Genomic DNA, 111,282 nt, shown 5'->3' on the forward strand with positions numbered 1-111,282 from the left:
AGTGCGCGCATCGCGCGCGAGGCCGCGCTGCTGCGCGCCTTCGAGGCCAGCGGACAAGACCTGGCCGCCTTCGCCAGCGGCTACGGCCTGGCCGAAGACGAGGCCCGCCGCATGCTGGAGCGCGCGCGGCAACGGCGATGAGCCGCTGATCCGCCCCGGCCTCAGGCCGGCCGCGTGAACACCGTGAGCACGCCGGTGTAGCCGTAGAGCCGGTGGTGGGCGATCTCGCCGCCGGCAAAAAAGCCCACCAGCGGCACGTCGCCCAGCGCGTGGCGCACCACCTGGAGCTCGGCGCTCGGCCCGCCGAAATGCGGACCGCCGCGGCCCGCGCAGCTCACGTACACCGCGCCCGCGATGCTGCGCGCCGGCCGCGGCGACAGCTCGAGCTCGGCCTCGCCGCTGCCGATCAGCACCTCTTCGGGTTCGAGCTCCTCGCGCAGTTCGGCGCACACGCGCACCAGGTCGGCACGGGCCGCCCGCACGTGGCGCTCGCAGAACGCCAGCCGCGTCCCCACGGGCGCGAGATCGGCCACCGCCACGCCGCGGCGCGCCGGATCGAGGCCGATCAGGTGCCGCACCAGCACCTCCTGCCCGAAGGCGCCGCGCAGGCGCGCGGCTTCGCTGTCGCCCACTTCCACGCCATCGGGTTCGGAGCGCGTGAGCCCCACCAGCGTGTTGCGCAGGCGCGGCATGGCGTGCTCGGGGTGGTCAAGCGAGATGCGCAGCTCGCGCAGCAGCACGTCGAGCGCGGGCTCGCCGTCCAGCCGCAGCACCAGGTTGCCTTCGGCCTCGGTGACCCGGTGCTCGGGCGCGACGGGCTGCGCCCCTTGGGTCACACGCGACACGATGTCCACGCCGCGCGCGAAGGCCACGCCGCTCAGGCCACCGTGGAACACGCCGCTGGCCGCGCCCTGGCCGCTGAGATTGCCGGTGCTGCCGAGTGCGAACTGCACCGTGGCGCTGCGGCTGCCGGCCAGGCCGCCGAACAGGTAGCCGCTGCCGGTGCGCTCGGCCATCTCGTGGATCAGCTCGGCCAGCTCGGGCGTGCCGCCGTCGGCGTGCACCAGCGCCGTGTGGGCCGAAAAGCCGTCGCCCGCGTCGGCGCGGCCGCTCACCGAGAGCGGCGCGACACCGCTGAACACGCGGTACTGGTCGGGGCTCAGGTCGCACAGCATCAGCGCCATCGCGGGCTCGTCGAAGTACTCGACGTTGTTGGCCGACACCCCCACGCCCACGGTGCCGGCCCAGTCGGTCACCTCGGGCAGTTCGGCGCTCAGGCATTCGAGGATGGCCTGGGCCTCGGTGGCGTAGTGGTCGGTGATGTAGAGCAGGCCCAGCGAGGGCTGGCTCGCGTGATCGGGCAGGGCCATCTGGGCGCGCAACTGCGCCACCACCATGGCCGCGGCCATGCGCCACTGCGGGTGCGTGGCGTGCGCGTGGGGAAATCGTTTCATCGGTTCAGCGGGAGGCGCGGGCCTTGCGGGCCGGCGGGGCTTTCTTCGCGGGCGTGGGTGAGAGCGCACGCGCGGCCTTGCGCGCGGCCTGGCCGGCCAGGCCGGTGGCGGTCTTCACCGCGGCACCGCCGAGGCCGCTGGCAACCTGGCGCGTGGTGTCGAGCGCGGTCTGCTTGGCCACGTCCTTCAGGGCGTTGCTGGCGATCTGCTGGAATTGTTGCGACAGCGCGCCCCACCACTGCACCGGGTCGACCACGCCGGCCGGCTGGGCCGGTGCGGCCGCCGCCGTGGCCTTCCTGGCCGCGGGCTTGCGGGTCTTGCGCGCGGGCTTCGCGGGGGCGTCGGCCGCGCTGTTGTGGCGCGGCGCCACCTCGAGGCCGGCGAACTTGCTGGCCGGCGCGGGCGCTGCGGTGAAGCCGGCCACGGTGTCGGCGGCCTTGAGCTTGAGCGCATTGGCCACGTCGCCCATGCTGAAGTTCATCGACTTCAGGGTGGACAGCGTCATCTTCTGCACCTCGAGCGCCTGGATGGTCGCGCCCAGGGCCTTGGCGTTCTGGTCGAGCCAGAAGTGCACGGCCTTGAGCTCTTCGATGCGCTTCTCGAGCTCTTCGACGTTGAAGGTGGGCGCGACCCAGTGGCTCAGGTTGGGCATCTGGGGCAGGTTCTGCCCGATGCCCTGTGCCAGCCCGCCGGCGGCCTGCGTGGCCAGGTTCTGCAGGAAATCGAAACCCGGCACGAACTTGCCGAAGCCAGGGGCCGACGCATCGCTCATCGGAGTCTCCTCGAGGTGTTCCGGGGATCAGCCGTCGACGCCGTAGCGCGGCGCGCGGCGCTCGCGCAAGGATGCCACACCTTCACGCACGTCGGGCCCGGCAAAACCCATGAATTCCAGCGCGAGCGAGGTGTCGAAGCTCGGGCCCGCCTGGCGCAGCCAGTTGTTGAGCGAGTACTTGGTCCAGCGGATCGCGCTCGCGCTGCCGCCGGCCAGGCGGTCGGCCACCTCGTAGGCCTTGTCCAGCAGCTGGTCGTCGTCGACCACCAGCGACACCAGGCCGATGCGCTCGGCCTCTTCGCCGCTCACCGCGTCGCACAGCATCAGGTAGTACTTGGCCTTGGCCATGCCGCACAGCAGCGGCCACACGATGGCCGCGTGGTCGCCCGCGGCCACGCCCAGGCGCGTGTGGCCGTCGACGATCTTCGCGCTGCGCGCGGCAATCGAAATGTCGGCCAGCAGACCGGCCACCAGGCCCGCGCCCACGGCCGGGCCGTGCATGGCGCTCACGATGGGCTTGTCGCAGTTGATGACGTTGTAGACCAGGTCGCGTGCTTCCTTCCACACGCGCGAGCGCACCTCGAAGTCGGTCGCCATGTCCTGCACCAGGGCCAGGTCGCCGCCGCCCGAGAAGCCCATGCCGCTGCCGCGCAGCACGGCCGCGCGCACCGTGTCGTCGCGCCCCACGTCGCGCCAGATCTCGCTGAGCTCCCAGTGGCCCTCGTGGCCGGCCGTGGGCAGCTTGCCGTTGCCGCCGGGGCCATCGGCGCGCATGCGGATGTCGAGCACGCTGGGCGTGCCGTTGACCAGCGGTCCGCGGCGGGTGATCTCAAGCGTCTGGTAACGGCCGTAGTCCACGGTCTGGCTCATGCGGGGTCTCCTCGGGTGTTGATTCGGAACGCGGGCCATTGTGCTTGACCTGCGTCAAGCCGCGCCGCGCGCCGCGGCCTCACCATGCGGGCTCAGGAGGCCTCCATGAGCAAACCCGTTTCCGACACCTTCCGCCTGCAGCTGGTCACGCGCCGCGACGAGTTGCTCGCGCGCCTGCAAGGCCAGCGCGGCGGCGCGCGCAGCCGGGCCGAAGCGGCCTCGGACAAGCGCGAACGCGCCGACGATCGCGGCCTGGTGCGCGACGACGCCTTCGACCTCGGCGCCGAGCTCGGCGAACGTGAGACGGCCGAGCTGCAGGCCATCGAACGCGCACTGGAGCGCGTGCACGACGGCAGCTACGGCCTGTGCCTGCAATGCGGCGCGCCCATCCCGGCGGCCCGGCTGCACGCCCAGCCCACGGCCGAGCGCTGCGTGGCCTGCCAGGCGCAGGCCGAGTGAAGCGCCCGGGGCCTCAGGCCTTGGCGAGCGGGGCGATCTTCTGGTCGATCGCGCCGAACACGCTCTGGCCGTCCTTGCCCTTCATCTCGATGCGGATGGTGTCGCCGAACTTCATGAAGGCGGTCGAGGGCTTGCCGTCGAGGATGGTCTCGATCGCGCGCTTCTCGGCGATGCAGCTGTAGCCCTTGGGCCATTCCTGGCGGCCGTCGACCGTGACCGCCTTGTTGCTCACCGTGCCGCTGCCCACGATGGAGCCGGCGCGCACGTTGCGCGTCTTGCAGATGTGGGCGATGAGCTGGCCGAAGTGGAAGGTCATCTCCGGGCCGGCTTCGCACATGCCCACCTTGCGGCCGTTCCAGGTGCTCTGCAGCGTGAGGTGCACGCGACCGCCCTGCCAGGCATCGCCGAGCTCGTCGGGCGTGACCGCCACCGGACTGAAGGCCGTGGCCGGCTTGCTCTGGAAGAAGCCGAAGCCCTTGGCGAGTTCGGCCGGGATCAGGTTGCGCAGCGACACGTCGTTGGCCAGCATGATCAGGCGCACGCCTTCCAGGGCCTGCTCGGGCGTGGCGGTCATGGGCACGTCGCCCGTGATCACCGCGATCTCGGCCTCGAAGTCGATGCCGTAGTCCTCGCTCGGGCACACCACGTCGTCCTGCGGGCCGATGAAGTCGTCGCTGCCGCCCTGGTACATCAGCGGGTCTTCGTAGAAGCTGTGCGGCACCTCGGAGTTGCGCGCGGCACGCACCAGTTCCACGTGGTTGATGTAGGCCGAACCGTCGGCCCACTGGTAGGCGCGCGGCAGCGGCGCCATGCACATGGCCGGATCGAACGGGAAGGCATGGCGCGCCTTGCCCTGGTTCAGCGTGACGTACAGGTCCTGCAGCTGCGGGGCGATGAAGTTCCAGTCGTCGAGCGCGCGCTGCAGGGTGTTCGCGATGCCGGTCGCATAATGGGCCGTGCTCAGGTCGCGCGAGACCACCACCAGTTGTCCGTCGCGCGAGCCGTCCTTGTAGGTGGCGAGTTTCATGCCGTTCTCCTGCTGCCGTTGGGGGTGAAGTGTGCTGGGTGAAGCGCCGCCCCACCGAACCGGGGCTTCGTCACATAATTACGAATAGTGAAATTCGTTCACCTATGCGTAAGCGCGAGATTCTAGACCAAACCCCTGCCGACGACACCGACACTCCCGACGACACGGAGCCGCAGCGCGCGGGCATCCAGTCGGTCGAAGTGGGATTCGAGCTGCTCGAGGCCATGTCGCAGGCCCATGGTCCGCTGATGCTGCGCGACCTCGCGGCCGCCGCGAACATGAGCGCGGCCAAGGCCCACCGCTACCTCGTGAGCTTCCAGCGCCTCGGCCTGGTGGTGCAGGACCCGGTGAGCAACCGCTACGACCTGGGCCCGGCCGCGCTGCGCCTGGGCCTGGCCAGCCTGGCGCGCCTGGACGCCGTGAAGCTCGCGCGCGAACGCATCGACGGCCTGCTGCAGGACGTGGGCCACACGGTGGCGATCGCGGTCTGGGGCAACCAGGGCCCGACCATGGTGCACTGGGCCGAGGCCCCGCAGGTGATGCCGGTGACGCTGCGCCTGGGCGACGTGATGCCGCTGCTGAGTTCGGCCACGGGCCGCTGCTTCGCGGCCTTCATGGGCCGCGAAGGCCGCGACGCCAAGCGCCTGGCCGCCATGACCCGCGACGAACTCGCGCGGCTGAAAAAGCTGCCGCGCGGCGACGGCCTCACGGCCGAAGACCTGCCGCAGTCGCCCGCCGAGGTGCAAGCCCTGCTCGACGAGGTGCGCCGCCGCGGCGTGGCGCGCGTGGTGCACAGCCTGCTGCCCGGGGTGGGCGGCTTCTGCGCGCCGGTGTTCGACGCCCAGGGCCGGCTCGCGCTGGGCATGGTGGTGCTGGGCTGGGTGGCCACGCTCGACACCGCCTGGGACGGCGCGCCCGCGACCGCCCTGCTCAGAACCACCCGTCGGCTCAGCGCCGATCTCGGGCACCCGGGCAGCGGCCCGCGGTCCCACGCCACATGAGCCCCATGCGATCCGCCCGCCTGTTCCTCGCCGGCCTGGCCAGCGCGCTGCTGGCCAGCGCCGTGCTCGCCGCCCCCCCACAAGCGCCGCGCAGCAACCCGCCGCCCAGCACCCAGTTGCAGTACGACGTGCTCGGCCGCGCCAGCGGCTTCGACTACAGCGCCAAGGGCGTGCTCGACTGGCGCCTGAGCCCCCAGGGCTACGAAGCGCGCATGGAAATCAGCATGCCCCTGCTGGGCAGCCGCGTGCAGACCAGCAAGGGCAGCACCGGCCCCGAAGGCCTGCGGCCCGAACGCTTCGCCGACCAGCGCAAGAACAAGGAAAAGGCCGCGCAGTTCGAGCGCGAGGCGCAGCGCATCCGCTTCAGCAACAACGCGCCCGAGGCCGAGCTCATGCCTGGCGCCCAGGACCGCCTGAGCCTGTTCATGCAGCTTGCGGGCCTTATGCGCGCGCAGCCGCGCCAGGAAGGCGAGGTCATCGGCTTCCAGGTCGCCGGCACGGGCGACGCCGAGCCCTGGCGCTTCGAGGTCGGCCCGCTCGAAACCCTGGCGCTGCCGGCCGGCAACATCGAGGCCCGGCGCCTGCTGCGCGCGCCGCGCAAAGACCGGGACACCAAGGTCGAGGTCTGGCTCGCGCCGTCCCTGGGCCACCTGCCCGTGCGCTTGCGCGTCACCCAGCCCGATGGCGACATGGCCGACCAGAGGCTGGCGCGGCGGCCCTGAAGGCGAGGCCCTTGAAATAAGTCCCCATGGGGACCACATGCATCACGAAGCGGCTGCAACAACGGCTCCATTTGCCGATATAACGGCACACAGCGGCTTCTCGTGAAAGGAACAACACCCCATGAACATGCTCTACGACTCGGATGCTTTTGCGGTGGTCCACATCCAGGCCGACGCGCCCGCCAAGGGCGAGGTGGCCGTGGCCGACGGCCCGCAGATCCCGCGCCACGGTTTCGAGATCGTGGACAAGCGCTCGGGCAAGGAGGTCTACCTCGACGGGTCGTGGGCCGAACTGTTCCAGCAGCAGATCACCGAATGGCAGCGCAACAGCCCCTCGCAGGAAGAGGTGGAAACCACGCTCGAAGGCTACGCCTCCCTCGCGCAGAACCCTGTGGTCATGCACTGACCACCCCCTGCATCCCGCCCCAAAGCCCGGCCCGCGCCGGGCTTTTGCGTTTCAGGCCCGCGCGAAGCGCCAGCGGTACACCGGCTCGGCGAGCACCAGCACGGCCACCAGCCGGCACACCTGGAAGGCCGTGACCACCGGCACCCCGAGCTGCAGCACCTTGGCCGTGATGGCCATTTCGGCGATGCCCCCGGGCGCGGTGCCCAGCAGCATGGTCACCGGGTGCAGGCCGGTGAGCTGCGCCATGAGCCAGCCGAAGCCCGCGCACAGGCCCATCATCACGCAGGTGGCCAGCGCCACCGAGCCCAGCCAGCGCGGCGCCGTGTGCGCAAAAGCGGGCGTGAAGCGCACCCCCAGGCTCACGCCGATGAACAGCTGCGACAGCTCGGTGAGCGTGGCCGGCAGCGCCGACAGCTGCACGCCCGACAAGGTGATTGCCATGGTCGCCACGAGCGCGCCCATGAACCAGGGGTTGGCGCGGCCCAGGCGCTGCATCAGCAGCGCCCCCGCCAGCGTCAACAGGCCCAGCAGCGCCAGCCCGCCCGGCTGCACCACGCGGATCGCGGGCGGCAACGCATCGAGCCCGCGCACGCCCGCGGCCTGCAGGGCGAAAGGGATGGTCACGGTGACCAGCAGCACGCGCAGCGAATGGGCCGCGGCCACGAGGTCGGTGCGCGCGCCCTGGCGCTCGGCCAGCAGGGTCATCTCCGACGCGCCGCCGATCGCGCCCGCGAAATAGGTGGTGCTGAGCAACTGCTGCGGCGGCAGCCGCAACCGCGCCGCGTGCACCCGGCGCAGCCAGGCCGCCAGGCCCAGCCCCAGCATCAGGGCCCAGGCCACGCCCAGCACGATGGCCCACCACAGGCTGGCCACGAGCGCGCCCACCTCGGGCGTGAAGTACAGGCCCAGCGCCGCGCCGATCACCCACTGGCCGAGATTGCGCAAGGGCGCCCAGCTCTCGGTGCGGGCGCCGAACACCGACACCAGCCCCGTGCACAGCAGGGGGCCGATCATCCAGGGGATGGGGGTGCCGAGCCAGACGCACAGGCGGGCGGCGGCATAGGCGAGCAACAGGGTGAGGGCCGTGCGCGTCCAGGACGCCGGCCCGCGCAACATGAACAGGGAAGGCACGCGGGGGATATCTCGGGGCGGCGCCGACGGCCGCGGAACAGGGCCGTAGTATCGGCGCATGCCCATCCTCTCACCGCGACTGAGCTTGATCGCGGCGCTGGCCCTGCTCGCGGCCTGCGCGCACCGGCCACCGGCCGCGCCCTCGCTGGACGCGCTGCTCGCGCGCACGCAGCCCACGCCGCTGCTGCTGGTGGGCGAACAGCACGACGCGCCCGAGCACCAGGCGCTGCAGCGCGATCTGGTGCAGGCCCTGGCCGCGCGCAACCAGCTCGCGGCCGTGGTGATGGAAATGGCCGAGGCCGGCCGCGACACGCGCGGCCTGGCACGTGATGCCAGCGAGGCCGCGGTGCGCACCGCCCTGGGCTGGGACGAACAGCAGGGCTGGCCCTGGCCCACCTACGGACCGGTGGTGATGGCCGCGGTGCGCGCGGGCGTGCCGGTGGTGGGCGGCAACCTCCCGCGAAGCGACATGCGCGCGGCCATGGGCGATGCCGCGCTAGACCGCAGCGTGAGCGCCGCGGTGCTCGAACGCCAGCGCGAGGCCATCCGCAGCGGCCACTGCGACCTGCTGCCCGCGAGCCAGCTCGGGCCGATGGCGCGCATCCAGCTCGCACGCGACCGCTCGATGGCACAGGCGGCCACGGCGCGGCTGGAGCCGGGCCGCACGGTGCTGCTGATCGCGGGCAACGGCCACGTGCGCAGCGACCTGGGCGTGCCGCTGCACCTGCCGCCGGGGCAGGCGCACCGCGTGGTGGTGGCGCGTGCCGGCGGCGCCAGCGGCGCCGAGCCGGGGGCCACGGCCGACGCCTACTGGGACACGCCCGCGCTGCCCGAGCGCGACCACTGCGCCGAGCTGCGCGAGCGCTTCAAGCGCTGATCAGGCGGGCAGGCGCTTGATCGCGTCGGCCAGCACCGAGACCATGGTCTCGATGTGCTCGCGCTCGACGATGTAGGGCGGCGCGAACACCAGGTTGTCGCCCGCGTTGCGCACCAGCACCCCGCGGTGGAAGCAGTCGAGGAAGACGTCGAAGGCGCGCTTGCCCGGCAGGCCGGCCTGCGGCGCCAACTCGACCGCGCAGGCCAGGCCCAGGCTGCGGATGCCGACCACGTGCGGCAGGCCCTTGATGGCGCTGAACATGGCATCGCTGAGCACCTGGCCCATCTCGCCGGCGCGCGCGAACAGGTTCTCCTGCTGGAACAGCTCCAGCGTGGCGATGGCCGCCGCGCAGGCCACGGGGTGGCCCGAGTAGGTGTAGCCGTGGAAGAACTCGATCGCGTGGTCGGGCGCGCTGCCGTGCGCGCCCATCATAGCGTCGTAGATGCGCTGGCTGCAGACCACGCCGCCCAGGGGAATCACGCCGTTGGTGACGCACTTGGCGAAGTTGAGCATGTCGGGCTGCACGCCGTACCAGTCGGCGCCGAAGGCCGTGCCCAGGCGGCCGAAGCCGGTGATGACCTCGTCGAAGATCAGCAGGATGCCGTGCTTGTCGCAGATTTCGCGCAGGCGCTTGAGGTAGCCCTTGGGCGGCACGTACCAGCCCGCGCTGCCCGCCACCGGCTCGACGATGACCGCCGCCACGTTGCTCGGGTCGTGCAGCGGCAGGATGCGGTTCTCCAACTCGAGCAGGATGTCATCTTCCCACACCGGCTCCTGGTGCTGCACGAAGGCGTGCTTGACCGGGTCGTGGATGAAGCGCAGGTGGTCCACGCGCGGCAGCAGGCTGGTGCCGTAGACCTTGCGGTTGGCCGGAATGCCGCCCACCGACATGCCGCCGAAGCCCACGCCGTGGTAGCCGCGCTCGCGGCCGATGAACAGGTTGCGCTGGGCCTCGCCGCGCGCGCGGTGGTAGGCCAGGGCCACCTTCATCGAGGTGTCGGCCGCTTCCGAGCCCGAGTTGCAGAACAGCACCTTGTTGAGGTCGCCCGGGGCCATGGCCGCGATCATTTCGGCGGCGCGGAAGGCCTTGTCGTTGCTCACGCTGAACGCGGTGGCGTAGTCCAGGGTGTCGAGCTGGCGCTTGATCGCGTCGTTGATCGGCTTGCGGTTGTGGCCCGCGCCCACGCACCAGAGGCTGGAGATGCCGTCGATCACCTGGCGGCCATCGTGCGTGGTGAAGTGCATGCCGTCGGCCGCCACGAAGATGCGCGGGTCCTTGGCAAAGCTGCGGTTGGGCGTGAAGGGCAACCACTGGTTGTCCATCTTGAAGTCGTTGTAGGCCATGGCGGCACCTCCTCGGCAAGGTCAGCAAAACGGCCATTCTGGCACCGGCGCCGCGCGCACGAAGGCACCACTGCGGCCGCCGGCGTGAGGCCCACCACGGACGCCGCCCGAACAAGGCTGCGACAATCGCGCCGCCATGGAAAACACCTACGTCCTCACCCTCTCCTGTCCCGACCGCCCCGGCATCGTGCACGCCGTCTCCGGCTTCCTGTTCGAGCGCGGCGGCAACATCGAGGAAGCGGCCCAGTACAACGACCATGCCACCGGCCTGTTCTTCATGCGCGTGCAATTTGCTTGCACGCAACTGAGCCAGGCCGAGCTGCTGGAGCAGCTCACCGCCTTCGCCGCCCCTTTTCAAATGCAGATGGGCCTGCACCCGCTGGCCCAGCCCATGCGCACGGTGATCTTCGTGAGCAAGGAAGGCCACTGCCTCAACGACCTGCTGTTCCGCTGGAAGAGCGGCCTGCTGCCGCTGGACATCCGGGCCATCGTGAGCAACCACCGCGACTTCTACCAGCTAGCGGCCAGCTACAACGTGCCCTTCCACCACATCCCGGTCACGGCCGCCACCAAGCCCCAGGCCGAGGCGAAACAGCTCGAGATCATCCGCGGCGAAGGCGCCGAGCTGGTGGTGCTGGCGCGCTACATGCAGGTGCTGTCCAACGACCTGTGCCGCGAGCTCGCAGGCCGCGCGATCAACATCCACCACAGCTTCCTGCCCAGCTTCAAGGGCGCCAAGCCCTATTACCAGGCGCACGACCGCGGCGTGAAGCTGATCGGCGCCACCGCGCACTACGTGACGGCCGACCTCGACGAGGGCCCGATCATCGAGCAGGACGTGGCGCGCGTGGACCACACCGACACCGTGGAAGACCTCACCGCCCTGGGCCGCGACACCGAAAGCCAGGTGCTGGCGCGCGCCGTGAAGTGGCACGGCGAGCACCGCGTGCTGCTCAACGGCCACAAGACCGTGGTCTTCAAGTGACGCCGGGGCAGGCCGCATGATCCGCATCCCGCCGATCCAGTGCCTGCTCACCTTCGAGGCGCTGGCGCGGCTGCGCAGCGTCACGCAGACCGCCGACGAGCTCAACGTCACGCCCAGCGCGGTGAGCCACCGCATCCGCCAGCTCGAAGAGGTGCTGGGCACCAAGCTGTTCGGCCGCGCCGACTTCTCGCTCACCACCGAAGGCAGCGAGTACCTCGCGCACGTGCGCGAGGGCCTGAGCTCGCTGCAGCAGTTCCCGAGCCAGAAGGCCGCGCCCGGGCGGCGCAAGCTGCGCCTGGCCATCACGCCCACCTTCGCGCGCTCGGTGGTGCTGCCGCGGCTCAAGCAGTTCAGCGACACCTACCCCGAGATCGACCTCACGCTGCAGGTGAGCATCCCGCTGCTCGACGTGGTGGCCGAAGACGCCGACCTGATGGTGCGCTTCGGCACCGGCCGCTACGCCGATGTGGAACACCTGCTGCTGGCCAAGGACGAGGTCTCGCCCATGGCCTCGCCGGCTTTCGTGCGCGAGCACGGCCCCTTCGACACCCCGCAGGACCTTGAAGGCCTGCCCTTGCTGCGCAGTCCGCTGGAGCCCTGGCGCACCTGGTTCGCCGCCCACGACCTCGACTGGCCCGAGCCCGCCGAGGGCTCGCAGTTCAACGACATCGGCCTGATGTGCGACGCCGCCGCCGCCGGCATGGGCGTGGGCCTGCTGCGCTACAAACTCGCCGCGCCCTGGATCGACAGCGGCGCCCTGGTGCCGCTCTACCCACGCCGAGTGCCCAGCCCGCATGCCCACTACCTTTGCTGGCGCAGCGGCACCATGGAGCGCTGGGAATGCGCGGCCTTTGCGCGCTGGTTGCAACAGGCCATGGGGTAACACCCAGCCGCGCGACCCCCGCTTGCCACTACCATCCGCGGTAACAAAAGGTAGGAGGTGGGGGTATGCGTGAGGTGTTGGCGCGCTGCTGGCGCGCGGCCGCCTGGGGTGTGGCGGCCTTGGTGCTGACCGGATGCGCGGCCACGGGTCCCCGCTTCAGCGAAGTGCAGGGAAACTTTCCCTCCATCAAGCCCGGCCATGGCCGCGTGATGGTGTACCGCACGGGCGGCCTGGGGCCGGCGATCCAGCCCGACGTGCGCCTGGGCGGCGAGGTCGTGGGCCAGATGGTGCCCGAGGGCTTCTTCTTCGTCGACCGCCCCGCGGGGCGCCACACCGTGTCGGCACGCACCGAGGTGGAGAGCAGCGTGGACGTGGAGCTGGTCGACGGCGGCACGGTCTACGTCGAGGCCCTGATCACCCTGGGCCTGTTCGTGGGCCAGCCGCGCCTGAGCCTGCAAGGCGAAACCGTCGCCCGCGCCAAGCTCGCGGGCCTGGCCTACACCGGCGCCATTCCGCTGGTCGCGGGGCGGCCCGGCGGCACCGGCCAGGCGCCGCCCGCGGGCATCCCCAGCGGTCCGGGCGCCGCGCCCCGCACCGGCGGGCCCGTGACCCTGGACGATCTCAACGGCCTGCTGCCGCCCTCACGCTGAACGACATGCCCAAAGTGCTCACGACACGGATCCCTTGGCTGGTGCCGGCCCTGGCCGGCGCGCTGCTGGCGCCGGCCAGGGCCCAGCCCGTTCTCACGCCCGAAACCCTGTTCGAGCAGGTCTCGCCCAGCGTCTGGGTGGTGCGCACGCAGGACAGCGCGGGCAAGCCGCTGGCGCTGGGCAGCGCGGTCGTCATCGGCCCGGGCCGCCTCATCACCAACTGCCACGTGCTCGCGCGCGCCAAGACCGTCAGCGTCGCGCGTGAGAACGTGAGCTACGGCGCCACGCTCGAATTCCCCGACGCCGAGCGCGACCTGTGCCAGCTCAAGGTCGCCAACTTCAGCGCCCCGCCGGTGACCATCGCCCCGCCGGACAGCTGGCGCGTGGGCGCGCGGGTGTATGCCATCGGCAACCCGCGCGGGCTGGAGACCACCATCAGCGACGGCCTGCTTTCGGGCATCCGCCGCAGCGAACAGAACAGCTTCGAGGCGCTGCAGATCACCGTGCCCATTTCTTCGGGATCGAGCGGCGGCGGCCTGTTCGATGCGCGCGGCCGCCTCATCGGCATCACCACCTTCATGCTGCGCGACGCGCAGAACCTGAACTTCGCGCTGCCCGCGAACTGGATCGCCGAGGTGCCCGAGCGCGCCCAGGCCGCGCTGGCCAAGCGCCAGGCCCAGGCCAGCACGGCCGCGGCCCCGGGCGCAGCGGCCGCGGCCGCGCCCACGGGCGACCGCGTGTTCGAGTACCGGCTGCGCGACCGCCGCACCGGCGTGGCGCAGGCCATCGTGTACCGCCTGGACCGCGTGGACGGCGACCGCCTGGTCTTCAACCAGGGCAACCGCGTGGAGCGCACCGGGGGTGCGGTGCTCGAGAACAAGCAGCCCAGCGCCGGCGATTTCGATGCCGCCATGCCGCCGGGAGGCTGGGTGTCCGCGCCGCCCGAACCCGGGGCACGCTGGTCGCTGCGCTACACCAACCGGCAGCTCGATCGCACGCTGCAGCTCGAACTCACGGCCCGCACGGGCGAAACCTCGAGTTTCCAGGTGGCCGGGCGCGAACTGCAGATCGTGCGCGTGGGCTTCGACGGTTACGTGCAACGCAGCGCGACCTCGATGCCCACCTCAGGCACCTTCAAGGCCAACGCCTGGTACGCCCCCGAGATCGGCCGCGTGGTGCGCTTCGACGTGCGCAGCCGCGGCGGCAACGGCCTGGCGCAATTCGACATCGACGAGGTCGTCGAGCTGGTCGACATCCGCAGCGAATAAGCCCAGACCCCCATGTCCAGAACCTTCGCCACACCCCTGCTGCTGACCCTGGCCCTGCCCGCCCTGGCCCAGCCCGTTCTCACCCCCGAGACCTTGTTCGAGCAGGTCTCGCCCAGCGTCTGGGTCGTGCGCACGCAGGACAGCGCGGGCAAGCCGCTGGCGCTGGGCAGCGCGGTCGTCATCGGCCCGGGCCGGCTCATCACCAACTGCCACGTGCTCGTGCGTGCCAAGACCATCAGCGTCGCGCGCGAGAACGTGAGCTACGGCGCCACGCTCGAATTCCCCGACGCCGAGCGCGACCTGTGCCAGCTCAAGGTCGCCAACTTCAACGCGCCACCGGTGACCATCGCCCCGCCCGACAGCTGGCGCGTGGGCGCGCGGGTCTATGCCATCGGCAACCCGCGCGGTCTGGAGACCACCATCAGCGACGGCCTGCTCTCGGGCATCCGCCGCAGCCAGCAGAACAGCTTCGAGGCGCTGCAGATCACGGTGCCGATCTCGCCCGGCTCCAGCGGCGGCGGCCTGTTCGACGCCCAGGGCCGGCTCATCGGCATCACCACCTTCGTGCTGCGCGACGCGCAGAACCTGAACTTCGCACTGCCCGCGAACTGGATTGCCGAGGTGCCCGAGCGCGCCCAGGCCGCGCTGGCCAAGCGCCAGACGGCGGCCAGCACCGCTGCCGCACCGGCCGCAGCGCCCGTGGGCGACCGCGTGTTCGAGTACCGGCTGCGCGACCGCATGACCGGCAACGCCCAGAGCGTCGTGTACCGGCTCGAGCGCACCGAGGGCGACCAGCGCATCTTCAACCAGGGCGCGCGCGTGGAGCGCGAAGGCGGCGGCGTGGTGAGCAACCGGCTGGCCATCGGCGGCGAGTTCGACGCCGTGATGCCCCCGGGCGGCTGGGTCTCGGCCCGCCCCGAACCCGGCGCGGGCTGGGACGCTCGCTACGAGGTGCGGCGCAACGACCTCGTGGTGCGCATGGAGCTGCGCGCGCAGGTGGCCGACAGCAGCACGCTGCGCGTGGGCGCGCGCGACCTCGAGGTGGTGCGGGTGAACTTCAGCGGCTTCACGCACCGCATCACCGGGGGCCACATGGTCAACAGCTCGCCCTACGAGGCCTCGGTCTGGTACGCGCCCGCCATCGGCCGCGTGGTGCGCTTCGAGGCCCTGGCGCGTGGGCGCGCCGTGCAGGTCAACGAATCGCTCGAACTGGTCGACATCCGCAGCGACTGAGCGCGCGCGGCCAGGCCGCCGCGCCCGCCGCAGTTCACTCGATCGTCAGGCGCTGGCCCACCGCCGGGGCCTTCTTGGGCAGCGTCAGGTGCAGCACGCCGTTGTCGTACCGGGCGCGCGACGCGCTTTCGTCGATCTCTTCGGGCAACTGGAAGCTGCGCGCCACCGCGCCGTAGTAGCGCTCGCTGCGCAGCACGCGCTCGCCTTCGCGCTGGGCGTCCTGCTGCTTCACCTCGGCGCGCAGGGTGATCACGTTGCCTTCGATGGTCACGTGGATGTCTTCCTTGGACACGCCCGGCACCTCGGCATCGACGGTGTAGGCGTTGGCGGCCTCGCGCACATCAACCTTCATGCGTGCCGGCAGCGCGTCGCCGTGCAGCGGCTTGACGTAGAAGCCCGGCGCCACGTCCTTGAAGAAGTCGTCGAACAGGCTGCCGCGGGAGATGAGAGCGTTCATGGCTGGGTCCTCCAGATTCGGTTGCACAACAAGAGGGGCCGCGACCACCGCAGCACCCGGTGAGCGTCAACTGGCGTTGCCCCCGGGGCTTTTCAAGACCCCGGGCGGCCCCCGGCGACGGCCGCGGCTCACGGTTCGATGCAGGTTTTTTCAATGACCGTTCGGCGGCCGCGGCCTACACTGGCCGGCACGGAAGCCGCTCCATGAACGCCCCCACCCTGCCCCCGCACACCCACCACCTGCAACGCGCCGAACGCCAGGCCGACGTGGTGCGCGCGCTGCAGCCGCTGCTGCCGGCGCACGCCCTGCTCTGGCACGACGAGGACACCGTTCCCTACGAATGCGACGGCCTCACCGCCTACCGCGAACGCCCGCTGGTGGTGGCCCTGCCGGAGACCGAGACCCAGGTGGCCGCGGTGCTCAAGGCCTGCCACGCGCTGGACGTGCCCGTGGTGGCGCGCGGCGCTGGCACCGGCCTGTCGGGCGGCGCCATGCCGCACGCGCAGGGCGTGGTGCTGTCACTGGCCAAGTTCAACCGCATCGTGGCCATCGACGCCCGGGCGCGCACCGCCACCGTGCAGGCCGGCGTGCGCAACCTGGCCATCAGCGAGGCAGCCGCTCCTTTCGGCCTGTACTACGCGCCCGACCCGAGCAGCCAGATCGCCTGCACCATCGGCGGCAACGTGGCCGAGAACTCGGGCGGCGTGCACTGCCTGAAGTACGGACTCACCATCCACAACGTGCTGCAGGTGCGCGGCTACAGCATCGAGGGCGAGCCGCTGGTGTTCGGCGGTGAGGCGCTCGACGCGCCCGGGCTCGACCTGCTGCCGCTGGTGGTGGGCAGCGAGGGCATGCTGGCCGTGACCACCGAGGTGGTGGTGCGCCTGGTGCCCAAGCCCCAGCTCGCGCGCTGCATCATGGCCAGCTTCGACGACGTGCGCAAAGCCGGCGACGCCGTGGCCGCGGTGATCGCGGCCGGCATCATCCCGGCCGGCCTGGAGATGATGGACAAGCCCATGACGGCCGCGGTCGAGGACTTCGTGCACGCGGGCTACGACCTCGATGCCGAGGCCATCCTGTTGTGCGAGAGCGACGGCACACCCGAAGAGGTGGCCGAGGAGATCGGCCGCATGAGCGCGGTGCTGCGCGACCACGGCGCCACCGCGATCGCGGTCAGCCGCGACGAGGCCGAGCGGCTGCGCTTCTGGAGCGGCCGCAAGAACGCATTTCCGGCCAGCGGCCGCATCAGCCCCGACTACATGTGCATGGACTCGACCATCCCGCGCAAGCGGCTGGCCGACATCCTGCTCGCCATCCAGGGCATGGAGAAAACCTACGGCCTGCGCTGCGCCAACGTGTTCCATGCCGGCGACGGCAATCTGCACCCGCTGATCCTGTTCGACGCCAACGACCCCGACCAGCTGCAGCGCTGCGAGCGCTTCGGCGCCGACATCCTCGAAACCAGCGTGGCCATGGGCGGCACCGTCACCGGCGAACACGGCGTGGGCGTGGAAAAGCTCAACAGCATGTGCGTGCAGTTCAGCGCCGAGGAGAACGCGCAGATGTTTGCGGTGAAAGCGGCGTTTGACACCAAAGGCTTACTCAACCCCGGCAAGGTGATTCCCACCCTGCAGCGCTGCGCCGAGTACGGCCGCATGCTGGTGCGCGGCGGGCGGCTCGCACACCCCGAACTGCCCCGTTTCTGATCGGCATTTCGCTCGCCGGGGGGCACGGCACCTCGGGTACATTGCGGCAATGAGCGCCTCGCTGCCGCCTGGTCTGGAGCAGTTGGCCCGCCGCGAGGGCGAGGCCGGCGCGACCGAGCGCGAACGTGCGCTGATGCTCGAACTGCGCACCCTGCGCGCCGAGAACGCCTACCTCCGCCAGCGCTACGCGCGGCAACTGGGCGGCGAACCGCCGGCCAACGGCAGCGGCCCCGGCGCACCGCCCGGGGATCTGCCCCTGCCGCTCGAGCCCACGGGCGCGGGTGCGCCCGTGGCGCCCTTCGAGTACGAGGCCTTGTTCAACGCGCTCGGCAGCGTCTTTCCCATCGGCATCTTCCGCACCGACGAGGCCGGCCTGCTCACCCACGTGGACGCTCAGCTGCTGCAGATCTGCGGCATGCAGCGCGACGAGCTGCCCAACTTCGGCTGGCTCAAGAACGTGCACCCCGACGACGCCGAGCGCGTGCAGGCCCACTGGGTGCGCGTGATCTCGCGCGGCGAAGCGCTGAGCATCGAATTCCGCCTTCTGCGCGCGGGCGAGGTCCGCCACCTGATCGCGCGCAACGCGCCGCTGCGCGACGCGCAGGGCGCGCTCACCGGCCAGCTCGGCTTCGTGCAGGACATCACCACGCTGCGTGTGCTCGAAGCCGAGTCGCGCATCAAGGAAGAGCTCAACCGCCAGATCATCGCCAGCAGCCCCGACTGCACCAAGGTGCTCGATCTCGCGGGCCGCCTGGTGCAGATCACCGAACAGGGCCGCCGCCTGGTCGAGGTCGACGACTTCGAGCAGATCCGCCTGAGCGACTGGACCAGCTGGTGGCCCGAGGAAGGCGCCACGCTCGCGCGTGAGGCCGTGGCCGCGGCCGGCCGCGGCGAGAGCTCGCGCTTCGTGGCCTACGGCACCACCTTCAAGGGCACGCCCAAGTGGTGGGACACGGCCGTCACCCCGATCTCCGACAACCTCGGCGAGCCCGTGATGCTGCTCGTGATCTCGCGCGACATCACCGAGCAGCACCGCCAGCAGGAGGAGATCCGCCGCTTCAACGCCGAACTCGAAAAGCGCGTGCGCGAGCGCACCGACGAACTCGCCGACGCCAAGGAGCGCGTGAGCATGGCGCTCACCGAGGCGCAGTCGCTCTACAACGGCGCGCCCTGCGGCTACCACTCGCTCGACGCCAGCGGCACCTTCGTGCTCATGAACCGCACCGAGCTCGAATGGCTGGGCTACGAGCGGCACGAGGTGGTCGGCCAACTGCACCTGCGCGACGTGGTGCTGCCCGAGCAGCTCGATTTCGCGCTCGGCCGGCTGCGCGATCTGGTCATGGGCGGGAAGATCGAGCCCGCCGAGATGACCATGCGCCGCCGCGACGGCAGCAGCTTCGTGGCCCTGGTCAGCAGCACCGCGGTGCGCGACCAGAAGGGGCGCTTCGTGCGCACCAACAACACGCTGATCGACATCACGGCGCGCAAGCAGGCCGAAGAGGCGCTGGCCGTGCAGACCCGCTTCCTGCAGGCGGTGACCGACACCGTGCCGGTGCAGCTCGCCTACTTCGACCGCGATCTGGTGTGCCGGCTGGCCAACAAGAGCTACGCGCGCTGGCGCAGCGGCACGCCCGGCGAGGTCGTGGGGCTGCACCTGCGCGACATCGCGCAACCGCAGGATTACCAGGCGGCGCTCGAGCGGCTGCAGGCCGCGTTGCAGGGCGTGCCCCAGCGCTTCGAGGGTGAGCGCTCGTTCCCCGACGGCCACCGCTTCTACGCGAGCATCGAGTACACCCCTTTCGTGGTGAACGGCGAGGTACAGGGCATCATCATCCAGATGCTCGACATCACCGAGCGCAAGACCGCCGAAGACACCCAGCGCGAGCAACAGCGCTTCCTCGAACGCATCACCGACCAGGTGCCCGGGCTGATCGCCTACCTCGACGCCGGCCTGCACTTCCGCTTCGCCAACGCCGAGCACCAGCGCCTCTATGGCATGGACCCGCAGCAGATCCTGGGCCGGCACATCCGCGACTGCGTGCCACCCGGCGAATGGGCCGACATCGCACCGCACATGGTGCGCGCGCTGGCCGGATCGCCGCAGCACTTCGAGACCTGGCGCCAGACCGTCGACGGCCAGCCGATCTTCATCAGCGCCAACTACCTGCCCGACATGGACGCCGACGGCCGGGCGCGCGGGCTGTTCGTGCAGATCATCGACATCACCGAGCGCAAGCGCATCGAGGAGCGGGTGAGCCACCTCAACGAGGAGCTCGAGCTGCGCATCCAGGAGCGCTCGGCCGAGCTGCTCGAAAGCGAGCAGCGTTTCCGGCTCATGGTGGACAACCTGCGCGACTACTGCATCTTCTTCATGGATGCGAACGGTTTCATCACCGACTGGACCGACAGCGCACAGCGCATGGACGGTTATTCGCCCGTGCAGATGCTGGGCCGTCACTACGGCGTGCTGTTCGACCCGGGCGACCCCGAGGCCGGCAAGGTCGACGCCGAGCGCATGCTGCGTCTGGCGGCCTCGCGCGGCCAGCACGACGTGCAGGGTTGGCTCACCCGCAAGGACGGCTCGCGTTACTGGTCGCATTCGGTGCTGATCGCGCTGCGCGACCAGAAGGGCGACCTCAAGGGTTTCGCGAAGATCAACCGCGACATGACCGACGCCAAGCAGCTCGACGACCTGATGCACAACATCAACGACGAGCTCGAAAAGCGCGTGGTCGAGCGCACCGAGCAGCTGCTGGCGGCCAACCGCGACCTCGAATCCTTCTCGTACTCGGTGTCGCACGACCTGCGCTCACCGCTGCGCCACATCTCCAGCTTCGTGAGCCTGCTCGAAGAACACCTGGGCACCGAGCGCGACGAGACCACCACCCGCTACCTCGCCACCATCGGCAACTCGGCCCGCCACATGAGCCAGCTCATCGACGGGCTGCTGGCGTTCTCGCGCCTGGGCCGGGCGGCGGTCAACATCGCGCCGGTCGATTTCAACCACCTCGTGAGCGCCGTGGTGTCGCAGATCGCCCACGACACCGACGGGCGGGTGGTCGACTGGCACATCGCCCCCGACCTGCCCCTGGTGCACGGCGACGCGCTGCTGCTGCGCGAAGTCTGGGCCAACTTGCTGGGCAACGCCTTCAAGTACACGCGCCCGCGCGAGCGCGCCGTGATCGACGTGAGCTGGAACCTCGAACCGGTGCGCGGCTACGTGTTCTCGGTCCGTGACAACGGCGTGGGTTTCGATACAAAATATTCCCAGAAGCTTTTTGGCGTCTTTCAACGCCTGCACCGCGCTTCGGAATTCGAAGGAACAGGGATCGGACTCGCGCTCACACGGCGCATCATCGAGCGACACGGCGGCAGCGTGTGGGCGGAAAGCCGCCTGGGCGAAGGCAGCGTGTTCCACTTCTCGCTCCCGATAGATGGCCCTCGTTTGCCGGACACGACCGACTCCATGCCGGCCCCGCTCGAACCATGAACAAGAACGCCGATGCCATCCTCCTGGTCGAGGACAACCCCGACGACGCCGAGCTCACCAAGCTCGCGCTCTCCCGCCATGGCCTCGAGGGACGTGTCACCCACGTCTCCGACGGCATGCAGGCGCTCGACTACCTGTTCCGCCGCAACCAGTTCGCCAACCGCCCGGGCAGCCACCCGGTGCTGGTGTTGCTCGACCTGAAGATGCCCCTGCTCGACGGCATCGGCGTGCTCAAGGAAATCAAGAGCTCCGACCAACTGCACAACATCCCGGTGGTGGTGCTCACCTCGTCCACCGAACCGAGCGACCTGCTGCGCGCCTACGACGCCGGCACCAACGCCTACATCGCCAAACCCACCGAGTTCTCGCAGTTCCTGAGCGCCATGAAGCACGTCTGCGAGTTCTGGGTGAACATCAACCAGACCGCGCCGCCCATGGCCACGGCCGGCGTGCGCAACACCGGCTTCGGCGAGCTGCTCTGAGCCCTCACCAGGGGTCGACGTAACGCGCCGGCCCCGGGCGCAGCCGGGCACCGGCCAGGCCGCGCAGCAGCCAGTCGCGCGTGTCGGCGGGGTCGATCACGGCGTCGATCTCGAGTGTGGTGGCCATGGGAATCGCCGCGCCCTGTGCCACCTGGCGCGCCAGCAGTTCATCGAACAGCGCCTGCCGCTGCGGGCCCTCGGGCAGGGCCTCGAGCTCCTTGCGAAACCCCAGGCGCACCGCACCCTCCAGGCCCATGGCGCCGCATTCGGCGCTGGGCCAGGCCACGGTGAAACCCGGCGCGTGGAAACCGCCCCCGGTGAGCCCTATGGCCCCGAGACCGAAGGCCTTGCGCAGCAGCACGCTAAAAAACGGCACGCGCAGCGAAGCCGCGATCACGAACAGGCGGCTCACGTGGCGCACCTGTGCGCGCGATTCAGCCTCGGGCCCGACCATGAAGCCCGGCGTGTCGACCAGGCTCACGATCGGCAGGCCCCAGGCATCGCAGAGCTGCATGAAGCGCGCGAGCTTGTCGGCCGCGTCGGCGTCGACCGCGCCGCCCAGGTGCTGCGGGTTGCTGGCCACGAAACCCACGGCGCGCCCGCCCAGCCGCCCCAGGCCGGTGTGCACCGCCTGGCCGAAGCCCTCGCGCAGCCAGACCACGCTGCCCGCGTCGGCCAGGCCCAGCACCACCGGGCGGCTGTCGTAGCTGCGCACGCGGCTCTCGGGCAGGGCCTGGCGCAGGGCCAGCGGGTCGGGCGCCGGGTCGGCGGACGTGCTGCCCTGGAACAGCGCCAGACAGTGCTTCGCCCGCGCCACGGCCTCGGCCTCGTCGTCCACCAGGATGTCGATCACGCCGCTGGCCTGCTGCACCGCGGCCGGGCCGATGTCTTCGGGCCGGTGGCGGCCCAGGCCCGCGCCCTCGACCATGGCTGGTCCGCCCATGCCGATGTTGCTGCCGCGCGTGGCGATGATCAGGTCGCAGCAACCCAGCAGCGCCGCATTGCCCGCGAAGCAGCGCCCGGCCGCGATGCCCAGGGTGGGCACGCGGCCCGACAGGCGCGCCATGGCCGCGAAGGTGCCCACGTGCAGGCCGGCCACGATGGCCATGTCGGTGTCGCCCGGGCGCCCGCCGCCGCCTTCGGCGAACAGCACCACGGGCAGTTGCTGGTCGAGCGCGATGCCCAGCAGCCGGTCGGTCTTCTGGTGGTTGCGCATGCCCTGGGTGCCCGCCAGCACCGTGGCGTCGTAGGCCAGCACCGCGGTGCGCGCGCGCTGGTCGCCGAACAGCCCGCCGTTGACCGAGCCGATGCCCGCCACCAGGCCGTCGGCCGGCGTCTGGGCGATCAGCTCCGCCTCGCTGCGGCGCGCGGTCTGCGCCGCGATGGCGAGCGCGCCGTATTCGATGAAGCTGCCCGGGTCGCAGAGGTCCGCGACGTTCTCGCGCGCCGTGCGCAGGCCCTGGGCGTGGCGGCGCGCCACCGCCTCGGGCCGCGCCGCATCGGCCACGAAGGCCATGCGCTCGCGAAAGCGGCGCAGATCCTCGCGCTCGCCGGTCGGGGCAGCGGCCAGGGTGGGTGTGTCGGGTGGGGTCGGGCTGGGGGCCGGGGCGGCCGCGTCGAGCCGCCAGAGCGGGTCGCCGGTCTGCACCGTGTCACCGGGCTGCACCAGGCATTCGGCGAGCCGGCCGTCGCCCTCGGCGCGCAGCTCGTGCTCCATCTTCATCGCCTCGACCACCAGCAGCGGCTGGCCCTGGCGCACCGCCTCACCCGGCCGTGCGAGCCATTCGACGACCTGGGCCTGCAGGGGGGAGCGCAAGCGCGGCGCTCAGTAGATGTCGGAGTCGGCCCACTGCGACGAGGGGCCGAATTCGGGCTGCTTGGCCGGCATGTTGAGGTTGAGCACGAACACCACCTCGCCGCCGAAGCGGCCCACGCCCAGGCTCTTCATGAGCTGCTGCTCCTGCTCCGGGCGTTCCATGCGCAGGAAGCAGATGGCCTGCTTGGTGCCTTCGTGCATGGCGGTGAGGATGTCCAGACGCGTGATGCGGCCGAATTCGCTGCACAGCTGGTGCAAGGCGGATTTCAGGCTCGACACATCGCTGTGCTGCCTGAGTTCTGCGAGTGCGCTCACCTTGTCAACTCCGGTCGGGTCTGGATGGGTCGTTTGCATGCGGTTTCGCGAGTGTCGGGGGCCTGTGCGAAACCACGATGACGTTGCCTGGGCATCGTAGACGAGTCGCTACAGGAAGTCACAAGTATGTTACAAAAATCCGCCACACCCGGGCTCGGCGTGCCGCAGTTCACGCCCGGCACCCCACCTTGTGTCTCCTGAACCGCGTCCGGCGGCCGGCGCGCTCGCTATCCTAGCCCTGCCATGCGCCGCTCCCCCACCCTGCCCACCCCGATCCCTCCCCACAACGTCGACGCCCGCGAGGCCTTCGACCGCGTTTCGCACCACCTGGTGCGCGAAGCCGACGTGTCGGCGGCCGCGTGTCTGGAGCGCCAGGGCGCGCAGTGGGCGCTGCTGGGCAGCGCCGGCCTCGACGAGGGCCAGGCCGAGGTGGTGGTGCAGCTCTGCGCCGACCTCGGGGCTGGCGAGGAATGGATCGGCGATGCCGGGCGCGAGGCGCGCTGGTCGGCGCTGGACCTGGGCCGTGGGCGGCGCGGCCTGCGCCACCTGCACTGGCTGCCCATGAGCCGCGCGCCGGGCGCGGCCATCCTGCTGATCGACGCCCAGCCGCGCGAGGAACGGCGCGAGCTGCCGGCGCTGGCCCTGATCGCCGAGCAGGCCTGCGACCTGCTGCTGGCGCTGCGCGAGGCGCGCGCGCTGCGGGCCCAGCAGCAGGTGCAGCAACGCAACCACCAGAGCCAGATCGCGCTGATCGAGCGCACCGCCTCGCTGGGCAGCTGGTCGATCGAAACCGAAGGCCAGCACCTCGAATGCTCGCCGGGCCTGCTCGCGCTCTTCGACCTTCCGCCCGATGCGCACCCGCGCACGCTCGAAGAAATGCTCGAACGCCACGCGCCCGAGTGGCGCAACGGGCTCAAGCAGCGCATCGAGCGCTGCGCGCTGCGCGGCGAACCCTTCGACGAAGAGGTGCAGATCCTGCTCGAGGGCGTGGGCCCGAAATGGGTGCGCACCGTGGGCGACGCAGTGGAGGACCTGCACGGCAACGTGGTGCGCGTGCAGATCGCGGTGCACGACATCTCGGCCACCAAGCAGGCGCAGCAGGAGACCCTGCGCCTGGCGATGCGCCTGACCACCACGCTGGCTTCGATCACAGAGGCCTTCGTCACGCTGGACCGCCAGTGCTGCTTCACCTACCTCAACCAGGAAAGCGAGCGGCTGCTGCAGAAGACCACGGCCGACCTGCTGGGCCTGGAGCTCTGGCACGACTTCGCCCCCGCCGTGGCGCAGCGCCTGAAGGAGCAGCTCTACCGCTCGCTGCAGACCAACCGGCGCGTCGAGATCGAAGACTGGTTTCCCTCGCTGGGCAAGTGGCTCGAGGTGCGCGCCTACCCCTTCGCCGAAGGCCTGGCCGTGTACTTCCGCGACGTCACCGAGCGCCGCCGCTCGCAGGAGCAGCTCATGCTGCTCGAGACCAGCGTGGCGCGGCTCAACGACATCGTGCTGATCGCCGAGACCGCCAGCGGCAGCGACGAGCCGCGCATCGTGTTCGTCAACGACGCCTTCGAGCTGCACACGGGCTACGCGCGCGCCGACGTGCTCGAACAATCGCCGCGCATGCTGTTCGACCTCGAGGCCGTGGGCGCGCGGCTGCACGAGCTCGCGCGCGGCCTGCGCGACACGCGCAAGGCCCGCACCGAGCTGCTGGTGCGGCGCAAGAGCGGCACGCAGTTCTGGGTCGAGCTCGAGGTGGTGTCCGTGCAGGCGGCGGCCGACGAGGTCTCGCACTGGGTGGCCGTGGGCCGCGACATCACGCAGCGCAAGACCGCCGAGGACATGATCCGGCACCTGGCCTTCTACGACCCGCTGACCGACCTGCCCAACCGCCAGTTGCTGCTCGACCGGCTGCAGAAGGCCACGGCCAGCAGCGCGCGCAGCGGCCAGCACGGCGCGCTGCTGTTCATCGACCTGGACAACTTCAAGATCCTCAACGACACGCTGGGCCACCACATGGGCGACCAGCTGCTCAAGAAGGTGGCGCAGCGCCTGAGCGCGAGCGTGCGCAAGACCGACCTGGTGGCGCGCCTGGGCGGCGACGAGTTCGTGGTGATGGCCGACGACCTCAGCAACGACCCGGCCGCGGCCGCGCACAAGGCGCGCGTGCTCGGCGAGAAGGTGCTCAACACGCTGCGCGAGCCTTTCGGCCTCAACGGCCACCAGCATTTCGCCACGCCCAGCATCGGCGTGGCCATCTTCAGCGGCGCGCAGGCCGACGTGGGCGAGCTGCTCAAGCAGGCCGACCTCGCCATGTACCAGGCCAAGTCGATGGGCCGCAACACGCTGTGTTTCTTCGACCCGGCGATGCAATCGGCCATGACGGCCAACGCCCGCACCGGCTCCGACCTGCGCAGCGGCCTGCGCCGCGGCGAATTCCTGCTGTACTACCAGCCGCAGGTGGACCGCGCGGGTGTGATCACCGGCGTGGAGGCGCTGTTGCGCTGGAACCACCCCGAGCGCGGCCTGATCCCGCCCTCGGAATTCATTCCGGTGGCCGAAGACACCGGCCTGATCCTGCCGCTGGGGCAGTGGGCGCTGGAGACCGCGTGCGCGCAGCTCGCCGCCTGGGCGCGCCGCCCCGAGACCGCGAACCTGAGCATCGCGGTGAACGTGAGCGTGCGCCAGTTCCGCCACCCCGATTTCGTCGACCTCGTGATGGCCTGCATCCGCAACAGCGGCATCCGGCCGCAGCGGCTCAAGCTCGAACTCACCGAAAGCCTGCTGGCCGACCGCATGGAGATCACCATCCAGAAGATGGGCATGCTCAAGGCCCTGGGCGTGACGCTCTCGCTCGACGACTTCGGTGTCGGGTACTCGTCGCTGTCGGTGCTCAAGCGGCTGCCGCTGGACCAGCTCAAGATCGACAAGGCCTTCGTGGCCGACGTGCTGACCGACCCCAACGACGCGGCGATCTCGCGCGCCATCATCGCGCTCGCGCAGTCGCTGAGCCTGCAGGTGGTGGCCGAGGGCGTGGAAACCGTGGAGCAGCGCGACTTCCTCACCTACCAGGGCTGCGACCAGTTCCAGGGCTACCTGTTCTCCAAACCGCTGCCCATCGAACAGCTCGACGCCCTGCTCGCCAACCCCATGGCGGGCATGGTCGTGATGTGAACGCTCAGACGTTGAGCAGCAGGAAGCGCCGCTCCCAGGGGCTCACCACGTCGAAGTACTCGCGGTACTCGGTGTCCTTGATGGCGCCGTAGGCCTGGATGAAGTGCTCGCCGAACAGCTCCACGAGCGGCGCGCACTGCATGAGCTTTTCCACCGCGTCGTCGAGGTGGCGCGGCAGCTGGTGCGGCTGCTCGTAGGCGCTGCCGGTGAGCGGCTCGCTGGGCTTGAGGCCCTGCTTCATGCCCAGGTAGCCGCAGGCCAGGCTGGCGGCCAGCGCCAGGTACGGGTTCACATCGACCCCCGCGAGCCGGTTCTCCACGCGGCGCGCCTGCGGCCCCGAGTGCGGCACGCGCAGGCCGCAGGTGCGGTTGTCGTAGCCCCAGCTCAGGTTGATGGGTGCCGAGGTGTAGCGCGACAGGCGCCGGTACGAATTGACGTAGGGCGCGAAAAAGGCCGTGGCCGCGGGCAGGTAGGTCTGCAGGCCGCCGATGAAATGGAAGAAGCGGTCGGAGGCCTCGCCGTCGGGCCGGCTGAAGATGTTCTGGCCGTCGTGAAGGCCCACCACGCTCTGGTGGATGTGCATGGCGCTGCCGGGCTGGCCCTGCATGGGCTTGGCCATGAAGGTCGCGTACATCTGGTGGCGGATCGCCACCTCGCGGATGGTGCGCTTGAACAGGAAGACCTGGTCGGCCAGCGGCAGCGGGTCGCCGTGGTCGAGGTTGATCTCCATCTGCGCCGTGCCCATCTCGTGGATCAGTGTGTCGAGCTGGATGCCTTCTGCCTCGCACCAGTCGTACATGACGTCGAAGATGTCGTCGTACTCGTTGATGGCGTCCATCGAGAAGCTCTGCATGCCCGCCTCGCTGCGGCGCGTGCGGCCCACGGGCGCCTTGAGCGGGATGTCCTCGTCGGGCTCGACCTGCACCAGGTAGAACTCCATCTCGGGCGCCACGATGGGCTTCCAGCCCTCGTCTTCGTAGAGCTTGAGCACGCGGCGCAGCACGTTGCGCGGCGACAGGTCCACCGCCTGGCCGTCGAAGGCGAAGCAGTCGTGGATGATCTGCGCGGTGGGCTCCTTGGCCCAGGGCACGGGGCGCAGCGTGGCCGGGTCGGGGCGCAGCTGCATGTCGGGGTCGGCCACCGAGGTGTAGTCCTTCTCGGGGTAGTCGCCGGTCACGGTCATGGTGAGCACGGCCTCGGGCAGGCGCAGGCCCACGGCGGGGTCGTACTTGTGGCGCGGCACGATCTTGCCGCGCGCCTGGCCCGCCATGTCGGGAATCAGGCACTCGATTTCGGTGATGCGGTTGTCGTCCAGCCACTGCTGGATGCGCAAGGCGTCGGTCATGGTGTCGCGCAGGGCCGCCACGGGCCCTTTACCAGTTGGTGATGCGGGGGTTGTCGAACCGGTACTCGTTGGGCACGGCCAGGTTCGAATACGAGAAGGACAGGCTGACGTCGAGCGAGCTGACCTGGTGCCACCAGCCCAGCGGCAGGAACACGGTTTCGCCGGGTTCCACCACCACGTCGAGCACCGTGGCCTGCGCGAACAGCGGGTAGCGCGCGAGGTCGGGGCGGTCGATGTCGACCGGACTGTACACCTCGAAGTGGTTGTAGAGCAGCGGCGTCTGCAGCGGCGAGATGAAGCGCCAGCGCTTGCGGCCCACGACCTGCGTGTGGCAGAGCATGAGCGTGTCGTGGTGCAGCGGCGTGACCGTGCCCGCGGGCCCGAACCAGAACGAGGCGCGCCGCGCGAGCTGCGAGCGGTCGCAGAACGCGGGCAGCGTGCCGATGTCGTCGAGCAGCGGCGCGAAGCCCGGGCGGCCCAGCATCTCGTTGTTGGCCGTCAGGTAGTAGTCGTTGGTGGCGCCACCGGCCAGCACGCGGTCGACGAAATCGGCCAGGCGCGTCTTGCGCTGGTGCTCGAGCTTGTTCACCTCGTAGAGCGGGTCGGCGCTGCGCTCGGCCTGCACCTCGACCTCGAGGTGGCCGAAGCGCTCGCGCAGGTCCTGCGGCGACCAGCGCCGCATCGCAGGCCAGTCGCGGGCCACGTCGGTCAGCACCACGGGCCGGCTGCCGATCACATACTTGTCCATGAACTCGGCCGGCGACACGCGGCTGCGCTTTTCGACGTGGCCATACAAAGGGTCGAGCTCGCGCAGGCGCTGCTGGTTGGCCATGACCGAGGCCAGCTTGGCATTGAGCTGCTGGAACTTGCGCGCCGCGAGGAAGGCCGGGTCTTCTTCCATCGCGCGGATGGCGCGCTCGCACTCGGCCGGGTCGAGCCCGGCCTGTGCCATGGTGGCCAGCATGGATTCGGCCGTGCAATGCCGCAGCCGGTTCTCGGCGATCCACTGCCGCCAGCCGGCGTCGAGCGCGCGAAACCCCTCGCCGCCCGGTCGGGGCGCTGGCGGGATGGCGGGGTCGTGGCTCATGCGGGCGCAGTATCGCACCGCCATCGTCCGCGCCAGGGCCGCTTGGGCGCGGCCGCGCAGCACCACACGCCAGGCTCAGGCCGCCGCCGGGTCCTTGAGCGGCCGGTGCCCGAAGACCGCGCGCCCCACGCGCACCAGGGTGGCGCCGGCGGCCACGGCCGCCTCGAGGTCGTCGCTCATGCCCATGGACAGGGTGTCGAGCGCGTGACCCCGGGCCCGCAGGTCCTCGTAGGCCTCGCGCACGCGCAGGAACACGGCGCGCTGGGCGTCGAAGCCGGCCACGGGCTCGGGAATGCTCATGAGGCCGCGCAGCCGCAAGCCGGGCAAGGCGGCCACCGCGTCGGCCAGCGCCGGCAGCTCGGCCAGCGTCACGCCCGACTTGTTGGCGCCGCCATCCACGTTGAGCTGCAGGCACACGTTGAGCGGCGCCAGGCCGGCCGGGCGCTGCTCGCTCAGGCGCTGCGCGATCTTGAGCCGGTCAACCGATTGCACCCAATCGAATTGCGCAGCAACCACCCGCGTCTTGTTGCTTTGCAGCGGGCCGATGCAGTGCCATTCGAGCGCGGCACGCGGCACGCTTTCGGCCACCAGCGCGATCTTCTCGATGCCTTCCTGCACATAGTTTTCGCCGAAAGCCGTCTGGCCGGCGGCATGGGCCTGACGGACGGCATCGGCTCCGAAGGTCTTTGAAACCGCGAGCAAAGTAACCTCTGAACTCCGCCGCGAAGCCGCTTCGCAGGCCGCTCGCAGCCGCTCCCGCACCTGCTGGAGATTGGCAGCGATGCTCGTCATAATCGTTTGCACATTCCTACTCGAACACGGAAAACCCGGGATGGACATCACCCAATTGCTGGCGTTCAGCGTCAAGAACAAGGCCTCCGACCTGCACCTGTCCGCCGGGCTGCCGCCCATGATACGGGTGCATGGCGACGTGCGGCGCATCAACGTGGAGCCGCTGGACCACAAGGCCGTTCATGCCATGGTCTACGACATCATGAACGACAGCCAGCGCAAGCAGTACGAGGAGTTCATGGAATGCGACTTCTCGTTCGAGATCGAAGGCCTGGCGCGTTTCCGCGTCAACGCGTTCAACCAGAACCGCGGCGCGGGCGCCGTGTTCCGGACCATTCCGAGCAAGATCCTCACGCTCGAACAGCTCAACGCCCCCAAGATCTTCGCCGACCTGGCGCTGCGCCCGCGCGGCCTGGTGCTGGTCACCGGCCCCACGGGTTCGGGCAAGTCGACCACGTTGGCCGGCATGATCAACCACCTCAATGAAACCGAGTACGGCCACATCCTCACGGTCGAAGACCCGGTGGAATTCGTGCACGACTCCAAGAAGTGCCTGGTGAACCAGCGCGAGGTGGGTCCGCACACGCTGAGCTTCTCGAACGCGCTGCGCTCGGCGCTGCGCGAAGACCCCGACGCCATCCTGGTGGGCGAGATGCGCGACCTCGAAACCATCCGCCTGGCCATGACGGCCGCCGAAACCGGCCACCTGGTGTTCGGCACGCTGCACACCTCGAGCGCGGCCAAGACCATCGACCGCATCATCGACGTCTTCCCCGCCGAAGAAAAAGACATGGTGCGCGCGATGCTGTCGGAATCGCTGGTGGCCGTGATCTCGCAGACGCTGTGCAAGCTCAAGGACGGCAGCGGCCGCGTGGCCGCGCACGAAATCATGCTGGGCACCAGCGCCATCCGCAACCTGATCCGCGAGGCCAAGGTGGCGCAGATGTACTCGGCCATCCAGACCGGCAACAGCGTGGGCATGCAGACGCTCGACCAGAACCTGGCCGACCTCGTGCGGCGCAACGTGATCAGCGCGGCCGAGGCGCGCAGCAAGGCCAAGATCCCCGAGAACTTCCCCGGCTGACACCCGACGCGACCGAGGCAGCACCACCATGGAACGCGACCAGGCATCCAAGTTCATCAACGACCTGCTCAAGCTGATGCTGAGCCGGGGCGGCAGCGACCTGTTCATCACGGCCGACTTCCCGCCCGCCATCAAGGTCGACGGAGCGATCACCAAGGTCTCGCCGCAGCCGCTCACCGCGGGCCACACGCTCGCGCTGGCGCGTTCGATCATGAACGACAAGCAGGCCGCCGAATTCGAGCGCACCAAGGAGTGCAACTTCGCGATCTCGCCGCCCGCCATCGGCCGCTTCCGCTGCAACGCCTTCATCCAGCAGGGCAAGGTGGGCCTGGTGCTGCGCACGATTCCCGCCACGCTGCCCACCATCGACAAGCTCGGCCTGCCGCAGGTGCTCAAGGACGTGGTGATGTCCAAGCGCGGCCTGTGCATCCTGGTGGGCGCCACGGGCTCGGGCAAGTCCACCTCGCTCGCGGCCATGGTCGACTGGCGCAACGAGAAATCGCACGGCCACATCGTCACGGTCGAAGACCCGATCGAGTTCGTGCACCCGCACAAGAATTGCGTGGTCACGCAGCGCGAGGTGGGCCTGGACACCGACAGCTGGGAGGCCGCGCTCAAGAACACGTTGCGCCAGGCGCCCGACGTGATCCTGATGGGCGAGATCCGCGACCGCGAAACCATGGAGCACGCGATCCAGTTCGCCGAAACCGGCCACCTGTGCCTGGCCACGCTGCACGCCAACAGCGCCAACCAGGCGCTCGACCGCATCATCAACTTCTTCCCCGAAGAGCGCCGGCCCCAGCTGCTCATGGACCTCTCGCTCAACCTGCGCGCGCTCATCTCGCAGCGCCTGGTGCCGCGGCAGGACAACAAGGGCCGCTACGCCGCGGTCGAGATCCTGCTGAACTCGCCGCTCATCTCCGACCTGATCTTCAAGGGCGAGGTCGCCGAGATCAAGGAGGTGATGAAGAAGAGCACCAACATCGGCATGCAGACCTTCGACCAGTCGCTGTTCGACGCCTTCGAAGCCAACCTCATCACCTACGAAGACGCACTGCGCAACGCCGACTCGCTCAACGATCTGCGGCTGCACATCAAGCTGCACAGCCAGCGCGCGAAGACCCTCGATCTCGCTGCCGGCACGGAGCACCTGACGATCGTCTGAGCCAGGCTGGGTACCATCTCCGGGTTGCCAACAACACAACCCAGGAGATGACACCTTGAACGCCAAGACCTACGAACCCACGCCTGCCCGCCGCGTTGCCTTCCTGGGGCTGGGCGTCATGGGCGGGCCGATGGCCGCCCACCTCGCCAAGGCCGGCCACCAGGTCACGGTCTACAACCGCACCGCTGCCAAGGCCGAGGCCTGGGCCAAGCAGCACGGCGGCGCCTTCAAGGCCACGCCGCGCGAGGCCGCCGCGGGCGCCGAGATCGTGTTCGCCTGCGTGGGCAACGACGACGACCTGCGCTCGATCACGCTCGGCGCCGACGGCGCCTTCGCGGGCATGCAGCCCGGCGCCATCTTCGTCGACCACACCACCGCCTCGGCCGACGTCGCGCGCGAGCTCTACGCCGCGGCCAAGGCCCTGGGCATCGCCTTCGTCGACGCGCCCGTCTCGGGCGGCCAGGCGGGCGCCGAGAACGGCCTGCTCACCGTCATGTGCGGCGGCGACGCACCCGCGTTCGACACCGTCAAGCCCGTGGCCATGGCCTTCTCGCGCGCGTTCACGCTCATGGGGGCGAGCGGCGCCGGCCAACTCACCAAGATGGTCAACCAGATTTGCATCGCGGGCCTGGTGCAGGGCCTGTCCGAGGCCATCGCCTTCGGTCAGAAGGCGGGGCTCGACATGAACCTCGTGCTCGACGTGATCGGCAAGGGCGCGGCCCAGAGCTGGCAGATGGACAACCGCGGCAAGACCATGGTGGCCGACCAGTTCAACTTCGGCTTCGCGGTCGACTGGATGCGCAAGGACCTGGGCCTGGTGCTCGACGAGGCCAAGCGCAACGGCGCCCGCCTGCCTGTGACGGCGCTGGTGGACCAGTTCTACGCCGACGTGCAGGCCATGGGCGGCGCGCGCTACGACACCTCGAGCCTGATCAAGCGGCTGCGCTGAGCCGCGGCGCGCTCACTGGCGCGGCGCTTCGGTGCCGCTGCCAGTGCCGCCGCCCGTGCCGCTGGTGCCGGGCTGCGCGGCCGGTGCGGGCGCCAGGCGCTGCAGCTCTTCTTCGCTGAGCACCTCGAAGATGCGCACCACGCGCTGCACGCCGTCGGTGTTGCGCGCCACCTCGGTCGCGCGGTCGGCCTCTTTCTGCGTCACGCGGCCCATGAGGTAGACCACGCCGTTGGCCGTGGTGACCTTGATGTTGGTCACGGGCAGGTCGCGCGCGTCCACAAAGCCCGCCTTCACGCGGCCGGTGATGAGCGAGTCGCTGGTGCGCTGCGACAGGCCGGGCGAGTTCATCACCTTGAGCTCGTTGACGATGCTGCGCACGTTGTCCACGCCGGCCACGATCTTCTCGGCCTCGGCGCGCGTGGCCTCGCTGTTGACCTCGCCGGTGAGCAGCACCTGGCGGTTGTAGCTGTTCACGGACACGTTGGCGCGGCCGCCCAGGGTGTCGCGCAGGCGGTTGGCCGCGCGCAATTCGATCGCCTGGTCGTCGACCTGCGCGCCCGAGCTGCGCCGGTCCACGGCCATGAGCGTGCCCACGGCGGCGCCGCCGATCACCAGCGGTGCGCAGGCGGACATCAGGGTGGACAGCGCCACCGTGGCGAGCAGGGTGGTGCCGATGCGGGGCAGGCGTTTCAGGTTCATGCGGGGTTCTCCGTGTCGGTCGAAAGGGCGTCGGGCAGGCCGAGCAACTGGGCGTCGAGCCCGTCGGCCAGGCAATGCAGCACCAGCAGCTGCAGTTCGAGCACGCGCGCTGCCTGCTCGTGCGGCACGCACAGGTGCACGTCGGTGTCGCGCATCAGCGGCGCGATGCGACCGCCGCGCGCGCCGGTGACGGCGATGACGGTCATCTCGCGCTCGTGTGCGGCCTCAACGGCGGCCACCAGGTTGCCGGCCTGGCCGTCGGGGCTGATCACCAGCAGCACGTCGCCGGCCTGGCCGAGCGCGTGCACCTGGCGCGCGAACACCTGGCGGCCATCGAAATCGGCCGCAATGCCGGTGATCACGGGGGCGTTGGACGCGAGCGCGAAGGCCGCCAGACCGGGCCGGTCGCGCTCGTGGCGGCCGACGATCTGGGCCGCGAACAGCTGCGCGAGCGCCGCGCCCGCGCCGTTGCCGCAACTGAGCAGCCGGCCGCCCCCCGTGAGGCCCGCGAGCAGGGCGGCCACGGCCGCCTCGATCAGGGGCGCGAGCGTGGGCGCGCTCTGGTACTTCAGGTCGGCGCTGTCGATGAACTGCTGCTGGATGCGCTGCAAGAGCATGGGGCGATGATAGCGGCGGGGTTCGTATCAAAAAGCGTCACCAGCATCGAAAGCGGCGCGCAACCATTGCGGCGCTTCATCGCCTTCGAACAGCACGGCGTCGAAGCGGCACCTGGGCGTGGACCGCATGCGCGCCAGAAAGTGCCGCGCCGCGAACACGATGCGCCGCCGCTTCACCGAACCGATGCTCGCGGCCGCGCCGCCGTGGTCGCCCGCGCGGCGCTGGCGCACCTCCACGAAGACCAGCGTGCCATCGGGCTCCCGCATAATCAGGTCGACCTCGCCGCCCCCGCGCCCGGGGGTGCGGAAGTTGCGCATCACCAACTGCAGGCCGGCCCGGCTCAGCAGCGCCAGCGCCAGGTCTTCGGCCTGCCGCCCCAGGGCGGTCGGCGACGCCGGCGACGGCTTTTCATTGCCCCTCACGTGTCACTCCCTTCGATCGATCTGCTCACCGCCGCGCGCCTGGCCGCGGGAGCCCAGCATTTTCCGAACGGGACGCTGTACCTGCTGGCCACCCCGATCGGAAATCGCGCAGACATCACATTTCGCGCGCTGCACCTGCTCGACCTGGCCGACGCCGTGGCCTGCGAGGACACGCGCCACACCGCCGCGCTGTTGCAGGCCTACGGCCTGCACAAGCCCCTGATCGCGGCGCACGAGCACAACGAGCGCGAGGCCGCGCAGGCCGTGATCGAGCGTTTGCGCCAGGGCCAGCGCGTGGCCTACGTGAGCGACGCCGGCACGCCCGGCCTGAGCGACCCGGGTGCGCGCCTGGTGGCCGAAGCCCGCGCCGCGGGCTTTCGCTGCGTGCCGCTGCCGGGCGCGAGCGCGCTGACCGCACTGCTCAGCGTGGCGGGCGAGGTGGCGGGCGAGGGCCGCTTTCGCTTCGCGGGCTTTCTGCCGCCCAAGGGTGCGGAGCGCGAGCGCGCGCTGCAGGCCATCGCGGCCAGCCCCGAGGCCTGCGCCCTGCTAGAGGCGCCGCACCGCATCGAGGCGCTCGCGGTCTCATTGGCCGCGCACCTGGGCCCGCGCGCGGTGACCGTCGGGCGCGAGCTCACCAAGCAGTTCGAAGAGGTGGACACCGTGGCCGCGGCCGCGCTGCCCGGCTGGCTCGCTGCCCACCCGCAGCGCACGCGCGGTGAATTCGCGCTGCTGGTGCACGCGCTCGCGCCCGGGCCCGCGTCCGAAGGCGAGGTGGATGCCGAGGCCCTGCGCGTGCTCGACACGCTGCTCGAGGAGTTGCCGCTGAAGTCGGCGGTGAAACTGGCCGCCCGCCTCACGGGCCGGCCGCGCAACGCGCTCTACGAGGCCGCGCTGGCGCGCAAACCCCAGGCCTGAGTCAGGGCTGGCGCGAGGGCCCGCGCGCGTCGGGAATCTCGCGCGCTTCCACGTCGACGACCTCGCCACGCGGCGCTGCGGCCGGCTGGCCCCAGCCGCCCTGGGCGAAGCGCTGCGAACGCTCGCGCATGCGCGCGAACAGCACCACGGGCGCCGGCTTGCGGCCCGTGAGCAGCGAAAACAGCGAGAGCCCGAGCACCGCCAGCAGCGAGGCGAGCAACAGGCTCAGCAGGAAGACCGCGGCGGCCAGGCCCAGCGCCAGGCGCAGCACGGTGCGGCCCAGGCGGCCCAGCAGATCGGCAACAGCGTTCATGGGTGACAGAGCGGTGTCAGGCACAGGAGTTCCGGCGATGAAAAACACAGCACCCAGCTGCGGCCGGGCACTCGGCTTGCAAGCGCCGCCCGTCGGCGCCGCCGCGGCGCCATCGCCGGCTGCTATTCTCCCCCGCGTCCCGACCCCACACCATGAAGTCCCGACTGACCCAAATCTTCCTGCGCGGCCTGCTGGCCTTCCTGCCAGTGGCGCTCACGCTCTATGTGCTCTACCTGTTCGTGGCCTGGACCGAGCGGCTCGCCATGGGCCTGATCCGGCCCTTCATCGGCGACTTCTACCTGCCCGGCCTGGGCATCGTGATCGCGGGCTCGCTGATCTTCGGTCTGGGCATGCTGGTGTCGCACCCGGGCTTTTCGCGCGTGCTGGCCTGGGCCGAGCTGCCCTTCACCAACCTGCCGGTGGTCAAGAGCATCTACTCGTCGCTCAAGAACTTCGCCGAGTACTTCGCGCCCCACGGCAAAGACCAGCCGCAGCAGCAGGTGGTGCTGCTGCGCGCACCCGGCCAGGACATGTCCATCGTGGGCCTGGTGACGCGGCAGAACTTCAGCGGCCTGCCGGGCGCGCTCGGCGCGCTCGACCAGGTCGCCGTGTACCTGCCCATGGGCTACATGATCGGCGGCTACACCGTGTTCGTGCCGCGCGACTGGATCACGCCCATCGACATGTCGGTCGAGGAGGCGATGCGCTCCTCGCTGATCGCCTGGATGTCATCCAACCGGGACCCGGGCTGACGCCGCCATGGACTCGCTGACGCAGGTGGCACTGGGCGCGGCGGTGACGGTGGCCGTCATGGGACGGCGCACGGCCGTGTGGAAATCGGCGCTCTGGGGCGCCGTGGCCGGCACCCTGCCCGACCTCGACGCCCTCATCGACCACGGCGATGCCGTGCTCAACATGGTGCTGCACCGGGGCGAATCGCACGCGCTGTTCTACCTGACGCTGTTCGCGCCCCTGATGGCCTGGCTCGTGGCGCGCCTGCACGGCGAGGGCGCGCTGTGGCGGCGCTGGTGGCTGGCCCTGTGGCTCGCGCTGGTCACGCACCCGCTGCTCGACACCATGACGGTGTACGGCACGCAGCTGCTGCTGCCCTTCACCAACCACCCCTACGGCGTGGGCAGCGTGTTCATCATCGACCCGCTCTACACCGTGCCGCTGCTGATTGGCCTGGTGCTGGCGCTGCGCACGCCCCTGGCCGTGGGCCTGAAGGCCAACGCCGCGGGGCTGCTGCTGAGCAGCGCCTACCTGGTGTGGAGCGTGCTCGTGCAGCAGCACGTGGAGCTGGTGGCGCGCGACTCGCTGCAACGCCAGGGCATCGCCGCCGACGCGGTGCTGGTCACGCCCGCGCCGTTCAACACCGTGCTCTGGCGCGTGGTGGCCATGACCGACACCGAGTACGTCGAGGGCTACCACTCGCTGCTCGACAACCCGCCGGTGATCGAATGGCACCGCTTCGACCGCGGCGCCGAACTCGCGGCCGCGCACGGCGACGTGGAGGGCCTGCGCCGCCTGGCCGCGTTCACCCATGGCTTCTACAGCGTGCACGAACACGACGGCCGCCTCTTCGTGACCGACCTGCGCATGGGCCAGGAGCCGAGCTACATCTTCCGCTTCGACCTCGGCACCATGACCGAGCGCGCGCACGGCCCGGTGGCCGCGCAACTCAGCGGCGAGCGCATGGACATGCGCGCCGGCCTGCAGTGGCTGTGGCCGCGCCTGCTGGGCCAGCCGCTGCCGCCGCCGGGCCTGAACCTGCCCTGAGCGGGCTCAGCCGAGCAGCAGCGTCACCACCACGATCGCCAGGCCGATCAGCAGGTTCACGAACACCCAGGTGCGGACCTTGGCCTGCGCCGCGGCGCCTGCGGCCCAGTCACCGGCCGCCACGGCGCGCGACAGACGCTTGTACAGCGCAAAACGGATGTGGCCGAAGATGGCCATCATCACCAGGCCCAGCGTGGCCATGACGGTCCAGTGCAGCGGCATGTGAAAGGGCACGCCGGCCTGCACCGAGGCCTTGGCCACGCGGCCGATCATCCACAGCCCCGTGACCAGCACCAGCGGCGCGGCCACCAGCACCGCCTGGAAGAAGCGGCCCAGCACGGCGTGCACGAGGCGCAGCCGCTGCTCGGGGCCGGGCAGCACACCCAGCGAGGGGCGCAGGCAGAAGTGGGCGAAGAGCATGCCGCCGACCCAAAGCACCACCGCGAGCACGTGAACGAGTTTGAGGAGTGAATCGATCATGGGGCGGATCTTCACACATCCGCCGTCACGCCCGCCTGCCGTTTCTGCAGGCGGTACGGCGGCAGGCCTTTGAGCATGCGCCGGCCGTACGACTGGCGCAGCAGCCGCGCGTCGTAGCAGACCACGGTGGCTTCGTCGGTCTCGGTGCGCAGCGCGCGGCCGGTCCATTGCAGCAGCCGCGCACCGGTGGCGGGCACCACGAGCTCGCTGAACGGGTCGCGGCCCTGGGCCTTGAGCCAATCGGCGCGCGCCTGGCCCACCGGGTCGCTCGGTGAGGCGAAGGGCAGCTTGGTGATGAACACCCACTCGCAGAGCTCGCCCGGCAGGTCCAGGCCTTCGCCGAACGATTGCAGGCCGAACAGGATCGAGGGCTCGCCGTCGGCCACGCGCTGCGCGTGGCGCTTGAGCAGCGCGGTGCGCGAGGCCTCGCCCTGCACCAGCACGCGCGCGCGCAGGTCGGCGTTCGCGCCGCGTTCGAGCAGGCCGGTGGCGCTGCGCATCTGCGCGCGCGAGGTGAACAGCACCAGCGCACCGCGACGCACCTCGCGCAGATCGGCCATGAGCAGCTCGAGCATCTCGCGCGTGTAGCCGTCCACGTCCTTGGGGTCGGCCTCGGTGTGCACCACCACGAGCCGGCCCTGCCTGGCGTGGTCGAAGGGGCTTTGCACCATGCGCGTGACCGTGGCCGCGTCCCAGGCCAGGCCGGCCTCGTGCAGGAAGTGCTCGAAGCCGCCGCAGGTGACCAGCGAGGCCGAGGTGACCACCGCGCCGCGCACGTGCTTCCACAAGTGGTGGTGCAGCAGGCTGCCCGGCTGCAGCGGGCAGGCGTGCGCGCTGAGCGTGACCATGCCGTGCTGCACGCCGGCCTGCAGCCACTTGGCCAGCGGCGGCCCGCCGGCCTCGCCGCCCTGCAGCCACAGGCCTGCGGTCTCGTGCAGGCTTTGCAGGCGCGGCGCGAAGCGGCCGATGCGCGCGTAGTGCTCGGCGCTGCGCGTGGCCTCGCCGGGGTTCTCGCGCGCGTTGGCGCGCAGTTGCACCGCGAGCGCCTCGGCGAGCTTGAGCAGCACGCCCGCGTGGGCCTGCAGCGTGGCCAGCGGTTCGGTCCATTCGCCGGGCAGCAGGCCGTTGTCGAAGCGGTGCGCCAGCGGCGGCGCCTCGGACGCGAGATCGCGCACCGCGGGGCCCACGGCCGCCATGCCCAGTCGCGCGAGCTCGGCCAGCGCGGCCTTGGCGCCGCGCGCGTGCTCGTTCAGGTCCACGCCGTGCGGGTGCGCAATGGCCTTGGCCACCTCGTCGAAGGCCTTGGGCAGGCGGTCGAGCCAGGTGCCGTGCATCAGGTCCATGTGCGCGGTGAACTGGCCCTGGGCCACGTCGGGCAGGTGGTGCGCCTCGTCGAGCACCAGGTAGCAGTCCTGCGGCTTGGGCAGGGCGTGAAGGCCCAGCGTGGACAGCAGCAGGTCGTGGTTGACCACGATCACCTGCGCGTGCGCGAGCCGGTTGCGCGCCTGGTAGTAGCTGCAGCCGTTGTAGGCCGGGCAGTGGCGCGCGGTGCAGGTGTGGCGCTCGGCCGCCACCGGCGCCCAGAGCGCGCCCTCGGGCGGCTCGGCGAGGCGGTCGCGGTCGCCGTCCCAGTCGCCCTGGTCGAGCGCGATGGCCCAGCGGGCGTAGGTCTGGGTGCGTTCGGCCAGGTCGCCCGCGGGCCGGGTGCCGGGCTCGCCCTCGAAGAGGTCGGCGCTGCCGTCGTCGCCCGCGGCCAGGGTGTCGAGCTTGAGCCGGCACACGTAGCGCCCGCGCCCCTTGGCGAGTGCATAGGCAAAGGGCTGCGGCATGAGCGCTGCGAGCGCGGGCAGGTCCTTGGCGATCAGCTGTTCCTGCAGCGCCACCGTGGCGGTGCTGATGATCACGCGGCGCTCCTGCGCGAGCGCGAGCGGGATCACCGTGGCCGCGTAGGCCGCCGACTTGCCCACGCCGGTGCCCGCCTGCACCACCGCGATGCCGCGCTCGGGCCGGCCCGCCTCGCCCGACACGCTGTCGTCGCCGAGCTTCACGCCCGCGAGCGTCTCGGCAATGAAGGCGGCCATTTCGCGCTGGCCTGCGCGGGCGCGAAAGCCCGGGGCGCGCGCCACCACGTGGTCGAAGGCGGCCAGCGCGAGGGCTTCGCGCGCCAGGTCGCCCTGCGGCGCGGCGGATGGGGGGGAGGCGGGGGACGGATCGCTCATGCAGCCCGGCATTGTCGCCGTTGGCCCGCCTTTCCCCCTGGTCATGTTGCGGAGCAACAATGCGCGCATGGCCATCCGCAAGACCCCCCCTCCCTCCATCCAGAAGATCGACCTGGCGCTGCAGGGCGGCGGCTCGCACGGCGCCTTCACCTGGGGCGTGCTCGACCGCCTGCTCGACGACGACACGCTGGAGATCGCCGCCATCAGCGGCACCAGCGCAGGCGCCATGAACGCAGTGGCCCTGGCCGCGGGCCTGATGGAAGGCGGCCGCGAAGGCGCGCGCGCCGCGCTCAAGCGCTTCTGGACCCGCGTGGGCGAGCTCTCGCCTTTCGGCGCCGCGGGCGGCGGCGTCGAACCCTGGCTCGACCCCGAGAGCCCCTGGGCCGCGCCCTGGCTGGCGCCCGCGCGCGCCTACGCGCAGTGGTTCAGCGCCCAGGTCTCGCCCTACCAGTTCAACCCGCTCAACCTCAATCCGCTGCGCCGCATCCTGCTCGACACGGTGGACTTCGAGAGGGTTCGCCACTGCCACAAGACGCGGCTGTTCATCTCGGCCACACGCGTGCGCACCGGCGGGCTGCGCATCTTCGACCAGCACGAGCTCACGCCCGAGGTGGTGCTGGCCTCGGCCTGCCTGCCCCTGCTGTTCCAGGCGGTCGAGATCGACGGCGAGGCCTACTGGGACGGCGGCTACGCGGGCAACCCCTCGCTGATGCCGCTGGTGCTCGACACCCCGGCCGACGACCTGCTGGTGGTGCAGATCAACCCCGCCGAGCGCGCCGCGCTGCCCACGCGGGCGGGCGAGATCCTCGACCGCATCAACGAGGTCACCTTCAACGCCAGCCTGCTGCGCGAGCTGCGCTCGATCGCGCTGCTCAAGCAGGTGCTCGCGGCCGAGGGCTGGGTCGCGCGCCAGCTGCGCAGCCCGGTGCTGCGCGGCATCGAGCGGCTGCGGCTGCACCGCGTGGACGGCGGCGACGCGCTCGCCGCCCACGGCGCGGGCAGCAAGACGCGCACCGACCCGGCCTTCCTCGAGCGCCTGTTCGCGCAGGGCCGCGAGGCCGCCGAACACTGGTTCAAGGACCACCGCAGCGCCATTGGCGTGCGCAGCACCATCGACGTGGACGCCGCGGCCCGCGGCTGAACGCCGCCGCCACAATCGCGCCATGCTCACACGCCTGCTGCGCGGCCTGCTCGCGCTCGCCATCGCCGGCCCGCTGGCCGCCCAGACCCCGACACCGGCGCTCTCGCCGCCCACCCCGGCCCCCGCCGCCTGCCCGCCCCAGGCCCAGGTGCCCGGCCCGCAGCAGCTGCAGGCCGCGCAGGCGCAGGCGCGCGACCGCGGCGCGCTGTGGCGGCTCGAACGCGAGGGCCGCACGTCCTGGCTCTACGGCACGCTGCACGTGGGCAAGCTCGAATGGGCCTTCCCCGGGCCGCAGGTGCTGCAGGCCTTGCGCAGCAGCGACAGCGTGGCGCTCGAACTCGACGTGAGCGACCCCGCGCTGGCGCAGCAGCTGCGCGACGGCCTCGCCGGGCCCGCCCCCACCCCGCCGGCCGCGCTGCAGCAGCGGCTCGACCGCCAGATCGCCGCCGCCTGCGTGCCGGCCGCGGCGTTCGCGGCCCTGCACCCGCTGCAGCAAGGCATGGCCCTGCTGCTGCTCGACGCGCGCTGGATCGGCCTGGACCCGGGCTACGGCGTCGAGCACGTGCTCGCGGGTTTCGCCAAGTCCAGCCGGCGCCCGCTGATCGCGCTCGAAACGGCCCGGCAGCAGCTGCAGGCCCTGGCGCCCGCCACGCCCGAAGAGGCCTTGCGCGCGCTCGACGGCACGCTCACGCTGCTCGAAAGCGGCCGCTCGCGCGAGGTGCTCGCGCGGCTCGCACAGGCCTGGGCCGACGGCGACCTCGACACCGTGGCCCGCTACGAAAGCTGGTGCGACTGCGCCACCACCGACGACGACCGCGCGGCGCTGCGCCGGCTCAACGACGGGCGCAACCCGCACCTGGCCGATCGCATCGCGGCCCTGCACGGCGAAGGCCGCCGCCTGTTCGCCGCTGTCGGCCTGCTGCACATGACGGGCGAGCAGGCGCTGCCGCGGCTGCTCGCCGAACGCGGCTTTCGCGTGGCGCGCGTGCCGCTACAGTGACAGGCCGCGCCCTTCCTCCCACCCAACGCCCCCTACCGCCATGCCCCACCCCATCCAGCACGAAGAGCCCGGCCCGACCGGCGCCTTTTTCTACGAGCACGGCGGCGAGCGCCTGGCCGAGATGACCTACAGCCGCACCAACGCCTCGCTGATCATCATCGACCACACCGGGGTCGACGAGCGTCTCAAGGGCCAGGGCGTGGGCCGCGAGCTGCTCGACGCGCTCGTGGCCTGGGCGCGCGAAACGCAAACCCGGGTGATCGCGCTGTGCCCCTTCGCCAAGGCCCAGTTCGACAAGGACCCCTCGATCCGCGACGTGCTGAAGTGAGCCGCGCCTAGGGCAGCGGCAGCCCGAAGCCGAAGCGCGCGCCCTGGCCCGGTTCGCCCTCGCCGCGGATCCAGCCGCCGTGGCGTTCGAGCACGCGCTGCACCGTGGCCAGGCCCACGCCCGTGCCCTCGAAGGTCTTGGGCGAGTGCAGGCGCTTGAAGGGCTCGAACAGCTGGCCCGCGTAGCGCATGTCGAAGCCCGCGCCGTTGTCGCTCACGGTGAACGCCGTTTCGTTGCCACCCGTGTCCAGGCGTTGGACGCGGATGCGCGCCACCGGCGCCGGGCGGGTGTACTTCCAGGCATTGCCCAGCAGGTTTTGCATCACCGAGCGCAGCAGCGCCGGATCGCCCCAGGCGCGCAGGCCGTCCTCGATGAACCAGTCGGACGCGCGCTGCGGCTCGCCCGCGCGCAGTTCGGCGGCCAGCGTGCGCGCCAGCGCGCTGATGTCCACCCAGGCCGGCTGCAGCTCGCCACGGTTCACGCGCGCGAGCGCGAGCAGCGCGTCGATGAGCTGGCCCATGCCGCTGGCCGACTGCCGGATGCGTTCGAGGTGCTCGCGCGCTTCGGCGCCGAGCCGATCGCCGTGCTCCTCGGCCAGCAGACTGGCGAAGCCGTTGATGCCGCGCAGCGGCGTGCGCAGGTCGTGCGACACGCTGTAGGCGAAGGACTCGAGTTCGCGGTTGAGCTGCGAGAGCTCGCGCGTGCGGGCGGCCACGCGGTCTTCGAGCTCCTCGTTGAGGCGCCGCAGCGCCTCTTCGGCCTCGCGCACCGCGGTGATGTCCTGCACCGTGCCCACGCTGCGCACCGCCTGCTCGCCATCGAATTCGGTGAGGGCGGTCTCGCGCACGTGCTTGATGCGGCCGTCGGGCATGCGCAGCCGGTGCACCATGCCCTGCAGTTCGCGCGTGTCCGCCACGGCGCGGTAAGCCTCCGCCACCAGGGTCTGGTCGTCGGCGTGCACGCGCGACAGGAAGGTGCGAAACGACGGCCTGTGCTTCGCCGGGTCGAGTTCGAGGATGCGGTAGATCTCGTCCGACCAGCTGAGCTGCCCGCTGCGCAGGTCGCGCTCCCAGTTGCCGATCGACGCGATGCGCTGGGCCTCCTTGAGCCGCGTTTCGCTGGCCTGCAGGCGCTCCTCGACGCGCCGGCGCGCGGTGATGTCGATCACCGTGAACTGCAGCAGCGTGCGGCCTTCGGACTCGAAGCGCATCAGGTGCACCTCGGCGTCCCAACGCTGCCCGTCGCTGCGCTGGTGCAGCCACTCGAAGACGGCCATGCCCCGTTCCATGGCCTGCGCCATGTGGGCCTGTGCGGCCTCGGTCGATTCCACGCCGTTGCGCTGCTGCGGCGCCGACACGGCCGACACGTGGGTGCCCAGGGTCTGTTCGCGCCCGCCCAGGCGGTAGGCGCGCACCGCCGCGTCGTTGCATTCGATCAGGCACATCGTCGCCGGGTCGATCACGCCCATGGGCACCTGCGAGCTGTCGAACAGTCGGTTGCGCAGCGCTCGCGCCGCCTGGGTTCGGGCCTCGCTGCGCGCGAGCCGGCGCAGCAGCAGCACCATGCCCAGGCCGCCGAGCAGCAGCAGCGCGGTCAGCGCCGAGGTGAGCTCGCGCGCACGCGCCACCGCGGGCGCGAGCGGGGCGAGCACGCCCTCGTCGGCCAGGCCCACGCTCACCACCAGCCCGTGCTCGCGCAGGCGAGACCAGCCGTACAGGCGCGGCGTGCCGTCCATGTGGCCGCTCATGCGGAAGGTGCCCTCATCGCGCAGCGGCAGGGCCGTGCTCAGGAAGGGCCGGTCGGCCGGCAGCCGCTTGCCCATGGCGGCTTCGTTGTCGCGGCTGCGCGCAAAGAAGGTGCCGTCGGGGCCGACCAGCGCGATCACGTCGAGCGGCGACAGCGCCACCGCGCCCAGGCGCCGCGCGAGGAATTCGGTCGACAGGCCCACCTGCACCGTGCCCTCGAAGCGGCCGTTGCGCAGCAGCGGCCGCGCCGCGGTCACGGTCCAGCCCCCGTTCAGGCGCGAGCGCTGCGGCTGGCCGATGAACAGGCGGTCGCGGCCGTCGCTCAGGGCCTGGAAGTGCGGCTGCTCGTCGATGCGCGTGGGCGGGCCGCGCTCGGTGGTGTGGAAGACGATGCGGCCTTGCGCGTCGGCCACCGAGAGGTGCGTGACCATGCGGCGCGGCACGCCCTCGATCAGCACCCGCGCCGCGCGCTCGACATCGGCGGGGTCGCGCAGCCATTCGCGTCGGGCCGTCTGCAGCTGCCCGTCGGCGAGCGCGATCAGGCTTTCCACCTGGCCGGCCACGGCGTCGGCCAGGTGCAGGCTGCGCTGCCCGGCGGCCGCGCGCAGCTGCTCCTGCAGCTGCGTCTGGGCGCGGCCGGTCTGCCACCACAGCAGGGCCGCGGCCAGCGCGGTGAGGGCCAGCACCAGCAGCACCGGCAGGCGGGCGCGCCAGGCCTTCATGGGGTGGGCACCTCGCCCAGCAGGTGCACCGCGCCGGCGTAGTCGAGCACCTCCACCGCCTCACGCAGCGCGCGGGCGCGCGCCGCGCCCAGTTGCAGCACCAGGGCCGCCTCGCGCCCGAGCACCCATTGCACGGCGTCGAGGTCGCGGCGCAGCAGCAGCGCCATCAGCTCGCCCACCACGGGGCGCTCGGTCTGCTCGCCGCCGGGCGCGGGGGCCGCTGAGGGCGACAGCGCAGCGATCTGCGCCAGCAGCGCGCGCAACAGGGCGTCGGTCCGCGCGACGGCATCGGTCACGCGCGCCCAGTCCTCATCGGCCGCGAGCCGGGCCGCGGCCTCGGTGGCCGCGGCGCGCAAGGCCTCGGCGCCCACCCCGGCGGCGCTGCCGCAGAGCTTGTGCAGCGACGCCTGCAGCGCCTCGCGGCCACCATCGGCGCGGGCCTGCAGCCAGCGGTGGGCTTCGTCGCCCCAACGCGCGTACTGCAGGGTCATGGCGCGCAGCGCGCGCCACAACACCTCGGGCGATCCGCCGCAGCGCTGGCGGCTCAGGGCCTCGTCCAGCCCCGCCATGCGCGGCCACTGCGCGGCCGCGGCCGGCGCATCGGCCACCACCACGCCCACCCGCGCCAGCGTGGCCGCGGGCAAGGCGTCGCGCAGGGTCTGGGCCAGTTGCAGCGGCGTGAACGGCTTGCCCAGGAAGGCGTTCATGCCGGCCGCCCGCGCGCGCTCGCGCTCGTTCGCCAGCGCCCCCGCCGTCAGCGCGATCACCGGCAGCGCCGCGGTGGCCGGCTCGGCGCGCAGGCGCTGGCAGGCCTGCAGGCCGTCGAGCACGGGCATCTGCACGTCCATGAGCACCAGGTCCGCTTCGCCGGGGTGGCGCTCCAGCCAGTCGAGCGCCTGCTGGCCATCGGCGCAGACCGCGCTGGTCGCGCCCTGGGCCTCGAGCAGCGCGGCGGTGATGTGGCGGTTGGTGTCGTCGTCGTCGCAGACCAGCACACGCAGGCCCGCGAGCCAGCGCAGCGGCCGCGCGCCCGCCTCGGTGCGGCGCACCCAGCGCTGCGGCGGCACCTGGCGCGCCGGCAGCGCCTGCGCGAGCGCGGCGAGCACGGCGGCGCCGTCGGCGCGCACCGGCAGGTGCAGGGTGTCGGGTGCATCGGGCGCGTCGGCGTGTGGCAGGGGCGCGCCCAGCACCAGGCGCAGGCCGGCCGCGTCGGGCAGGGCCGCGCCGTCGCGGCCGTCGATCAGCAGCACGTCGGCCGCGGACGCGGCGCCTTCGTGCAGCGCCCAGCCCAGGTCGTGCATCCAGCGCGCCCAGCGCTCGCGCCAGGCCGGCCGCGGCGTGTGCACGGCCACGCGCAGCGGCGGCAGCACCAGGCCGCTGTCGCCGCTGCCCGGCTCCAGCAGCGGCAGGTCGACCCAGAAGGTGCTGCCCTCGCCGGGCCGGCTGCGCACGCCGACCGCGCCGCCCATGAGCGTGGCGAGCTGCTTCACGATGGTCAGGCCCAGGCCGCTGCCGCCGTGGCGGCGCATCACGCCCGGGTCGGCCTGCACGAAGGGCTCGAACACCTGCTCGAGGCGGTCGGCCTCGATGCCGCGGCCGCTGTCGATCACGCTCAGGCGCAGCCATTCGCGCCCGGCCTGCGTGTGGCGGCGCCAGCGCAGCACCACCGCGCCGCGCTCGCTGAACTTGATGGCGTTGCCCAGCAGGTTGGTGAGCACCTGCCGCACGCGCTTGGCGTCGCCGAACAGCCAGGCCGGCAGTTGTGCATCGAGGTCGTTGCGCAGGCTCAGGCCCTTGGCCTGGGCCTGCAGGCCGTACACGCCCACCAGCTCCTCGGCGAGCGCGCGCGGCTGCCAGGGCACGGGGTCGAGCGCGAGCTCGCCGGCTTCGATGCGCGCGAGGTCGAGCACCTCGTTGACCGCGTCGAGCAGGGCCTGGCCAGCCTGGTCGGCGCGGTGCAGCAGGTCGCGCTCGCGCGCACCGCCGAGGTCGCGCGCGAGCAGGCGCTGGATGCCCAGCAAGGCGTGCAGCGGCGTGCGCAGCTCGTGGCTCATGATCGCGAGGAAGTGCGTCTTGGCGCGGTTGGCGGTTTCGGCCTGCAGGCGCGCGTCGGCCAGGGTCTGCTCGAGCGCCTTGCGCTCGGTGATGTCCTGGTGGGTGCCGTACATCCACTCGGGCTGGTCGTCGGCGGTGCGCGTGAACACCCGGCCCCGTGTGTGCACCCACACCCAGTGCCCGTCGCGGTGGCGCATGCGCACCTCGCATTCGTAGAACGGTGCTTCGCCCTGGCAGTGCGCCTGCAGTGCCTGGCCCGAACGAGCCAGGTCCTCGGGGTGCAGATGGTCGTGCCAGGTGTCGGCGCTCACGGGCTGCAGCTCGTCGAGGCGCCAGCCGATGATGCCGGCCCAGCGCTCGTTGTAGCGGGTCTCGCCGGTCTGCAGGTTCCAGGCCCAGGTGCCCACGTTCGTGCCTTCGATGATGCTGGCCAGCTCCTGGCGCTCGCGGCGCTGGCGCTCGAGGGCGCGCGCGAGTTCGTGGCGCATGCGCGCGAGCCGGTCGAGCATGGCGTCGAAGCTGCGTGTGGCCATGCCCATCTCGTCGCGTGCCACGTAGCCCACGCGGGTGTCCGGCAGGCCGGTGGCCTCCACGCGCGCGGCGGTGGCCGCCAGCAGACCGAGCGGGCGCACGAGGCGGCGCACCACCACGCCGGCCAGCAGCAGCATGAGCGCCACCAGCGCGCCGTTGTAGAACACCGCCCAGCGCGCCTGGCGCTGGCGCTCGCTCTGGCGCAGCGCCTCGATGTGGCCCTCGTAGTGGTAGGCCTGCCCGCTCAGGGTGCGCAGGCTCTGCATCAGGCGCTCGCTCACCGGGCCGTCGCCGATGCGCCCCGCGGGCGCGGCGAGCGTCAGGCCGTCGAACAGCGACTCGAGCTCGGCGAAGGCCTTGTCGAACTCGCCCACGGCGGTGGCGTCGATGGCGTCCAGGCGCTGCAGTTGCCGCAGGTCGTCGCGCAGCTCGGCCATGTCGGCGGCCCAGCGCTGCGCCATGCCCGGGCGGTCGCGCAGCAGGTCGTCCTGCACGGTGGTGAGCAGGCGCACCGAGGTGGCCGCCATGTGGCCCACGAGCCGCTGCTGCTGGTCGACGCTGCCGATCCAGTCGATCGCGCGGTTGAGCTGCCAGCCGCGCGCGAGCACCACCACCAGCGTGGTGACGACCACGGCGAGCAGCAGCGCGCGCAGGCTGGCGCGAAAGGGAACCCCGGATGTGCTCATCGCGACGGGCCTGAGTGCCGGGCCGGATAGGGTCGATGCATGGCTCTGTTTCTCCGAAACCCGGGGGGCCGTCGGCGCGGCCTTGGCTGTGGTGATCCCTGACGCAACGCACCCGCGTTGGCCGTTCAGCTTACCCAGCGGGCACGGCGTTTCCGGGCCGCGGCGTGTGGGGAAACCTTGACAGGGCGCGCCGGACTTTCTGGCGCGTGGGTTCGAAGCGATCCGGCGCCGGGCCGCCCCAAGCCGGATCAGCCCCCTCGGGGCTGAGCCCCGCGGCTCCAAGCCTGCCTGCGCAGGCTTGGACGGGGCGAAGAGGCGCTGACTCTGGCAGCGCCGCGGCCTGCAAGGCCTCGCGACCCGCGCAGCGGCGGAGCGTGGGGGCTCAAGGTTCATCGTCGGGGTTGTCGCGCGCCAAGGGCGGCGCGCCCGCCAGCAGCGCGTCGGCGCGCGCCTGGATGCGCGCGATCACGGTGTCGAGCAGCTCGCGCTCGCCGGCCGACAGGTCGGCCACCAGCGCCTGGTTGATGGCGCGGATGCGCGGAAAGATGTCGCCGTGCACGCGGCGCCCTTGCTCGCTCAGGAACACGTGCACCTCGCGCCGGTCGCTGGGCTTGGGGCGGCGCTCGATCAGGCCCTTGTCGGCCAGTGTGGTGAGGGTGCGCGAGGTGCGCGCGCGGTCGAGCATGGCGCGCTCGGCCAGCTCGGACGACAGCACGCCCTCGTTCTCGGCCAGGAAGGACAGCACGCGCCATTCGCGCCGCGTCATGCCGTGCAGGCTCTCGCAGAGCTGCACCACCTGCCGGCCCGCGGTCACGTGGATGCGGTAGAGGCGGTAGAGCAGGAACTCGGCCTGGTGGCCGGGCTGGGCCAGGGTGTCGGCTGGCATAGGGTTATCCCCCGCAATGATTGATTTCTGCAATCGATTGTGAATGCCTAGCATGGGCCGCTCCAAGGGGGAACACACCCCGCCGCACCCCGACCGGAGACACGCCATGCCCTTCACCCGCCGCCTGCTGCACGCCGCCCTGCTGGGCCTGACCGTTCTGGCCGCCGCGCCAGCCATGGCCCAGGACAAGACCCCGCTCAAGATCGTGGTGGGCTTTCCGCCCGGGGGCTCGGCCGACACGCTGGCGCGCCTGATCGCCGAGAACCTGCGCGACCAGTACGGCCCCATCGTGGTCGAGAACAAGCCCGGCGCGGGCGGGCGCATCGCGCTGCAGCAGGTCAAGCGCGCCGAGCCCGACGGCCACACCGTGATCGTGCTGCCCAGCGGGCCCATGGTGCTGTTCCCGCACGTCTACAAGAAGCTCGACTACGACCCGGTGAAAGACTTCACCCCGGTCTCGCTGATCGCCAACTTCCAGTTCGGCGTGGTCGCGGGCCCCGCGAGCAAGGTGAAGACCGTGGGCGAGATGGTGGCCGCGGCCAAGGCGCAGCCGGGCGTGATGTCGTACGGCACGCCGGGCCTGGGCACGCTGCCGCACTTCATGGGGGTGTTGTTCGAGCAGCAGGTGGGCGCGAAGCTGAACCACGTGCCCTTCCAGGGCGGCGGCCCGGCCAACACGGCCCTCATCGGCGGCCACATCGACTACAAGTTCGACGTCGTCTCCGAGACCGCCGAACTGCACCGCAGCAACAAGGTCCGCATCATCGCCGTCACCGGCGCGCAGCGCGACCCGCAGGTGCCCGAGGTGCCCACGCTCAAGGAGAGCGGCATCGACATGGTGGCCGGCGCCTGGTTCGCCATGTACGGCCCCGCCCAACTCAACCCCGCGGTGCGCGATCGCCTCTCGCGCGCGGTCGCCGCGGCGGTGAAGACGCCTGCATTGCGCGAGCGCCTGATCGGCCTGGGCTACGAGCCCGTGGGCTCCACGCCCGCCGAACTCGCCACCGCGCAGGCCAACGACCTCAAGCGCTGGGAGGCCCCGATCAAGGCCACCGGCATCCAGCTCGATTGAACCCCGGAGACCCTTTGTCATGATCTTTCGTCGCACCCTGCTGGGCCTGTGCCTGGCCGCCAGCGTGATGTCCACGGCCACCGCCCAGACCGCCTGGCCCACGCAGACCGTCCGCTTCGTCAACAACTTCCCAGCGGGCGGGCCGTCGGACATCCTGGCGCGCTCGGTCGGCCAGGTGCTGCAGGAGCAGTTCAAGCAGAGCGTGGTGGTCGACAACAAGCCCGGTGCGGCCGGCAACATCGGCGCGGCCGACGTGGCCAAGGCCGCGGGCGACGGCAGCACCCTGCTGTTCGGCATCGACACCACCTTCACCATCAACCCGCACCTCTACCCCAACCAGGGCTTCAAGGGCAGCGACCTCAAGCCCGTGATCATCATGGCCTCGTCGGGCCTGCTGATCGGCGTGAATCCCGCCACCGGCCTCAAGAGCCTGCCGCAGCTGGTGGAGCAGAGCAAAACCAAGGCCTTCAACTTCAGCTCGGCCGGCAGCGGCAGCCCGGGCCACCTCGCGGTCGAGGTGTTCGCCGAGGCCACGAAGCACAAGCTCAACCACATCCCCTACCGCGGCAACACGCCGGCCGTGACGGCCGTGCTCGCGGGCGAGGTGGACGGCGGCACCCTGGCCACGCCGGGCATGCTGCCGCACGTCAAGAGCGGCAAGATCACCGCGCTGGCCGTCACCAGCCGCCAGCGCTCCAAGCTCGCGCCCGACATCCCCACCGTGGGCGAGCTCGGCCTCAAGGCGCTCGAACAGGAGGTGTTCTACCTCGTGATGGCACCGGCCAGCACGCCCGACGCCCTGGTGCAGGCCATGGGCAAGGCGATCGCCGACGCGCTGCAGCGCCCCGACGTGCAGGCCCGAATGCTCAACCTCGACCTGTTCCCCGAGGGCCTGCAGGGCGCGGCCGCGGCCAGGCGCCTGGCCGAACTGAACGCGCGCTACGGCGCGCTCGTGAAGGCCACCGGCATGAAGGTGGAGTGAACACGCCGTGAGCCGACCCAACATCGTCTACATCGTCTGCGACGACCTCGGCTACGCCGACCTGGGCTGCTACGGCGGCCGCGAGGCCGGCTTCGGCCGCGTCTCGCCGCACATCGACGCGCTGGCCGCGGGCGGGCTGAAGTTCACCGAGGGCTATTCGAACTCGCCGGTGTGCTCGCCCACGCGCTTCGCGCTCATGACCCTGCGCTACCAGTACCGGCTGCGCGGCGCGGCCGAAGAGCCCATCAACAGCAAGGCGCGCAAGAGCCAGACCCTGGGCCTGCCGCCCGAGCACCCCACCCTGCCCTCGCTGCTGCGCGGCGCGGGCTACCGCACGGCGCTGATCGGCAAGTGGCACCTGGGCTACCCGCCGGCCTTCGGCCCGCTGCGCTCGGGCTACGAGGAATTCTTCGGCCCCATGGCCGGCGGTGTGGACTACTTCACCCACTGCGCGAGCACCGGCGACCACGACCTGTGGTTCGGCGAGAACGAGCACCCCGAGGTCGGCTACCTCACCGACCTGCTGAGCCGCCGCGCCGTGGACTACGTGCACCGCATGGCCGAGGGCGCGAAGGCCGGCACGCCCTTCATGCTCAGCCTGCACTACACCGCGCCGCACTGGCCCTGGGAAACGCGCGACGACGCGCACGTGGCGCCAGAGGTGGCGAAGAACCTGTTCCACCTGCACGGCGGCAACATCGAGAGCTACCGCCGCATGATCCACCACATGGACGAAGGCATCGGCTGGCTGATGGACGCGCTGCGCCAGCACGGCCTGGCCGACAACACCATCGTGGTCTTCACGAGCGACAACGGCGGCGAGCGCTTCTCGGACAACTGGCCGCTCGTGGGCGGCAAGATGGACCTCACCGAAGGCGGCATCCGCGTGCCCTGGATCGTGCACTGGCCCGCGCAGGTGCCGGCCGGCACCACCACCGCGCAACACGGCATGAGCATGGACTTCTCGCGCACCCTGCTCGACGCCGCCGGCGTGGCGCCGGCCGACTCGCACGCGCCCGACGGCGTCTCGCTGCTGCCGGTGTGGCGCGAGCCCGCCAAGCGGCTGCACCGCCCCATGCACTGGCGCATGAACCACCGCGGCCAGCGCGCGCTGCGCGACGGCGACTGGAAATACCTGCGCGTGGACGGCCACGACTACCTGTTCAACATCGCGCAGGACGCGCGCGAGCGCGCCAACCGCGCCGCGCACGAACCCGAGCGCCTGGCCACGATGCGCGAGGCCTGGGAGGCCTGGAACGCCACCATGCCGCCGATCCCCGAGGACGCCACGGTGAGCCTGGGCTACGGCGCCAAGGACATGCCGCAGCGCTGAACCCGCGCCCGCCGCGCGGGCGCGCGGCTACGATCGACCCATGAGCCGCTGGCACCGCCTGTTCCCTTTCCTGCAATGGCCGCGGCCCGATGCGGCGCTGTGGCGCGGCGAGGCCCTGGCGGGCCTCACCGTGGGCCTGATGGTGATCCCGCAGGGCGTGGCCTACGCGGCCATCGCGGGCATGCCGCTGGTGACCGGCATCTACGCCGCGCTGCTGCCTGCGCTGATCGCGGTGCTTTTCTCGGCCTCGCCGCGGCTGTCGGTGGGGCCCACCGCGCTCACCTGCCTGCTGGTGGGCAGCTCGCTCGCGCCACTGGCCGCGCCGGGCAGTGCGCAATGGGTGCAGCTTGCGGTGTGGCTGGCGCTGCTCACGGGCCTGCTGCAGGTGGTTCTGGGCGCGGCGCGCTTCGGCTGGCTGCTCAACCTGGTGAATTCGCCCGTGCTCATGGCCTTCACGCAGGCGGCGGCGGTGCTGATCATCGCCTCGCAATTGCCTGCGTTGCTGGGCTTTGCCGACGGCGCGGCGCTGCTCGCACTGCACGGCTGGCAGCCCGTTTCCCTGGCCTTCGGCGCGGGCGCGCTGCTGGCGCTGGTGGCCGCGCGGCGTCTGCGGCCGGGCTTTCCATCGGTGCTCGCACTGGTGCTGGCGAGCGCGGGCATCGCGCGCGCCACCGGCTTCGAGGCCGCGGGGGGGGCGGTCATCGGCGCGCTGCCGCAGGGCCTGCCCGCGCTCGCGCTGCCGGCCTGGCCGGGCTGGGACATGCTGGGCACGCTGTTGCTGCCGGTGCTGGTGATCACGCTGGTGAGCTTTCTGGAAACCGCGAGCAGCGCCAAGGTGGACAACGGCCGCCGCGGTGCGCGCTGGGACCAGGACCAGGACCTGATCGGCCAGGGCCTGGCCAAGATCGCCTCGGGCCTCACGGGCGCCATGCCCACGAGCTCGTCGTTCTCGCGCTCGGCGCTCAACCTCTACGCGGGCGCCCAGACCGGTTGGGCCACGGTGTTCTCGGTGGGTGTGGTGCTGCTGGCGCTGCTGCTGGCCATGCCGCTGCTGCACCACGTGCCGCTGGCCGTGCTCGCGGCCATCGTGGTGTTGCCGGTGTGGGGGCTGATCCAGCCGCGCGCCTTCACCCGCCTGTGGCGCGTCTCGCGCGTGGAGGCCACGATCGCGCTCGCCACGGCCGCCATCACGCTGCTGGCCGCGCCGCGCCTGTACTGGGGCGTGCTCGCGGGTGTGGTGATGGCACTGACGCACTTCCTGTACCTGCGGCTGCACCCGCGCATCATCGAGGTGGGCCTGCACAGCGACGGCAGCCTGCGCGACCGCCACCTGTGGCAGTTGCCGCCGCTCGCGCCGCGGCTGTATGCGCTGCGCATGGACGCCGCGCTCGACTTCGCCACCGCCGCCGGCTTCGAGCGCGCGGTCGGCGAGCACCTGCAGGCGCAGCCCGACACGCGCCACGTGATGCTGATCGCGCACCCCATCAACTGGATCGACGCCACCGGCGCCGAGGCCTTCGGCCGCGTGCACGAGCAGCTCGAGCAGCGCGGCGTGCACCTGCACCTGGTGGGCATCAAGCTGCCGGTGGAGAACGTGCTGCGCGCTGCGGGCCTGCTGGGCGAGAGCGCGCGCTTGCACCTGTACCGCACCGAGGCCGAGGCCCTGCAGGCGATCGGCGCGGGCGCGCTGGCCGACGACTAGGCCGCTGGCCCGTCTTCGGCCGTGAGCGCCGCGGCCTGCAGCTGCTCGGCCGCGGCGTCGAAACACAGATCGTCGATCGCCACCGACACGGCCTGCGCCACGGCCGCGCCCAGGCGCTGGGCGATCGCCGCGCGCAGGTGCGCGAAGCTCGTCCCGGCATCGAGGTCGTTCGATTCGAGCTGGGACAACAGCGCCTGCAGCCGCGCCTGCCATTGAGCCTCGTCGAGGGGCGCGGCGGCGGCCGCGTCGTCGGTGGGTTCGTCTGCCGTGCCGGAGGCACGGTCGGTGTAGACCGCGGCGCCCTGTTTCAGCTGGGCGAAGCGGCGCTGCAGCTCGGCCAGCGTGGCCGCGGCGTCGGCCAGGGCGTGTGCGTCGAGCGCGGCTTCCAGGCCGGTGGCGGCGCGCGCCAGGTCGAGCGCGCCGATCATGCCCGCGCTGCCGCGCAGCCGGTGCGCGCGCACACGCCAGTGGTCCTGCTGCGCGGCGTCCCAGGCGAGCGGGCCGTCGGCGGGCAGCGCGGCCCATTCGTGCTGTTCGGCCAGCAGCCGCGTGAGCACGCGCTGGAACAGCTGCTCATCGCCGCCGAGCGTGCGGTGCGCGCTGAGCGCGTCCACCCCCTCCACCCGGGGCCAGCCGGCCGGCGGCGCGGCCGCGGGCACGGCGAGCGGCGCAGGCGTGACCGCCACGCCCGCACCCGCACCGGGGCAGGCGCGCCGCAGCGCGGCCAGCAGCAGCGCGGGCTCGAGCGGCTTGGCCACGAAGTCGCTGAAGCCGGCGTCGAGCGCACGCTGGCGCTCGTCGGCCAGGGCGCCCGCGGTGAGCGCGATCACGGGCAGGCCGGTGAACGTGGTGTCGGCACGGATGTGGCGCGTGGCCTCCAGGCCGTCCATCACGGGCATCTGCACGTCCATGAGCACCGCGTCCACCGCGCCGGCCTGGGCCTGCAGCCAGGCCAGGGCCTGCGCGCCGTCGCCGCAGGTGTGCACGCGAGCGCCTTCGCGTTCGAGCATGCGCCGCGCGATGTCGAGGTTGACCTCGCTGTCGTCGACCAGCAGCACGCGCAGGCCGTTCAGGCCGTTTGCGGGGGCCGCCGCCGGCGCCGGCCGCAGCGCGCTGAGCGCGGCCTCGTGCAGCGGCACGCTGACCCAGAACTCGCTGCCCTGCCCCGGTGTGCTCGACAGGCCCACCTCACCCTGCATGAGCCCGACCAGGCGGCGCACGATGGACAGGCCCAGGCCCGTGCCGCCGAAGCGGCGCGTGGTGGTTTCGTCGGCCTGGGTGAAGGGCTGGAACAGGCGCGCCTGCTGCTCGGGCGTGATGCCGATGCCGCTGTCGCGCACGCTCAGGCGCAGGCGCTGCGTGCCGCCGGCCTCGTCGCGCGCCGCCGCGATCACCACGCCGCCGCGGGCGGTGAACTTGATGGCGTTGCCCACCAGGTTGACCAGCACCTGGCGCAGCCGGCCCGCGTCGCCGATCAGCGCCTCGGGCAGTGCGGGGCCGCGCTCCAGCGTGAGCGCAAGGCCCTTGTGCTGCGCCTGCACCCCATACACCGACTCGACCTCGCGCAGCAGCTCGCACAGCGAGAAGGGCTCGCGTTCGAGCCGCATCTCGCCGGCCTCGATCTTGGCCAGGTCGAGCACGTCATTGACGATGCCCAGCAGCGCGCGTCCCGCGGTCTGCGCCTTGGCCAGCAGCGCGCGCTGGTCGCCGTCGAGCGGACTGTCGGCCAGCAGGTGGGTCACCCCGAGCACGGCGTTGAGCGGCGTGCGGATCTCGTGGCTCATGTTGGCGAGGAAGGCGCTCTTGCTGGCGCTGGCGGCCTCGGCCGCGCGCTTGGCCTCGCGCAGGTCCTGCTCGATCGCCTTGCTGGCGCTGATGTCGAGCTGGGTGCCGTACATCCATTCGGGCTCGCCCCCGGGGGTCCAGCTGCGCACCTGACCGCGGTTGAGCACCCAGATCCAGTGGCCCTCGGCATGGCGCATGCGCACCTCGCTGGCGTAGAACGCGTGCTCGCCCGCGAAGTGGCGCCGCAGCGCACGCTGCGCGCGCGGCACGTCGTCGGGGTGCACGTGGTCGAGCCAGGCCTGCTGGTCGCTCGGGCGCAGCTCGTCGTAGTCGTGGCCCAGCATCTGGGCCCAGCGCTCGTTGTAGCGGCACTCGCCGGTCTGCACATTCCATTCCCAGGTGCCCACGTGGGTACCCTGCAGGATGCTTTGCAGCCGCATGCGCTCGGTGGCCTGCTGCGCGAGCGCGGCCTCGAGCGCGCGGCGGTTGCGGTTGCGTTCGGTGACGTCGTCGATCACCGCGTACCAGCCCTGCACACCGCCGTCGCGCAGGTCGGGCAGGTAGCGCATGTGCATCTCGCGCAGTTCGCCGGTGAGCGGGCTGGCCATCGAGAGCTCGAAGGACTGCGGCTCGCCGCGCAGCACCGCCGCGATGTGCGGTTGCAGGGTGGCGTAGACGGCATCGCCGACCACCTCGTGCGCGCGCTGGCCGCGGATGTCACCGCCGTGCGGCCGGCGCCACTCGAGGTTGGCCCGGTTGGCCTCGCGGTTGACCTGATCGCGGTCCCAGTAGCTGATCATGGACGGCATGGCGTCGAGCACGGTGCGCAGGAAACGCTGCACGTCTTCGAGCGATCGGGTGCGCTCGACCACACGCGCCTCGAGACTGGCGTTGATGTCGAGCAGGTGCTGCTCATGCTGCTGGCGCAACACCAGCAGCACCCATTGCAAGGCCGCCACCAGCAGGGTCACCAGCGCGCCCACCCAGGCCACCAGCGCAGGCGACAGCAAACCGAACTGCGCCGCGTACGACGGGCGCATCTCGGTGCGAACCATCCAGGAGCGGCCATAGGGCACCCGCAGCAGCGACACGCTGCCCGCGCCGGCTGCCGGCGATGCGCCTTGCGCCACGGTGTTGAAAAACACGGTCGCGTGCTCGACATCGGTGATGTCGGTGAGCGACAGCGCGATGTGAGCGGTGTGCAGCGGCAGACCCGCCAGCACATCGTCCACCAGCAGCGGGGCGTAGGCCCAGCCGAAGGCCGCGGCTTCGCGGCGCTCGGGCGAGTCCAGGGGCAGGCCAGGCCGGTAGATCGGCAGCAGCAGCAGGAAGGCCCGGTCCTCGGCCTCGGTCGCCTGCACCAGCGTGATCGGCGCGCTCAGCGTCGCGCGGCCGCTGCGCATGGCGGTCTGCGCCGCCAGGCGGCGCCGGGGCTCGCTCGCGATGTCCAGCCCGACGGCCTCGCGGTTGCGTTCGAGCGGCTCGACCAGTTCGATGATGAAGTGGTCGCCCGCGTGCGGCGCGTGCGCGGCGCCGTGGGTCGGCGGCGGCACGGCATGGTGGCGTGCGTGCTCGCGCAATTCATCCGCGGGCACGCGGTGCACGAAGCCGAAGCCGCGCGCGCCGGGAAACTCGCGCTCCATGTCGCGCGAGGCCATGTAGTAGCGGAAGTCGGCCGCCGTGATGCCGTGCTCGCCCGCCTTCTGTATCAGGCCGCGCGCGCCGCGCAACCCGTATTCGTAGAGCGCGAACCGCGCGTGGATGGCGTCGGCCAGCTCGCGCGACTCGACGGCGAAGCGCTCGTCGACGAAGGCGGCGTTGCTGCGTTCCTGGCGCAGCACCATCAGCGTGGTCAGCAAGGCGCCCAGGGCCAGCGTGCACACGACCCAGATGGCGTTGGCGTAGCGCGAAGGCCGGTTCATGCTGCGCCCAGCCCCTGACTCAAGCCGCCGCAAAGGCCTGGCGCACCGGGGCCGCCGCCTCGGCGATGCGATGGACCAGGGCGGTCAGGCGATCGGTCTGACCCGCGCGCGCGGCGCTTTCGAAAGCGTCGAACAGGTGGCCCAGGCGGTACGCACCCACCGCGTGCGACGAGGACTTGATGCGGTGCGCCGTGAGTCCGGCGCGGTGCCAGTCGCCCGCGCGCAGGGCCTCGCGCAGCTCGCCCTCGGCGCGGCTCAGGGTGCTCAGGTAGATCTGGCGCATCTCGTTCTGCGCGTCGGGGTCGGGGCCGATCGCGCGCGTCAGGGCCTCGGGGTCGAAGTCGGGCCGGCCCGCGATCGAGGGACCGCCTTCCTCCACCGTCTCGGGCCCCCCCGGGGGCAACCAGCGGCGCAGTGCGGCGGCCAGGCGCTCCAGCGGCACGGGCTTGGTGAGGTAGTCGTCCATGCCACAGGCAATGGCGCGCTCGGCCTCGCCGCGCACCGCGTTGGCGGTGAGCGCGACGATGGGCAGGCGGCGGCCCGCGGTCTCTTCGGCGCGGATGGCGGCGCACAGGGCATCGCCGTCCAGCCCCGGCATGTGCAGATCGGTCAGCAGCACACTGAAGCGGCCGCCCTCGGCGCGCCAGCGCGCGAGCGCCTGATCGCCGTCGTGGACCATCACCGCGGGCACCCCCAGCCGCTGCAGCTGGCGGCCGATCACCAGCCGGTTCACCGGGTTGTCTTCGGCCACCAGCACCGGCAGGCAGCCGCCGGGCAGGTCGCAGCTCGGTTCGGACTCACCGGTGTCGGCGGGCATGCGCAACTCGGGTTCGATGGCCCGCTGCACCGCCTGCAGCAGCGCGCGGCGGTGCAGGGCGTCGGCGTCGAGCCAGAGCCAGCCGCCGCTGTCGGGGCGCGCGCCACGTTGCGGGCCGGGACGCAGCGCCACCCGGCCCCGCAGACCTTCGCGCTCGACCAGCCAGTGGCCCAGCGTGCCGGGCTCCGCGGGTTCGGCGGGATCGCTCAGCACCACCGTGGCACCCGCATGTTCGAGGTAGTGGCCCCAGTCGCCGAGGCCGTCGGGGCGGCGGCCGTGCCAGGTGCAGCGCACGCCGGCCAGCGGCGCCGCGGCCTCGGCCTCGGCGTCGGCCGCCAGCGGCTGCGCCGCGCGGGCGCTGCGCAGCGGCAGGTGCACGGTGAAGCGCGCGCCCGCGCCGGGCCGGGACTCGACCGCGATGTGGCCGCCCATGCCCTTGACCAGGCGCTGCGAGATCGCCAGCCCCAGACCGGTGCCGCCGAAGCGGCGCGTGGTGCGGGCATCGGCCTGCTCGAAGGGACGGAACAGGCGCGCCAGTGCGTCGGGCGTCATGCCCACGCCGTTGTCGCGCACCTCGATGGCGAGCCGGCCTTCGTGCTCGAAGGCGCGCAGCGCCACCTGGCCGCCGACACTGGTCTTGCTGCCGCTGAACTTGATGGCGTTGCCCAGCAGGTTGGCCACCACCTGGCGCAGCCGCACGGCGTCGCCCATGAGCGCGCGCGGCACCTCGGGCTGCACGAACACGTGCAGCGCCACCTGCTGCTGCGCAGCGGTGCCGAGCCAGGCGTCGGCCGTGCTTTCGATCAGACGGCGCAGCTCGAAGGGCTTGTCTTCCAGGTCGAGCCGGCCCGACTCGATCTTGGAGAAGTCGAGGATGTCGTCGATCAGGCCCAGCAGGGTGTGGGCCGATTCGCGCGCCGAGTGCAGCAGCTCCTGCTGGTGCGGCGGCAGGCCGCTGCGGTCCATGAGCTCGATCAGGCCCACCACGCCGTTCATGGGCGTGCGGATCTCGTGGCTCATGGTGGCCAGGAAGGCGCTCTTGGCCTCGCTCGCGGCCTCGGCGGCGCTGCGCGCCTGCTCGAGTTCGGCGGTGCGCAGGGCCACCAGCGACTGCAGGCGATCGCGCTGAAGGGCCTCGAGTTCGAGGCGCTCCTGGCGCTCGCGCCGGGCCGCAAGCCAGTGCGAGGCGGCGCGCGCCAGGTCTTCGAGCGTCTGGCGGGCGGCCGGCTCGAGCTGGCGCGGCTCGGTGTCGATCACGCACAGCGTGCCCAGCACCTCGTCCTGATCGCCAATGGGCAAGCCGGCGTAGAAGCGGATGTGGGGGTAGCCGGTCACGAGCGGGTGGCGCGCGAAACGCTGGTGCTCGCGCAGGTCGTCGACCACCAGGGCGCGGCGCCGGTCGACCACGGTGGAGCAGAAGGCGGTTTCGCGCGGCATCCAGGCGCGCGGGGTTTCGGTGCTGGCCACCGACCAGGCGCTGTCCGTGCCCACCACGTTGACCATGGCCACGGGGCAGTTCAGAGCCCGGGCCGCCACGCGCACCAGGCCGTCGAGCACCGGGTCTTCGGGCATCGCATCCAGCGACAGGCGATCGAGCGCCTGCTGGCGGCGCAGGTCGGCGGCGCTGGCGAGGTCGATCACCGAACTCATTGCATGTGCTCCGGCGGGCGCGTGCTCTCCTGGCCCGGCAAGTGGCGCTTGGCCCACCAGCGAAGCACCATGGGCAGCTCGCGCCAATGCCAGGTGCTGGGCCCGCTGGGCGGGGCGCCTGCGGCGGGTTCTTCGAAGGCGAAGACCTCGAGCTCGGCGCGCCAGCGCGCGAGCTGACCGATCAGGGCCCGGCCACCCGCGCGGTCCAGCCGCGCGTCCACGATGGCCACCGAGGGCGGCTCGGCCAGGGCCAGGCGCAGCGCGTCGATGGGATCGCTGGTCCAGCGAACGCGGACCTGCACCGGCCAGCGCGACAGCACCTCGCGCACGGTCGGCACGCACTGGCTGCGGGCGCTGACCACGAGCACGTCCACCGGATCGATCCGGGGAGAGCTGTCGGCGCTGAGTGGCATTCGAATCTCCGGGTACATGGAGACGAATGGTGCGCTCGGGGGACCCCGGCGAATGCCGGGAAAACTGGATCGGCCCGCGGCGGAAACTGTGCGCCGCAGTGACGGCGGGCGGCCGCCTAGAGATCGTCGGCGCTGATCAGCCCTTCGCGGATGGCCAGCCGCACGAGCGCGGGCAAGTCGGTCACGCCGAGTTTGGCCATGAGCCGGCTGCGGTAGCTCTCGACGGTCTTGGGCGACAGGTGCAGCTTCTCGCCGATGGCCACGCTGGTGTGGCCTTGCACCACGAGCTGGATCACCTGGCGTTCGCGCACCGACAGCGATTCGATGCCGCCGCCGTCGCTGCCCTGGGTCAGCCCTTCCACGGCGAGCTCGGCCACCTCGCCGCCCAGGTGCTTGCGCCCGGCCGCCACGGCCTCGACCGCGGCCAGCACCTCGGCCGCGGGCGAACCCTTGAGCACGTAGCCGTGCGCGCCCAGGCGCATGGCCTCGGCCACGTGCCGCGGCTGGGCCGACATGGTGAGCATCACCACGCGCGTGGACAGCTTTCGCTTGACCAGCTGCTCCAGCAGCTCGAAACCCGAACGCTGGCCGAGCTGCAGGTCGAGCAGCACCACCGTGGGCGTCAGGCGCACGATCTCGGCCAGCGCCGCGGTGGGGTTGTCGGACTCGCCCACCACGCGATGGCCGGCGTCTTCGAGCACGGCGCGCAGGCCGTCGCGCAGCATGGCGTGGTCATCGACAAGGTACAGGTCGCTCATGGTCTGGGATCTCCTTCTTGTTTTAGCCGGGAAGCAGGTTGTCGCGCACCGAGTCGAGTGCGCCGAAGCCGCTGTCGGGCCGCGCGGTCCAGAGCAGCGTGATGAGGGTGCCGCCCTCGCGGCGGGCACGCGCCTGCAGGCGTGCACCGATGGCCAGCGCGCGCTCGCGCATGCCCACCATGCCCAGGTGGCCCGGACGGCCTTCGGCCAACTCGGGCGGCAGCCCGACACCGTCGTCGCCGATGTCCAGCCGCAGGCGATCGGCGTCGCCCGAGACGCGCACGCGGATCTGCGTGCCCCGCGCGTGTTCGATGGCATTGACCACGGCCTCGCGCGCCACCATGAAGGCCGCGTACTCCACGTCCTCGGGCCAGCGCTGCTCGGCGATGTGGGGGTCGTGCGTGAGCTCCAGCCGCACGGGATCGGCCTCGGCCACGCGCTGGCGGATCTCGTTGTCGAGCGCGGCGATCAAGCCAGCCTTCTCGAGCAGCGGCGGGCGCAGCTTCACCAGCGCCTGGCGCACCTCGACGATGGCCTGGTCGATCTGCGTGTTCACGGTGCGCAGGCGGTCCTGCGCGCGCTGGGGCAGCGCGATGTCGCGCAACTGGTTGCAGACCGAGTCGAACGACAGCCGGATCGCGCCCAGCGTCTGGCCGAGCTGGTCGTGCAGGGTCTGTGCGAGCTCGCGCGTGGTGACCTGTTCCTGGTGCAGCAGGCGCTGCGTGAGCTCGGACAACTCGACCTGGTAGCGCGACAGCGCCTGCTCGGCGCGCACGCGCTCGCTCACGTCGCGCAGGATGGCGGTGAGGCGCTTCTCGCCACGCACCGTCACCTGCGAGATCGAGGCCTCGAGCTCGATCTCGGTGCCGTCGGGCCGCAACCCCTTGACGCGGCCGAAACCCATGGGCCGCGTGGTCGCGCTCGACTCGCCGAAGCGCCGCATCAGCCCGAGGTGGCCGCCGCGGTGCTCCCGCGGCAGCAGCGCGTCCAGCGGCTGGCCCAGCATCTCGTCGGCGCTGCGCCCGAAGATGCGCGCCGCCGCGGGGTTGAAGAGGTTGATGCGGCCGTCCATGTCCACGCTGATCACGGCGTCGCTGGCGGCGTTGATCACGGCCGCCAGCACCTCGCCCTGCTCGCGCAGGCGCTCCGCGCCCTGGTGTTCGGCCGTGAGGTCGCGCACCTGCACCAGGATGCCCAGCGGCTCGCCATCGACGCCGAACACCTTGCTCAGCCACCAGTCGCCCCACACCTCGGTGCCGTCGCGCAGCACCAGGTGGCCCTGGAAGGTCTGCGGCTCGTTGCGCACCGCCATCAGCGCGCGCAGGTCCTGGCGCACGCGGCTGTTGGGGTCTTTGTCCCGAAAGATCTCGTCCACGTGCCGGCCTTCGGCCTCGGCCGCGCTCCAGCCGAACACGCGCTCGCAGGCGCGGTTCCAGAACAGCACGCGGTAGTCCTTGTCGACCAGGTAGACCGGCGCGGGCAGGTTGGCCAGCATGGCCTGCAGGCGGCTCGCGTCGTGCAGCAGCTGGGCCAGCGCGAGCTCGCTGCGCGTGCCGGTGCCGCTGCGGGGCAGGCGGCGCATCTGCTCGGTGATGGTGCGCAGCACCGCGCCCGGCGCGTTGGCCGACTCGCCGTCGAGCCGCTCGGCCACGGCGTCGAGCAGTTCGCTGTAGGGCCGCGCGAGGCGGCGCGACAACCAGAACCCGGCCACGCTCAGGATCAGCGCGGTGAGCCCGCCGGTCCACAGGATGCTGAGCTCGAGCTCGCGCACCGGCGCCAGCACCTGGTCGAGCGGCTGCCAGGCCACCACCTGCCAGTCCGAGCGAAGGCCCGCATCGAAGGCCTTGACGCCGACGCGCACCAGCATCACGCGCCCGTCGTTCTCGCCCTCGAGCACCGTGGGAAGGCCTTCGGCGCTGTTGTAGAGCGTGCTGCGCGAGGCGTCGGACACGGGCGCGCGCTGGCCCAGCAGCAGCTTGCCTTCGAGATCGGTGAGTTCGAGCTGCAGGCCGCGCTGCGTTTCGGGCGCGCCCAGCGTGCGCTCGCGCAGCGCATCGAAAAAGGCCGCGTCGAGGTGCGCGGCGAGCACGCCGCCGGTGCCGCCCGAGGCGTCGGGGTACGGCATGGCGATGTCGGCCAGTTCGTCGGGCACGCGCATGCTGCGCGCCTGCAGCGGCGCCACCAGCGCCACCGGGGCGTGCAGGCTGCCGAACCAGGGGCCGCGCAGGCCCTCGGTGAACACCGGGCGCTGGGCGATGTTGCTGCCCAGCAGCAGGCTGTCGCTGGCGGCCACCACCGTGCCGCGCAGGTCGGTCGCGCCGATCCACACGTAAGCGGGTGAGCTGTGCCGCAGCCGGCCCAGGTGCTGCTGCCACACGTCCAGGCCCATGCCGAGCGCGGGCATGCCGGCGACCAGTTCAAGCTCGGCGCCACGGCGCGCCAGCGCGCGCGCGATCTGATCCGCGAAAGCCTCGGCCACCTGTTCGACGCGCTGTCCCGCGCGCCGCTCGAGCTCCTGGCCGATGATGCGCTCGACCAGCCACACCACGAGTGCCAGCAGCAGCACAGCCACGGCGGCGGGCAGCAGTGGCAACCAGATCTGCACCGAGCGTTTTCGGTGTTCCGCCATGCGGGCGTTCTCCTTCTCCCTGACCGGCGCCCTCCCCGGTTCGCTGACGGGCGGTCGCCACTTTACATACATCACCGGGTATCAACAACCGCAGCCCGTGCCTGCAGCGGTCCCTTGCGGCCGCGCGTGCAAGCCGTCACGCTGGCGCGATGCGCGAAGCGGCGCTAGAGTCGCCCGGACCGGGGAGCCGCCCCGGCAAGCGCCATGCGGGCAAAGCCCGCACATCAGGGAGGCGATGCATGACACCTGCGGCCCAGGAACCCACCCCCGCTGCGTCCGCCGATGCCGCGGCCGATGCGCTGCTCGCGCTCGGCCAGCAGGCGCCGTGCGGTCTGCTCGCGCTCGACGCGGGGCTGCGCGTGCGGGCCCTCAACGACACGCTGCTCGACTGGCTGGGTCGCGACCGCGCCGAGCTCGAACGCCTGACCGGCCACTCGGGCTGGGCCGACTTCCCCACGCTGGCCCGGCTCAATGCCGAGTCCGACCTGCAACAGCTGCGCGCGCACCTGCACGCCCTGCAGACCAGCGACAAGGCCCCGCCGCTGCAGCTGCGCCTGTTCGGCAAGGACGGCGGCTTCTTCACGGTCGAGCTGCTGTCGCAGGCCGAGCGCGATCCGCAGGGGCGCTTTCTGCACTCGCGCACGGTGGTGGTCGACGTGAGTGCGCGCCAGAAGATCGAGCACCAGATCGTGGCCCGGCTGCGCCTGCTGCAGACCATCACCGACCGCACGCCTTCACGCCTGGCCTATTTCGACAAGGACCTGGTCTGCCGCTTCTGCAACGCCGCCTACGCCGAAGGCTATGGCCTGGCGGCCGACGACGTGATCGGCGCCGAGCTGGGCCGGCTGCTCGCCCCCGAGGTGCTGCCCGAGGTGCTGCCGCGCGTGGCGCGCGTGCTCAATGGCGAAGCCCTGAGCCACGAGGCCGAACGCCGCGACGCCAACGACCAGCCGCACTACCACGAGGTGCACTACCTGCCCGACCTGCAGGACGGACGCACACAGGGCTTCTTCATCGAGCTCATCGACATCACCGAGCGCCGCCGCACCGAAGACTTCGTCTTCAACGCCAACCTCGACCTCGAAGAGCGCGTGGCCCAGCGCAGCGCCGAGCTCTACGCGAGCGAGCAGCGCTTTCGCCTCATGTCGCAGGCGATCCGCGACCATGCGATCTTCTTCCTCGACCCCGACGGCGCCGTGCACGAATGGACCGACAGCGCGCAGCGTCTGCACGGCTTCGAGCGCGGCCACATCCTGGGCCGCGCGCTCGACGCGGTGTTCCAGCCCGAGGCCGACGGTCAGCCGCAGGACCCCCAGGAACTGCTCGACCGCTGCGTCGAACAAGGCCACGCCGAGCAGCAGGGCTGGAGCCTGCGGCGCGACGGCTCGCGCTTCTGGTCGAACGCCACGCTGACCGCCCTGCACGACGACAAAGACGGCTTGCAGGGCCTGTCGGTGATCGTGCGCGACCTCACCGAGCACAAGCGCCTGGCCGACATGACCGCGCAACTGCACCGCGAACTCGAACAGCGCGTGGCCCAGCGCACGGCGCAACTCGACGCCGCGCACCGCGACCTCGACGCCTTCTCGTACACCGTGGCGCACGACCTGCGCGCGCCGCTGCGCCACATCGGCCAGTACGTGGCGCTCACCCAGGAGGTGCTCGAACCCGAGGCGCGCCACGAGCTGCTGCAGCACCAGGCCGCGATCGCGGCGGCCACGCGGCGGATGGGGCTGATGATCGACGGCCTGCTCGAGTTCACGCGCCTGGGCCGCGTGCGCATCGACCGCGTGCCGGTGTCGCTGTCGCCGCTGGTGCATGGCATGGTGAACCGGCTGCGCGGCGAGGTCGCGCCGCGCGAGATCGAATGGTCCATCGACACCGGCCTGCCGCTGGTGATGGGCGATCCGATCCTGCTCGCCGAGGTGTTCGACAAGCTGCTGGACAACGCCACCAAGTTCACGCGCCGCGTGCCGCAGGCGCGCATCGAGATCGGGCAATTGCCCGACACCGACCCCGAGCACCACGTGCTGTTCGTGCGCGACAACGGCGTGGGCTTCGACCCGAGCAAGGCGCGCTCGCTGTTCCTGCTGTTCCAGCGCCAGCACCACTCCATGGACTACGAGGGCATCGGCCTGGGCCTGGCGCTGGCGCACCGCATCGTCTCGCGCCACGGCGGGCGGCTGTGGTGCGAGACCGCGCCCGGCGAGGGCTGCACTTTCTTCATCGAGCTGCCGCGGGCCACGGTGGACACGCCGGCGAACGACGCGTCGGCTTGAGGCCTCCCTCTAAGATCGCGCCCGACGCCACCGAAGGCGATCGAAGGGAGGAAGGCATGGAACACGAGATCGTCTACCCGTCGAACGGTCGGGCGCGCCGCACCGTGCGCGTGGCGCTGTACGGGTGCCTGGCGGTGGTCCTGCCGCTGCTGCTGCTGGGCGCGCGCAGCGGCGGCGCCACAGCTGCCGGGCTGGCGCTGGGCGCACTGCTCGTCTGGTGCAGCGAATGGCTGATCCGCAGGCACCTGCCCGCCAGGGGTGAAGCGCTGCTGCGCCTCACGCGGCGCGGTGTGGTCTCGCCCTACTTCTTCGGACCGACCAAACGCTTCAGCTGGGGCGAGATCGAAAGCGCCACGATCGAAGGCAACCAGCAGACACCCTTCCTGCGCCTGCAGCTGCGACCCGGCCCGAACCGCCCGGGCAAGCGCTCGCGCTGGCGTGGCCTCGACCCCGACCGGCCGCACGTGTCCCTGCAGTCCATTCCCTGGGGCGACGTGAGCCACCTGTTCGAGGCCATCGACCAGCACCTGCGCAGCACACAGCCCATGGGCCTGGACACGCCCCAGGCCCCGCGGGCCCGCCACGAGCTGCGCGAGGCCCGCGATTTCCAGCAGCGCCTGCAGGACGGCAAGCCCGTGCCCTGGGCCTGCGCCGCGCTGATCGCGCTCAATGTGCTGGCGTGGCTCGCGCTGGGCCTGCGCGGCGGCGGCTGGACGGACGTGGCCCCCGCCAGCTTGCTCGCCCACGGCGGCAACACCACCTCGTCGGTGCAGGCCGGCGAGTGGTGGCGGCTGCTCAGCGCCACCTTCCTGCACGGGGGTCTGATGCACCTGGCACTCAACATGCTCGGTCTGTGGTTCGCGGGCTCGCTGCTCGAGCGCATCTTCGGCAGCCGCCAGTTCCTGCTGATCTACCTCGCCAGCGGCCTGGCCGGCAGCGTGGCCAGCCTGCATTTCGCGGCGCAGAGCCATGTGTCGGTGGGCGCATCGGGCGCGGTCTTCGGCGTGGCCGGGGCGCTCATCGCGGCGGTGCTGCAGCACCGCGCCACCTTGCCCAAGGCCTTCAGCACACAGATCCTCGGCGGCTTCTCGGTCTACTTGGCACTGTCGCTGGTGCAGGGCTTTGCGCGCCCGGGCATCGACAACGCCGCCCACCTGGGCGGCCTGGTTGCGGGCCTGCTGATCGCCTGGGTGCTGCCCGAGCGCTTTGACCCGCAGCGCTACCAGGCGCAGCGCCGCTCGCGCATGGCGCTTGTGGCTCTGGCCGCTGCGCTGGTGTTGCCCGCAGCGGCCCACCTGGCGCCACCGGCCGCGCGCAACCTCGCGGGCGAAATCGCGGCGATCCAGGCCCTGCCCGACGTGGCGCGCGAGTACGACGCCGCCATGATGGCGCTGAAACAGGAACTGGCCGAGGTGAAAGCGGGCCGTCTGAGCCCGCTCGAAGCCGACGAGCGTTCGCGCACGGTGCACGCGCCGCGCATGGCGCGTGTGGTTGAACGGCTCGAGCGCCTGATGCCCGACCTGCCCGCACCGGCGCGCGAGCGCATGGTGCCCTTGCTCACGCTGGCGCGCGCCATGCACGAATCGCTGGCGATGGCGTCGGTGGTGGTGAACGGCGTGCCGGTGCCCGCCGACGAGGCGCGGTCGCGCGAGCTGCAGGCCACCATGGTTCGTGCCGCGGGCGAGTTCAAACAGCAGGCCGAGCGCGCCCGCCAGCCCTGAGGCCATCACTTCGGGTTAGCCCCCATGGCGGCGGCGCGCCCGGCTGCCGACCATGCCGCGCATGCACGCCGTGCCCGCCACACCCCCGCTGCAGCGCTGGTCCACCGATGCGGTGGCGCCCGCGCAGCGGCTCGACTACTGGATCGGCGCGGTCTGCGAGGGCTTTCTCGAGATGGACGTGCGCAGCACGCAGCCCGGCTTCTCGGCCGAGCTGCTGTCGGCACCGCTCGGCCCGATCAGGCTCAACGCGGTGCGCGGCAGCGGACAGGACGTCTACCGCACCGGCCGCGGCATCGCGCACAGCGCGCAGAACTTCTACTACCTGCTCTGCAAGACCGACGAAGCCTGGACCGCGGCCCAGGGCGATCGGCGTGCGCGCCTGCTGCCGGGTGACCTGTTGCTGGTCGACTCGCGCCGGCCCTACGAATTCCATTTCCCCACCGCCTGCACCACGGCCTCGCTCGAACTGCCCACCGACTGGGTGGAGCGCTGGCTGCCCGATGCCGCGGCGCACACCGGCCGGCGCATCGACGGCCAGAGCGGCTTCGGGGCCGCGCTGTCGGCCTTCGTGCGGGAGCTGCAGCCGCAGATGGCGGTGGCGCCGCCGCTGCCAGCGGCGCTGTTGAGCGACCAGCTCGGTGCGCTGCTGGCGCTGGGCCTGGGCGGCACGCCCGAGGCCCCGGCCGCGCCCGGGCTGCGCGAGCGCATCGAAGCGGCGCTGCGCGAGCGCCATGCCGAACCGGGGCTCACCGCGGCGGCCGTGGCGCGCGGCCTGGGCATTGGCGAGCGCAGCCTGCACCGCGCGCTCGCGGCCGCTGGCCTGGCCTTCGCGCCGCTGCTGATGCGCTGCCGCATGGACAGCGCCCGCCGCCTGCTGGCCGACCCGAGATTCGACCGCCTGAGCGTGGGCGAGATCGGCCGGCGCGCGGGCCTGCCCGATGCCTCGCACTTCGTGCGCGTGTTCCGCCGCCACAGCGGCCAGACGCCGGGCGCGTTGCGCCGCCAGCGCGGCGCCTGAAACCCGGGCTGGCGGCCCGCGGCCACGGCCCTGGCAGGCAGCGGCCATGCGCGCACGCCGGGCGCCTCCAGAATGGCCGCGCCCATTCAACCCGGAGACCCTTCATGGCAGACACCTACGTTCTCGTCCATGGCGCCTGGCACACCGGCGCCGAGCTCGAGCCGGTGGCGCAGCACCTGCGCCAGGCCGGCCACACCGTGCATTGCCCCACCCTGGCGGGCAACCGGCCCGGCGACGACCGTGCCCGCATCGGCCTGGCCGACGCCGTGGCCTCGCTGGTCGACTTCGTGGAGCAACACCAGCTGCAGCGCGTGCGCCTGGTGGGCCACAGCTACGGTGGCATGGTGATCAGCGGCGCGGCCGAGCGCCTGCTGCCGCGGCTGGCCCGGCTGGTGTACGTGAACGCCTTCGTGCCGCAGCCCGGCGAATGCCTGAACGACCTGGTGCCGCCGCACTACCGCGCGCTGTTCGACGGCGTGGCCGCGGCCAACGGCAACGCCGTGATGCTGCCCTTCGAGATCTGGCGCGAGGCCTTCATCAACGACGCCGACCTCGCGCTCGCGAAGACCGCCTACGCCCGGCTCAACCCGCACCCCTACCGCACCTTCACCGAGCCCAGCGCCATCGGCCAGCCCATGGCGGCGCTGGCGGTGGGCAAGTCGTACCTGAACTGCGTGCTCGACGTGGCCCTGCCCGCCAGCCTGCCCTGGCACCCGCGGCTGTCGGAGCGGCTGGGCCTGTTCCGCTACCTCGAATGCGCGGGCAGCCACGAGGCCTGGTTCACCGAACCGCAGTCGCTCGCGCAAGCGATCGAGAAGGCCGGGCGGGATTGAGGCCCACACGCCAGACGGTCGGCCAAGGGCGACCGCTGGCAGCGATTCCCGACGTCCGGCGTCAAGGTTTCCCCGCAGCGCTCCGATAGAGCAGGGAATTCGCCGGCGGCCACAAGCCGCGCGCGAAGACGAACCGTTCCCCTGCCTCTCGATCCCGCCACAGCGGGCAAGCCCCATGAACATCGTTCGCAACATGAGCGTCGGCGCCAAACTCTGGGCCGGCGTCGCCCTGATCATCCTGGCCCTGCTGGCCACCATCGCCACGGCGGGCATGCGCTCGGCGCGCCTCAACGAGGCCTCGCAGAAGAGCCTGTCCATGCTGTCGACCAAGACCGCGCTGGCCATCGAATGGGCCGGCCTGACCGAGACCAACGTCACCCGCGTGCAGGCCTCGACCCTGTCGAGCGACCCGGTGATCGCCGAGATCTACAAGGACCTGATCCCCGCCGGCGTGGCACGCATCAGCGAGCTGCAGAAGCAGCTCAACGCGATGGAGATGAACGCCGCCGAGAAGGCCCAGCTCGACAAGATCGCCGCGCACCGCAAGGGCGTCCTCGATTCGCTGGCCAAGGCCAACGAGCTCAAGAAGAACGGCGACGCGGCCGGCGCGGCGGAAGAAATCCGCGCGCGCTTCAACCCGCTCGTGGGCCCCTACCTGCAGGCGCTGCGCGACTTCGGCCAGATGCAGACGGTGATCATGGAAGAGGCCCAGGCCCGGCTCGCGCACGAGCGTTCGGCCAGCCTGGTGATCGCGAGCGCGCAGGTGGTCGGCCTGATCCTGGCGATCGCCGTGGGCGCGTTCTTCCTGATCCGCAACATCCGCACGCCGCTGCGCGACACCATCGCCTTTGCCGAGCGCGTGGCCGAGGGCGACCTCACGGCGCGCATCGACAACCAGCGCGGCGACGAGTTCGGCGCCATGATCCGCGCGCTCTCGGGCATGCGCGACCGCCTGGTGCACGTGGTGGCCGACGTCAAGCGCGGCACCGACAACATCACCGTGGCCGCGCGCGAGATCGCCACCGGCAACAACGACCTGTCTTCGCGCACCGAGCAGACCGCGAGCAGCCTGCAGCAGACCGCGGCCTCGATGGAGCAGATGTCGGGCGCGATCAAGCAGTCGGCCGAATCCGCCCGCGTGGCCAACCAGCTCGCCGACGTGGCGGGCCAGAGCGCGCAAAAAGGCGGCCAGGTGGTGTCGCAGGTGGTCGCGACCATGGAAGAGATCAACCAGGCCTCGCGCCGCATCAACGACATCATCGGCGTGATCGACGGCATCGCCTTCCAGACCAACATCCTCGCGCTCAACGCGGCGGTGGAAGCCGCGCGCGCCGGTGAACAGGGCCGGGGTTTCGCGGTGGTGGCCGGCGAGGTGCGCAACCTCGCACAGCGCAGCGCCGAAGCGGCCAAGGAGATCAAGGGCCTGATCGGCGCCAGCGTGGAGAAGGTGACCGTGGGCAGCGAGCTCGTGGGCCAGGCCGGTCAGTCGATGTCGGAGATCGTGGGCAACGTGGCCCGGGTGCGCGACATCATCGGCGAGATCGCGAGCGCCTCGGGCGAGCAGGCCGATGGCGTGAACCAGATCAACGCCGCCGTGGCCAACCTCGACCAGATGACGCAGCAGAACGCCGCGCTGGTGGAAGAAAGCGCGGCCGCCGCCACCAGCATGAACGAGCAGGCCACGCGCCTGGCCGAGGTGGTGCGCATCTTCCGCGTGGACGCTCAGCGCGGCTGAGCGCCTCGGGCGGCGGAGGCGCGCTCGCGCCCCGCCTCAGGCCGTGGCGCGCGCCGCGGCTTGCACCGGCTGCAGCCGGGCGATCACCTCGTCGCTCGCGAGCACGTCGCCGAAGAACAGAATCCAGTTGTTCAGGCAGTGCTCGTGCTCGGCCGGCGTCACGGCCGAGAGCGCGTCGTCGACCATGATGGTGGCGTAGTCCATCATCATCGCGTCGCGCGCGGTCGATTCGCAGCACACGTTGGTCACGGTGCCGCCGATCAGCACGTGCGTGATGCCGCGCGCCTCGAGCACCTCGGCCAGGTTGGACGAGCCCGGCACCAGCGCGCTGTAGCAGCGCTTGACCACGCGCACGTCCTGCGGCTGCGGCCTGAGGCCGGGCGCGATCTGGAAGCCCTCGTGGCTGCTCGAAAGCTCGCGCAGCCGGCGCGCGCTGCGCTCGGGCGTGAGCATGTGCGCGTGGTGGTGCGACCAGAAGTCGTCGGCGCCGTCGGCGCTGGTCTGCACCCAGATCACGTGGCCGCCGGCCGCGCGCAGCGCGTCGGCCAGGCGGTTCACCGCGGGGAAGGTGGCGCGCGAGGGCGCGCATTCGCCGAGGTAGCCGGGCTGGGTGTAGTAGTTCTGCAGGTCGATGACCACGAACGCGGTGCGCGCGGGGTCGAGCCGGTCGTAGGGGTGCAGGCGGCCTTGCCGGGCCACCACCCGGTCGACCACCCAGGACGGGAATTGCATGCGAGGGCTCCTGCGGTTCAGCCGTAGCGGCGCGCCATCATGGCTTCGATGCGCGCGATCACGAGGTACATCAGGCCCGAGAGGATGCCCAGCACCACGATGGCCGTCATGACCACGTTGAGCTGGAACACCTGGCTGCCGTTGACGATGAGAAAGCCCAGGCCGGCGCTGGCCGACTGGAACTCGCCCACGATCACGCCCACGAGCGCGAGGCCGATGTTCATCTTGAGCGCGGCCACCAGCGTGGGCACGCTGCCGGGCATCACCACCAGCCGCAGCACCTGCGCGCGGCTCGCGCCGAGCGTGCGCGCGAGCTTGATCTTGTTCGGGTCGATGCTCTTGAAGCCGTCGTAGACCACCATGATGGTCACGAACACCGCGATGGCCACGGCCATGCCGTACACCGAGTACTCCGAGCCGAGCCAGATGTAGAAGATCGGCACGAAGGCGATCTTGGGCATGGCGTTGGCGACCACGAGGAAGGGGTCGAGCACCTTGTGCGCGAAGTCCGACCACCACAGGCCCGCGGCCACGCCGATGCCGATGACCATGCTGAGCACGAAGCCGATCAGCGTGGCCTTGAAGGTGGCCCAGGTGTGGCCCAGCAGGTTGCCGTTGTTGAGCAGCTCCAGAAAGGTGGGCCAGAGCGCGCTCGGGTAGCTCGTGAGCATGGGGTTGACCACGTGCGTCTTGGCCAGCACCTCCCACAGCACGAGGAAGGCCACCAGCAGCGCGATGCGGGTGGCGAAGATGTAGTGGCGGCGGCGGCGCTCGCGCGACTGCCACTGGCGGTAGGCCGGGCTGGGTTCGCGGCCCGCCGCGGGCGGGGTGGGCTGGGCCATGGCGCTGGCCATGGTCACGGGGGCGGTGGTGTTCATGGGGTTCATCCTTCCACGTGGACGTCGAGCTCGTCCCACAGCAGCGAGAAGTAGGTGTTGAACTCGGGCAGCGAGCGCACCTCGAAGGGGCTCGGGCGGCCCGGGCCGTGGCTGTCGAAACGCATCAGGTGCTGCGACTTGATGCGCCCCGGGCGGCGCGAGAGCACCACCACGCGGTCGGTCATGGCGATGGCCTCGCCGATGTCGTGCGTCACCAGCACCACCGACTTGCCTTCGTCGCGCAGCACCTCCACCACTTCGTCGGCGATGGCCAGTCGGGTCTGCGAGTCGAGCGCGGAGAAGGGTTCGTCGAGCAGCACCACGTCGGGGTCGGTCACCAGGGTGCGCGCGAGCGCCACGCGCTGGCGCATGCCGCCCGAGAGCTGGCGCGGGAAGTGGTGCAGGAAGTCGCCCATGCCGCATTTGTGCAGCAGGTGCGCGGCGCGCTCGCGCGCTTCGCGCATGGGCCGGCCCTGGATCTGCGCGCCCAGCGTGGCGTTGTCGAGGATGCTGCGCCATTCGAACAGGTAGTCCTGCTGCAGCATGTAGCCCACGCGCGGCGACGGGCCCTTGACGCGCTCGCCGTGCACGCGCACCTCGCCCGACGAGGGCTCGAGGATGCCGGCCATGAGCGAGAGCAGCGTGCTCTTGCCGCAGCCCGACTGGCCGATCAGGCTCACGAATTCGCCCGGCGCCACGTCGAGCGAGATGCGGTCGAGCGCCTGCGTTTCGCCGGCGGTGGTGAAGTAGCGCAGCGAGACGTCGTTGATCTCGATGCGCGGCTGGGTCTGGCTGGCCGCCGCGGGCGCGGGCCGTTCGAGCACGGCGCTCATTGCGAAGCCTTTGCGGTGAAGTCGGTCACCACCAGCTGCTCGTACTTCACGCGCTTGGCGCTGTCGAGCACGCCGCTGGTCACGAGCATGTCCTGCAGCGTGTCCATGGCCTGGCGCTGCACCGTGGGGTTGGTCTTCCACAGGCCGATGCCGCGGTAACGCTCAACGGCGGCCACCAGGTCGGCCTGGCTCATGGACGGGAAGTACTCGCTGATGTGGCTCGCGAGATCGGCCGCTGGCGCGCTGGCCACGTACTTCTGGGCCTTCACGATGGCGTTGGTCCAGGCCTGGGCCACGGCGGGGTTCTTCGCGAGGAAGGCGTCGGTGGCGGTGAACACGGTGTAGTCAACCGGGCCCACCACGCGACCGATCGAGGCCACCACGGTGCCCTTGCCGGTCTTCTCGAGCATGGTGGCTTCGGGCTCGAGGAAGATGCCGTAGTCGTTCTGCCCCGCGAGCCAGGCGCCGGTGCGCGCGGCCGGGCCGATGTTGTTCACGAGCTTGAGGTCCTTCTTGGGATCGAGCCCGTTCTTGCGCATCGCGGTTTCCAGGAACACATCGGGGTTGGAGCCCGGGCGGAAGGCCATCACGGCCTTGCCCTTGAGCTGGTCCCAGGCGAAGGCCCCCGCGGGCTTCTCGCGCGCCACGAGCAGGAAGCCGTCGGTGGCGGTCAGACCCGAGAAGATCTTGGGTTTCACCGGCGATTCACTGTTGGCCACGTAAATCGAGGCCTCGGGACCGATGAGCACGATGTCGGCGCTGCCCGAGAGCAGCGCGGCCATGCCCTTGTCGGTGCCTTGAGAGGTCTTCATGCTCACGTCGAGCCCGGCCTCCTTGAAGAAACCGCGGTTGAGGGCGACGTAGGTGGGCAGATAGAGCACCGAGCGCACCACCTCTTCGTAGCGCACCTTGGCGGGCGCGGCGGTCTGGGCGGCGGCCGGGCCGGTCAGACCCAGCCCGAGGGCCACCACACCCAGGGCGTGGACGGCGCGGTACCACAAGGGTCGGAACGGGCGGCTGGGCGATACGGACATGGCAGGCTCCTGTGAGGGTTGAAGGAGGAAGGGGTGTTGACGAATACTGTATGCAATCAACGTGCCAGCACCCCCGGGCCACCCCGTGGCCTCTGGACGGCACTCTATCCGGAATACAGTATTCCGAGATTAGGGATTGCCCGTGCCCACAGCCCCCTGTCATACACTCCGCGCCCATGCCCGCCCGCAGCCCTGCACCACCGCCGCCGCGCCGCCCGGCCGTGGTGCACGACCACCACACGCTGCTCTCCACCGAAGACTCGCCCTACTACCAGATCTGGGTGCTGACCAACCTCACGGGCAAGCCCTTCAACGCGCGGTTCGGTGAGCGCTTCGACCTCAACCTCACCGAGTGGCGCATTCTGCTCACGCTGGCGGACAAACCCTACATCACGGCGCAGGCGCTGGCCGACTACACCGGACTCGACAAGATGAGCGTGTCGCGCGTGGTGCGCAAGCTCGAGGCCCAGGGTCGGCTGGAGCGCGAGAACAGCGCGACCGACCGGCGCAGCTTCCACCTGCTGCTCACCGAGGCCGGCTGGGCGGTGTACGAGGAGATCGCACAGGCCGCGATCGAACGCGAAGCCGACATCTACGCCGGCCTCACCCCGGCCGAACTCAAGACCCTGCACAAGCTGCTGGGCAAGCTGTCGGAGCGGGCGCGCCTCGACCCCCTGGCAGGCGAAAGCGCCTGAGACCCGGGCCTCAGAAGCCGTAGGGCTCGAGCCGCGCATCGCCGCCCGCGTGCGCAGGGCCCTCGGCCCAGGCCAGCAGCGTGCAGCCGAAGGTGCTGCACACCGACACCTCCGAGCCAGGCTCGATCACCACCACCGCCGGCCCGGCGATGCGCGTGCCGCCCACGCTGAGGTCGCCGGCGAGCAGGAACCAGTCGGTCAGGCCGCGGTGCTGCAGGGCGTCGAGCCGCGCGCCGGGCCACAGCTGCAGCGCACAGATGCGGCGGTCATGCCCGGTGCCGGCGTAGTCGAACACCGCGCGGCGCGACACGCCCGCGAAGGGCGAGGCCACGGGCACCACTTCGTCGAGCACCACCGTGATGTCGGGCGGGTTGAACGGCGCGTCGTTGCTCACCACGGTCTTGCGCGCATGCGGGTGGATGGCGGCACCATCGGGTTCGATCACCACACCGCCTTCGAGGCGCGAGAAAAGGGTGCAGCCGCCGTAGGTCACGGCGTCGTGCGTGGCCCCCGCGAGGTTGATGCCCACCGCGCCGGCACGCGTGGTGCACTGGTAGTCCACCAGTTCGCCCGACAGGAAGTAGCTGCTCGCAGTGCCGCGGTGCTGGTGCACACCCGAGCGGCTCATGGGGTCGAAGCTGATCAGGCCCAGGAACAGACCGGCCGCCTCGTCGCGCCGCACCGCCTTCTCACGCGCGGTGCCGCGCGGCGTGGTGCGCCAGGGCAGGGCCTCGAGGTCGTAGGCGTAGACGCCAGGCTGCACACGGTGGCCGGCGATCCAGCCCGGGGTTCGCACGTCGTCGGGCAAAGCAGGGGCGGCAAGGGTGCTCATGGGCGGTCTCCTAAGGGTAAATGCGGGGGTCGGCTATTTGGTAACGATCGTTACTATATGGCGGAACCACCGGAGTTGTCATGTCTTCTGCTGCCGATGCCGCCGCGTCCGATGCGCGCACCACCGTCGTCACGGGCGGCTCGAGCGGCATTGGTGCGGCCACGGTGGCGCTGTTGATCGAACGCGGCCATCGCGTGGTCTCGCTCGATCGCGCGCTGCCCGACGCATCGCTGGCCGCCGCCATCGCGCACGGCCGCTTCACGCACCTGGCCTGCGACCTGGCGCGCGAGGAATCGGTGGTGCAGGCCTTCGCGCAGATCGCGGCCGATCACGGCGCCGTGCACGGCCTCGTCAACAGCGCGGGGGTGGAGTCGCGCCACCTGTTGTGCGACATGCCCCTGGACGCCTGGGACCGCGTGATCGACATCAACCTGCGCGGCACCATGCTGTGCGTGCGCGAGGCCGCGCCGCTGATGCCCGCGGGCGCGGCCATCGTCAACGTGGCCTCGATCGCGGGCAAGCGCATGTCGTACTCGGGCGATGCCGCCTACACCGCCTCCAAGGGTGCGGTGCTGGCCTTCACGCGCCACATGGCCTTCGAGCTCGCGGGCCAGGGCCTGCGCATGAACGCGGTCTGCCCCGGCCCCACGCTCACGCCCATGATCCACCGCAGCCTCGGCCCCGAGCGCATCGCCGCCGTGGCCCAAACCGTGCCGCTGGGCCGCTGGGTGGACGCGCGCGACGTGGCCGAGGCCATCGCCTTCCTGCTCTCGCCCGGCGCCGCCATGATCACCGGCAGCACCATCGACGTCGATGGCGGCATGCTGGTGTCGAACGGCACCCCGCACCGGGACTACATCGCCGCACGGCAAGCCCCCCACCGCACGCCACCTTCAATGGAGACAACGCCATGAACCGGATCCGCCCCCTGCTTGCCGGGATCGCCCTGGCCGCCACCTGCGCCTTGAGCGCCACCGCCCAGGCCCAGCCCGCATTGCGCATGGCCTACGTGGCACCGCCGCCGGTGTGGGGCCCCATCGCCGATCGCTTCGCCAAGGAGGTGGCTGAGCGCAGCAACGGCGAGCTCAAGGTGCAGAGCTTCGGCGCCGGCCAGCTCGGCAGCCTGCCGCAGAACTACGCGGGCCTGCGCACCGGCCAGATCGACATGATGCTGGCCGACACCGGCACGCTGGCGCTGGCCAAGGGCGGCAAGGACTTCAACGCGCTGTTCGCGCCCTACGTGTTCCGCGACCACGCGCACTTCAAGGCCTACATGCAATCGGACACCTTCCGCCAGATGCTCGCGCCCGTCGAGCAGGAAGCGGGCTTCAAGTACGTGGGCTACGTGTCCGACCGCGCACCGCGCCAGCTCACCACCAGCAACCGCAAGGTGCTCAAGCCCGACGACATGAAGGGCCTGAAGGTGCGCGTGCCCGAGACGCCCGCGATCCTCGAGGTGATGAAGGCCTGGGGCGCGGCGCCCACGCCGGTGCCCGCGGCCGAGCTCTACCTGGCCATGAAGCAGGGCCTGGTCGACGGTCAGGACAACGGCTTCGACGCCATCGCGGGCGCCAAGTACTTCGAGGTGCAGAAGTACGCCATGCGCATCGACTACATCCAGTCGGGTCTGATGGCGCTGATGGCGGCCGACAAGTGGGCGCGCCTGTCGCCAGCCCAGCAGAAAGCCATGACCGAAGCCGCCGCGGCGACCGAGAAGTGGGCCAGCCAGATGACCTGGGACGTGTCGGCCAAGTCCATCGACACGCTCAAGGCCAACGGCATGGAGATCGTCGAACCCGACCTCGCGGCCTTCCGCAAGTCGGCCGACGAGGCCAGCACGAAGTTCGACGGCCAGCTCTGGTCCAAGGGCACGCTGGAGAAGATCCGGGCCGTGAAGTGAAGGCCGCACGATGAACGCCCTGTTCGCCGGGCTCGACCGGCTGATCACCGGCCTGCTCGGCCTGTCGCTGCTCGCGCTGGTGGGCATCGGCGGCGCGCAGATCGTGCTGCGCGTGGCCCTGTCCTACCCGCTGCCCTGGGCCACCGAGTTCAGCGTGGTGCTCATGATCTGGGCCACCATGCTCGCGGGCTATGTGGGCGTGCGCCGCAACAGCCACCTCTCGGCCGATTTCCTCGGCCTGTCCATGTCGGCGGGCGTGCGCCGCGGCCTGCGCCTGTTCTCGCTTGCGCTCTCGCTGGCCTTCGTGCTCACCTACGGCTGGCAGAGCCGGCTCGTGATCGATGCGATGGAGGGCATCCCGTTCACCTCGTTGCCGCTCACGCAGCCGCTGCTGTACTGGTCGCTGCCCGTGGGCGCGGCGCTGATGGCGCTGGCGCTCGCCGACCAGCTCTGGCGCGAACGCCGCGCCGCGCCGGAGGCCTGAACCCATGCAGCAGGTGATCCTGTTCGGCGTGCTCATGCTCGCCTTCATGGCCTTCGCGGTCATCGGTGTGCCGGTGTTCTTCGCGATGGGCCTGGCCGCCATCGTGTTCATCGCTTTCAGTGGCGGGGCGGTGCCGCTCAACATCGTGGCCTCGTCCATGGTGCAGGGCATGGACTCGTTCGCGTTCCTCGCGATCCCGTTCTTCTTCCTCGCGGGCGAGCTCATGAACACGGGCGGCATCACGCGCCGCCTGCTCAACGTGGCCATGGCCGCGGTGGGCCACATCCGCGGCGGCCTGTCGCATGTGGCCATCCTGGCGAGCATGGTGTTCTCGGGCGTGTCGGGCTCGGCCGTGGCCGACGCCTCGGCGATCGGCTCGTCCATGATCCCGGCCATGAAAGACAAGGGCTACCCGGGCGCCTACGCCGCCGCGGTCGTGGCCGCGGCCTCCACCATGGGGCCCATCATCCCGCCCTCGATCGCCTTCGTGGTCTATGCCCTGGTGAGCGATGTGTCCGTGGGCCAGCTCTTCATTGCAGGCGCGCTGCCCGGCCTGCTCATGGGCGTGTACCTGCTGGCCGCCGCGAGCTGGGTCGCGCACCGGCGCGCCCTGCCCTTCTCCGAGCGCACCTCGCTGCGCGCGCTGCTGCGCGCCGTGTGGGACGCGCTGCCCGCGCTGGCCATGCCGGTGATCATCATCGGCGGCATCGTGGGCGGCGTGGTCACACCCACCGAGGCCGGCATCGCCGCGGTGCTCTACGCGCTGGTGATCAGCGTGTGCTTCTACCGCGAGCTCACGCTGCGCCAGTGCTGGACCATCCTGTGCGAATGCATGGTGAGTTCGGGAATCATCCTGCTCACCATCGCGGCCTCGGGCATCTTCTCCTGGCTGGTTGCCAACCTGGCCATCGGCGAAACCCTGGCCACCACGCTCAAGGGCCTCACCGACAGCCCCTGGGTGATGCTGGCGCTGATCAACATCGTGCTGCTGCTCTGGGGCCTGGCGCTCGAGCCCGCGGTGGCGCTGGTCACGCTGGTGCCCGTGCTGGTGCCGATCGCCAATGCCTACGGCATCGACCTGGTGCACCTGGGTGTGATCGTGGTGCTCAACCTCATGATCGGCCAGCTCACGCCGCCCTCGGGCGTGATCACCTTCCTCACCGCGCAGATCGCCGGCTCGCCGCTGCACGCGGTGTTCAAGGAAGCCTGGCCCTTCACGCTGGCGCTCATCGCGGTGCTGCTGATCGTGACCTTTGTGCCCGCGGTGTCGCTCTGGCTGCCCGCGGTCCTCGGCGGATGACCCAAGCTTAAAGAACCTTAAGTACGCACCAAAGGCCCACGGCGGCGCCATTCGGCGCGTTTTCATGCGGCCTTTGGTTTGCATCGGCCTGCCGCTCGTCGCGCCGCCCTAAAAGCGTACACGCGCCGACGATATCGGTGCCAGGGTCACCATTTTGTGAACCCCGCGAGTCTTAGATTCTTGGAGCAGTGCCATGGGGTTCGATCGCCTCTCGGTCAAGGCCAGACTGCTGGCCGGTTTTCTGTTGTTGTCGGTCATCGTGCTCGCGGTGGCCACGCTGTCGGTGCGTGCGCTCGGGCATGAGCACGCTGCCTTCACGCAGTACGTGAGCGAGACCTCGTACCGCATGTCGTTGGCCAACGACATCCTCGATGCCACGAACGCGCGCGCCATCGGCGTGCGCAACCTGGTGCTGGTGAGCACGCTGGCCGACCGCGAACAGGAAAAGAAGGCCACCGAAACCGCACACGCGCAGGTGGTGGACCGGTTCAAGAAGCTGCGCGAAGCGCTCGACGCCGACGAGCACACCACCGCCACCGAGCGCAAGCTGTTCGATGAAGTTGTGCAGGTGGAGGCGCGCTACGGCCCGGTGGCGCTGGACATCCTCGAGCGCGCGAGCCGCGGCGACCGCGAAGGCGCCATCGAACGCATGGACCGCGACTGCCGGCCGCTGCTGGCCGCCCTGGTGAAGGCCGCACACGCCTACCTCGAGCATGCGACGAACGAGGCCGCCCGGGAGGTCAAAACCTCGGACGCGGGCTACGCCTTCAACCGCAACCTCATGATCGGCAGCAGCGCCGTGGCCCTGGTGGCCGCGCTGATGCTGGCCCTGCTGCTCACGCGCTCCATCGTCACGCCGATCCGCGAGGCGGTGCAGGTGGCACAGACCGTGGCCGCGGGCGACCTGCGCTCGAGCATCGTGGTGAACAGCCGCAACGAGCTCGGCGAGCTGCAGGCCGCGCTCAAGGCCATGAATGAAAGCCTGGTGCGCATCGTGTCCGACGTGCGCCAGGGCAGCGACAGCATCGCCACCGGCAGCGCGCAGATCGCCACGGGCAACGCCGACCTCTCGTCGCGCACGGAACTGCAGGCCAGCAACCTGCAGCAGACCGCGGCCTCCATGGAGCAGATGAACGCCACCGTGCGCACCAGCGCCGACACCGCCCGCCAGGCCACGCAGCTCGCCAGTTCGGCCAGCGGCGCCGCCGTCAAGGGCGGCGAGGTGGTGGGCCAGGTGGTGCAGACCATGCAGGACATCCAGCACAGCAGCCAGAAGATCGGCGACATCATCGGCGTGATCGACGGCATCGCCTTCCAGACCAACATCCTCGCGCTCAACGCCGCGGTGGAAGCGGCGCGCGCTGGCGAGCAGGGCCGCGGTTTCGCGGTGGTGGCCGGCGAGGTGCGCAACCTCGCGCAGCGCAGCGCCGAGGCGGCCAAGGAGATCAAGGGCCTGATCAACGCCAGCGTGGAAAAGGTGGACGCGGGCTCGCGCCTGGTGAGCGACGCGCGCAGCGCGATGGACGACATCGTGGCCCAGGTGCAGCGCGTGACCGACCTCATCGCCGAGATCGGCGCCGCCACGCACGAGCAGACCCATGGCATCGGCCAGGTCAACTCGGCCATTGCCCAGCTCGACCAGGCCACGCAGCAGAACGCCGCGCTGGTCGAAGAGAGCGCGGCCGCGGCCGAGAGCCTGCGCACGCAGGCCGCGCGGCTGGCCGAGGCGGTGGGCTTCTTCCGCCTCAACCACGCCTGAGCGGCGCGCTCAGACCGCGTTGCGCAGTGCCCAGGCGCGTTGCGCCGCCGGCCGCGCCAGGCAGCGGCGGTGCCAGTCGTGGGTGCGCGGCAGTTCGCCGCGCGCGAGCACGCTCAGCCGCTGCAGCACCGCGGCCAGGTTCAGGTCGGCCACGGTGAAGCGCTCGCCCAGCAGCCAGTCGCGCGCGGCCAGGTGCTCTTCGAGCACCCGCAGGCGCTGCTGCAGCTTGTCGATGGCTTCTTCGGCCAGTGCCGGTATGCGCTGCTCGGGCGGCAGGAAGCCGGTGTGGTGGAACCACTGGCGCGCCAGCGGCTCGGCCTCGGTCGCGGCCCACAGCGTCCATTGGTAGATCTGCGCCACGCCGCGGGCGTCGTCGGCCCACAGACCGCCCTCGGGCCGCGTTTGCGCCAGGTGCAGCGTGATCGCGAGCGACTCGAACAGCACCAGGCCGTCGTCGTCGATCGCCGGCACGGTGCCGTTGGGGTTGATCGCGCGGTAGGCCGGCTCGCGGGTTTCGGGGCCCTGGTAGTGCCAGCGCAGGTGCTCGTAGGGCAGGCCCAGTTCTTCGGCCGCCCACAGGGGGCGGATCGCGCGCGAGGCGGCAATGCCATAGATCTTCAGGGTCACGTCGGTCCTTGGATGAGGGAGAGAAAGCGCACGGTTCAGCAGGCCAGCGCCATGCCGTCCTTGCGGCGGTCGGAGCCGCCTTCGAGGCGGCCGTCGTCGAGGCGCCGCACCACCTGGGCGCCGCCGAAATCGCTGCGGCCGCCGAGCTCGCCCAGGCCCGCGGGTTCGGTGTAGCCCGCGGCACGCAGCGCGCGCACCACGGCCTCGGGCGTGCCGGCCTCGATGGCCAGGGCGCGGCGCGCTTCGAGCCTCCAGCGCGGCGCGTCGATGGCGGGCTGCAGGGCCTGGCCCCAGGCCGCCGTGCGCACCATGAGCTGTACGTGGCCCTGCGGCTGCATGGCCCCGCCCACCACACCGAAACCCGCGTGGAACGCGCCGCCGCGCAGCGCTGCACCGGGCACCACGGTGTGGTACGGCCGCTTGCCAGGTGCGGCGCCATTGAGCTCGCCGGGCGCGGCGAAGCCGAAGCCGCGGTTCTGCAGCGCAAAGCCCGCGCCCGGCACGCCGATGCCGCTGCCGAAGCGCTTGAACACACTGCTCATGAGCGTCACGGCCAGGCCTTGCGCGTCCACCACCACGGTGCACACCGTGTTGCCGGCCGGGTCGGCCACCACGCGCTTGGCCTCGGCCATGGCGGCGTCCATGGCGTCGACCATGGCCACGGCGGTGGCCGGGTCGGCGGGGTCCAGCGGCAGGGCGTCGAGCGCTTCGAGCGCGTGCAGCACCGCGAGGCCGTGGGTGTTGGGCGGGCATTCCAGCACCTCCAGCCCGCGGAATCGGCCGCGCAGCGGGGCGGCGAATTCACCGCGGTGGGCCGCGAAGTCGCTCGCCGACAGCACGCCGCCGCGCGCGCGGCTGGCCTGTTCGGCCGCGCGCGCGGCGGGGCCCTGGTAGAAGGCCTCGGGGCCGTCTTCGGCAATGGCCTGCAGCGTGGCCGCGAGCTCGGGGTTGCTGAACACGGTGCCGGCCGCAGGCACCGCGTCGGCGCGGTACAGGCGTGCCGACACCGGGTCGGCCGCGATCACGGGTTGGAACAGCGCCCATTCGCGCGCCGACACCGGCGACACCGCAAAGCCCTGGCGTGCGGCCTCGATCGCCGGGCCGAACAGCAAGCGCCAGTCGGCGCGACCGTGCCGCTGGTGCAGGTCGTGCCAGCCGCGCACCGCGCCCGGCACCGTCAGGGTGTGCACATGGCGCTCGGGCAGGCGCTGGCCCGGGAAGGCGGCCAGGCAGGCCGGATCGAAGGCCGCGGGCGAGCGGCCCGAGCCGTTGTAGGCCTGCGGCTCGGCGCCGGGCGGCACCAGCATGGCCAGCAGGTCGCCGCCGATGCCCGTGGCCATGGGCTCGACCACGCCCATCACCGCGTCGGCCGCGATCGCCGCGTCCACCGCGCTGCCGCCCAGCGCCAGCAAACGGGCCGCGGCCTGTGCCGCCAGCGGATGGCCGGTGGCGACCATGGCGCCGGTGCTGGTCACGGGGGGTGATGGGGGGGTATCGGTCACAGTCCTCTCCAATGTATGAATACAGTATACCGATGACACGGGCGCGCGGCGACACCGATTCCGCCGTCGCCGCCCAGGTCCTGCCCGCCATTGCCCTGCGAAAGCCCCTGTCCGCTTGGCACGAAGCCTGCATAGGCTTTTGCGTCTGGATGTATACCGTATCCAGATTGATCAGAAGATGGTTTTCATCCTCCTTTAATGTGTACTTTTAACCTCATTAACGCCCCAAACGCGGGCCCATGACGCACCAAGGGAGGGCGGGAAAACCCTGTCAGCCCCATAAAAGTATTCTGTATACCATCTGATGCCCTCTTGACCCCCTCGCAGCCCCCAACCCCACGGACAAGCCTATGGATTCCAACGTAACCCTCACAGCGGCGCACTGGATGTACCTGCTGGGCGTGATCAGCATCATCGTGACGATGGTGTTCCGCGCCAACGTGCTCGTGCCCTCGATCGCGGCCACCTTCCTTGTCGGTCTCGCCTGGACCGGCAGCGCCCTCGGCGGCCTGGGCAGCATCTACAGCGCCAGCCTGGTCGCGGCCAAGGAGCTGTTCAACATCTTCCTGGTCATCGCGCTGATGACGGCCCTGCTCAACGCCCTCAAGGCGCTGAAGTCGGACATCCTGATGGTCAAGCCCTTCCGGGTGCTGATGAAGAACGGGCCGGTGTCATACCTGCTGCTCGCGGCCATCACCTACTTCATCTCGCTGTTCTTCTGGCCCACGCCCGCGGTGCCGCTGGTGTGCGCGGTGCTGCTGCCCGCGGCCATCGCCGCCGGCCTGCCCCCGATCGTGGGCGCGGCCGCCATCGCCGTGGCCGGCCAGGGCATGGCGCTGTCGTCCGACTACGTGATCGGCGTGGCCCCCGGCATCAGCGCCAAGGCCGCCGGCGCCGCGGCCGCGGTGATCGCCGACCGCGCGCTCGCGCTCTCGCTGATCACCGGCCTGGTCGCGCTGGTGCTGATCTTCGTGTTCCACCGCCGCAAGTTCCTGCCCGCCAGCCCCGCCCACCTGGAGCGCTGGCAGGAGCTGGCCGTGAAGGGCGAGCTGGCCCAGCACGAGCACGAAGGCACGGCCCACAAGGCCGAGATCGCCCAGGGCACGAGCCGCGAGCACCAGCCCGTGACCGGTCAGGACCTGCGCCGCGAACTGCAGAGCGTGCCGGCCGACGACATCAAGTGGTCCAAGCTGTTCGCCGTGGTCACGCCGCTGGTGTTCCTGGCCGTGATCGTGCTCATGGTGCTGCCCAAGCTCGGCGTGCCGCTGGGCGACTTCAAGGGCGGGGCCGGCGCTTCGCTGGTGGGTGGCGCAGCCGCGCTGCTGATGATCTTCGCCACGCTCGCCATGAAGGGCGCGCGCCAGATGCTCGAAGCCAGTGCCGACCACATCACCGAAGGCTTCGTGTTCGCCTTCCGCGCCATGGGCTCGGTGCTGCCGATCGCGGGCTTCTTCTTCCTGGGCGCGAGCGAGACCGCCGCGGCCATCTTCGGCGGCGACGCCGGCGCCACGCCCAGCCTGCTGTTCGACCTGGTGCGCAGCGCGCAGGACTGGATCCCGCACAACCCGCTGTTCGTGGCCTTCGGCCTGCTGATCGTGGGCATGGTCACCGGCATCGACGGCTCGGGCTTCTCGGGCCTGCCGCTCACCGGCGCGCTGGCGGGTGCCCTCGGCCCGGTCTCCAACATCGACGCCACCACGCTCGCCGCGATCGGCCAGATGGGCGCCATCTGGACCGGCGGCGGCACGCTGATCGCGTGGTCTTCGCTGATCGCCGTGGCCGGTTTCGCGCGCGTCTCGGTGACCGACCTGGTGCGCGTGCTGGCGCTGCCGGTGCTGCTCGGCCTGGCCGCATCCACCATCGCCGCGGTGGTGCTGTTCTGAATCTCCCGTCCCCTGTGTTCCCTCACCTCTCACCAAGCAAAAGCATGAAAAAAACCCTTCTCATCGCCTGCGCCACGCTCGCCAGCGGCGCGGCCTTCGCCCAGTCCAGCGTCACGCTGTACGGCCTGGCCGACATGTACCTGTCGAGCCAGAAAAACCCCGCCACCGGTCTGCGCACCACCAGGCTCGACAGCAGCGGCATCTATGAAAGCCGCTTCGGCTTCAAGGGCAGCGAAGACCTCGGCGGCGGCACCAAGGCCAACTTCCAGCTCGAATCGGGCTTCGCCATGGACAACGGCGGCGCGCCCGGTCTGTCGTTCACGCGCCAGTCGTGGGTCGGCCTCTCCGGCGGCTTCGGCGACGTGCGCTTCGGCAAAGCCTGGAGCGCCTTCGACGACATCAGCGGCAGCGCCCTGGTGGCCAAGAACTCGGTGCTCGCCCCCAACCAGGGCGCCTGGCTCAGCACCTCGTACCGCGACGCGCCCAACAACGGCTTCTACTACGCCTCGCCCGACTTCGGCGGCTTCAGCGGCGTCGTGAGCTACGGCATGGCCGAGAACAAGACCGCCACCGTGGGCCAGGGCTCGATCAGCAGCGTGCACGTGAAGTACGCCGCCGGCCCGGTGTTCGCGGGCGCCGCGTACCAGACCGAAAAGGCCACGGGCAACGCGGAGGCCATCAAGTTCACGCGCCTGAACGGCTCGTACCAGCTCGGCCCGGCCAAGCTCATGGCCAGCTACGGCCGCGTGGCCTTCGGCGATGCCAAGACCAACGAATGGGCGCTGGGCACCGACTACGCCCTGGGCGGCGCGTGGACGATCTCGGCCGGCATCGCGCAGTCGAAGGGCGCGGTCACCGGCTTCACCGGCGACACCAACTACACCGGCAAGCTGGTCACCACGGTGGCCGCGGGCGCACCCGACGTCAAGCGCACCGGCTACAGCGTGGCGGCCTTCTACAGCCTGAGCAAGCGCACCACGGTGTACGGCGGCTACCGCGGCAACACCATCAAGACCCCGGGCGCGGCCGACCAGAAGGGCGACCTGTTCGCGCTGGGCCTGCTGCACCTGTTCTGATCACGACCCGCCGCGCCCCGCGCGGCGTCTGCCTTTTCTTCCTTTGGAGTCCTTCGGGATCCTTTGGCCGCGCGGTGCGCGGCCTTTTTTCGTTCATGAAGCGCTCGCATAGAATCCACCGGCTTCGGGCCCGACCGGACCTTGCCTGTCGCCACCCCCACGGAGCCCGGACCACGCCATGACACTGCCCAGAAAGGAAGCCTCCCTCGGGGCCAGCCATTCGCCTCTGACCACCCTGGTCGTCGAGGCCCTGCGCGAACGCATCATGAGCGGCTCCATTCCCCCGGGCGAACGCCTGGTGGAAAGCAAGCTGTCCGAAGAACTCGGGGTGTCGCGCATGCCGGTGCGCGAGGCGCTGCGCCAGCTCGCGGCCGAGGGCATCGTCACCATCGAGCCGCGCCGCGGCGCTTCCGTCACCGCTTTCAGCCCCGAACAGGTGCGCGAACTGGTCGAGGTGCGGGCCACGCTCGAAGGCCTGAACGCCAAGCTCGCGGCCCAGCGCCACGACGCGAAGCAGATCGCCGAGATGGAGCGCATCCTCGAAGAAGGCAGCCGCCTGATCGACAGCGACGACCAGGCCGCGCTGCTCGAGATGAACAAACGCTTCCACGACGCGTTGGGCAGCATCGCCGCGAACTCGGTGCTGCAGGAGCTCATGCGCTCGCTGCGCGACCGCACCGCGCTGCTGTTCGCGCCGCTCAACCGCGGCCGCAACCAGCAGAACTGGGACGAGCACGCCGCGATCCTGCGCGCGGTGATCAAGGGCGACGCCGAACTCGCCTCGCTGCTCGCGATGCGCCACGTGTACAACGCGGCGCAGATGGAGCCCTGAGGGGCAGTACGCCCGCCGGGCGGGGTTCGTTCAGGCCCGGCCGCCCTGCAGCCGCTGCCACACCAGGCCCGCCAGGGCCACGTCTTCCAGGCCCACGCCCACCGACTTGTAGAGCGTGATCTCGCGCGGGTCCTGGCGGCCGGGCTGCAGGCCCGCCACCAGCTCGCCGAGCTCCACCAGGCGCTCTTCGGTGACCAGGCCGGGCGCGGCCAGCACGAGATCGCCGGCCTCTTTCAGGGTCTGGGGCTTCCATTCCACCGCGATGCGGGACGCGCGGCGCAGCGCCGTGTCGTCGAGCTCGCGCGTGTGCGGCAGGCTCGAGCCGATGGCGGCCACGAAGCTGCCCTCGGCCAGTTGCTCGCCGCGAAACAGCGGCGTGGTCGAGCGCGAGGCCGTGACCACGATGTCGGCGCCCTCCACCGCGGCCTCGGGCGACACCAGTCGCACCGGCACGCCGCAGGCGGCCTGCAGTTCGTCGGCCAGCGTGGCGGGCGCATATGGGTCGCTCACGCGGATCTCGCGCAGCGGGAAGGCAGCGGCCATCTGCTGCGCGTGCATGCGGCCCTGCACGCCCGCGCCGTACAAGGCCATCACCTGCGCATCGGGGCGGGCCAGGCGGCGCGCGGCGATCACCGAGCAGGCGGCGGTGCGCAGGCGGGTGATGGCGCCGGCGTCGAACGAGGCCAGCGCGCGGCCGTCGTCGGCGGCGAACAGCAGGATCACGAAGGTGAACTGGCCCTGCAGCGTGGTGTAGACCTTGGCCCCCACCACGCCCTGCCCCGGCACCACCGCGCCCAGCGTCGAGAGCTTGATGCCGCCGGCCTCGGTGCGCACGCGCGTCTGCATCGCGGCCTCGCCGCGGCCGAAGCGCGCGAACGCGTCTTCGAGCACGGCCTGGGCCTGCTCGGGGCTGATGGTGGCGTCGACCATCGCGTCGGTGATGTGTTGCATGGGGGCTTTCAGGCGGTCAGGGTGCGGAACAGGACGACGAGCGCGCCGATGGCCGCCATGGCCAGCAGCAGCTTGCGCACCAGCGGCGCGGGCACGTGGCGCTTGATGGGGTTGGACGCGAAGAAGCCCAGGAACATCCAGGGCATGAGCAGCGCGCTCAGCAGGTATTCGTGCGCGCCCATGCGGCCCACCACGGTGAGCACGGCGATGGACACCGCCGAGCCGATGAAGAAGATGGCGCCGAAGGTGCCGCGCAACTGCGCTGCGCCCATGTTCTGCATGGCGATGGCGAACGGCGGCGCGCCGGCCGAGGTGATGGTGCCCATCATCCCCGAGGCCAGGCCCGCCACGGCCATGTTGCGCCGCGTGGGCATCACGCGCCAGCCCGTGAGGCTCAGGCTCACGCCCGTGAGGATGAGCAGCGCGAACAGCAGCGACAGGGTCTGCACCGACAGCATCACCAGGCACGCGGCCGCGAGCACCGTGCCCCCCAGGCGGCCGACCACGGCCACGCCGGCCAGCGGCCACTGGATGGCCTCGCGGTCGCGCAGGCCGCCCATGAGCGCGAGCGGGCAGCTCAGCACCAGCAGCGGACCGGGCACGAGTTCGGGGAACCACATGGCCGCCAGCGGCGCGCTGAACATGGCAAAGCCCAGGCCGCTCACGCCCTGCAGGCAGGCGCCCACCACCACGAGCAGGCCGGCCGCGAGGTAATGCGCCCCGCTCACGCCCTGCACCAGGTCGGTGGTCAGCCAGTCCATGGCGTTCACCAGGACACGGCGATGTCGCCCTTGACGAAGGTCTGGCAGGCCATGCGGTAGCCCGCGGCGAGATCGGCCTCGCTCAGGTGCTTGCGTTCCTTGGCCTTCACGTCGTCGGTGTTGGCCAGGCCTTCTTCGATGCGGCACTTGCAGGTGCCGCACAGGCCGCCGCCGCACTTGAACGGAATGCCGCCCTTCTCGCGCAGCGACACGCGCAGCAGGTTGCTGTTCTCGGGGGCGCTGACCTGCTTGCCGGCGTTGCTGATGAAGGTGATGTTGACGGTGCTCATGGGGCTCAGGCCGGGGCGTTGAACGTGGCCGGGTCGCGCGGCTGCAGGCTCGCCTGCATGCTGCCGAAGCTGCACAGGTGCTGCAGTTCGCGGCGCGCGGCGTCCAGGCTCTGGAAGGATTCGAGGAATTTGGATGGCACCGAATTGACGGTGACGGGCTCGCCCTCGTCGATCACGCGCACGCGGGTGGGCGTGAGCAGCTCGGCGATGAGGAAGCGCGCCTTCACGCGGCCGAAGAACACGTAGTCCCAGGCTTCGATGGGCTGCAGGCCTTCGCCCGCTTCGGTGCGGAACTGGCCGGGCTTGGTGGTGAGGATCACGTACATGGCGGGGCTCATTCCTGCAGCAGTTCGATGTCGTGCTCGATCCAGAGCTGGCAGGTGAGCCGCCAGCCCTGCTCGAGCCGTTCGCCGAGCTGTTTCTTCTCTTTCCAGTTCGGCGGCGGCAGGTGCTCGGCCCCGGCGATCACGCGGGTGGCGCACTTGGAGCACTTGCCCATGCCGCACTCGTACTTGAGGTGGGGATACGGGTAGGCCTTGATGCCCGCGCGCACCACCAGGTTGGTCTTGGGCTGGACCTCGTCGCGGTAGGTCTGGCCGTTCTTGTGGAAGGTGACGATGGGCATGGGTGGAAGGGGTGGAGGGACGGATTCGCACTGAAAGTATACAGTATACTTTCAGCAGTTCTGGGTGATTTCCTTACGGATGGCTCGGAAAACCCCGCTTTGGATCTCGCTATGTATACTGTATACGCCAATCGGGGTGAGCACAGCCCCGAAGCCGCTGTCTCCACACCTTCCACCCCTCAGGAGCCCACCATGTCCGCACTGCTTTCCCGCGACGAATTCCGCACCGCCCTCGAAAACGCCATCAAAGGCAAGAGCGCCAACCAGTCCCCCTTCAGCCTGGCCTGGGCCGGCGGCACGCTCTCGCGCGAGCACCTCGCGCGCTGGGCCGAGAACCACTACCACTACGTGGGCCCGTTCGCCGACTACCTGGGCTACCTGTACGCGCGCACGCCCGACCACATGACCGAGGCCAAGGACTTCCTGCTGGCCAACATGTATGAAGAAGAGATCGGCGGCGACCGCCACACCGACCTGCTGATCCGCTTCGGCGAAGCCTGCGGCACCACGCGCGAGCGCATCGTCGACCCCGACAACATGAGCGCCACCACGCGCGCCCTGCAAAGCTGGTGCTACGCCGTGGCCATGCGCGAAGACCCGGTGGTGGCCGTGGCCGGCCTGGTCGTGGGCCTGGAATCGCAGGTGCCCTCGATCTACCGCAAGCAGACCCCCACGCTGCGCGAGAAGTACGGCTTCACCGATGAAGAGGTCGAGTTCTTCGACCTGCACATCGTGTCCGACGAGATCCACGGCGAGCGCGGCTACCAGATCGTGCTCGAGCACGCCAACACGCCCGAGCTGCAAAAGCGCTGCCTGCGCATCTGCGAGATCGGCGCCGAAATGCGCCTGCTCTACACCACCGCGCTCTACAACGACTACGTGGCCCCCAGCCTGATGCCGCTGGCCAAAGCCGCCTGATCGCCCGCGCGTCGACAGCCCCCCGGAGCCGCACACATGCAGACCGAAGAGTTCCTCAACCACATCGATGGCCAATGGCTGAAGTGCCGCGGCGCCCGCACCTTCGACAACACCAATCCGGCCAACACCGATGACACGGTGGGCCGTTTCCAGGCGTCCACCGCGATCGACGCGGAAGACGCCGTGAACGCGGCCACGGCCGCCTTCGAGACCTGGCGCAAAACGCCCGTGAGCCAGCGCGCCAAGGTCTTGAATAAGGCGGCCGATTACCTCGAAGCCAACGCCCAGCGCTTTGGCGAAGAGCTCAGCCGCGAAGAAGGCAAGCCGGTGGCGCAAGGCAAGGACGAATTCCTGCGCGCCGCCCAGACCTTCCGCTTCTACGCCACCGAAGGCCAGACCTTCGGCGGCGAGACCTATGTGCAGGACGACGCCGACATGATGGTCTACAGCCAGCGCGAGCCGCTGGGCGTGGTGTCGGTGATCTCGCCCTGGAACTTCCCCGCGTCCATCCCCGCGCGAAAGATCGCGCCCGCGCTGATCACGGGCAACACGATCGTGTTCAAGCCTTCGTCGGACGCGCCGCTCAGCGGCCTGCGGCTGGTGGAGGCGCTGATCGAGGGCGGCATTCCCAAGGGGGTCATCAACTACATCACCGGCCGCGCCGGTGACGTGGGCCCGATCATCACCACCTCGAAATCCATCCGCGCCATCTCGTTCACGGGCTCCACGCAGGCGGGCATGCACATCCACCGCACGGTGCACCTCACCACGCGGCTGCAGATGGAGCTAGGCGGCAAGAACCCGCTGATCGTGATGGAAGACGCCGACCTCGACAAAGCGGTCGACCTCGCCATCAAGGGCGGTTTCTCGCTCACCGGCCAGGCCTGCACTGGCACCAGCCGCGTGATCGCGATCAAGAGCGTCAAGGCCGCCTTCACCGAGAAACTGGTGGAGCGCGTGAAGGGCCTGAAGATCGGCCCCGGCACCCAGCCCGGCATGGACCTGGGCCCGCTGGCCACCGCCAAGCAGCTCGAAACCGTGCTGCGCTACCTGGAGATCGGCCGCGCCGAAGCGCGCCTGCTCTGCGGCGGCGAACGCCTCACGGGCGAGCCCTTCGACAAGGGCTTTTACGTGACGCCCGCCGTGTTCGACAACGTGACGCAAGACATGCGCATCGCGCGCGAAGAAATCTTCGGCCCCGTGATCGCCGTGATCGAGGCCGAGGACTTCGCCGACGCCATGGCCAAGGCCAACGACAGCGAGTACGGCCTGTCGGCCGCCATTGCCACGCGCAACCCGCGCTACATGCACGCCTTCGCCAACGAGATCCAGTCGGGCACGGTGAAGATCAACCGCACCACCACCGGCAACCTGGTGAACGCGCCCTTTGGCGGCATGAAGAACTCGAGCACCTCCACCTTCCGCGAGTCGGGCCGCGTGGGCCTGGAGTTCTTCACGCAGACCAAGGTGGTCTACCGCGGCCTTTGAGCCCCAACGCATCGCACACAGCCCCATGAAACAAGCCCTCAAACTGCAACTGCCCGAAGCGCGCGCCATGGCCGCCGCCGCCCTTGAAAAAGCCCAGGCCCTGGGTGTGCCCGAGACGGTGTGCATCACCGACGAAGGCGGCTTCCCCATCGTGCTCGAACGCATGGACGGCGCCCGCGTGACCGGCCCGCAGATCGCCTGGAACAAGGCCTTCACCGCGGCCGGCCACAAGCGCTCGACCCACCTCTTCAACACCCCGCCCAACGGCCCCGCCCTGCCCGGCAACGAAGCCTTCGGCATCCAGTGGAGCTTCGAAGGCAAGTTCGCCGTGTTCGTGGGCGGCTTCCCCATCGTGGTCAATGGCGAGGTGGTGGGCGGCGTGGGCCTGAGCGGCGGCAACGGCGAGCAGGACACCGCCTGCGGCGTGGCCGCGCTGCAGGCCCTGCAAGACCTGCTGGCCGCACAAGGCCTGCAGGTGCAGGTGAAAGCCGACCTCAAGCTCTGATTTCAGGAGCAAGGCGCATGGCCCACCGCATCACCTGGCTCGAAACCGGCCACAGCTTCGAGGCCGAGAGCGACGAGGCCGTGCTGAGCGCGGCGCGCCGCAGCGACGTGCCCTTTGCCTACGACTGCCGATCGGGCGGCTGCGGCACCTGCCGCGTGCGCGTGGTGCAAGGCGAGGTGCGCTACGACGACGAACTGCCCATGGGCCTGAGCGAAGAAGAAGCCGCCGCGGGCCAGGCCCTGCTGTGCCAGGCCCGCGCCTGCAGCGACTTGGTGCTGAGCGCCGACCCGCCCGACCTGGGCACGCCCCCGCAACGCCTGCTCGCGCGCGTGGACAGCGTGCAGCCCCTGTGCAGCGACGTGACCCGCCTCTGCCTGGAGCTGCCCGTGGACGCCGGCTTCAGCTACCGCCCCGGCCAGTACATGAACGTGCACCTGCCCGACGGCGGCCACCGCAGCTTCTCGATGGCCTCGGCCCCCAAGGGCGCGGTGGTGGACTTTCACATCCGCCGCATTGCGGGCGGCCGCTTCACCGACGGCGAGCTTGCGCAACTGCAGCCCGGCGACGCGCTGGAGGTGGAGCTGCCCCTGGGCAGCTTCTGCCTGCGCCCGCAGGACTACCGCCCCATCGTGATGCTGGCAACCGGCACCGGCCTGGCCCCGCTCAAGGCCATGCTCGAAGCCCTGCAAGGCGACCCCGACTGCCCGCCCGTGAGCCTGTACTGGGGCGCGCGCACCGAGGCCGACCTGTACCTGCACGACGAAATCGCCCAATGGGGCGAAGGCCTCTACGAATTCAACTACGTGCCCGTGCTCTCACGCGCAGGCGATGCGTGGACCGGCCGCCGCGGCCACGTGCAACACGCCGTGGTGCAAGACCTGGCCGAACAGCTCGGCGAATGCGCGTTCTACCTCTGCGGCTCGCCCGCGATGATTGCCGACGCGAAGAAGACGCTGGTGGCGCACGGGGCGGATGCGGGGTTCTTTTATTCGGATGGGTTTGTGTTTCAGCGCCGCGACGCGCCCGTGACCGCCACGAGCAGCCCCGACATCACCACCACCAAGCCGGTGGTTTCGGCCACCGTCGGCACGTGACCGAGCACGGGCCAGGCCATGAGCGCGGCCAGGCCCGGCGCCAGCGCCGGAAACACCGCCGCGCGTGACGGGCCGAGCAGCGACACCATCTTGGCGTAGGTGAACAAGGTGCCGGCGCCTGCAATGAGGCCCTGCACCAGCACCTCGGTCCACAGCACCGCGGGCGCGGCCGCCAGCAGCCGGGCGCCGCCGGTGGCCAGCAGGTACACCGGCACGTAGGTGACCAGCGCCGAGAACGACACCACCGCCGTGGCCAGCAGCGGGTCGAGCCGGTGCTTGCGCAGCAGGATGCCGAACCCCGCCCACAGCGTGCCCGCGGCGATGAACATCGCGTCGCCCAGCGCGGCGCGCGCGGTGAAGCTCGACGCCTCCACCCCCGACAACAGCACCAGCCCCGACAGCACCACGCCGATGCCCAGGCCTTTGCGGGCGGTGATGCGGTCGCCCAGCACCAGGGCCGACAGGATCAGCCCCATGACGCTCATGGCGGCAAACGGAAACACCGCCGCGTGGCTGGGCGGCGCGAACTGCAGCGCACCGAACATCAGCAGCCCGAACGGCGTGCCGGCCAGCAGCGCCACGCCGGCCCACAGCCGCCAGCGTTGCACGAACTGCGCGGCGTCGGCCCGCCAGGCCCACAGCAGCACCGGCAAGGTCACCAGCCCGGCCACGCCAAAGCGCAGCACGGTCAGGTCGGGTGCCTGCAGGCCGTGGCCGATGCCCCAGCGCGCGAACACGGTGTAGAGCGCGCCGATGCTGGCCGCGAGCAGGCCCACGGCAATGCCCAGCGCAAGCCGGGGGTTGGGCGACGGGGCGAGGGAGATCGAGGCGGCGTTCATGGCGGCTCCGGGCGGCGGGGGGCTCAGAGCGCCGGTGCGGCCGGGAAATCCACCGGCACGCGGGTGGTGCCGTGCAGGTAGTTGGTGACCGTCTTGTCGCCGATGACCACGATCGCATCAACCAGGTTCTCGGTGGTCCAGCCGGCGGCGAAGAAGGCATCGACCAGCGCCGGATCGGCGTGGCCGCGCTCGGTGGCGATGTTCTTCACCAGCTTCGCCAGCGCATCGAGCTTGGCATCGAAAGGCGCGCCGCCGCGGCGGATGTCGAGGATCTGCTCGGGCATGAAACCCACCATGCCGCCGATGACGGTGTGCGCGGCCAGGCAGTAGTCGCAGGCGTTCACCTGGCTCACCACCAGGTTGATGACCTCGCGCGCCTTGGCGTTGAGGCTGCTCTTGGCGTTCTGCAGCGCCAGGTAGCTGCCCAGCGCGTGCTGCGAATGCGCCAGCGTGGCGTACAGGTTGGGCACCTTGCCCAGGCCCTTCTGCAGCTGGTCGAACAGGGCCTGGTTGGTGGCGGACACGGTGTCGCGGGTGGGGACGGTGATCGGGGTCATGCGGGTTCTCCGGTGGGGGGTGGGCGCCCACGGGGGCGGGGCGGTGAAGCGAACTGTGATTGGTGCCGATCGTTCGCACTAGACCGAAGCCATGCCTAAGATAAAGTCCACCCAGGAATGAATGAGGGCGTGAGATGGACAAGTTGCGGGCCATGCAGACCTTTGTGCGGGTGGTGGAGTCGGGCAGCTTCTCGGCGGTGGCGCGCGAATCGGGCGCCACGCAAAGCGCGGTGAGCAAACAGGTGGCCGCGCTGGAACAGGCCCTGGGCGCGCGGCTGCTCAGCCGCACCACGCGCGCGCTGGCGCTCACCGAAGAAGGCCAGCGCTACTTCGAGCAGGCCCAGCGCATCGTGGCCGAGGTGAGCGAGGCCGAGAGCGTGGTGCGCAGCGCCTCGCAGCGCCTGAGCGGCTGGCTGCGCGTGGCGGCCGCGGTGGGCTTCGGGCGGCTGGTGCTGCTGCCCATCGTGCAGCGCTTTCTGGCCGACCACCCGGACGTGCGGATCGACCTGCGCCTGAACGACGGCTTTGTGGACCTGGTGGAAGAAGGCATCGACGTGGCGCTGCGCGTGGGCGAAATGGCCGACAGCGGCCTGCTCGCGCGCCGCGTGGGCAGCACCCGCCGCCTGGTGGTGGCCAGCCGCAAATACGTGCGCCGCCACGCGCGCGGCAAGGCCGCGCCGCGCCTGCCGCAAGACCTGCTGGCGCACAACTGCGTGGTCTACACGGAGCTGGCCACGCGCAACGAATGGCGCTTCACCGCCGGCCCGGGCGCCCCGGTGGCCGCGGGCACGCAGCAGGCGGTGCGGGTGGCGGGCAACCTGCAAACCAACAGCTCGGAGATCGTGCGCGCCGCGGTGCTGGACGGGCACGGCATTGGGTATTCACCGGTGTGGCTGTTTGCCGATGAACTGGCGCGCGGCGAGGTGGTGCAACTGCTGCCGGGGTGGCAGGCGCCCGAGCTGCCGATGCAACTGGTGAGCCCGCCGGCGCGGCGGGGGTCGGCGAAGGTGAAGGCGTTTGGGGATCGGGTGGCGGAGGCGTTGGCGGCGGGTGGGGGGTGAACGCTTGGCGGTACGGCGATGCGCTGGGCATTTGGTTCGAGGCGAACAGCGGATGCGCACGGCCAACATGGCACTGCGGCTCGTTCTTGGCTGCGCTCGTCATTCAAGGCAACCGGGATGATTGGAGCAAGCGCCTCGGACTCGTCGGCAGTGATCGGCGCGTTTCCGATGTTTGTTACAAACTGGCTGCGGTCAGTTGAGTTGGCGCATTGAACTTCCGATATGCGCCACGTCGCGGACGCTCGGGCTCTGGGCTCCGAGGTTGATCGCCGCCAAGCTCACTCTGGCCCTCCGGCATGCTCAGGAGGATCAATCTAATGTCTCAAACAATTTTTTCGCGTCGCTCGCCAAGTTATGGGGCTTACTTTATTGCAATCATAATAACTTCCTCCGTGCTAATTCATGCTCTGCTGCGGGCAGCACCAATACCAATAAAGATGTTTTTCGATTTTCCATCCTTAAGCGAAGCAAATCGCTACGAGGGAGTTCTGGAAGTCAAGAGCAGGGCGGACTCGGAAACAGTTAATCGAATGAAATCGAAGTTTTTCATAAACACTGAAACTGGCGCGCATGAAGTTGCTTTTGGCTATTTTGGAGATCGCTACTCACCACTAAGCATGCACAAAATGAATGGCGCGAAGGGCGAAGTCTGGTATCACCCGATGTTTGGCGTGATACAAGCCAAGTTAACCTACGTCAAAAAAAGCGGAGAAGTCGACACCATATTTTACGACTGGGCGAGCATGAAGAGCTTGCATGTCGACACAAGTATTTCCAAGTATTGGCAGCGTCTTCTTATGCCTTCGATTTTGACAATCGTTCTTGTTGTACTAATAAGGCGTTGGAGATCTGGTTGAGGCTCGGAAATCGCTGCTTTACAGACATAGCCCGCCACATTCACCCATCACAGCCCCCGCCCTTGCGCTTCCCTCGCCGCCACAAACGCCTCAAACGCCTGCGCACTCGTCTTCTTCGGCACATACCCAAACCGCCGTTTCAGCGCCGTGTTCAGCAACACCGGCCGATACCGCAAAAAGTCGATTTGCTCGGGCCCATACCTTGAGATGCCCAGCGCCTGCCCCACGGTGAGCAGCGCGCGCAGCAGGCGCGGCGGCAGCACCAGCGGGCGCTTGCCCAGGCGGGCCGCAATTTCGTGGATGGTGAGCGCGCCGTCGCCCGCGAGGTTGTAGCAACCGGGGGGCGCTTCGCCGCTCAGGGCGTGCAGCAGCGCGCCCACCACGTCTTCGTCCCACACGAACACAAAGGGGCTGTCGCTGCCCGCAATGGCAATGGGGCGCGGCTTTTCGAACAGGGCGGTGATCTGGTTGTCCACGCGCTCGCCCAAAATCGTGCCGATGCGCAGCACGGTTTGCGCAAGGTTGGGGTGGTTGCGGCGGGCCTGGGCCAGCATGTCTTCCACCAGGCGCTTGTGGTGCGCGTAGGCAAAGGCCTCGTGGCCGCGCAGCGGGTGGTCTTCGGTGATCCACGCGGGGTTGTCGGCGTGGTAGCCGTAGGCCGCCCCGCTCGACGACACCACCAGGTGCCGCACGCCGTGCGCGAGGCAGGCGGTGAGCACGTTGCGCGTGCCGCCCACGTCCACCGCGTATTCCAGCTCGCGGGTCGATCCTTTGCCCGGGGTGACGATGGACGCCAGGTGCACCACGGTGTCGATGCGGTGGTCGGCCAGCACGCCGCCCAGGCCGTGGTCGCGCACGTCGAGCACGCGGTATTCCACACCGGGCAGGCGGCGCTCGGGCGGCACCTCGCGCACGTCGGTGGCCACCACCACGGTGTCGGGCCGCTGTGCCAGCGCGGCCACCAGGCCGCGGCCCAGAAAGCCGTCGGCCCCGGTCACCAGAATGCGCTCGGCCCGCGTCATGCGCGGTGCTCCGGCACACCGCCCTGCAGCGGCCGCTTGCCCCACCAGCCCGCGAGCAGCATGCCCGCGATGATGTCCCAGAAGCCCCACACGCCGGCCACCACGGCCATGCCGCCGAGCCCGCCGAAGAAGCTGAAGATCAGCACCAGGCCCAGGCCCGCGTTGCGAATGCCCACCTCGATCGAGAGCGCGCGGCGGTCGTAGTCGGGCAGGCCCACGGCGCGCGCGCTCAGCCAGCCGATGAGGAAGGCCAGCGCGTCGTGGATGGCCACGGCCACGATCACCAGGCCCACGTAGTCGAGGAAGTAGCGCCAGTTGCCCGCGATGGCGCCCACGATGAAGCCGATGAGCGCGAGGAAGCTCAGGATGCGCACCGGCTTCTTGAAGCGCGCGGTGGCCGCGGGAAAGCGCTGCGCGAGCCACACGCCCAGCACGAAGGGAATGCCGATGATGAGCAGGATGTGGCCCACCATCTGCACCGGGTCGAGCGCGATGGTCTTGAGCAGGCCCGAGGCCGTGGGGTGCAGGCCGCCCCAGAAGGCGAAGTTCAGCGGCATGGCCACGATGGCGATGGCGTTGGACACCGCCGTCATGGACACGCTGAGCGCCACGTTGCCGTTGGCGCGGTGGGTGAGGATGTTGCTCACGTTGCCCGGCGGGCAGCAGGCCACCAGGATCATGCCGAGCGCGATGCTCGGGCCCACGCCCAGCAGCAGCGTGAGCCCGAAGGTGATGGCGGGCAGGAACAGGAACTGCGCCACGATGCCCACCGCGAAGGCCAGGGGCATGCGCAGCACGCGCTTGAAATCGTCCACCCGCGTGTCCAGCGCAATGCCGAACATCAGGAACCCCAGCACCGCGTTGAGCACGGCCAGCGACGCGGGGTTGAAGTTCAGCCGTATCTCGTCCACTGGCAGCATGCGGGGGTCTCCTCGTTGTGGTTCTTCACATCAACCAAAGGCCTGGGCGGCTTCGCGCACGGCCTTGCGGTAGGCGTCCTTGTTCACGTAGTAGGCCATGCGCTCGAGCTGCAGGTAGCGGTAGCCGCCCGACAGGTCGGGCCAGCGGCCGGGGCCCGCGCTCTTGAGGGCCTTGAGCGCGGCGGCCGGCGGCGCGCCATCGTCCAGGCCCTTGAAGTAGCGCGCCACGAGCTCGGCCTGTTCGTAGCGGCCCTGCCAGCCCAGGCCGCTGGCCTCGACCATGCCGAGCACGGCCAGGCGGTCGAAGCCGGGCGCGAAGATGTTGAGGTACAGGCGCGGCGCCATGCCCTGCCAGTTGAGCAGCGCGTGGTCGAGGAAGGGGTAGTGCAGCTTGTAGCCGGTGGCGGTGAGGATGAGGTCGTAGTCGCGCGCGCTGCCGTCCTTGAAGTGCACGGTGTCGCCGTCGAGCCGCTGCACGTCGGCGCGCACGCCCACGTCGCCGTGGCCGATGTGGTACAGGATGAGCGAGTTCACCACCGGGTGCGACTCGTACATGCGGTAGTTCGGCTTGGGAAAGCCGAAGCGCACCGGGTCGCCCGTGAACCACTTGAGGATGGTGCTGTCGATGCGCTGCTTGAGCCAGGGCGGCAGCCTGATCTTGCCGCCCACCGAATCGGCCGGTTTGCCGAACACATACTTGGGCACGAAGTAATAGCCGCGACGCACCGAGATGTCGATGCTGCGGGCGTGGTGCACCGCGTCCACCGCGATGTCGCAGCCCGAGTTGCCTGCGCCCACGATCAGCACGCGCTTGCCCGCGAGCTGCGTGGCCGATTTGTAGCGCGCGGTGTGCCAGATCTCGCCGTTGAAGTGCCCCTCGAAGCGCGGCACGCTGGGCTCGGCGAGCGTGCCGTTGGCCACCACCACGCCCTTGTAGCGCGCGGTCACGGGCGCGTCGTCGCCGGTTTGTGTGGTCACGCGCCACAGGGTGTCGGGCGCATTCGATTCGGGCGCCACCTGGAGCACGCGCGTGTTGAAGCGGTAGTGCGCGTTGAGGCCGAAGCGCTCGGCGAAGGCGCGGAAGTAGTCGAGCAGTTCGCGGTGACTGGGGTAGTCGGCCACGTGATCGGGCATGGGGAATTCGCTGAATTCCGTCATGCGCTTGCTCGAAATCAGGTGCGCCGATGCATACACCGTGGAGCGCGGGTTGCCGATGTTCCAGAGCCCGCCCACCTCGCTGTGCGCCTCGAAGCCCTGAAAGGGCACGCCGTGTTTCTGCAGGCAGCGCGCGCCCGCCAGGCCCGAGGGCCCGGCGCCGATGAGGGCGATCTGTTGTTCGGTGGCGGTGGTCATCGATGGAGTCCGGGGATGTCGGTGGCGCCGGCTTCGCCGGCGCGGGGTTTGCGCGGCTGGCGCAGCAGCAGGCGGTCGTGCCACGCGGCGGGCAACAGGCCCAGCGCGCGCGACAACCAGCCAATGCGCCGCGGCAGCACGATGTGCTCGCGCCCCGCGGCCACGCCCGCGAGCAGGCGGCGCGCGGCCTCGTCGGGTTCGAGCAGGCCGGGCATGGCGAAGCGGTTGCCCGCGGTGAGCGCGGTGCGCAGGTAGCCCGGGCTCACGGTGTGCACCGTCAGGCGCGTGGGGCGCAGCTCGGCGCGCAGGCTTTGCAGGTAGGCGATCAGGCCGGCCTTGCTGGCGCAGTACGCGCCGTTGCCCGGCATGCCGCGCCAGCCCGCGATGCTCGCCACGCCCACGAAGGCGGTGCGGGCCGCGGCGTGGCCGCGCAGCGCGGCCAGAAAGGGCGAGAAGGTGCAGGCCACGCCGAGCAGGTTGATCTCGAGCATGCGGCGCAGCACGGGCAGGTCGTCGGGCACGGCGGTGTCGAAGCCGCCGGCCACGCCCGCGTTGGCCACCACCAGGTCGGGCGGGCCCATGTGCTGCAGCCAGTCGGCCGCCATCGCGGCCATGGCCGCGGGCTCGCTCACGTCGGGCGTGTAGGCGCGGCAGCGTTCGGGCGCCAGGGCCACGAGCGCGTCGAGCGTGGCGCGGTTCAAACCCACCAGGGCCACGCGCGCGCCGCCGGCGATGAGCGCGCGCGCGAGCGCCTGGCCCAGGCCGCCGCAGGCGCCCGTGATCACGGCGTTGCCGAAGGGGGCGGTGTGCTGCAAGGGGGCTCCCGTTACACCAGGGTCTCCACGGGCGTGTCGAAGCGGTAGCCCGCGCCGCGTTCGGTCACGATCAGCGTGGGCTTGGCGTGGTCGGCCTCGATCTTGCGGCGCAGGCGCAGCACCTGCACGTCGATCGTGCGGTCGTACACCTCGGCGTTGTGCAGCCGCGAGAGGTCGAGCAGCTGGTCGCGGCTGAGCACGCGCTGGGGCGCGCTGCAGAAGGCCACGAGCAGGCTGTATTCGTTGTTGGAGAGTTCGAGCTTGCGGCCGTCGGGCGCGGTGAGGCGGCGCGTGCGCAGGTTCAATTCCCAGCCCGCGAAGCGGAAGGCGCGGCGCTTGTCGGTGCGCACCGTGTCGAGCACGGGCTGCGGCTGGTAGCGGCGCAGCACGGCGCGGATGCGCGCGAGCAGCTCGCGCGGGCTGAAAGGCTTGGTCACGTAATCGTCGGCGCCGAGCTCCAGGCCCATCACGCGGTCGGCCTCTTCGGCGCGGCCTGTGAGCAGGATCACCGGAATGGGCGCGCGTTCGCGCAGTCGCCGCGCGAGCGTGAGGCCGTCTTCGCCGGGCAGCTTCAGGTCGAGCACCACGAGGTCGATGGCCTCCTGGTCGAGCACCTCGAACATCGCGCGGCCGTTCTCCACCGCGGTCACGCGCAGGTCGGACTCGCCCAGGTAGCCCGACAAAAGATCGCGCAGCGCAGGGTCGTCGTCCACCACCAGAATGTGGGGTGGCGCCACCGGCGCGTGCTGCTCCTCCAGATCCGACATCCATCACTCCATGCAAGGCCAGGCGCTTTCGATGGTAGCGTGAACACCCCGCGCCCCGCCCATTCCACCATGCAGACCCCCGAACTCCTGCTCGACGACGCCGAGGCCGACAGCGGCCCGCCCCGCTGGCGCGAGCTGCTGCTGCACCGCTCGGTGCTGGTGCCGGTGCTGGTGGCGCTGCTGCTGTTGCTGGGCCTGGCCGCGGGCCTGGCTTCGCTGCGCGAGCAAACGCTGAACGCCGAGCGCCGCACCCTGGGCGCGCTGGTGGCCGCGCTGGCCGACCAGGCCGACAGCGCGCTGGCCGCCTCGCAAACCGCCATGCAGGCCACGGCCGAAGAGCTCGCCGCGGGCGCCTGGGAAACCGACGACGAGGTGGCGCAACCGCTGCTGCGCGCGCGCGCCGCGGCCCTGCCCTGGGTGCGCCAGATGCTGCTCGCGGGCACCGACGGCCACGTGCTGCAGGCGGCCGACGACGACACCGACATGCCGCCATTGAGCGGCGCCGACTACTTCCGCGCCGCGCTGGGCGCGCCCGCGGGCGAGGCCGGCCTGGGCACGCCCGAGCGCTGGCCCGGCCAGCCCCATCCCTGGGTGCCGTTGTCCATGCCCTGGTACGGGCCCGAGGGCCGCCAGAGCGGCGTGATCGTGCTCGCGGCCGACCCGTCGCTGCTGGTGGGCGGCTTCACGCGCACCAGCCCCGCGCCCGACGCGCGCCTGCAGCTGGTGCGCAACGACGGCCGCCTGTGGCTGGCCGAGCCCGCGGGCGCCGGGCCCACGGTCTGGCCCGAGGGCTGGCCCCCGCCCGACGAGCGCCCCGCGTGGTCGCTCGAACTCGACAGCGCGCACGACGGCGACGCCGTGCGCCACTGGATCGTGGTGGGCCACGCCATGCGCCGCGCGCCCATGAACATGGTGCTCGCGCGCGACCGCGACGCCGTGCTGCGGGACTGGCGCTCGCAGGCCTGGCTGGTGGCGGGCTTCGGCGTGCTGGCGCTGTTCATCACCGCGGCGCTGAGCCTGCGCCACGCGCGCGAGCAGCGCTGGCGCGAACAGAGCCAGCGCCACCTGCAGCGCCAGCAGGAACGCGCGGCGCGCGCCTTCCTCGCGGCGCGCGAAGGCCTGTGGGAATGGGTGCCCGAGCGCCAGCGCCATTCGCTGTCGCCGCGCATGCGCGAGCTCGCGGGCTTCGGCCCGAGCGACGACGTGAGCGCCGACAGCCCGCTGGGCTGGCACGACCGCGTGGCCGCCGACGAACACGCGCGGCTCGCCGAGGCCGTGCAGGCCCACCTGCAGCAGGCCACGCCCGATTTCTCGGTGGTGCTGCGCATCGCGCCGCCGGGCCAGGCACCGCGCCACGTGCGCGTGCGCGGCCGCGCCATGGCCCACGCGGGCGAAGGCCCGCCGCCGCTGGCCGGCACCGCCTACGACGTGACCGACGAGGTCGCCATGGCCGAGCAGACGCGCCGCCTCGACGAGCAACTGCAACGCGCGCGCCGGCTCGAAGCGCTGGGCACGCTCGCGGGTGGCGTGGCGCACGACTTCAACAACGTGCTCGCGGCCATCCAGGGCTACGGCGAGCGCGCGCAGGACCAGGCCGGCCCGGACAGCCCGCTGCGCCCGCACCTCGACCGCATCCTCGACGCCGCGCGCCGCGGCAAGACGCTGGTCGAACGCATCACCGCCTCGGGCCAGCCCGGCGCGGGCCAGCGCCGCCGCTTCGAGCCGCGCGAGCTGCTCGAAGAGGCCTGGGCCCTGGCCACGCAAGACCTGCCCGACACGGTGCAGGCGACGCTCGACGCCGGCAGCGACATCCCGCCCATCGAGGGCGATCCGGTGGCCTGGTTCGAGGCCTGCCTGAACCTGCTGCGCAACGCCGTGCAGGCGCTGCCCGGCGGCGGCCGCCTGCACGCGGTGCTGGCGCAGGAAACCGTGACGCAGGCGCGCGTGCTCTGGCACGGCCGCCTCACGCCGGGCCGCTGGCTGCGGCTGAGCGTGAACGACGACGGCCCGGGCATTGCACCCGAGCACGTGCCGCACCTGCTCGAACCCTTCTTCACCACGCGCGCCGGCCACGGCGGCACCGGCCTGGGCATGACCGTGGTGCACAACACCGTGCGCGACGCGGGCGGTGCGCTCGACCTGCGCACGGCGCCCGGCGAAGGCACGCGCTTCGACCTCTACCTGCCCTGCCCGGCGGGCGACGCCGCGGGCCCGCGCGCCGTGCTCGCGGCCGCCGACGCGCCCGGCCAGGGCGAGGTGGTGCTGGTGGTCGACGACGAGCCCGCGCTCGTGGCCCTGCTCGAAGAGACCCTGGCCGAGCTCGGCTACGAGCCGCGCGGCTTCACCGATCCGCTGCAGGCCCTGGCCGCGTTCGAGGCCGAGCCCGCGCTGTTCACCGGCATCGTGAGCGACCAGCGCATGCCGGGCCTCACCGGGCTCGCGCTGGTGGCGCGCTGCAAGGCGCTTGCGCCCGGGCTCGCGAGCGTGATCGTCACCGCCCACGGCGGCGCCGATTTCGAGCAGGGCGTGGCCGACACCGGCGTGGACGCCGTGCTGCGCAAGCCGCTCTCGCTCAACGAACTCGGCGAGGCCCTGGCCCGCGTGTTCGCGCAGCGCCGTCGCTGAGCGGCGACACCCCAGGTTGCAAGTGAAACCGGCGCCCGGCGCGCCGACACACGGCGTGCAACGCGCCCCACGAGCATCAGCCCCGTGGTTGATCGAACGCAGCAACGACCGCAAACCACCACCGCTGCACCCTGGAGAGACACATGAAATTCCGCACCGCCCTGATCGCATCCGCCATCGCCGCCCTCGGGGCGAGCGCCTGGGCCCAGGCCCCGGCCACCCCCGCAACGCCGGCCGCCCCCGCCGTGACCGCCCCGGCCGCGCCGTCCACCATGACCATGCCCGCGCAGGCCAAGGACACCACCAAGGCCAAGGCCGACAAGAAGGCCACCGCGAAGAAAACCACGCACAAGAAGAAAGTCAAGAAAGCCAAGGCCAACGCCGCCAAGCCCGCGTAAGCCGGCCCCCACCGAATCCTCCCCCTGCGTCGACAACGACGCTTCACAGAGGCCATCATGCGATGGCCTCTTTTTTTTCCGCCATGGCCGACGACACCCCCACCCCCGCCCCCCGCCCCGGCTGGCGCGCGCTGCCCTGGCGCTGGCTGGTCAGCGCAGGCAGCCTGCTGGCGCTGGCCGCGGCGCTGTGGTGGTTGCACCGCGCGCTGGCCGGCACGCCGCTGCGCGAGGTGCTGCACAGCCTGGGCGCCCTGCCCTGGCCCGCGCTGGGTCTGGCGCTGGCGGGCACGGCGCTGAGCTACGCGGCGCTCGCCGCCCACGACGTGCTGGCCCTGCGCGTGCTGCAGCGGCGCGACCTGCCCTGGCCGCGCGCGGCCCTCACCGGCTTCATGGCCACGGCCGTGGGCCACAACGTGGGGCTGTCGCTGCTCAGCGGCGGCGCGGTGCGGCTGCGGCTCTATGGCGCCTGGGGCCTGGGCGCGGGCGAGGTGGCCACGCTCACCAGCCTCGTGGGCCTCTCGTTCGGGCTCGGCGTCACGCTGTGCGGGGGCGCGGCGCTGCTGCTCGAGCCCGCGTCCACGCTGGCCGCGCTGCACCTGCCGGCCACCGCGGCGCGCGCGCTCGGCGCGCTGCTGGTGCTGCTGCCGCTGGCCTGGCTGCTGCGGCTGGCGATCGGGCCGCGCACGCTCACCGTGCGGCACTGGCAGTGGCCGCTGCCCACGCCGGCCCAGGGCGCGCTGCAGCTGCTGCTCTCGCTCGCCGACCTGGCCGCGGCCTCGCTCGTGCTGTGGAGCCTGCTGCCGCCCGACACCGTGGGCTGGGTGCCGTTCCTGGGGCTGTACCTCATGGCCATGGTGGTGGGCATCGCGAGCCACGTGCCCGGGGGCCTGGGCGTGTTCGAGGCGGTGCTCATCGCGGGCCTGCCGCAGGTGCCCGCGCACACCCTGCTCGCGGCCAGCCTGGCCTACCGCGCCGTGTACTACCTGCTGCCGCTGGCGCTGGCCGCGCTCGCCGGCCTGGCCATGCTGCTGCACACGCAGGCGGCGCGCGCGCAGCGCTGGCTCTCGCTCACGCAGCCGGTGGCCGCCTGGGTCGCGCCCTGGCTGGGCGCCACGGTGGTGTTCGCGGCGGGCGCGGTGCTGCTGTTCTCGGGCAGCCTGCCGGCCGACGGCGCACGGCTGCACGCGCTGCGCGGCGTGGTGCCGCTGGCCGCGGTCGAGGTCTCTCACCTCGCGGGCAGCCTCATCGGTCTGGCGCTGCTGATCCTCTCGCAGGCCCTGCTGCAGCGCGTGGACGCGGCGCGCCGGCTTGCACTGGGCCTGCTGCTCGCGGGCGCGCTGGCCTCGCTGCTCAAGGGCTTGGACCTGGGCGAGGCCGCGCTGTCGCTGGGCGCGGCGGCCGTGCTGTACGCGGGCCGCGCGGGCTTCCGGCGGCAGGCGCGCTGGCGCTGGGGCCGCGACCTGGGCGCGCTCGGGCCGCAGGCCTGGCTGGGCGTGGGCGTGGTGGTGATCGCCACGCTCTGGCTCGGTCTGTTCAGCTTCCGCCACGTGGAGTACAGCAACGAGCTCTGGTGGCAGTTCGCCTTGCGCGCCCAGGCCCCGCGCGCGCTGCGTGCCGGTGTGCTGGTGGCGGTGGCATGCATGGCGCTGCTCGTGTGGCAGGCGGTGCGGCCGCGCCGCGCGCCGCCCGAACGCGCCACGCCCGAGCAGCTCGCGGTGGCCGCGCGCCTGGTGGCCACCAGCGCGCGCACCGACGCGGCGCTCGCGCTGCTGGGCGACAAGCGCCTGCTGATCGACGAAGGCGAGCAGGCCATGCTCATGTACCAGGTGCAGTCGCGCAGCTGGATCGCCATGGGCGACCCGGTGGGCGAGCCCGAGGCCGGCGAGGCGCTGGCCTGGCGGCTGCGCGAGATGGCCGACCGCCACGGCGCGCGCGCGGTCTTCTACCAGGTGGACGCGCAGCGCCTGCCGCTCTACCTCGACATGGGTCTGAGCGCGATCAAGCTCGGCGAAGAAGCGCTGGTGCCGCTGACCGGCTTCACGCTCGAAGGCCCGCGCCGCGCGGCGCTGCGCCAGGCCGTGCGGCGCGCCGAGCGCGACGGCCTGTCGTTCGAGGTGGTGCCGCCCGAGGCGGTGCCGGCGCACCTGCCCGCGCTGCGCCGCGTGTCCGAGCGCTGGCTGCAGGCCAAGGCCACGCGCGAGAAGGGCTTTTCGCTCGGCCGCTTCGACCCCGACTACCTGCGCCACTTCCCCATGGCCCTGGTGTGGCGCGCGGGCGAGGTGGTGGGCTTCGCCAACCTCTGGACCGGCAACGGCCGCGACGAGCTCTCGATCGACCTCATGCGCCACGACCCCGGGGCCGTGCCCGGGGTCATGGACTACCTGTTCGCGCAGTGCATGGTCTGGGGCGCGGCGCGCGGTTTCCAGACCTTCAGCCTGGGCATGGCGCCCCTGGCCGGGCTCGAAACGCACCCGCTCGCGCCGCTGTGGCACCGGCTGGGCACCACGCTGTTCCGCAGCGGCGAGCACTTCTACAACTTCCAGGGCCTGCGCGCCTACAAGCAGAAGTTCGACCCCGAGTGGAAGCCGCGCTACCTGGCCTGCCCGGGCGGGCTCGCGCTGCCGGGCGTGCTGATCGACGTGGCCACGCTGATCGGTGGCGGCTGGCGCGGCGTGATCGCGCGCTGAGCGGCCTGTGTTTCATTCGAAACACGCGCGGCGCCAGCGGTAGCGCGGTGGAGATGCGCGGCGCGCATCCTTGCGTTCACACGCTGGACCCAGAAACCCGGACATGGTGCCCGGGCAGCACCAGCCGGAGGTTTTGCAATGGACGCGATGCAAACAGCCTTGGTGGGTATCGATTCCCTGATCCATGCCACGGGTCATCCGCACCCCACCGCCCCCGCCCTGGGCAGCACCGACGTGCAGGCCCTGCGCGACGACGTGCGCGAGGCCATCGTCGCGATCTACTGCGACCACGACGAGCAGGCCGCGCGACGCGTGGGCCATGCGCGCTGGCTGTTGCGCGAAAGCGCGGGCGCGGGCTCGCTCTCGTCGGTGCACATCGAGGAAGCGGCCTTCCACCTCCGGCAGCACCACCCCTGGGAAGCGCTGAGCGCGCTGCGCCTGGCGGGTGATGCCCTGCTCGCGGTCCAGCCCCTTTCAGGAGAACGCTCATGAACCTCGATACCGAACCCGCACCCGACCGCAGCGCCCCGCGCACCGGCCCGCGCTGGGTGCTCGCCCCGCTGCTCGCCGCCATGCTGGCCTCGGGCGCGGTGGGCGGCCTGTCCACCCAGTGGTGGCAGCAGCGCCACGCCGCGCCGGCCCGCAGTGCCGCGGTGGCCAGCCCGGCCGGCACCCGGCTCAGCGTGCCCGACTTCTCGGCCATCGCGCAAGAACACGGCGACGCGGTGGTGAACATCGCCGTGAGCGGCACGCGGCGCGTGGCCTTCGATGGCCAGAACAACCCCTTCGAGGGCATTCCGGGCTGGGGCCCGCGCCAGCCGCCCGGTCCGCAGACCGTGCGCGGCCAGGGCTCGGGCTTCATCGTCGACGCCGACGGCGTGATCCTCACCAACGCGCACGTGGTCGAGGGCGCGCAACGCGTGACCGTGAAGCTGCGCGACCGCCGCGAGTACAGCGCGCGCGTGGTGGGCGTGGACCCGCAGACCGACGTGGCCGTGCTCAAGATCGACGCCAGGGGCCTGCCCGTGGCGCCGCTGGGCAGCGAGCAATCGCTCAAGGTGGGCGAATGGGTGCTGGCCATCGGCTCGCCCTTCGGCTTCGAGAACACCGCCACCGCGGGCGTGGTGAGCGCCAAGGGCCGCAGCCTGCCCGACGAGACCACCGTGCCCTTCATCCAGACCGACGTCGCCATCAACCCCGGCAACTCGGGCGGCCCGCTGTTCAACGCCGACGGGCAGGTGGTGGGCATCAACTCGCAGATCTACAGCCAGACAGGGGGCTACCAGGGCCTGGCGTTCGCGATCCCGATCGACGTCGCCCTCAAGGTGAAGGACCAGATCATGCGCACCGGTCATGCAGAACACGCGCGCCTGGGGGTGGCCGCGCAAGAGGTGGACCAGGCGCTCGCCGAGTCTTTCGGGCTGAAGTCGCCTCGCGGCGCACTGATCACCGACGTGGAGAACGGCAGCCCGGCGCAGCGCGCGGGCCTGCGCGCGGGCGACGTGATCCTGAGCCTGGGCCAAAAGAAGATCGACACCGTGGCCGACCTGCCGCTGGCCATCGGCCAGGCCAGGCCCGGCGACCGCGTGGAAATTGGCTACTGGCGCGAGCGCCACGACGCGCACGCCACGGCCGAGCTCGCCGACGCGCGCGCCAAGGCCAGCACCACGGCCCAGGCCGAACGCGGCGGCCGCGAATGGGGCGGCGACGTGAAGCTCGGCCTGGCGCTGCGCCCGCTGACGCCGGGCGAGCGCGAGGCCTCGGGCCAGCGCCGCGGCCTGCTGATCGAGGGCGTGACCGGCCCGGCCGAGTCGGCGGGCGTGAGCCCGGGCGACATCCTCATCGGCATCAACGGCCAGCCCGTGTCCACGCCCGACGAGGTGCGCGCCGCGGTGAAGGGCCTCAAGGGCTCCGTGGCCCTGCAACTGCGCCGCGACGACGCGGTGCTGTTCGTGCCGGTGCAGGTGGGGTGATGCGCGGGCGGGGCGCTGCCGCGCCCCGCTGCGCCCCGCCTCAGGCGTTGAGCGCGCGCGCGTGGTGCGCGATGTGCTCGGCCACGAAGCTCTGGATGAAGAAGTAGCCGTGGTCGTAGCCCGCGTGGCGGCGCAGCGTGAGCGGCTGGCCGGCCGCGGTGCATGCGGCTTCGAGGCGATCGGGCGCGAGCTGCTGGGCCAGGAAGTTGTCGTCCAGGCCCTGGTCCACCAGCAGGGAGGGCGCGCGCGCGCCGGCTTCGATGAGTTTCACCGCGTCGTGCCTGGC

At 71.1% G+C, this 111,282-nt stretch carries 98 protein-coding genes and 1 pseudogene (2 of these 99 only partly in view); 53 read left to right on the forward strand and 46 right to left on the reverse strand.

Annotation, left to right across the window (positions count from 1 at the left end; translation table 11 throughout):
* Positions 1–141: the 3' end of a ProQ/FinO family protein gene (locus G9Q37_RS14685; protein ID WP_240936399.1), read on the forward strand. It extends 504 nt beyond the left edge of the window; 141 of the gene's 645 nt are visible here — the last part of the coding sequence; its start codon lies beyond the left edge, outside the window; the stop codon is at positions 139–141.
* 20 nt (positions 142–161) lie between these two features.
* Here the strand turns inward: G9Q37_RS14685 and G9Q37_RS14690 are convergent, their stop codons facing one another.
* From G9Q37_RS14690 to G9Q37_RS14700, 3 genes are read right to left on the reverse strand one after another with little or no spacing between them, the layout of a single operon-like run.
* Positions 162–1,454: an FIST signal transduction protein gene (locus G9Q37_RS14690; protein ID WP_166228259.1), complete on the reverse strand. Its 1,293-nt coding sequence runs from the start codon at positions 1,452–1,454 to the stop codon at positions 162–164.
* 4 nt (positions 1,455–1,458) lie between these two features.
* The gene (locus tag G9Q37_RS14695) at positions 1,459–2,226 is read right to left on the reverse strand and encodes a PhaM family polyhydroxyalkanoate granule multifunctional regulatory protein (RefSeq protein WP_240936400.1); all 768 of its coding nucleotides are present in this window, start codon (positions 2,224–2,226) and stop codon (positions 1,459–1,461) included.
* A gap of 27 nt (positions 2,227–2,253) precedes the next feature.
* A complete protein-coding gene (locus G9Q37_RS14700; RefSeq protein ID WP_205710655.1) occupies positions 2,254–3,096 on the reverse strand; it encodes an enoyl-CoA hydratase/isomerase family protein in 843 nt (280 codons plus the stop codon).
* A gap of 105 nt (positions 3,097–3,201) precedes the next feature.
* Between G9Q37_RS14700 and G9Q37_RS14705 the strand changes: the two genes are divergently transcribed.
* Positions 3,202–3,555, forward strand: coding sequence for a TraR/DksA family transcriptional regulator (locus tag G9Q37_RS14705; protein ID WP_166228261.1), 354 nt, complete (start codon positions 3,202–3,204; stop codon positions 3,553–3,555).
* A gap of 13 nt (positions 3,556–3,568) precedes the next feature.
* Here the strand turns inward: G9Q37_RS14705 and G9Q37_RS14710 are convergent, their stop codons facing one another.
* Positions 3,569–4,582: a fumarylacetoacetate hydrolase family protein gene (locus tag G9Q37_RS14710; protein WP_166228263.1), complete on the reverse strand. Its 1,014-nt coding sequence runs from the start codon at positions 4,580–4,582 to the stop codon at positions 3,569–3,571.
* 104 nt (positions 4,583–4,686) lie between these two features.
* On the opposite strand from G9Q37_RS14710, the gene G9Q37_RS14715 reads away from it, so the two are divergent.
* From G9Q37_RS14715 to G9Q37_RS14725, 3 genes are all read left to right on the forward strand, one after another.
* A complete protein-coding gene (locus tag G9Q37_RS14715) occupies positions 4,687–5,583 on the forward strand; it encodes an IclR family transcriptional regulator (RefSeq protein ID WP_166228265.1) in 897 nt (298 codons plus the stop codon).
* 5 nt (positions 5,584–5,588) lie between these two features.
* Complete coding sequence (locus G9Q37_RS14720) at positions 5,589–6,305, forward strand: DUF3108 domain-containing protein (RefSeq protein ID WP_166228267.1); 717 nt, start codon at positions 5,589–5,591, stop codon at positions 6,303–6,305.
* Positions 6,306–6,426: 121 nt separating this feature from the next.
* On the forward strand, positions 6,427–6,711 hold the full coding sequence (locus G9Q37_RS14725) for a BTH_I0359 family protein (protein ID WP_166228269.1): 285 nt from the start codon (positions 6,427–6,429) through the stop codon (positions 6,709–6,711).
* A gap of 51 nt (positions 6,712–6,762) precedes the next feature.
* Here the strand turns inward: G9Q37_RS14725 and G9Q37_RS14730 are convergent, their stop codons facing one another.
* Positions 6,763–7,827, reverse strand: coding sequence for an AbrB family transcriptional regulator (locus G9Q37_RS14730; RefSeq protein WP_166231341.1), 1,065 nt, complete (start codon positions 7,825–7,827; stop codon positions 6,763–6,765).
* Positions 7,828–7,900: 73 nt separating this feature from the next.
* Between G9Q37_RS14730 and G9Q37_RS14735 the strand changes: the two genes are divergently transcribed.
* Positions 7,901–8,719 (forward strand): ChaN family lipoprotein, encoded by an 819-nt coding sequence (locus G9Q37_RS14735; RefSeq protein WP_166228271.1) that lies wholly within the window; start codon positions 7,901–7,903, stop codon positions 8,717–8,719.
* On the opposite strand, the gene aptA is transcribed toward G9Q37_RS14735, so the two are convergent.
* Positions 8,720–10,063, reverse strand: a complete 1,344-nt coding sequence (gene aptA, locus G9Q37_RS14740) for an omega-aminotransferase AptA (protein WP_166228273.1) — start codon at positions 10,061–10,063, stop codon at positions 8,720–8,722. It abuts the gene before it with no gap.
* 136 nt (positions 10,064–10,199) lie between these two features.
* On the opposite strand from aptA, the gene purU reads away from it, so the two are divergent.
* From purU to G9Q37_RS14765, 5 genes are all read left to right on the forward strand, one after another.
* Positions 10,200–11,048, forward strand: coding sequence for a formyltetrahydrofolate deformylase (gene purU, locus G9Q37_RS14745; protein WP_166228274.1), 849 nt, complete (start codon positions 10,200–10,202; stop codon positions 11,046–11,048).
* Positions 11,049–11,064: 16 nt separating this feature from the next.
* On the forward strand, positions 11,065–11,931 hold the full coding sequence (locus G9Q37_RS14750) for a LysR substrate-binding domain-containing protein (protein ID WP_166228276.1): 867 nt from the start codon (positions 11,065–11,067) through the stop codon (positions 11,929–11,931).
* A gap of 65 nt (positions 11,932–11,996) precedes the next feature.
* Positions 11,997–12,581 carry a hypothetical protein gene (locus G9Q37_RS14755; protein WP_166228278.1) on the forward strand — a complete coding sequence of 195 codons (585 nt, stop codon included), beginning with the start codon at positions 11,997–11,999 and terminating at the stop codon, positions 12,579–12,581.
* A gap of 5 nt (positions 12,582–12,586) precedes the next feature.
* The gene (locus tag G9Q37_RS14760; protein ID WP_166228280.1) at positions 12,587–13,849 is read left to right on the forward strand and encodes a S1C family serine protease; all 1,263 of its coding nucleotides are present in this window, start codon (positions 12,587–12,589) and stop codon (positions 13,847–13,849) included.
* 12 nt (positions 13,850–13,861) lie between these two features.
* Positions 13,862–15,082, forward strand: a complete 1,221-nt coding sequence (locus G9Q37_RS14765) for a S1C family serine protease (protein ID WP_166228282.1) — start codon at positions 13,862–13,864, stop codon at positions 15,080–15,082.
* Between the two features lie 34 nt (positions 15,083–15,116).
* On the opposite strand, the gene G9Q37_RS14770 is transcribed toward G9Q37_RS14765, so the two are convergent.
* Positions 15,117–15,539 carry an Hsp20/alpha crystallin family protein gene (locus G9Q37_RS14770; protein ID WP_166228283.1) on the reverse strand — a complete coding sequence of 141 codons (423 nt, stop codon included), beginning with the start codon at positions 15,537–15,539 and terminating at the stop codon, positions 15,117–15,119.
* A gap of 203 nt (positions 15,540–15,742) precedes the next feature.
* On the opposite strand from G9Q37_RS14770, the gene G9Q37_RS14775 reads away from it, so the two are divergent.
* From G9Q37_RS14775 to G9Q37_RS14785, 3 genes are read left to right on the forward strand one after another with little or no spacing between them, the layout of a single operon-like run.
* Complete coding sequence (locus G9Q37_RS14775; protein WP_166228285.1) at positions 15,743–17,245, forward strand: FAD-linked oxidase C-terminal domain-containing protein; 1,503 nt, start codon at positions 15,743–15,745, stop codon at positions 17,243–17,245.
* A 49-nt stretch (positions 17,246–17,294) separates the two neighbouring features.
* On the forward strand, positions 17,295–20,735 hold the full coding sequence (locus G9Q37_RS14780; RefSeq protein WP_166228287.1) for a PAS domain S-box protein: 3,441 nt from the start codon (positions 17,295–17,297) through the stop codon (positions 20,733–20,735).
* Positions 20,732–21,217 (forward strand): response regulator, encoded by a 486-nt coding sequence (locus tag G9Q37_RS14785; protein WP_166228289.1) that lies wholly within the window; start codon positions 20,732–20,734, stop codon positions 21,215–21,217. Before G9Q37_RS14780 ends, G9Q37_RS14785 begins: the two co-directional genes overlap by 4 nt.
* Before the next feature lie 4 nt (positions 21,218–21,221).
* Here G9Q37_RS14785 and G9Q37_RS14790 read toward each other — a convergent pair.
* Positions 21,222–23,033 (reverse strand): annotated as a pseudogene (locus G9Q37_RS14790) (carboxyl transferase domain-containing protein); the annotation flags it as partial.
* Between the two features lie 9 nt (positions 23,034–23,042).
* Complete coding sequence (locus tag G9Q37_RS14795) at positions 23,043–23,348, reverse strand: RNA recognition motif domain-containing protein (protein ID WP_240936401.1); 306 nt, start codon at positions 23,346–23,348, stop codon at positions 23,043–23,045.
* A gap of 243 nt (positions 23,349–23,591) precedes the next feature.
* Between G9Q37_RS14795 and G9Q37_RS14800 the strand changes: the two genes are divergently transcribed.
* Positions 23,592–26,513: a sensor domain-containing protein gene (locus tag G9Q37_RS14800; RefSeq protein WP_166228295.1), complete on the forward strand. Its 2,922-nt coding sequence runs from the start codon at positions 23,592–23,594 to the stop codon at positions 26,511–26,513.
* Positions 26,514–26,517: 4 nt separating this feature from the next.
* Here the strand turns inward: G9Q37_RS14800 and G9Q37_RS14805 are convergent, their stop codons facing one another.
* From G9Q37_RS14805 to G9Q37_RS14815, 3 genes are all read right to left on the reverse strand, one after another.
* Complete coding sequence (locus G9Q37_RS14805) at positions 26,518–27,858, reverse strand: glutamine synthetase family protein (protein WP_166231344.1); 1,341 nt, start codon at positions 27,856–27,858, stop codon at positions 26,518–26,520.
* Positions 27,859–27,886: 28 nt separating this feature from the next.
* A complete protein-coding gene (locus G9Q37_RS14810) occupies positions 27,887–28,945 on the reverse strand; it encodes a cupin-like domain-containing protein (RefSeq protein WP_166228297.1) in 1,059 nt (352 codons plus the stop codon).
* A gap of 75 nt (positions 28,946–29,020) precedes the next feature.
* Positions 29,021–29,737: a YggS family pyridoxal phosphate-dependent enzyme gene (locus G9Q37_RS14815; protein WP_166228299.1), complete on the reverse strand. Its 717-nt coding sequence runs from the start codon at positions 29,735–29,737 to the stop codon at positions 29,021–29,023.
* Positions 29,738–29,777: 40 nt separating this feature from the next.
* Between G9Q37_RS14815 and G9Q37_RS14820 the strand changes: the two genes are divergently transcribed.
* The 3 genes from G9Q37_RS14820 to G9Q37_RS14830 are packed head-to-tail and all read left to right on the forward strand — an operon-like array spanning position 29,778 to position 32,935.
* Positions 29,778–30,821, forward strand: coding sequence for a type IV pilus twitching motility protein PilT (locus G9Q37_RS14820; RefSeq protein ID WP_166228301.1), 1,044 nt, complete (start codon positions 29,778–29,780; stop codon positions 30,819–30,821).
* A gap of 28 nt (positions 30,822–30,849) precedes the next feature.
* Positions 30,850–31,986, forward strand: a complete 1,137-nt coding sequence (locus tag G9Q37_RS14825) for a PilT/PilU family type 4a pilus ATPase (RefSeq protein ID WP_166228303.1) — start codon at positions 30,850–30,852, stop codon at positions 31,984–31,986.
* Positions 31,987–32,041: 55 nt separating this feature from the next.
* A complete protein-coding gene (locus G9Q37_RS14830; RefSeq protein WP_166228305.1) occupies positions 32,042–32,935 on the forward strand; it encodes an NAD(P)-dependent oxidoreductase in 894 nt (297 codons plus the stop codon).
* A 12-nt stretch (positions 32,936–32,947) separates the two neighbouring features.
* Here G9Q37_RS14830 and G9Q37_RS14835 read toward each other — a convergent pair whose 3' ends face one another.
* Genes G9Q37_RS14835 through G9Q37_RS14845 form a run of 3 tightly spaced genes read right to left on the reverse strand, consistent with a single transcriptional unit; the run spans position 32,948 to position 34,674 of the window.
* Complete coding sequence (locus G9Q37_RS14835) at positions 32,948–33,634, reverse strand: BON domain-containing protein (RefSeq protein ID WP_166228307.1); 687 nt, start codon at positions 33,632–33,634, stop codon at positions 32,948–32,950.
* Positions 33,631–34,251 (reverse strand): SIS domain-containing protein, encoded by a 621-nt coding sequence (locus G9Q37_RS14840; RefSeq protein ID WP_166228309.1) that lies wholly within the window; start codon positions 34,249–34,251, stop codon positions 33,631–33,633. The genes G9Q37_RS14835 and G9Q37_RS14840 overlap by 4 nt, the downstream gene beginning before the upstream one ends.
* Positions 34,252–34,278: 27 nt before the next feature.
* A complete protein-coding gene (locus G9Q37_RS14845; protein WP_166228311.1) occupies positions 34,279–34,674 on the reverse strand; it encodes a YraN family protein in 396 nt (131 codons plus the stop codon).
* Between G9Q37_RS14845 and rsmI the strand changes: the two genes are divergently transcribed.
* Positions 34,675–35,589 carry a 16S rRNA (cytidine(1402)-2'-O)-methyltransferase gene (rsmI, locus tag G9Q37_RS14850; RefSeq protein ID WP_240936402.1) on the forward strand — a complete coding sequence of 305 codons (915 nt, stop codon included), beginning with the start codon at positions 34,675–34,677 and terminating at the stop codon, positions 35,587–35,589.
* Between the two features lies 1 nt (position 35,590).
* On the opposite strand, the gene G9Q37_RS14855 is transcribed toward rsmI, so the two are convergent.
* Positions 35,591–35,902 carry a hypothetical protein gene (locus G9Q37_RS14855; RefSeq protein WP_166228313.1) on the reverse strand — a complete coding sequence of 104 codons (312 nt, stop codon included), beginning with the start codon at positions 35,900–35,902 and terminating at the stop codon, positions 35,591–35,593.
* Between the two features lie 152 nt (positions 35,903–36,054).
* Between G9Q37_RS14855 and G9Q37_RS14860 the strand changes: the two genes are divergently transcribed.
* The gene (locus G9Q37_RS14860) at positions 36,055–36,654 is read left to right on the forward strand and encodes a DUF502 domain-containing protein (protein WP_166228315.1); all 600 of its coding nucleotides are present in this window, start codon (positions 36,055–36,057) and stop codon (positions 36,652–36,654) included.
* A 7-nt stretch (positions 36,655–36,661) separates the two neighbouring features.
* Complete coding sequence (locus tag G9Q37_RS14865) at positions 36,662–37,681, forward strand: metal-dependent hydrolase (RefSeq protein WP_166228317.1); 1,020 nt, start codon at positions 36,662–36,664, stop codon at positions 37,679–37,681.
* Between the two features lie 6 nt (positions 37,682–37,687).
* Here the strand turns inward: G9Q37_RS14865 and G9Q37_RS14870 are convergent, their stop codons facing one another.
* A complete protein-coding gene (locus G9Q37_RS14870; RefSeq protein WP_166228319.1) occupies positions 37,688–38,161 on the reverse strand; it encodes a CopD family protein in 474 nt (157 codons plus the stop codon).
* An 11-nt stretch (positions 38,162–38,172) separates the two neighbouring features.
* Positions 38,173–40,380, reverse strand: coding sequence for an ATP-dependent DNA helicase DinG (gene dinG / locus G9Q37_RS14875; RefSeq protein WP_166228321.1), 2,208 nt, complete (start codon positions 40,378–40,380; stop codon positions 38,173–38,175).
* A 67-nt stretch (positions 40,381–40,447) separates the two neighbouring features.
* Between dinG and G9Q37_RS14880 the strand changes: the two genes are divergently transcribed.
* From G9Q37_RS14880 to G9Q37_RS14890, 3 genes are read left to right on the forward strand one after another with little or no spacing between them, the layout of a single operon-like run.
* Positions 40,448–41,521: a patatin-like phospholipase family protein gene (locus tag G9Q37_RS14880; protein ID WP_205710656.1), complete on the forward strand. Its 1,074-nt coding sequence runs from the start codon at positions 40,448–40,450 to the stop codon at positions 41,519–41,521.
* A gap of 22 nt (positions 41,522–41,543) precedes the next feature.
* Positions 41,544–42,521, forward strand: coding sequence for a TraB/GumN family protein (locus G9Q37_RS14885; RefSeq protein WP_166228325.1), 978 nt, complete (start codon positions 41,544–41,546; stop codon positions 42,519–42,521).
* A gap of 40 nt (positions 42,522–42,561) precedes the next feature.
* Entirely contained in the window at positions 42,562–42,849 is a 288-nt protein-coding gene (locus G9Q37_RS14890) for a GNAT family N-acetyltransferase (protein ID WP_166228327.1), read from the forward strand.
* Between the two features lie 7 nt (positions 42,850–42,856).
* On the opposite strand, the gene G9Q37_RS14895 is transcribed toward G9Q37_RS14890, so the two are convergent.
* The 3 genes from G9Q37_RS14895 to G9Q37_RS14905 form a co-directional block, all read right to left on the reverse strand.
* Positions 42,857–45,316, reverse strand: coding sequence for a sensor histidine kinase (locus G9Q37_RS14895; protein ID WP_166228329.1), 2,460 nt, complete (start codon positions 45,314–45,316; stop codon positions 42,857–42,859).
* Entirely contained in the window at positions 45,313–48,588 is a 3,276-nt protein-coding gene (locus G9Q37_RS14900) for a hybrid sensor histidine kinase/response regulator (protein ID WP_166228331.1), read from the reverse strand. The genes G9Q37_RS14895 and G9Q37_RS14900 overlap by 4 nt, the downstream gene beginning before the upstream one ends.
* Before the next feature lie 382 nt (positions 48,589–48,970).
* Positions 48,971–49,474 (reverse strand): MarR family winged helix-turn-helix transcriptional regulator, encoded by a 504-nt coding sequence (locus G9Q37_RS14905; RefSeq protein ID WP_166228333.1) that lies wholly within the window; start codon positions 49,472–49,474, stop codon positions 48,971–48,973.
* Positions 49,475–49,580: 106 nt separating this feature from the next.
* On the opposite strand from G9Q37_RS14905, the gene G9Q37_RS14910 reads away from it, so the two are divergent.
* Genes G9Q37_RS14910 through G9Q37_RS14925 form a run of 4 tightly spaced genes read left to right on the forward strand, consistent with a single transcriptional unit; the run spans position 49,581 to position 54,563 of the window.
* A complete protein-coding gene (locus tag G9Q37_RS14910; RefSeq protein WP_166228335.1) occupies positions 49,581–50,546 on the forward strand; it encodes a Bug family tripartite tricarboxylate transporter substrate binding protein in 966 nt (321 codons plus the stop codon).
* 19 nt (positions 50,547–50,565) lie between these two features.
* Positions 50,566–51,528 carry a Bug family tripartite tricarboxylate transporter substrate binding protein gene (locus tag G9Q37_RS14915; protein WP_166228337.1) on the forward strand — a complete coding sequence of 321 codons (963 nt, stop codon included), beginning with the start codon at positions 50,566–50,568 and terminating at the stop codon, positions 51,526–51,528.
* Between the two features lie 7 nt (positions 51,529–51,535).
* Complete coding sequence (locus tag G9Q37_RS14920) at positions 51,536–52,861, forward strand: sulfatase family protein (RefSeq protein WP_166228339.1); 1,326 nt, start codon at positions 51,536–51,538, stop codon at positions 52,859–52,861.
* Between the two features lie 40 nt (positions 52,862–52,901).
* The gene (locus G9Q37_RS14925; protein ID WP_166228341.1) at positions 52,902–54,563 is read left to right on the forward strand and encodes a SulP family inorganic anion transporter; all 1,662 of its coding nucleotides are present in this window, start codon (positions 52,902–52,904) and stop codon (positions 54,561–54,563) included.
* Here G9Q37_RS14925 and G9Q37_RS14930 read toward each other — a convergent pair.
* From G9Q37_RS14930 to G9Q37_RS14950, 5 genes are all read right to left on the reverse strand, one after another.
* Complete coding sequence (locus G9Q37_RS14930) at positions 54,560–58,270, reverse strand: CHASE domain-containing protein (RefSeq protein WP_166228343.1); 3,711 nt, start codon at positions 58,268–58,270, stop codon at positions 54,560–54,562. The genes G9Q37_RS14925 and G9Q37_RS14930 overlap by 4 nt on opposite strands.
* A 19-nt stretch (positions 58,271–58,289) precedes the next feature.
* Positions 58,290–60,737, reverse strand: coding sequence for an ATP-binding protein (locus tag G9Q37_RS14935; protein ID WP_166228345.1), 2,448 nt, complete (start codon positions 60,735–60,737; stop codon positions 58,290–58,292).
* Positions 60,734–61,150, reverse strand: a complete 417-nt coding sequence (locus G9Q37_RS14940) for a hypothetical protein (protein WP_166228347.1) — start codon at positions 61,148–61,150, stop codon at positions 60,734–60,736. Before G9Q37_RS14940 ends, G9Q37_RS14935 begins: the two co-directional genes overlap by 4 nt.
* 116 nt (positions 61,151–61,266) lie before the next feature.
* The gene (locus G9Q37_RS14945) at positions 61,267–61,908 is read right to left on the reverse strand and encodes a response regulator (RefSeq protein WP_166228349.1); all 642 of its coding nucleotides are present in this window, start codon (positions 61,906–61,908) and stop codon (positions 61,267–61,269) included.
* 22 nt (positions 61,909–61,930) lie between these two features.
* Complete coding sequence (locus G9Q37_RS14950; RefSeq protein WP_166228351.1) at positions 61,931–64,537, reverse strand: sensor histidine kinase; 2,607 nt, start codon at positions 64,535–64,537, stop codon at positions 61,931–61,933.
* Between the two features lie 239 nt (positions 64,538–64,776).
* Between G9Q37_RS14950 and G9Q37_RS14955 the strand changes: the two genes are divergently transcribed.
* From G9Q37_RS14955 to G9Q37_RS14975, 5 genes are all read left to right on the forward strand, one after another.
* The gene (locus tag G9Q37_RS14955; protein WP_166228353.1) at positions 64,777–66,816 is read left to right on the forward strand and encodes a PAS domain-containing sensor histidine kinase; all 2,040 of its coding nucleotides are present in this window, start codon (positions 64,777–64,779) and stop codon (positions 66,814–66,816) included.
* 56 nt (positions 66,817–66,872) lie between these two features.
* On the forward strand, positions 66,873–68,537 hold the full coding sequence (locus G9Q37_RS14960) for a rhomboid family intramembrane serine protease (RefSeq protein WP_166228355.1): 1,665 nt from the start codon (positions 66,873–66,875) through the stop codon (positions 68,535–68,537).
* 61 nt (positions 68,538–68,598) lie between these two features.
* Positions 68,599–69,555, forward strand: coding sequence for an AraC-like ligand-binding domain-containing protein (locus G9Q37_RS14965; protein ID WP_166228357.1), 957 nt, complete (start codon positions 68,599–68,601; stop codon positions 69,553–69,555).
* A gap of 104 nt (positions 69,556–69,659) precedes the next feature.
* Positions 69,660–70,388, forward strand: a complete 729-nt coding sequence (locus G9Q37_RS14970; protein ID WP_166228359.1) for an alpha/beta hydrolase — start codon at positions 69,660–69,662, stop codon at positions 70,386–70,388.
* Between the two features lie 175 nt (positions 70,389–70,563).
* Positions 70,564–72,123, forward strand: coding sequence for a methyl-accepting chemotaxis protein (locus G9Q37_RS14975; protein ID WP_166228361.1), 1,560 nt, complete (start codon positions 70,564–70,566; stop codon positions 72,121–72,123).
* Positions 72,124–72,159: 36 nt separating this feature from the next.
* Here the strand turns inward: G9Q37_RS14975 and G9Q37_RS14980 are convergent, their stop codons facing one another.
* The 4 genes from G9Q37_RS14980 to G9Q37_RS14995 are packed head-to-tail and all read right to left on the reverse strand — an operon-like array spanning position 72,160 to position 75,600.
* Positions 72,160–72,855, reverse strand: a complete 696-nt coding sequence (locus G9Q37_RS14980) for a cysteine hydrolase family protein (RefSeq protein WP_166228363.1) — start codon at positions 72,853–72,855, stop codon at positions 72,160–72,162.
* A 17-nt stretch (positions 72,856–72,872) separates the two neighbouring features.
* The gene (locus tag G9Q37_RS14985; protein WP_166231350.1) at positions 72,873–73,709 is read right to left on the reverse strand and encodes an ABC transporter permease; all 837 of its coding nucleotides are present in this window, start codon (positions 73,707–73,709) and stop codon (positions 72,873–72,875) included.
* A gap of 29 nt (positions 73,710–73,738) precedes the next feature.
* Positions 73,739–74,566: an ABC transporter ATP-binding protein gene (locus G9Q37_RS14990; protein WP_166228365.1), complete on the reverse strand. Its 828-nt coding sequence runs from the start codon at positions 74,564–74,566 to the stop codon at positions 73,739–73,741.
* Positions 74,563–75,600, reverse strand: a complete 1,038-nt coding sequence (locus G9Q37_RS14995; RefSeq protein WP_166228367.1) for an ABC transporter substrate-binding protein — start codon at positions 75,598–75,600, stop codon at positions 74,563–74,565. Before G9Q37_RS14995 ends, G9Q37_RS14990 begins: the two co-directional genes overlap by 4 nt.
* 176 nt (positions 75,601–75,776) lie before the next feature.
* Between G9Q37_RS14995 and G9Q37_RS15000 the strand changes: the two genes are divergently transcribed.
* Complete coding sequence (locus G9Q37_RS15000) at positions 75,777–76,295, forward strand: MarR family winged helix-turn-helix transcriptional regulator (RefSeq protein ID WP_166228369.1); 519 nt, start codon at positions 75,777–75,779, stop codon at positions 76,293–76,295.
* A gap of 10 nt (positions 76,296–76,305) precedes the next feature.
* Here G9Q37_RS15000 and G9Q37_RS15005 read toward each other — a convergent pair whose 3' ends face one another.
* Entirely contained in the window at positions 76,306–77,127 is an 822-nt protein-coding gene (locus tag G9Q37_RS15005; protein ID WP_166228371.1) for a cupin domain-containing protein, read from the reverse strand.
* 80 nt (positions 77,128–77,207) lie between these two features.
* Here G9Q37_RS15005 and G9Q37_RS15010 point away from each other — a divergent pair, with 80 nt between their 5' ends.
* The 5 genes from G9Q37_RS15010 to G9Q37_RS15030 all read left to right on the forward strand — a co-directional run bounded on the left by G9Q37_RS15010 (position 77,208) and on the right by G9Q37_RS15030 (position 82,570).
* Positions 77,208–78,041, forward strand: a complete 834-nt coding sequence (locus G9Q37_RS15010; RefSeq protein ID WP_166228373.1) for an SDR family NAD(P)-dependent oxidoreductase — start codon at positions 77,208–77,210, stop codon at positions 78,039–78,041.
* Complete coding sequence (locus G9Q37_RS15015) at positions 78,038–79,027, forward strand: TRAP transporter substrate-binding protein (protein WP_166228375.1); 990 nt, start codon at positions 78,038–78,040, stop codon at positions 79,025–79,027. The genes G9Q37_RS15010 and G9Q37_RS15015 overlap by 4 nt, the downstream gene beginning before the upstream one ends.
* Before the next feature lie 10 nt (positions 79,028–79,037).
* Complete coding sequence (locus tag G9Q37_RS15020; RefSeq protein ID WP_166228377.1) at positions 79,038–79,511, forward strand: TRAP transporter small permease; 474 nt, start codon at positions 79,038–79,040, stop codon at positions 79,509–79,511.
* A gap of 4 nt (positions 79,512–79,515) precedes the next feature.
* A complete protein-coding gene (locus G9Q37_RS15025) occupies positions 79,516–80,811 on the forward strand; it encodes a TRAP transporter large permease (protein ID WP_166228379.1) in 1,296 nt (431 codons plus the stop codon).
* A gap of 193 nt (positions 80,812–81,004) precedes the next feature.
* Positions 81,005–82,570, forward strand: a complete 1,566-nt coding sequence (locus tag G9Q37_RS15030) for a methyl-accepting chemotaxis protein (RefSeq protein WP_166228381.1) — start codon at positions 81,005–81,007, stop codon at positions 82,568–82,570.
* A 9-nt stretch (positions 82,571–82,579) separates the two neighbouring features.
* On the opposite strand, the gene G9Q37_RS15035 is transcribed toward G9Q37_RS15030, so the two are convergent.
* Together G9Q37_RS15035 and G9Q37_RS15040 are read right to left on the reverse strand one after the other, a co-directional pair.
* Entirely contained in the window at positions 82,580–83,197 is a 618-nt protein-coding gene (locus G9Q37_RS15035; protein ID WP_166228383.1) for a glutathione S-transferase family protein, read from the reverse strand.
* A 35-nt stretch (positions 83,198–83,232) separates the two neighbouring features.
* Positions 83,233–84,672 carry a gamma-glutamyltransferase family protein gene (locus tag G9Q37_RS15040; RefSeq protein WP_240936404.1) on the reverse strand — a complete coding sequence of 480 codons (1,440 nt, stop codon included), beginning with the start codon at positions 84,670–84,672 and terminating at the stop codon, positions 83,233–83,235.
* A 377-nt stretch (positions 84,673–85,049) separates the two neighbouring features.
* On the opposite strand from G9Q37_RS15040, the gene G9Q37_RS15045 reads away from it, so the two are divergent.
* From G9Q37_RS15045 to G9Q37_RS15055, 3 genes are all read left to right on the forward strand, one after another.
* Positions 85,050–86,582 carry a hypothetical protein gene (locus G9Q37_RS15045; RefSeq protein WP_166228385.1) on the forward strand — a complete coding sequence of 511 codons (1,533 nt, stop codon included), beginning with the start codon at positions 85,050–85,052 and terminating at the stop codon, positions 86,580–86,582.
* A gap of 44 nt (positions 86,583–86,626) precedes the next feature.
* The gene (locus tag G9Q37_RS15050) at positions 86,627–87,658 is read left to right on the forward strand and encodes a porin (RefSeq protein WP_166228387.1); all 1,032 of its coding nucleotides are present in this window, start codon (positions 86,627–86,629) and stop codon (positions 87,656–87,658) included.
* Positions 87,659–87,836: 178 nt separating this feature from the next.
* Positions 87,837–88,490, forward strand: a complete 654-nt coding sequence (locus G9Q37_RS15055; RefSeq protein WP_166228389.1) for a GntR family transcriptional regulator — start codon at positions 87,837–87,839, stop codon at positions 88,488–88,490.
* Between the two features lie 30 nt (positions 88,491–88,520).
* Here G9Q37_RS15055 and G9Q37_RS15060 read toward each other — a convergent pair whose 3' ends face one another.
* Genes G9Q37_RS15060 through G9Q37_RS15080 form a run of 5 tightly spaced genes read right to left on the reverse strand, consistent with a single transcriptional unit; the run spans position 88,521 to position 91,117 of the window.
* Positions 88,521–89,441, reverse strand: coding sequence for an ornithine cyclodeaminase family protein (locus G9Q37_RS15060; RefSeq protein ID WP_166228391.1), 921 nt, complete (start codon positions 89,439–89,441; stop codon positions 88,521–88,523).
* A gap of 8 nt (positions 89,442–89,449) precedes the next feature.
* Entirely contained in the window at positions 89,450–90,202 is a 753-nt protein-coding gene (locus tag G9Q37_RS15065) for a sulfite exporter TauE/SafE family protein (protein WP_166228393.1), read from the reverse strand.
* 5 nt (positions 90,203–90,207) lie between these two features.
* Positions 90,208–90,492, reverse strand: coding sequence for a 2Fe-2S iron-sulfur cluster-binding protein (locus G9Q37_RS15070; protein WP_166228395.1), 285 nt, complete (start codon positions 90,490–90,492; stop codon positions 90,208–90,210).
* Positions 90,493–90,497: 5 nt separating this feature from the next.
* On the reverse strand, positions 90,498–90,830 hold the full coding sequence (locus G9Q37_RS15075; RefSeq protein ID WP_166228397.1) for a ferredoxin: 333 nt from the start codon (positions 90,828–90,830) through the stop codon (positions 90,498–90,500).
* Entirely contained in the window at positions 90,827–91,117 is a 291-nt protein-coding gene (locus tag G9Q37_RS15080) for a 2Fe-2S iron-sulfur cluster-binding protein (RefSeq protein ID WP_166228399.1), read from the reverse strand. The genes G9Q37_RS15075 and G9Q37_RS15080 overlap by 4 nt, the downstream gene beginning before the upstream one ends.
* A 192-nt stretch (positions 91,118–91,309) precedes the next feature.
* Here G9Q37_RS15080 and G9Q37_RS15085 point away from each other — a divergent pair, with 192 nt between their 5' ends.
* From G9Q37_RS15085 to G9Q37_RS15100, 4 genes are read left to right on the forward strand one after another with little or no spacing between them, the layout of a single operon-like run.
* A complete protein-coding gene (locus tag G9Q37_RS15085; RefSeq protein ID WP_166228401.1) occupies positions 91,310–92,035 on the forward strand; it encodes an iron-containing redox enzyme family protein in 726 nt (241 codons plus the stop codon).
* A 36-nt stretch (positions 92,036–92,071) separates the two neighbouring features.
* Positions 92,072–93,523 carry an aldehyde dehydrogenase family protein gene (locus tag G9Q37_RS15090; protein WP_166228403.1) on the forward strand — a complete coding sequence of 484 codons (1,452 nt, stop codon included), beginning with the start codon at positions 92,072–92,074 and terminating at the stop codon, positions 93,521–93,523.
* 25 nt (positions 93,524–93,548) lie between these two features.
* A complete protein-coding gene (locus G9Q37_RS15095) occupies positions 93,549–94,028 on the forward strand; it encodes a GlcG/HbpS family heme-binding protein (RefSeq protein WP_166228404.1) in 480 nt (159 codons plus the stop codon).
* A 17-nt stretch (positions 94,029–94,045) separates the two neighbouring features.
* On the forward strand, positions 94,046–95,122 hold the full coding sequence (locus G9Q37_RS15100; RefSeq protein ID WP_166228406.1) for a 2Fe-2S iron-sulfur cluster-binding protein: 1,077 nt from the start codon (positions 94,046–94,048) through the stop codon (positions 95,120–95,122).
* Here the strand turns inward: G9Q37_RS15100 and G9Q37_RS15105 are convergent.
* Positions 95,035–95,961, reverse strand: a complete 927-nt coding sequence (locus G9Q37_RS15105; RefSeq protein ID WP_166228408.1) for a DMT family transporter — start codon at positions 95,959–95,961, stop codon at positions 95,035–95,037. The two genes, G9Q37_RS15100 and G9Q37_RS15105, sit on opposite strands and share 88 nt — an antisense overlap.
* Positions 95,962–95,984: 23 nt before the next feature.
* Complete coding sequence (locus tag G9Q37_RS15110; protein WP_166228410.1) at positions 95,985–96,518, reverse strand: carboxymuconolactone decarboxylase family protein; 534 nt, start codon at positions 96,516–96,518, stop codon at positions 95,985–95,987.
* Between the two features lie 134 nt (positions 96,519–96,652).
* Between G9Q37_RS15110 and G9Q37_RS15115 the strand changes: the two genes are divergently transcribed.
* A complete protein-coding gene (locus G9Q37_RS15115; protein WP_166228412.1) occupies positions 96,653–97,579 on the forward strand; it encodes a LysR family transcriptional regulator in 927 nt (308 codons plus the stop codon).
* Between the two features lie 317 nt (positions 97,580–97,896).
* Complete coding sequence (locus G9Q37_RS15120; RefSeq protein ID WP_166228414.1) at positions 97,897–98,436, forward strand: hypothetical protein; 540 nt, start codon at positions 97,897–97,899, stop codon at positions 98,434–98,436.
* Between the two features lie 47 nt (positions 98,437–98,483).
* On the opposite strand, the gene G9Q37_RS15125 is transcribed toward G9Q37_RS15120, so the two are convergent.
* The 5 genes from G9Q37_RS15125 to G9Q37_RS15145 are packed head-to-tail and all read right to left on the reverse strand — an operon-like array spanning position 98,484 to position 103,313.
* On the reverse strand, positions 98,484–99,458 hold the full coding sequence (locus G9Q37_RS15125; protein WP_166228416.1) for an SDR family oxidoreductase: 975 nt from the start codon (positions 99,456–99,458) through the stop codon (positions 98,484–98,486).
* On the reverse strand, positions 99,455–100,378 hold the full coding sequence (locus tag G9Q37_RS15130) for a bile acid:sodium symporter family protein (RefSeq protein ID WP_205710657.1): 924 nt from the start codon (positions 100,376–100,378) through the stop codon (positions 99,455–99,457). Before G9Q37_RS15130 ends, G9Q37_RS15125 begins: the two co-directional genes overlap by 4 nt.
* A gap of 30 nt (positions 100,379–100,408) precedes the next feature.
* Positions 100,409–101,731: a flavin-containing monooxygenase gene (locus G9Q37_RS15135; protein ID WP_166228418.1), complete on the reverse strand. Its 1,323-nt coding sequence runs from the start codon at positions 101,729–101,731 to the stop codon at positions 100,409–100,411.
* Entirely contained in the window at positions 101,728–102,546 is an 819-nt protein-coding gene (locus G9Q37_RS15140; RefSeq protein WP_166228420.1) for an SDR family NAD(P)-dependent oxidoreductase, read from the reverse strand. The genes G9Q37_RS15135 and G9Q37_RS15140 overlap by 4 nt, the downstream gene beginning before the upstream one ends.
* Before the next feature lie 11 nt (positions 102,547–102,557).
* Positions 102,558–103,313, reverse strand: a complete 756-nt coding sequence (locus tag G9Q37_RS15145) for a response regulator (RefSeq protein WP_166228422.1) — start codon at positions 103,311–103,313, stop codon at positions 102,558–102,560.
* Between the two features lie 69 nt (positions 103,314–103,382).
* Here G9Q37_RS15145 and G9Q37_RS15150 point away from each other — a divergent pair, with 69 nt between their 5' ends.
* The 5 genes from G9Q37_RS15150 (at position 103,383) to G9Q37_RS15170 (ending at position 110,996) form a co-directional block, all read left to right on the forward strand.
* Positions 103,383–105,938, forward strand: a complete 2,556-nt coding sequence (locus tag G9Q37_RS15150) for an ATP-binding protein (RefSeq protein WP_166228424.1) — start codon at positions 103,383–103,385, stop codon at positions 105,936–105,938.
* A gap of 143 nt (positions 105,939–106,081) precedes the next feature.
* Complete coding sequence (locus G9Q37_RS15155; protein ID WP_166222754.1) at positions 106,082–106,336, forward strand: hypothetical protein; 255 nt, start codon at positions 106,082–106,084, stop codon at positions 106,334–106,336.
* 83 nt (positions 106,337–106,419) lie between these two features.
* Positions 106,420–109,023, forward strand: coding sequence for a bifunctional lysylphosphatidylglycerol flippase/synthetase MprF (mprF, locus tag G9Q37_RS15160; RefSeq protein ID WP_166228426.1), 2,604 nt, complete (start codon positions 106,420–106,422; stop codon positions 109,021–109,023).
* Positions 109,024–109,170: 147 nt separating this feature from the next.
* The gene (locus G9Q37_RS15165; RefSeq protein ID WP_166228428.1) at positions 109,171–109,515 is read left to right on the forward strand and encodes a hypothetical protein; all 345 of its coding nucleotides are present in this window, start codon (positions 109,171–109,173) and stop codon (positions 109,513–109,515) included.
* Complete coding sequence (locus G9Q37_RS15170; protein ID WP_166228430.1) at positions 109,512–110,996, forward strand: Do family serine endopeptidase; 1,485 nt, start codon at positions 109,512–109,514, stop codon at positions 110,994–110,996. The genes G9Q37_RS15165 and G9Q37_RS15170 overlap by 4 nt, the downstream gene beginning before the upstream one ends.
* 40 nt (positions 110,997–111,036) lie before the next feature.
* Here G9Q37_RS15170 and fghA read toward each other — a convergent pair whose 3' ends face one another.
* Positions 111,037–111,282 carry the 3' end of an S-formylglutathione hydrolase gene (gene fghA, locus G9Q37_RS15175; RefSeq protein WP_166228432.1) on the reverse strand. Its footprint extends 600 nt past the window's final position, so 246 of the gene's 846 nt are visible here — the last part of the coding sequence; the start codon falls outside the window, past its right edge; it ends in the stop codon at positions 111,037–111,039.

It is taken from the genome of Hydrogenophaga crocea (assembly GCF_011388215.1).
GTDB classification, from domain to species: Bacteria; Pseudomonadota; Gammaproteobacteria; order Burkholderiales; family Burkholderiaceae_C; genus Hydrogenophaga; species Hydrogenophaga crocea.

Coding starts and splice junctions, on each gene's coding strand:
- G9Q37_RS14750 (WP_166228276.1), top strand. CDS start 11,065: ATGATCCGCATCCCGCCGATCCAGTGCCTGCTCACCTTCGAGGCGCTG.
- G9Q37_RS14725 (WP_166228269.1), top strand. CDS start 6,427: ATGAACATGCTCTACGACTCGGATGCTTTTGCGGTGGTCCACATCCAG.
- G9Q37_RS14715 (WP_166228265.1), top strand. CDS start 4,687: ATGCGTAAGCGCGAGATTCTAGACCAAACCCCTGCCGACGACACCGAC.
- G9Q37_RS15130 (WP_205710657.1), bottom strand. CDS start 100,378: ATGCTGCCAGTGGACGAGATACGGCTGAACTTCAACCCCGCGTCGCTG.
- G9Q37_RS14865 (WP_166228317.1), top strand. CDS start 36,662: ATGGACTCGCTGACGCAGGTGGCACTGGGCGCGGCGGTGACGGTGGCC.
- G9Q37_RS14915 (WP_166228337.1), top strand. CDS start 50,566: ATGATCTTTCGTCGCACCCTGCTGGGCCTGTGCCTGGCCGCCAGCGTG.
- G9Q37_RS14900 (WP_166228331.1), bottom strand. CDS start 48,588: ATGAGCACATCCGGGGTTCCCTTTCGCGCCAGCCTGCGCGCGCTGCTG.
- G9Q37_RS14885 (WP_166228325.1), top strand. CDS start 41,544: ATGCTCACACGCCTGCTGCGCGGCCTGCTCGCGCTCGCCATCGCCGGC.
- G9Q37_RS15075 (WP_166228397.1), bottom strand. CDS start 90,830: ATGAGCCCCGCCATGTACGTGATCCTCACCACCAAGCCCGGCCAGTTC.
- G9Q37_RS15010 (WP_166228373.1), top strand. CDS start 77,208: ATGTCTTCTGCTGCCGATGCCGCCGCGTCCGATGCGCGCACCACCGTC.
- G9Q37_RS14910 (WP_166228335.1), top strand. CDS start 49,581: ATGCCCTTCACCCGCCGCCTGCTGCACGCCGCCCTGCTGGGCCTGACC.
- G9Q37_RS14755 (WP_166228278.1), top strand. CDS start 11,997: ATGCGTGAGGTGTTGGCGCGCTGCTGGCGCGCGGCCGCCTGGGGTGTG.
- G9Q37_RS14995 (WP_166228367.1), bottom strand. CDS start 75,600: ATGTCCGTATCGCCCAGCCGCCCGTTCCGACCCTTGTGGTACCGCGCC.
- G9Q37_RS14705 (WP_166228261.1), top strand. CDS start 3,202: ATGAGCAAACCCGTTTCCGACACCTTCCGCCTGCAGCTGGTCACGCGC.
- G9Q37_RS14780 (WP_166228287.1), top strand. CDS start 17,295: ATGAGCGCCTCGCTGCCGCCTGGTCTGGAGCAGTTGGCCCGCCGCGAG.
- G9Q37_RS14940 (WP_166228347.1), bottom strand. CDS start 61,150: ATGCCACTCAGCGCCGACAGCTCTCCCCGGATCGATCCGGTGGACGTG.
- G9Q37_RS14825 (WP_166228303.1), top strand. CDS start 30,850: ATGGAACGCGACCAGGCATCCAAGTTCATCAACGACCTGCTCAAGCTG.
- G9Q37_RS14860 (WP_166228315.1), top strand. CDS start 36,055: ATGAAGTCCCGACTGACCCAAATCTTCCTGCGCGGCCTGCTGGCCTTC.
- G9Q37_RS14815 (WP_166228299.1), bottom strand. CDS start 29,737: ATGACGAGCATCGCTGCCAATCTCCAGCAGGTGCGGGAGCGGCTGCGA.
- G9Q37_RS15005 (WP_166228371.1), bottom strand. CDS start 77,127: ATGAGCACCCTTGCCGCCCCTGCTTTGCCCGACGACGTGCGAACCCCG.
- G9Q37_RS15135 (WP_166228418.1), bottom strand. CDS start 101,731: ATGACCACCGCCACCGAACAACAGATCGCCCTCATCGGCGCCGGGCCC.
- G9Q37_RS15120 (WP_166228414.1), top strand. CDS start 97,897: ATGTCTCAAACAATTTTTTCGCGTCGCTCGCCAAGTTATGGGGCTTAC.
- G9Q37_RS15000 (WP_166228369.1), top strand. CDS start 75,777: ATGCCCGCCCGCAGCCCTGCACCACCGCCGCCGCGCCGCCCGGCCGTG.
- G9Q37_RS14710 (WP_166228263.1), bottom strand. CDS start 4,582: ATGAAACTCGCCACCTACAAGGACGGCTCGCGCGACGGACAACTGGTG.
- G9Q37_RS14820 (WP_166228301.1), top strand. CDS start 29,778: ATGGACATCACCCAATTGCTGGCGTTCAGCGTCAAGAACAAGGCCTCC.
- G9Q37_RS14810 (WP_166228297.1), bottom strand. CDS start 28,945: ATGAGCCACGACCCCGCCATCCCGCCAGCGCCCCGACCGGGCGGCGAG.
- purU (WP_166228274.1), top strand. CDS start 10,200: ATGGAAAACACCTACGTCCTCACCCTCTCCTGTCCCGACCGCCCCGGC.
- G9Q37_RS15100 (WP_166228406.1), top strand. CDS start 94,046: ATGGCCCACCGCATCACCTGGCTCGAAACCGGCCACAGCTTCGAGGCC.
- G9Q37_RS15030 (WP_166228381.1), top strand. CDS start 81,005: ATGGGGTTCGATCGCCTCTCGGTCAAGGCCAGACTGCTGGCCGGTTTT.
- G9Q37_RS14720 (WP_166228267.1), top strand. CDS start 5,589: ATGCGATCCGCCCGCCTGTTCCTCGCCGGCCTGGCCAGCGCGCTGCTG.
- G9Q37_RS15050 (WP_166228387.1), top strand. CDS start 86,627: ATGAAAAAAACCCTTCTCATCGCCTGCGCCACGCTCGCCAGCGGCGCG.
- G9Q37_RS14980 (WP_166228363.1), bottom strand. CDS start 72,855: ATGCAATTCCCGTCCTGGGTGGTCGACCGGGTGGTGGCCCGGCAAGGC.
- G9Q37_RS14945 (WP_166228349.1), bottom strand. CDS start 61,908: ATGAGCGACCTGTACCTTGTCGATGACCACGCCATGCTGCGCGACGGC.
- G9Q37_RS15155 (WP_166222754.1), top strand. CDS start 106,082: ATGAAATTCCGCACCGCCCTGATCGCATCCGCCATCGCCGCCCTCGGG.
- G9Q37_RS14960 (WP_166228355.1), top strand. CDS start 66,873: ATGGAACACGAGATCGTCTACCCGTCGAACGGTCGGGCGCGCCGCACC.
- G9Q37_RS15015 (WP_166228375.1), top strand. CDS start 78,038: ATGAACCGGATCCGCCCCCTGCTTGCCGGGATCGCCCTGGCCGCCACC.
- G9Q37_RS14835 (WP_166228307.1), bottom strand. CDS start 33,634: ATGAACCTGAAACGCCTGCCCCGCATCGGCACCACCCTGCTCGCCACG.
- G9Q37_RS14730 (WP_166231341.1), bottom strand. CDS start 7,827: ATGTTGCGCGGGCCGGCGTCCTGGACGCGCACGGCCCTCACCCTGTTG.
- G9Q37_RS15170 (WP_166228430.1), top strand. CDS start 109,512: ATGAACCTCGATACCGAACCCGCACCCGACCGCAGCGCCCCGCGCACC.
- G9Q37_RS14765 (WP_166228282.1), top strand. CDS start 13,862: ATGTCCAGAACCTTCGCCACACCCCTGCTGCTGACCCTGGCCCTGCCC.
- G9Q37_RS14700 (WP_205710655.1), bottom strand. CDS start 3,096: ATGAGCCAGACCGTGGACTACGGCCGTTACCAGACGCTTGAGATCACC.
- G9Q37_RS14770 (WP_166228283.1), bottom strand. CDS start 15,539: ATGAACGCTCTCATCTCCCGCGGCAGCCTGTTCGACGACTTCTTCAAG.
- G9Q37_RS14695 (WP_240936400.1), bottom strand. CDS start 2,226: ATGAGCGATGCGTCGGCCCCTGGCTTCGGCAAGTTCGTGCCGGGTTTC.
- mprF (WP_166228426.1), top strand. CDS start 106,420: ATGGCCGACGACACCCCCACCCCCGCCCCCCGCCCCGGCTGGCGCGCG.
- G9Q37_RS14800 (WP_166228295.1), top strand. CDS start 23,592: ATGCGCCGCTCCCCCACCCTGCCCACCCCGATCCCTCCCCACAACGTC.
- G9Q37_RS14870 (WP_166228319.1), bottom strand. CDS start 38,161: ATGATCGATTCACTCCTCAAACTCGTTCACGTGCTCGCGGTGGTGCTT.
- G9Q37_RS14970 (WP_166228359.1), top strand. CDS start 69,660: ATGGCAGACACCTACGTTCTCGTCCATGGCGCCTGGCACACCGGCGCC.
- G9Q37_RS14895 (WP_166228329.1), bottom strand. CDS start 45,316: ATGAAGGCCTGGCGCGCCCGCCTGCCGGTGCTGCTGGTGCTGGCCCTC.
- G9Q37_RS14925 (WP_166228341.1), top strand. CDS start 52,902: ATGAGCCGCTGGCACCGCCTGTTCCCTTTCCTGCAATGGCCGCGGCCC.
- G9Q37_RS14950 (WP_166228351.1), bottom strand. CDS start 64,537: ATGGCGGAACACCGAAAACGCTCGGTGCAGATCTGGTTGCCACTGCTG.
- G9Q37_RS15150 (WP_166228424.1), top strand. CDS start 103,383: ATGCAGACCCCCGAACTCCTGCTCGACGACGCCGAGGCCGACAGCGGC.
- G9Q37_RS15125 (WP_166228416.1), bottom strand. CDS start 99,458: ATGACGCGGGCCGAGCGCATTCTGGTGACCGGGGCCGACGGCTTTCTG.
- G9Q37_RS14760 (WP_166228280.1), top strand. CDS start 12,587: ATGCCCAAAGTGCTCACGACACGGATCCCTTGGCTGGTGCCGGCCCTG.
- G9Q37_RS14965 (WP_166228357.1), top strand. CDS start 68,599: ATGCACGCCGTGCCCGCCACACCCCCGCTGCAGCGCTGGTCCACCGAT.
- G9Q37_RS15020 (WP_166228377.1), top strand. CDS start 79,038: ATGAACGCCCTGTTCGCCGGGCTCGACCGGCTGATCACCGGCCTGCTC.
- G9Q37_RS14855 (WP_166228313.1), bottom strand. CDS start 35,902: ATGAACGCTGTTGCCGATCTGCTGGGCCGCCTGGGCCGCACCGTGCTG.
- dinG (WP_166228321.1), bottom strand. CDS start 40,380: ATGAGCGATCCGTCCCCCGCCTCCCCCCCATCCGCCGCGCCGCAGGGC.
- G9Q37_RS14775 (WP_166228285.1), top strand. CDS start 15,743: ATGAACGCCCCCACCCTGCCCCCGCACACCCACCACCTGCAACGCGCC.
- G9Q37_RS14690 (WP_166228259.1), bottom strand. CDS start 1,454: ATGAAACGATTTCCCCACGCGCACGCCACGCACCCGCAGTGGCGCATG.
- G9Q37_RS14990 (WP_166228365.1), bottom strand. CDS start 74,566: ATGAGCGCCGTGCTCGAACGGCCCGCGCCCGCGGCGGCCAGCCAGACC.
- G9Q37_RS14880 (WP_205710656.1), top strand. CDS start 40,448: ATGGCCATCCGCAAGACCCCCCCTCCCTCCATCCAGAAGATCGACCTG.
- G9Q37_RS14890 (WP_166228327.1), top strand. CDS start 42,562: ATGCCCCACCCCATCCAGCACGAAGAGCCCGGCCCGACCGGCGCCTTT.
- G9Q37_RS14985 (WP_166231350.1), bottom strand. CDS start 73,709: ATGGCCAGCGCCATGGCCCAGCCCACCCCGCCCGCGGCGGGCCGCGAA.
- G9Q37_RS14840 (WP_166228309.1), bottom strand. CDS start 34,251: ATGCTCTTGCAGCGCATCCAGCAGCAGTTCATCGACAGCGCCGACCTG.
- G9Q37_RS15110 (WP_166228410.1), bottom strand. CDS start 96,518: ATGACCCCGATCACCGTCCCCACCCGCGACACCGTGTCCGCCACCAAC.
- aptA (WP_166228273.1), bottom strand. CDS start 10,063: ATGGCCTACAACGACTTCAAGATGGACAACCAGTGGTTGCCCTTCACG.
- G9Q37_RS15045 (WP_166228385.1), top strand. CDS start 85,050: ATGGATTCCAACGTAACCCTCACAGCGGCGCACTGGATGTACCTGCTG.
- G9Q37_RS14785 (WP_166228289.1), top strand. CDS start 20,732: ATGAACAAGAACGCCGATGCCATCCTCCTGGTCGAGGACAACCCCGAC.
- G9Q37_RS15070 (WP_166228395.1), bottom strand. CDS start 90,492: ATGAGCACCGTCAACATCACCTTCATCAGCAACGCCGGCAAGCAGGTC.
- G9Q37_RS14735 (WP_166228271.1), top strand. CDS start 7,901: ATGCCCATCCTCTCACCGCGACTGAGCTTGATCGCGGCGCTGGCCCTG.
- G9Q37_RS15060 (WP_166228391.1), bottom strand. CDS start 89,441: ATGCAACACATCACCGACGCGATGGTCGACGCCACCATCAGCCCCGAG.
- G9Q37_RS15025 (WP_166228379.1), top strand. CDS start 79,516: ATGCAGCAGGTGATCCTGTTCGGCGTGCTCATGCTCGCCTTCATGGCC.
- G9Q37_RS15115 (WP_166228412.1), top strand. CDS start 96,653: ATGGACAAGTTGCGGGCCATGCAGACCTTTGTGCGGGTGGTGGAGTCG.
- G9Q37_RS15055 (WP_166228389.1), top strand. CDS start 87,837: ATGACACTGCCCAGAAAGGAAGCCTCCCTCGGGGCCAGCCATTCGCCT.
- G9Q37_RS14805 (WP_166231344.1), bottom strand. CDS start 27,858: ATGACCGACGCCTTGCGCATCCAGCAGTGGCTGGACGACAACCGCATC.
- G9Q37_RS14955 (WP_166228353.1), top strand. CDS start 64,777: ATGACACCTGCGGCCCAGGAACCCACCCCCGCTGCGTCCGCCGATGCC.
- G9Q37_RS15090 (WP_166228403.1), top strand. CDS start 92,072: ATGCAGACCGAAGAGTTCCTCAACCACATCGATGGCCAATGGCTGAAG.
- G9Q37_RS14930 (WP_166228343.1), bottom strand. CDS start 58,270: ATGAACCGGCCTTCGCGCTACGCCAACGCCATCTGGGTCGTGTGCACG.
- G9Q37_RS15145 (WP_166228422.1), bottom strand. CDS start 103,313: ATGTCGGATCTGGAGGAGCAGCACGCGCCGGTGGCGCCACCCCACATT.
- G9Q37_RS15095 (WP_166228404.1), top strand. CDS start 93,549: ATGAAACAAGCCCTCAAACTGCAACTGCCCGAAGCGCGCGCCATGGCC.
- G9Q37_RS15165 (WP_166228428.1), top strand. CDS start 109,171: ATGCAAACAGCCTTGGTGGGTATCGATTCCCTGATCCATGCCACGGGT.
- G9Q37_RS15065 (WP_166228393.1), bottom strand. CDS start 90,202: ATGGACTGGCTGACCACCGACCTGGTGCAGGGCGTGAGCGGGGCGCAT.
- G9Q37_RS15105 (WP_166228408.1), bottom strand. CDS start 95,961: ATGAACGCCGCCTCGATCTCCCTCGCCCCGTCGCCCAACCCCCGGCTT.
- G9Q37_RS14905 (WP_166228333.1), bottom strand. CDS start 49,474: ATGCCAGCCGACACCCTGGCCCAGCCCGGCCACCAGGCCGAGTTCCTG.
- G9Q37_RS15080 (WP_166228399.1), bottom strand. CDS start 91,117: ATGCCCATCGTCACCTTCCACAAGAACGGCCAGACCTACCGCGACGAG.
- G9Q37_RS14975 (WP_166228361.1), top strand. CDS start 70,564: ATGAACATCGTTCGCAACATGAGCGTCGGCGCCAAACTCTGGGCCGGC.
- G9Q37_RS14935 (WP_166228345.1), bottom strand. CDS start 60,737: ATGAGTTCGGTGATCGACCTCGCCAGCGCCGCCGACCTGCGCCGCCAG.
- G9Q37_RS15085 (WP_166228401.1), top strand. CDS start 91,310: ATGTCCGCACTGCTTTCCCGCGACGAATTCCGCACCGCCCTCGAAAAC.